Annotated in this window: 100 protein-coding genes, 12 pseudogenes and 1 riboswitch (2 of these 113 only partly in view); of the genes and pseudogenes, 75 read left to right on the top strand and 37 right to left on the bottom strand. The window is 69.7% G+C overall.

Annotated elements, in window-relative coordinates; genetic code table 11:
• The 3 genes in view from B1L07_10640 to B1L07_10650 are tightly spaced (each overlapping or abutting the next) and all read right to left on the bottom strand, a layout consistent with a single transcriptional unit that may run on beyond the window.
• On the bottom strand, window positions 1-222 hold the 5' end (the start) of the coding sequence (locus tag B1L07_10640; GenBank protein ID AUZ55463.1) for a 2,3,4,5-tetrahydropyridine-2,6-dicarboxylate N-succinyltransferase. Its footprint begins 822 nt before the window's first position; the window shows 222 of its 1,044 coding nt (coding positions 1-222); its start codon is at window positions 220-222; the stop codon falls past the left edge of the window.
• Complete coding sequence (locus B1L07_10645) at window positions 222-2,870, bottom strand: [protein-PII] uridylyltransferase (GenBank protein AUZ55464.1); 2,649 nt, start codon at window positions 2,868-2,870, stop codon at window positions 222-224. Before B1L07_10645 ends, B1L07_10640 begins: the two co-directional genes overlap by 1 nt.
• Entirely contained in the window at window positions 2,867-3,667 is an 801-nt protein-coding gene (locus B1L07_10650; GenBank protein ID AUZ55465.1) for a type I methionyl aminopeptidase, read from the bottom strand. The genes B1L07_10645 and B1L07_10650 overlap by 4 nt, the downstream gene beginning before the upstream one ends.
• A 314-nt stretch (window positions 3,668-3,981) precedes the next feature.
• Here B1L07_10650 and B1L07_10655 point away from each other — a divergent pair, with 314 nt between their 5' ends.
• The 17 genes from B1L07_10655 (at window position 3,982) to B1L07_10735 (ending at window position 24,866) form a co-directional block, all read left to right on the top strand.
• Window positions 3,982-4,788 (top strand): 30S ribosomal protein S2, encoded by an 807-nt coding sequence (locus tag B1L07_10655; GenBank protein ID AUZ55466.1) that lies wholly within the window; start codon window positions 3,982-3,984, stop codon window positions 4,786-4,788.
• Between the two features lie 131 nt (window positions 4,789-4,919).
• Entirely contained in the window at window positions 4,920-5,801 is an 882-nt protein-coding gene (locus B1L07_10660; GenBank protein AUZ55467.1) for a translation elongation factor Ts, read from the top strand.
• 206 nt (window positions 5,802-6,007) lie between these two features.
• Complete coding sequence (locus B1L07_10665) at window positions 6,008-7,489, top strand: GGDEF domain-containing protein (protein ID AUZ55468.1); 1,482 nt, start codon at window positions 6,008-6,010, stop codon at window positions 7,487-7,489.
• A gap of 109 nt (window positions 7,490-7,598) precedes the next feature.
• Entirely contained in the window at window positions 7,599-8,327 is a 729-nt protein-coding gene (locus tag B1L07_10670) for a UMP kinase (GenBank protein AUZ55469.1), read from the top strand.
• Window positions 8,328-8,458: 131 nt separating this feature from the next.
• Window positions 8,459-9,016 carry a ribosome recycling factor gene (locus B1L07_10675; protein ID AUZ55470.1) on the top strand — a complete coding sequence of 186 codons (558 nt, stop codon included), beginning with the start codon at window positions 8,459-8,461 and terminating at the stop codon, window positions 9,014-9,016.
• Between the two features lie 15 nt (window positions 9,017-9,031).
• On the top strand, window positions 9,032-9,793 hold the full coding sequence (locus tag B1L07_10680; GenBank protein ID AUZ55471.1) for a di-trans,poly-cis-decaprenylcistransferase: 762 nt from the start codon (window positions 9,032-9,034) through the stop codon (window positions 9,791-9,793).
• Window positions 9,790-10,611, top strand: coding sequence for a phosphatidate cytidylyltransferase (locus tag B1L07_10685; protein AUZ55472.1), 822 nt, complete (start codon window positions 9,790-9,792; stop codon window positions 10,609-10,611). The genes B1L07_10680 and B1L07_10685 overlap by 4 nt, the downstream gene beginning before the upstream one ends.
• Window position 10,612: 1 nt before the next feature.
• Window positions 10,613-11,818 (top strand): 1-deoxy-D-xylulose-5-phosphate reductoisomerase, encoded by a 1,206-nt coding sequence (locus B1L07_10690; protein AUZ55473.1) that lies wholly within the window; start codon window positions 10,613-10,615, stop codon window positions 11,816-11,818.
• A 26-nt stretch (window positions 11,819-11,844) separates the two neighbouring features.
• Window positions 11,845-13,194, top strand: a complete 1,350-nt coding sequence (locus tag B1L07_10695) for an RIP metalloprotease RseP (protein AUZ55474.1) — start codon at window positions 11,845-11,847, stop codon at window positions 13,192-13,194.
• A gap of 71 nt (window positions 13,195-13,265) precedes the next feature.
• Window positions 13,266-15,731 carry an outer membrane protein assembly factor BamA gene (locus tag B1L07_10700; protein AUZ55475.1) on the top strand — a complete coding sequence of 822 codons (2,466 nt, stop codon included), beginning with the start codon at window positions 13,266-13,268 and terminating at the stop codon, window positions 15,729-15,731.
• A 225-nt stretch (window positions 15,732-15,956) separates the two neighbouring features.
• Window positions 15,957-16,979, top strand: a complete 1,023-nt coding sequence (locus B1L07_10705) for a UDP-3-O-(3-hydroxymyristoyl)glucosamine N-acyltransferase (protein AUZ55476.1) — start codon at window positions 15,957-15,959, stop codon at window positions 16,977-16,979.
• Window positions 16,976-17,434 (top strand): 3-hydroxyacyl-[acyl-carrier-protein] dehydratase FabZ, encoded by a 459-nt coding sequence (locus tag B1L07_10710; protein AUZ55477.1) that lies wholly within the window; start codon window positions 16,976-16,978, stop codon window positions 17,432-17,434. Before B1L07_10705 ends, B1L07_10710 begins: the two co-directional genes overlap by 4 nt.
• A 19-nt stretch (window positions 17,435-17,453) precedes the next feature.
• Window positions 17,454-18,245, top strand: coding sequence for an acyl-[acyl-carrier-protein]--UDP-N-acetylglucosamine O-acyltransferase (locus B1L07_10715; protein AUZ55478.1), 792 nt, complete (start codon window positions 17,454-17,456; stop codon window positions 18,243-18,245).
• Between the two features lie 83 nt (window positions 18,246-18,328).
• On the top strand, window positions 18,329-19,519 hold the full coding sequence (locus tag B1L07_10720) for a lipid-A-disaccharide synthase (protein AUZ56554.1): 1,191 nt from the start codon (window positions 18,329-18,331) through the stop codon (window positions 19,517-19,519).
• A gap of 17 nt (window positions 19,520-19,536) precedes the next feature.
• Complete coding sequence (locus B1L07_10725; protein ID AUZ56555.1) at window positions 19,537-20,151, top strand: ribonuclease HII; 615 nt, start codon at window positions 19,537-19,539, stop codon at window positions 20,149-20,151.
• Between the two features lie 88 nt (window positions 20,152-20,239).
• Window positions 20,240-23,830 carry a DNA polymerase III subunit alpha gene (locus tag B1L07_10730; GenBank protein ID AUZ55479.1) on the top strand — a complete coding sequence of 1,197 codons (3,591 nt, stop codon included), beginning with the start codon at window positions 20,240-20,242 and terminating at the stop codon, window positions 23,828-23,830.
• A gap of 76 nt (window positions 23,831-23,906) precedes the next feature.
• A complete protein-coding gene (locus B1L07_10735) occupies window positions 23,907-24,866 on the top strand; it encodes an acetyl-CoA carboxylase carboxyltransferase subunit alpha (GenBank protein AUZ55480.1) in 960 nt (319 codons plus the stop codon).
• Window positions 24,867-24,945: 79 nt separating this feature from the next.
• On the opposite strand, the gene B1L07_10740 is transcribed toward B1L07_10735, so the two are convergent.
• On the bottom strand, window positions 24,946-25,401 hold the full coding sequence (locus tag B1L07_10740; GenBank protein ID AUZ55481.1) for a hypothetical protein: 456 nt from the start codon (window positions 25,399-25,401) through the stop codon (window positions 24,946-24,948).
• A 62-nt stretch (window positions 25,402-25,463) separates the two neighbouring features.
• Between B1L07_10740 and B1L07_10745 the strand changes: the two genes are divergently transcribed.
• Window positions 25,464-26,060 (top strand): methyltransferase, encoded by a 597-nt coding sequence (locus B1L07_10745; GenBank protein ID AUZ55482.1) that lies wholly within the window; start codon window positions 25,464-25,466, stop codon window positions 26,058-26,060.
• 294 nt (window positions 26,061-26,354) lie between these two features.
• On the top strand, window positions 26,355-27,671 hold the full coding sequence (locus B1L07_10750) for a polyhydroxyalkanoate depolymerase (protein AUZ55483.1): 1,317 nt from the start codon (window positions 26,355-26,357) through the stop codon (window positions 27,669-27,671).
• A gap of 112 nt (window positions 27,672-27,783) precedes the next feature.
• On the opposite strand, the gene B1L07_10755 is transcribed toward B1L07_10750, so the two are convergent.
• Both B1L07_10755 and B1L07_10760 read right to left on the bottom strand, forming a co-directional pair.
• The gene (locus B1L07_10755) at window positions 27,784-28,767 is read right to left on the bottom strand and encodes a hypothetical protein (GenBank protein ID AUZ55484.1); all 984 of its coding nucleotides are present in this window, start codon (window positions 28,765-28,767) and stop codon (window positions 27,784-27,786) included.
• A complete protein-coding gene (locus B1L07_10760; GenBank protein AUZ55485.1) occupies window positions 28,764-29,129 on the bottom strand; it encodes a PadR family transcriptional regulator in 366 nt (121 codons plus the stop codon). The genes B1L07_10755 and B1L07_10760 overlap by 4 nt, the downstream gene beginning before the upstream one ends.
• Window positions 29,130-29,281: 152 nt before the next feature.
• On the opposite strand from B1L07_10760, the pseudogene B1L07_10765 reads away from it, so the two are divergent.
• Together B1L07_10765 and B1L07_10770 are read left to right on the top strand one after the other, a co-directional pair.
• Window positions 29,282-30,177: pseudogene (locus B1L07_10765) on the top strand (peptidylprolyl isomerase).
• A gap of 147 nt (window positions 30,178-30,324) precedes the next feature.
• Complete coding sequence (locus B1L07_10770) at window positions 30,325-31,269, top strand: IS481 family transposase (GenBank protein ID AUZ55486.1); 945 nt, start codon at window positions 30,325-30,327, stop codon at window positions 31,267-31,269.
• Here the strand turns inward: B1L07_10770 and B1L07_10775 are convergent.
• Window positions 31,266-32,138, bottom strand: coding sequence for an EamA family transporter (locus B1L07_10775; protein AUZ55487.1), 873 nt, complete (start codon window positions 32,136-32,138; stop codon window positions 31,266-31,268). The two genes, B1L07_10770 and B1L07_10775, sit on opposite strands and share 4 nt — an antisense overlap.
• Before the next feature lie 187 nt (window positions 32,139-32,325).
• On the opposite strand from B1L07_10775, the gene B1L07_10780 reads away from it, so the two are divergent.
• Both B1L07_10780 and B1L07_10785 read left to right on the top strand, forming a co-directional pair.
• Window positions 32,326-32,619 (top strand): hypothetical protein, encoded by a 294-nt coding sequence (locus B1L07_10780; GenBank protein AUZ55488.1) that lies wholly within the window; start codon window positions 32,326-32,328, stop codon window positions 32,617-32,619.
• Between the two features lie 117 nt (window positions 32,620-32,736).
• Complete coding sequence (locus tag B1L07_10785) at window positions 32,737-32,967, top strand: peroxidase (GenBank protein ID AUZ55489.1); 231 nt, start codon at window positions 32,737-32,739, stop codon at window positions 32,965-32,967.
• Between the two features lie 285 nt (window positions 32,968-33,252).
• Here B1L07_10785 and B1L07_10790 read toward each other — a convergent pair whose 3' ends face one another.
• The gene (locus B1L07_10790) at window positions 33,253-33,609 is read right to left on the bottom strand and encodes an aldehyde-activating protein (GenBank protein AUZ55490.1); all 357 of its coding nucleotides are present in this window, start codon (window positions 33,607-33,609) and stop codon (window positions 33,253-33,255) included.
• Window positions 33,610-33,715: 106 nt separating this feature from the next.
• On the opposite strand from B1L07_10790, the gene B1L07_10795 reads away from it, so the two are divergent.
• The 6 genes and pseudogenes from B1L07_10795 to B1L07_10820 all read left to right on the top strand — a co-directional run bounded on the left by B1L07_10795 (window position 33,716) and on the right by B1L07_10820 (window position 38,079).
• Entirely contained in the window at window positions 33,716-35,518 is a 1,803-nt protein-coding gene (locus B1L07_10795; GenBank protein ID AUZ55491.1) for a hypothetical protein, read from the top strand.
• Between the two features lie 196 nt (window positions 35,519-35,714).
• Complete coding sequence (locus tag B1L07_10800; protein AUZ55492.1) at window positions 35,715-36,209, top strand: LuxR family transcriptional regulator; 495 nt, start codon at window positions 35,715-35,717, stop codon at window positions 36,207-36,209.
• 107 nt (window positions 36,210-36,316) lie between these two features.
• Window positions 36,317-36,655, top strand: a complete 339-nt coding sequence (locus B1L07_10805) for a tRNA-binding protein (protein ID AUZ55493.1) — start codon at window positions 36,317-36,319, stop codon at window positions 36,653-36,655.
• An 18-nt stretch (window positions 36,656-36,673) separates the two neighbouring features.
• Window positions 36,674-36,925, top strand: a complete 252-nt coding sequence (locus B1L07_10810; protein AUZ55494.1) for a hypothetical protein — start codon at window positions 36,674-36,676, stop codon at window positions 36,923-36,925.
• Between the two features lie 138 nt (window positions 36,926-37,063).
• Window positions 37,064-37,437 (top strand): annotated as a pseudogene (locus B1L07_10815) (hypothetical protein).
• A gap of 66 nt (window positions 37,438-37,503) precedes the next feature.
• A complete protein-coding gene (locus B1L07_10820) occupies window positions 37,504-38,079 on the top strand; it encodes a hypothetical protein (protein AUZ55495.1) in 576 nt (191 codons plus the stop codon).
• A gap of 213 nt (window positions 38,080-38,292) precedes the next feature.
• Here the strand turns inward: B1L07_10820 and B1L07_10825 are convergent, their stop codons facing one another.
• From B1L07_10825 to B1L07_10840, 4 genes are all read right to left on the bottom strand, one after another.
• Entirely contained in the window at window positions 38,293-40,116 is a 1,824-nt protein-coding gene (locus B1L07_10825) for a hypothetical protein (protein AUZ55496.1), read from the bottom strand.
• Entirely contained in the window at window positions 40,109-40,762 is a 654-nt protein-coding gene (locus B1L07_10830) for a DNA-binding response regulator (protein ID AUZ55497.1), read from the bottom strand. Before B1L07_10830 ends, B1L07_10825 begins: the two co-directional genes overlap by 8 nt.
• A gap of 87 nt (window positions 40,763-40,849) precedes the next feature.
• Window positions 40,850-41,548 carry a hypothetical protein gene (locus tag B1L07_10835; protein ID AUZ55498.1) on the bottom strand — a complete coding sequence of 233 codons (699 nt, stop codon included), beginning with the start codon at window positions 41,546-41,548 and terminating at the stop codon, window positions 40,850-40,852.
• Window positions 41,549-41,607: 59 nt separating this feature from the next.
• On the bottom strand, window positions 41,608-42,834 hold the full coding sequence (locus B1L07_10840; GenBank protein ID AUZ55499.1) for a hypothetical protein: 1,227 nt from the start codon (window positions 42,832-42,834) through the stop codon (window positions 41,608-41,610).
• 183 nt (window positions 42,835-43,017) lie between these two features.
• On the opposite strand from B1L07_10840, the gene B1L07_10845 reads away from it, so the two are divergent.
• Window positions 43,018-43,371: a hypothetical protein gene (locus tag B1L07_10845; protein AUZ55500.1), complete on the top strand. Its 354-nt coding sequence runs from the start codon at window positions 43,018-43,020 to the stop codon at window positions 43,369-43,371.
• Between the two features lie 190 nt (window positions 43,372-43,561).
• Here the strand turns inward: B1L07_10845 and B1L07_10850 are convergent, their stop codons facing one another.
• Window positions 43,562-45,394 carry a multidrug ABC transporter ATP-binding protein gene (locus tag B1L07_10850; protein AUZ55501.1) on the bottom strand — a complete coding sequence of 611 codons (1,833 nt, stop codon included), beginning with the start codon at window positions 45,392-45,394 and terminating at the stop codon, window positions 43,562-43,564.
• A gap of 393 nt (window positions 45,395-45,787) precedes the next feature.
• On the opposite strand from B1L07_10850, the gene B1L07_10855 reads away from it, so the two are divergent.
• Window positions 45,788-46,222 carry a hypothetical protein gene (locus B1L07_10855; GenBank protein ID AUZ55502.1) on the top strand — a complete coding sequence of 145 codons (435 nt, stop codon included), beginning with the start codon at window positions 45,788-45,790 and terminating at the stop codon, window positions 46,220-46,222.
• A gap of 246 nt (window positions 46,223-46,468) precedes the next feature.
• Here B1L07_10855 and B1L07_10860 read toward each other — a convergent pair whose 3' ends face one another.
• Complete coding sequence (locus B1L07_10860; protein ID AUZ56556.1) at window positions 46,469-48,013, bottom strand: serine hydrolase; 1,545 nt, start codon at window positions 48,011-48,013, stop codon at window positions 46,469-46,471.
• A gap of 133 nt (window positions 48,014-48,146) precedes the next feature.
• Between B1L07_10860 and B1L07_10865 the strand changes: the two genes are divergently transcribed.
• From B1L07_10865 to B1L07_10875, 3 genes are all read left to right on the top strand, one after another.
• Complete coding sequence (locus tag B1L07_10865) at window positions 48,147-48,578, top strand: glyoxalase (protein ID AUZ55503.1); 432 nt, start codon at window positions 48,147-48,149, stop codon at window positions 48,576-48,578.
• 64 nt (window positions 48,579-48,642) lie between these two features.
• Entirely contained in the window at window positions 48,643-49,503 is an 861-nt protein-coding gene (locus tag B1L07_10870) for a hypothetical protein (protein ID AUZ55504.1), read from the top strand.
• 46 nt (window positions 49,504-49,549) lie between these two features.
• The gene (locus B1L07_10875) at window positions 49,550-50,470 is read left to right on the top strand and encodes an EamA family transporter (GenBank protein ID AUZ55505.1); all 921 of its coding nucleotides are present in this window, start codon (window positions 49,550-49,552) and stop codon (window positions 50,468-50,470) included.
• Between the two features lie 9 nt (window positions 50,471-50,479).
• Here the strand turns inward: B1L07_10875 and B1L07_10880 are convergent.
• From B1L07_10880 to B1L07_10895, 4 genes and pseudogenes are all read right to left on the bottom strand, one after another.
• Window positions 50,480-51,543 (bottom strand): annotated as a pseudogene (locus B1L07_10880) (diguanylate cyclase).
• An 89-nt stretch (window positions 51,544-51,632) separates the two neighbouring features.
• Complete coding sequence (locus B1L07_10885) at window positions 51,633-52,355, bottom strand: 23S rRNA pseudouridine synthase F (protein ID AUZ55506.1); 723 nt, start codon at window positions 52,353-52,355, stop codon at window positions 51,633-51,635.
• A gap of 7 nt (window positions 52,356-52,362) precedes the next feature.
• Window positions 52,363-54,003 carry a diguanylate cyclase gene (locus B1L07_10890; GenBank protein ID AUZ56557.1) on the bottom strand — a complete coding sequence of 547 codons (1,641 nt, stop codon included), beginning with the start codon at window positions 54,001-54,003 and terminating at the stop codon, window positions 52,363-52,365.
• Between the two features lie 202 nt (window positions 54,004-54,205).
• A complete protein-coding gene (locus B1L07_10895; protein ID AUZ55507.1) occupies window positions 54,206-56,068 on the bottom strand; it encodes an ATP-dependent RNA helicase in 1,863 nt (620 codons plus the stop codon).
• A 383-nt stretch (window positions 56,069-56,451) separates the two neighbouring features.
• Here B1L07_10895 and B1L07_10900 point away from each other — a divergent pair, with 383 nt between their 5' ends.
• Window positions 56,452-56,664, top strand: coding sequence for an RNA-binding protein (locus B1L07_10900; GenBank protein ID AUZ55508.1), 213 nt, complete (start codon window positions 56,452-56,454; stop codon window positions 56,662-56,664).
• A 16-nt stretch (window positions 56,665-56,680) separates the two neighbouring features.
• Here the strand turns inward: B1L07_10900 and B1L07_10905 are convergent, their stop codons facing one another.
• Both B1L07_10905 and B1L07_10910 read right to left on the bottom strand, forming a co-directional pair.
• A complete protein-coding gene (locus B1L07_10905; protein ID AUZ55509.1) occupies window positions 56,681-57,862 on the bottom strand; it encodes a hypothetical protein in 1,182 nt (393 codons plus the stop codon).
• A gap of 101 nt (window positions 57,863-57,963) precedes the next feature.
• Window positions 57,964-59,091: a hypothetical protein gene (locus tag B1L07_10910; protein AUZ55510.1), complete on the bottom strand. Its 1,128-nt coding sequence runs from the start codon at window positions 59,089-59,091 to the stop codon at window positions 57,964-57,966.
• A 161-nt stretch (window positions 59,092-59,252) separates the two neighbouring features.
• On the opposite strand from B1L07_10910, the gene B1L07_10915 reads away from it, so the two are divergent.
• From B1L07_10915 to B1L07_10925, 3 genes are all read left to right on the top strand, one after another.
• Entirely contained in the window at window positions 59,253-60,722 is a 1,470-nt protein-coding gene (locus tag B1L07_10915; protein AUZ55511.1) for a DNA methylase, read from the top strand.
• The gene (locus B1L07_10920) at window positions 60,719-61,228 is read left to right on the top strand and encodes a cysteine methyltransferase (protein ID AUZ55512.1); all 510 of its coding nucleotides are present in this window, start codon (window positions 60,719-60,721) and stop codon (window positions 61,226-61,228) included. Before B1L07_10915 ends, B1L07_10920 begins: the two co-directional genes overlap by 4 nt.
• 62 nt (window positions 61,229-61,290) lie before the next feature.
• Window positions 61,291-62,544, top strand: coding sequence for an alkaline phosphatase family protein (locus B1L07_10925; GenBank protein AUZ55513.1), 1,254 nt, complete (start codon window positions 61,291-61,293; stop codon window positions 62,542-62,544).
• A 360-nt stretch (window positions 62,545-62,904) separates the two neighbouring features.
• On the opposite strand, the gene B1L07_10930 is transcribed toward B1L07_10925, so the two are convergent.
• The 3 genes from B1L07_10930 to B1L07_10940 all read right to left on the bottom strand — a co-directional run bounded on the left by B1L07_10930 (window position 62,905) and on the right by B1L07_10940 (window position 64,813).
• Window positions 62,905-63,720: a hypothetical protein gene (locus B1L07_10930; protein AUZ55514.1), complete on the bottom strand. Its 816-nt coding sequence runs from the start codon at window positions 63,718-63,720 to the stop codon at window positions 62,905-62,907.
• 391 nt (window positions 63,721-64,111) lie between these two features.
• Window positions 64,112-64,294, bottom strand: coding sequence for a ribosomal small subunit protein bTHX (locus B1L07_10935; protein AUZ55515.1), 183 nt, complete (start codon window positions 64,292-64,294; stop codon window positions 64,112-64,114).
• Between the two features lie 108 nt (window positions 64,295-64,402).
• Window positions 64,403-64,813 (bottom strand): hypothetical protein, encoded by a 411-nt coding sequence (locus B1L07_10940; GenBank protein ID AUZ55516.1) that lies wholly within the window; start codon window positions 64,811-64,813, stop codon window positions 64,403-64,405.
• 130 nt (window positions 64,814-64,943) lie between these two features.
• Here B1L07_10940 and B1L07_10945 point away from each other — a divergent pair, with 130 nt between their 5' ends.
• The 5 genes from B1L07_10945 to B1L07_10965 all read left to right on the top strand — a co-directional run bounded on the left by B1L07_10945 (window position 64,944) and on the right by B1L07_10965 (window position 72,470).
• Complete coding sequence (locus B1L07_10945) at window positions 64,944-67,154, top strand: hypothetical protein (protein ID AUZ55517.1); 2,211 nt, start codon at window positions 64,944-64,946, stop codon at window positions 67,152-67,154.
• A 164-nt stretch (window positions 67,155-67,318) separates the two neighbouring features.
• Window positions 67,319-67,885 carry a TetR family transcriptional regulator gene (locus B1L07_10950; protein ID AUZ56558.1) on the top strand — a complete coding sequence of 189 codons (567 nt, stop codon included), beginning with the start codon at window positions 67,319-67,321 and terminating at the stop codon, window positions 67,883-67,885.
• A complete protein-coding gene (locus B1L07_10955; GenBank protein ID AUZ55518.1) occupies window positions 67,882-69,534 on the top strand; it encodes an MFS transporter in 1,653 nt (550 codons plus the stop codon). The genes B1L07_10950 and B1L07_10955 overlap by 4 nt, the downstream gene beginning before the upstream one ends.
• Before the next feature lie 10 nt (window positions 69,535-69,544).
• The gene (locus B1L07_10960) at window positions 69,545-70,678 is read left to right on the top strand and encodes a hemolysin secretion protein D (protein ID AUZ55519.1); all 1,134 of its coding nucleotides are present in this window, start codon (window positions 69,545-69,547) and stop codon (window positions 70,676-70,678) included.
• 88 nt (window positions 70,679-70,766) lie between these two features.
• Complete coding sequence (locus B1L07_10965) at window positions 70,767-72,470, top strand: amidohydrolase (GenBank protein ID AUZ55520.1); 1,704 nt, start codon at window positions 70,767-70,769, stop codon at window positions 72,468-72,470.
• A 45-nt stretch (window positions 72,471-72,515) separates the two neighbouring features.
• Here the strand turns inward: B1L07_10965 and B1L07_10970 are convergent, their stop codons facing one another.
• Entirely contained in the window at window positions 72,516-72,983 is a 468-nt protein-coding gene (locus B1L07_10970; protein ID AUZ55521.1) for a Fur family transcriptional regulator, read from the bottom strand.
• A gap of 36 nt (window positions 72,984-73,019) precedes the next feature.
• Window positions 73,020-74,422: pseudogene (locus B1L07_10975) on the bottom strand (glutamate--tRNA ligase).
• Between the two features lie 221 nt (window positions 74,423-74,643).
• On the opposite strand from B1L07_10975, the gene B1L07_10980 reads away from it, so the two are divergent.
• Complete coding sequence (locus B1L07_10980; protein AUZ55522.1) at window positions 74,644-75,477, top strand: trypsin; 834 nt, start codon at window positions 74,644-74,646, stop codon at window positions 75,475-75,477.
• Window positions 75,478-75,525: 48 nt separating this feature from the next.
• On the opposite strand, the gene B1L07_10985 is transcribed toward B1L07_10980, so the two are convergent.
• Complete coding sequence (locus B1L07_10985; protein ID AUZ55523.1) at window positions 75,526-75,966, bottom strand: hypothetical protein; 441 nt, start codon at window positions 75,964-75,966, stop codon at window positions 75,526-75,528.
• A 38-nt stretch (window positions 75,967-76,004) separates the two neighbouring features.
• On the opposite strand from B1L07_10985, the gene B1L07_10990 reads away from it, so the two are divergent.
• The 4 genes and pseudogenes from B1L07_10990 (at window position 76,005) to B1L07_11005 (ending at window position 79,636) form a co-directional block, all read left to right on the top strand.
• Entirely contained in the window at window positions 76,005-76,787 is a 783-nt protein-coding gene (locus tag B1L07_10990) for an enoyl-CoA hydratase (GenBank protein ID AUZ55524.1), read from the top strand.
• 129 nt (window positions 76,788-76,916) lie between these two features.
• A complete protein-coding gene (locus tag B1L07_10995) occupies window positions 76,917-77,813 on the top strand; it encodes an acyl-CoA thioesterase II (protein AUZ55525.1) in 897 nt (298 codons plus the stop codon).
• Window positions 77,814-77,815: 2 nt separating this feature from the next.
• The gene (locus tag B1L07_11000) at window positions 77,816-78,355 is read left to right on the top strand and encodes a pathogenicity-like protein (GenBank protein ID AUZ55526.1); all 540 of its coding nucleotides are present in this window, start codon (window positions 77,816-77,818) and stop codon (window positions 78,353-78,355) included.
• 67 nt (window positions 78,356-78,422) lie between these two features.
• A pseudogene (locus B1L07_11005) lies at window positions 78,423-79,636 on the top strand (RNA polymerase subunit sigma-70).
• Between the two features lie 82 nt (window positions 79,637-79,718).
• On the opposite strand, the gene B1L07_11010 reads toward B1L07_11005, so the two are convergent.
• A complete protein-coding gene (locus B1L07_11010) occupies window positions 79,719-80,285 on the bottom strand; it encodes a hypothetical protein (GenBank protein AUZ56559.1) in 567 nt (188 codons plus the stop codon).
• 159 nt (window positions 80,286-80,444) lie between these two features.
• On the opposite strand from B1L07_11010, the gene B1L07_11015 reads away from it, so the two are divergent.
• Both B1L07_11015 and B1L07_11020 read left to right on the top strand, forming a co-directional pair.
• The gene (locus B1L07_11015) at window positions 80,445-81,203 is read left to right on the top strand and encodes an arginyltransferase (GenBank protein ID AUZ55527.1); all 759 of its coding nucleotides are present in this window, start codon (window positions 80,445-80,447) and stop codon (window positions 81,201-81,203) included.
• A 50-nt stretch (window positions 81,204-81,253) separates the two neighbouring features.
• On the top strand, window positions 81,254-82,456 hold the full coding sequence (locus B1L07_11020) for an endonuclease (protein AUZ55528.1): 1,203 nt from the start codon (window positions 81,254-81,256) through the stop codon (window positions 82,454-82,456).
• A gap of 78 nt (window positions 82,457-82,534) precedes the next feature.
• Here B1L07_11020 and B1L07_11025 read toward each other — a convergent pair whose 3' ends face one another.
• Window positions 82,535-83,734: a phosphoribosylglycinamide formyltransferase 2 gene (locus tag B1L07_11025; protein AUZ55529.1), complete on the bottom strand. Its 1,200-nt coding sequence runs from the start codon at window positions 83,732-83,734 to the stop codon at window positions 82,535-82,537.
• Between the two features lie 118 nt (window positions 83,735-83,852).
• Here B1L07_11025 and B1L07_11030 point away from each other — a divergent pair, with 118 nt between their 5' ends.
• The 7 genes and pseudogenes from B1L07_11030 to B1L07_11060 all read left to right on the top strand — a co-directional run bounded on the left by B1L07_11030 (window position 83,853) and on the right by B1L07_11060 (window position 88,223).
• A complete protein-coding gene (locus B1L07_11030; GenBank protein ID AUZ55530.1) occupies window positions 83,853-84,734 on the top strand; it encodes a hypothetical protein in 882 nt (293 codons plus the stop codon).
• 9 nt (window positions 84,735-84,743) lie between these two features.
• The gene (locus B1L07_11035; GenBank protein ID AUZ55531.1) at window positions 84,744-85,031 is read left to right on the top strand and encodes a hypothetical protein; all 288 of its coding nucleotides are present in this window, start codon (window positions 84,744-84,746) and stop codon (window positions 85,029-85,031) included.
• Window positions 85,028-85,210 (top strand): Arc family DNA binding domain-containing protein, encoded by a 183-nt coding sequence (locus B1L07_11040; protein AUZ55532.1) that lies wholly within the window; start codon window positions 85,028-85,030, stop codon window positions 85,208-85,210. The genes B1L07_11035 and B1L07_11040 overlap by 4 nt, the downstream gene beginning before the upstream one ends.
• Window positions 85,207-85,389, top strand: coding sequence for a hypothetical protein (locus B1L07_11045; GenBank protein ID AUZ55533.1), 183 nt, complete (start codon window positions 85,207-85,209; stop codon window positions 85,387-85,389). The genes B1L07_11040 and B1L07_11045 overlap by 4 nt, the downstream gene beginning before the upstream one ends.
• Before the next feature lies 1 nt (window position 85,390).
• Window positions 85,391-86,691: pseudogene (locus B1L07_11050) on the top strand (hypothetical protein).
• An 82-nt stretch (window positions 86,692-86,773) separates the two neighbouring features.
• Entirely contained in the window at window positions 86,774-87,334 is a 561-nt protein-coding gene (locus B1L07_11055; GenBank protein AUZ55534.1) for a hypothetical protein, read from the top strand.
• A gap of 88 nt (window positions 87,335-87,422) precedes the next feature.
• Complete coding sequence (locus tag B1L07_11060; protein ID AUZ55535.1) at window positions 87,423-88,223, top strand: peptidase; 801 nt, start codon at window positions 87,423-87,425, stop codon at window positions 88,221-88,223.
• 175 nt (window positions 88,224-88,398) lie between these two features.
• Here the strand turns inward: B1L07_11060 and B1L07_11065 are convergent, their stop codons facing one another.
• The 5 genes from B1L07_11065 to B1L07_11085 all read right to left on the bottom strand — a co-directional run bounded on the left by B1L07_11065 (window position 88,399) and on the right by B1L07_11085 (window position 92,950).
• Window positions 88,399-89,070: a DNA-3-methyladenine glycosylase gene (locus B1L07_11065; GenBank protein ID AUZ55536.1), complete on the bottom strand. Its 672-nt coding sequence runs from the start codon at window positions 89,068-89,070 to the stop codon at window positions 88,399-88,401.
• Between the two features lie 4 nt (window positions 89,071-89,074).
• Window positions 89,075-89,446, bottom strand: a complete 372-nt coding sequence (locus B1L07_11070; protein AUZ56560.1) for a hypothetical protein — start codon at window positions 89,444-89,446, stop codon at window positions 89,075-89,077.
• Between the two features lie 171 nt (window positions 89,447-89,617).
• The gene (locus B1L07_11075; GenBank protein AUZ55537.1) at window positions 89,618-90,754 is read right to left on the bottom strand and encodes a polyketide cyclase; all 1,137 of its coding nucleotides are present in this window, start codon (window positions 90,752-90,754) and stop codon (window positions 89,618-89,620) included.
• 355 nt (window positions 90,755-91,109) lie between these two features.
• Entirely contained in the window at window positions 91,110-91,751 is a 642-nt protein-coding gene (locus B1L07_11080; protein AUZ55538.1) for a DNA-binding response regulator, read from the bottom strand.
• On the bottom strand, window positions 91,751-92,950 hold the full coding sequence (locus B1L07_11085; protein ID AUZ55539.1) for a two-component sensor histidine kinase: 1,200 nt from the start codon (window positions 92,948-92,950) through the stop codon (window positions 91,751-91,753). The genes B1L07_11080 and B1L07_11085 overlap by 1 nt, the downstream gene beginning before the upstream one ends.
• Before the next feature lie 148 nt (window positions 92,951-93,098).
• Between B1L07_11085 and B1L07_11090 the strand changes: the two are divergent.
• From B1L07_11090 to B1L07_11110, 5 genes and pseudogenes are all read left to right on the top strand, one after another.
• Window positions 93,099-93,688: pseudogene (locus B1L07_11090) on the top strand (GNAT family N-acetyltransferase).
• 1 nt (window position 93,689) lies between these two features.
• A complete protein-coding gene (locus B1L07_11095; protein AUZ55540.1) occupies window positions 93,690-94,448 on the top strand; it encodes a septum site-determining protein MinC in 759 nt (252 codons plus the stop codon).
• A 36-nt stretch (window positions 94,449-94,484) separates the two neighbouring features.
• Window positions 94,485-95,293 (top strand): annotated as a pseudogene (locus tag B1L07_11100) (septum site-determining protein MinD).
• Window positions 95,294-95,295: 2 nt separating this feature from the next.
• Window positions 95,296-95,553 carry a cell division topological specificity factor MinE gene (locus B1L07_11105; GenBank protein ID AUZ55541.1) on the top strand — a complete coding sequence of 86 codons (258 nt, stop codon included), beginning with the start codon at window positions 95,296-95,298 and terminating at the stop codon, window positions 95,551-95,553.
• A gap of 46 nt (window positions 95,554-95,599) precedes the next feature.
• Window positions 95,600-96,084: pseudogene (locus tag B1L07_11110) on the top strand (hypothetical protein).
• Between the two features lie 72 nt (window positions 96,085-96,156).
• Here B1L07_11110 and B1L07_11115 read toward each other — a convergent pair.
• Both B1L07_11115 and B1L07_11120 read right to left on the bottom strand, forming a co-directional pair.
• Window positions 96,157-97,434: a two-component sensor histidine kinase gene (locus tag B1L07_11115; GenBank protein ID AUZ56561.1), complete on the bottom strand. Its 1,278-nt coding sequence runs from the start codon at window positions 97,432-97,434 to the stop codon at window positions 96,157-96,159.
• Window positions 97,431-98,146 (bottom strand): annotated as a pseudogene (locus tag B1L07_11120) (DNA-binding response regulator). Before B1L07_11120 ends, B1L07_11115 begins: the two are co-directional and overlap by 4 nt.
• Before the next feature lie 199 nt (window positions 98,147-98,345).
• Here B1L07_11120 and B1L07_11125 point away from each other — a divergent pair.
• From B1L07_11125 to B1L07_11180, 12 genes and pseudogenes are all read left to right on the top strand, one after another.
• Complete coding sequence (locus B1L07_11125; protein AUZ55542.1) at window positions 98,346-100,061, top strand: hypothetical protein; 1,716 nt, start codon at window positions 98,346-98,348, stop codon at window positions 100,059-100,061.
• A 135-nt stretch (window positions 100,062-100,196) separates the two neighbouring features.
• Entirely contained in the window at window positions 100,197-100,928 is a 732-nt protein-coding gene (locus tag B1L07_11130; GenBank protein AUZ56562.1) for a hypothetical protein, read from the top strand.
• Window positions 100,925-102,579 (top strand): annotated as a pseudogene (locus B1L07_11135) (phosphoethanolamine transferase). The gene B1L07_11130 and the pseudogene B1L07_11135 overlap by 4 nt, the downstream one beginning before the upstream one ends.
• A 92-nt stretch (window positions 102,580-102,671) precedes the next feature.
• A pseudogene (locus tag B1L07_11140) lies at window positions 102,672-103,086 on the top strand (hypothetical protein).
• Window positions 103,087-103,153: 67 nt separating this feature from the next.
• Complete coding sequence (locus tag B1L07_11145; protein AUZ55543.1) at window positions 103,154-105,151, top strand: peptidase M20; 1,998 nt, start codon at window positions 103,154-103,156, stop codon at window positions 105,149-105,151.
• A gap of 181 nt (window positions 105,152-105,332) precedes the next feature.
• Complete coding sequence (locus B1L07_11150; protein AUZ55544.1) at window positions 105,333-105,578, top strand: hypothetical protein; 246 nt, start codon at window positions 105,333-105,335, stop codon at window positions 105,576-105,578.
• Between the two features lie 1,374 nt (window positions 105,579-106,952).
• On the top strand, window positions 106,953-107,390 hold the full coding sequence (locus tag B1L07_11155; protein AUZ55545.1) for a hypothetical protein: 438 nt from the start codon (window positions 106,953-106,955) through the stop codon (window positions 107,388-107,390).
• 94 nt (window positions 107,391-107,484) lie between these two features.
• Window positions 107,485-108,243, top strand: a complete 759-nt coding sequence (locus tag B1L07_11160; protein AUZ55546.1) for an SAM-dependent methyltransferase — start codon at window positions 107,485-107,487, stop codon at window positions 108,241-108,243.
• Between the two features lie 361 nt (window positions 108,244-108,604).
• On the top strand, window positions 108,605-108,898 hold the full coding sequence (locus tag B1L07_11165) for a hypothetical protein (protein ID AUZ55547.1): 294 nt from the start codon (window positions 108,605-108,607) through the stop codon (window positions 108,896-108,898).
• 136 nt (window positions 108,899-109,034) lie between these two features.
• A complete protein-coding gene (locus B1L07_11170; GenBank protein ID AUZ55548.1) occupies window positions 109,035-109,592 on the top strand; it encodes a deaminase in 558 nt (185 codons plus the stop codon).
• A gap of 84 nt (window positions 109,593-109,676) precedes the next feature.
• Entirely contained in the window at window positions 109,677-109,976 is a 300-nt protein-coding gene (locus B1L07_11175; protein AUZ55549.1) for a hypothetical protein, read from the top strand.
• A gap of 501 nt (window positions 109,977-110,477) precedes the next feature.
• Window positions 110,478-110,840: an aldehyde-activating protein gene (locus tag B1L07_11180; GenBank protein ID AUZ55550.1), complete on the top strand. Its 363-nt coding sequence runs from the start codon at window positions 110,478-110,480 to the stop codon at window positions 110,838-110,840.
• A gap of 85 nt (window positions 110,841-110,925) precedes the next feature.
• Here B1L07_11180 and B1L07_11185 read toward each other — a convergent pair whose 3' ends face one another.
• Together B1L07_11185 and B1L07_11190 are read right to left on the bottom strand one after the other, a co-directional pair.
• Complete coding sequence (locus tag B1L07_11185) at window positions 110,926-111,342, bottom strand: hypothetical protein (GenBank protein ID AUZ55551.1); 417 nt, start codon at window positions 111,340-111,342, stop codon at window positions 110,926-110,928.
• 80 nt (window positions 111,343-111,422) lie between these two features.
• On the bottom strand, window positions 111,423-112,646 hold the full coding sequence (locus tag B1L07_11190) for a Bcr/CflA family drug resistance efflux transporter (GenBank protein ID AUZ55552.1): 1,224 nt from the start codon (window positions 112,644-112,646) through the stop codon (window positions 111,423-111,425).
• Between the two features lie 280 nt (window positions 112,647-112,926).
• A riboswitch (glycine riboswitch) is annotated at window positions 112,927-113,035 on the top strand.
• Window positions 113,036-113,139: 104 nt separating this feature from the next.
• Between B1L07_11190 and B1L07_11195 the strand changes: the two genes are divergently transcribed.
• Window positions 113,140-114,114 carry the 5' end (the start) of a glycine dehydrogenase (aminomethyl-transferring) gene (locus B1L07_11195; protein AUZ55553.1) on the top strand. The gene runs 1,911 nt beyond the window's last position, so only the first 975 of its 2,886 coding nucleotides appear in the window; it begins with the start codon at window positions 113,140-113,142; its stop codon lies beyond the right edge, outside the window.

The raw sequence follows: 114,114 nt of genomic DNA on the forward strand, positions 1-114,114 counted from the left end.
TTCCGCCACGCCCGGCGCCGGCGGCTTGCGCAGGCTGCGCGGACCGATCGATTCGATCGCCTTCGGCCGGGCCGCGGGCGTCTTCCTGGGCGCCTTGGCCGGCTTCGCGGCCGGCGCCGCCGCAGCGGCGACCTTCTTCGGCGCGGCCTTCTTCGCGGCGGTCCTGGTCGTAGCGGTCCTGGTCGGGGCGGGCTTCTTGGCGGCGGGCTTCCGGGTGGCCATCAGCGGGGGTCTCCTGGCGTTCTGTCGGGCTCCAGGCAGGCCAGCAATGCGTCGCGCAGTGCCTGCCGGGAAGTTTCGGTAAGGGGGCGATCGTGGCGATCGGTCAGCTGGAACTGGTCCTCGGCGCGTTCGCCGAAGGTGGCGATGCGCGCATCCTGCACCCGCAGCTGCTGGTCGCGCAGCACGTGCGCGACGTCGGCCAGCAGGCCCGGGCGGTCCGGCGCCACCAGGTTCAACACCGTGCGCGCATGCTCGGCGTTCTCGATGAACTCGATGCGCGGCGCGAAGCGGAAATGCCGGAGCTGGCGCGGGATCACCCGCCGCGCCGGCCGCAGGCATTGGATGTCGCCGGCCAGCGCCTTGCGCAGCAGCAGCTCCAGGCGCGCGGTATCGCCGTCGGCGAAGCTGCCGGCCGGGGTCACCTCGAAGGTATCGAAGATGGTGTCCTCCGGCCCGTCGAGCACCCGCGCGCGGTGGATGCTGTAGCCGGCGCGGTCCAGGGTCATCACGATCGCGGCGAACAGGCCGTCGCGGTCGGGCGAATGCACGAACACTTCCAGCGCGTCGCTTTCCGGTGCGATCCGGCGCGCCTTGACCAGGGTGCCGCCGCGCGCCACTTCCATCAGCGATGTGGCCTGCCACACCAGCTGCTCGGGCCGGAAGCGCACGAAGCTCTCGTCGGGCATCGCGCTGAACTGGCGCTCGATCACCGCATCGGCATGGCCGAGCGCGCGCATCAGTTCGCGCACGCTGGCGCGCGCTTCCTGTACCCGTTCGGCCTCGGGCAGCGGCTGTTCCAGCCCCTCGCGCAGCGCGCGGCGCGCGGCGAAATACAGGTCGGCCAGCAGCCGGTCCTTCCAGGCGTTCCACAGCTTCGGGCTGGTGCCGGCGATGTCCGCGCAGGTCAGCAGGTACAGGTAATCGAGCCGTTCGCGGCTGCCGACCAGCCCGGCGAAGCGGTGGATCACCTCGGCGTCGGTGATGTCCTGCTTCTGCGCGGTGACCGACATGCGCAGGTGCTGTTCCACCAGCCACGCCACCAGTTCGGTGTCGGTGGCGCTGAGGCCATGCGCGGCGCAGAACGCGCGCGCGTCCACCGCGCCGAGTTCGGAATGGTCGCCGCCACGGCCCTTGGCGATGTCATGGAACAGACCGGCCAGCAGCAGCAGCTCGGGCTTGCGCAGCCGCGGCCAGACCTCGTGGGCGATGGAGAACCGCTCGTCGGCGCGGCCGGCGGCGAACACGCCGATGTTCCGCAGCACCATCAGCGTGTGCTGGTCCACGGTATAGACGTGGAACAGGTCGAACTGCATGCGCCCGGACACCTGCGCGAACGCCGGTATCCACTGCCCGAGCACGCCCAGCCGCGCCATGCGCGCCAGCGTGTCCACCGCGCGCGGCCCGCGCAGCAGGGCGATGAACTGCTCGCGCGCCGCCGCGTCCACTTCGGTATAGGCGGGAATCTCGTCCAGCATCTCGGCCAGGCCGCGCGCGGTCAGCGAATGCAGCCCGCGCACCTGCGGGGTGCGCGCCCAGCAGGCGAACAGGGCGAAGATGCGGGCGATGTCGCCATGCGGCCACAACGGGTCGTCGGCCGACAGGTAGCCGCGGCGCAGCGAAAAACCGTCGCCGACCGGCTCGGGCGATGCCTCGCCGTCGAACTGCTCCTCGAACCGCTGCAGCAGGCGGTCGCTGATCCGCCGTACCACCGCCGCGCTGCGGTAGAAGCCCTGCATCATCTTTTCCACGCCCAGGTTGCCGGCGTCATCGGCGAAGCCCATGCGCTCGGCCAGCGCCTTCTGGTGGTCGAAGCGCAGGCGCTCCTCGGCGCGCTGCGCGACCAGGTGCAGGCCGAAGCGCAGTCGCGCCAGCACCGCGCGCTCGCGCTTGAGCGCGGCGGCCTCGTCCAGGCCCAGGTGGCCCAGCCCGACCAGCGCGTCGATGTCGCTCACGCCGAACGCGCGCAGCGCCATCCAGCCCAGGGTATTGAGGTCGCGCAGGCCGCCGGGGCCATCCTTGATGTCCGGCTCCAGGTTGTCGGCGGTATCGCCGAACCGCTGGTGCCGCAGCAGCAGCTCCTCGCGCTTGGCCAGGAAGTAATCGCGCGCCGGCCAGATCAGGGTCGGCGATACCGCGCGCGCCAGCGCCTGCTGCGCGCCCGGCGCCACGCACAGCGGCCGCGCCTCGATCAGCGCGGTGAGCACGGTCTGGTCGGCCGCGGCCTGCGCGCACTGCGCGGCCGAGCGCACCGCGTGGCTGGCCGGCAGCCCGGCGTCCCACAGCAATGCGAACAGGCGCGCCAGCGCGGCCTCGCTGGCCTGCTGCACCTGGGGCTCGCCCAGCACCAGCAGGTCGATGTCCGAACGCGGGAACAGTTCGCCACGGCCGTAGCCGCCTACCGCGAACAGCGACAGTCCACCCTCGCCCGCCAGGCAACGCCGCCAGGCCTGCTGGATCAACTGGTCGACGCAGCGCGCACGCAGTGCCAGCAGCCGCTCGATGTTGTCACCCTGCTCGAAGCGCCGGCACAGCCGCGCGTCGGCCTGGGCCAGCGACTGCCGCGCCGCGGCAGCCCACTGCGCATCGCCCGCGGGGTCGGCCGGCGCGTCCGGTACGTGCTGGACCAGATCCGCCGGCAACAGGCTCATGCCGCCCCGGGTTGCGCGTGCCCGGCCTCGGCCGGCGACAGCGTCAGCACCTCGACGCCGTCCTCGGTCACGGCGACCATGTGTTCCCACTGCGCCGAGAGCTTGCGGTCCTTGGTGACCACGGTCCAGCCGTCGGGCAGCACCTTGGTGTAACGGGTGCCCTCGTTGATCATCGGCTCGATGGTGAAGGTCATGCCCGGCTTGAGCACCAGCCCCTGCCCGGGACGGCCGTAATGCAGCACCTGCGGCTCGTCGTGGTAGACCTTGCCGATGCCGTGGCCGCAGTACTCGCGGACCACGCTGAAGCGTTCGGACTCGGCGTATTCCTGGATCGCATGGCCGATGTCGCCGAGCGTGGCGCCCGGCCGGACCGCGCGGATGCCGCGCCACATCGCCTCCCGGGTCGTCTCCACCAGGCGCCGGGCCATCACCGAGGGCGTGCCGACGTAGTACATGCGGCTGGTGTCGCCGTGCCAGCCATCCTTGATGACGGTCACGTCGATGTTGACGATGTCCCCGTCCTTGAGCACCTTGGCCTCGCTGGGGATGCCATGGCAGATGACGTTGTTGACCGAGGTGCACAGGGTCTTGGGAAAGCCGCGGTAGCCGACGTTGGCCGGGATCGCGCCCTGCACGTTGACGATGTGGTCGTGGCAGATGCGGTCCAGCTCCTCGGTGGTGACACCGGGCTTGACGTGCGCGCCGATCATGTCCAGCACTTCGGCCGCCAGGCGGCCGGCGATGCGCATCTTGGCGATTTCTTCGGGGGTTTTCAGGTTCACGCTCATGGCCGCCATTATCACCCATCGGCGCCTGCCTGAACGAGTTTTCCGGCGCCACCGCCGCCCGCCCGGCCCGGCAATTTGCGTGGCGCCCCGCGCACCCTATAATCCGGCGGCTGCGTTGCCGGCCCCGCGCCTGCCCAGGCCGCCCACACCGGGCGTCACCGGTGAATCCACACCTGCTGCCCCCATCCGTGCCGGGGTGCTCCGCGAGGAGTTCGGCCACGGAGGCAACAGGGAAGCCCAACCCCGGAACCCGTCGCGCTTCCACGCGTCCCGCACACTTTGCCCGCGGGCGGAATCGCCGGTTCCCCGTCAGGAGTTCTGCAATGTCCCAGATCACCATGCGCCAGATGCTGGAAGCCGGCGTCCACTTCGGCCACCAGACCCGTTACTGGAACCCGAAGATGGCCCCGTACATCTTCGGCGCCCGCGGCAAGATCCACATCATCAACCTGGAAAAGACCGTTCCGCTGTTCAACGACGCGATGAACTTCATCTCGTCGGTTGCCCAGAAGCGCGGCACCATCCTGTTCCTGGGCACCAAGCGCAGCGCGCGCGATGCCATCAAGGAAGAAGCCGAGCGTTGCGGCATGCCGTTCATGAACCAGCGCTGGCTGGGCGGCACCCTGACCAACTTCCGCACCGTCAAGCAGTCGGTTGCGCGCCTGAAGGAACTGGAAGCCGGCGAAACCGACGGCACCTTCGACCGCCTGGTCAAGCACGAAGTGCTGGGCCTGCGCCGCGAGCGCGACAAGCTGGAAGCTTCGCTGGGCGGCATCAAGGACATGAACCGCCTGCCCGACGCGATCTTCGTGATCGACATCGGCCATGAGGACATCGCCATCAAGGAAGCCAAGAAGCTGGGCATCCCGGTGATCGCGGTGGTCGACACCAACTACAACCCGGAACTGGTGGACTACGCCATCCCGGGCAACGACGACGCCATCCGCGCCGTGCAGCTGTACGCCCGCGCCGCCGCCGACGCGGTGCTGGAAGGCAAGGCCGCCGCCCCGCACGCCGCCTCGGTGCGCGAGGAAGAGTTCGCCGACGCCGCTGCCGCCGAAGAAGCCAAGCCGGCCCGCCGCGCTCCGGCCAAGAAGGGCGCCAAGAAGGGCGACGAGGCTTCGGCCTGATGCACCCGGCGGGTGGCGCTTCCACCCGCCTTCCCTGCGGCAGCGCCACCGGCGCCGGCCACTGACAGGGCCACGTAACAACGGCCGGCGATCATCGCCGGCCTGCCCCTTTCTATCGTTGAGGTAATCCCATGGCTGAAATCACCGCCTCCCTGGTCAAGGAACTGCGCGAGCGCACCGGCGCCGGCATGATGGAATGCAAGAAGGCTCTGGCCGAAAACAACGGCGACATCGACGCCGCTGCCGAAGCCCTGCGCAAGTCCGGCGCCGCCAAGGCCGACAAGAAGGCCGACCGCGTCACCGCCGAAGGCCGCATCGGCGTCGCCGTCAACGGCGGCAAGGCCGTGCTGGTCGAAGTGAACTCGGAAACCGACTTCGTCGCCAATGACGTCAACTTCAAGGCTTTCGTCGACGCCGTCGCCGCTGCCGCGCTGGCTTCCGGCGCCGCCGACGTCGAGTCGCTGAAGTCGGCCAAGCTGGCTTCCGGCGAGACCGTCGAGGAATCCCGCACCGCCGCCATCCAGAAGCTGGGCGAGAACATCCAGATCCGCCGCCTGGCCAAGGTCGACGGCAACAACACCGTTGGTGCCTACGTGCACAGCAACGGCAAGATCGGCGTGCTGGTCGACCTGGCCGGCGGCAACGCCGAGCTGGCCAACGGCCTGGCCATGCACGTGGCCGCGATGAACCCGCCGCACAACAAGGCCGCCGACGTGCCGGCCGAGTTCGTTGCCAAGGAAAAGGAAATCGAGCTGGCCAAGATGAGCGAAAAGGACAAGGCCAAGCCGGCCGAAATCCTGGAGAAGATCATCAGCGGCAAGATCAACAAGATCATCAGCGAAGTCACCCTGTACGGCCAGAGCTACGTGCTGGACAGCGACAAGACCGTCGAGCAGGCCGTGAAGGCCGCCGGCGGCGACGTCGTCGGCTTCCAGCGCCTGGTGGTCGGCGAAGGCATCGAGAAGGTGGTCGAGGACTACGCCGCCGAAGTCGCCAAGGCGATGCAGGTCTGACCCGGCCCCGATCCGGAGCCCAGAAGAAGCCGCGGACTCCGCGGCTTCTTTTTTTTCCGCCATACGGTGGCCGGACCGGCTTTTGCTGTGGACTTCAAGTCCCTTTGCCCGATACTGTGACGCAAACCCGCCCGCCCCCGCCCTGCCTGTATCCTTGATGGCCTGCTGAACACCTCCCCCGACATGTCCCCGAGCTCAACGCAGCGCTGTCACTCTGCCGCAACCTGCCCTCGCCGCCGGGCATCGCCATCCGCATCATCGAGCTGGCGCAGGATCCGGAGACCGACATCGCCACCGCGGCCGATGCCATCGCGATGGACATGGCGCTGAGCGCGCGGATGCTGCGCATCGCCAATTCACCGCTGTATGCCAGCCGGCGCCGCATCGAGAACCTCGGGCAGGCGCTGACCATGCTCGGGCTGAACGCGACTCTGCAGCTGGCACTGGGCTTCTCGCTGGCCAACGCGATGGACAAGGAGGGGCTGGACCCGCGCCTGCTGGAGCGCATCTGGCGCCGCAGCGTGCTCTGCGCGCTGGCCGCGCGCTTCCTTGGACTCGGCAGCGGGGTACGCCGGGTCGAGGAACTGATGCTCGCCGGGCTGCTGCAGGACGTCGGCACCCTGGCGCTGATGCAGGCCAGCCCGGACATCTACCCGGCGCTGTTCGACAAGGCCACCTGCAACGAGGAGCTGCTCGCCCACGAGCGCGCCATCCTCGGCTGCAGCCATGCCGACATCGGCGCGCAGCTGTGCGAGCAATGGCACCTGCCCCGGTACCTGGTCGAGGGCATCGCCCGCAGCGAACCCCCGGCCGAACCCGAAGACCTGTTCCAGCGCTGCATCGCCCTGTCCGGCTGCGTGGCCGAAATCTGGCTGGCGGCCGATGCTGACGCCGCGCGCAGCCATGCGCTGCAGCGCGCCTACCGCGAGCTGGGCATGGACAGCCAGGGCTTCGAGCTGGTGCTGCAGCGGGTCAGCCAGATGCTGCCCGAGCTGTGCGCGCTGCTCGACGTGCCGGTACCCAGCTCCGCACGCCTGCGCTTCCTGCTCGACCACGCCGACGAACTGAAGGAACTGCGCAACCTGCGCGAGCTGCAGGACGCCTCCGCCAGCCGCCGGCGCGCCGATGATTTCGAACTGATGGCCCGGCGCCTGGCCGAACAGGCGCACCTCGACGCGCTGACCGGGGTACTCAACCGGCGCCACCTGGAAACGGTGCTGGAGCAGGAGTTCGCCCGCGCCGCGCACATGAACCGGCCGCTGTCGATCGCCTTCATCGACCTGGACGACTTCAAGAAGATCAACGACGCCCATGGCCACCTGGCCGGCGACCAGGTGCTGCAGTCCTTCGCCTCGCACCTGCAGGAGCAGCTGCGCACCAGCGACACCGTCGCCCGCTTCGGCGGCGAGGAGTTCGTGGTGCTGTTCCCCGACACCAACGAACGCATCGCGCTGGAAGTGGTGCGGCGGGTGCTGGACACCATCGCGCAGACGCCGATGGCGGAGATCGAGGGCGCGCCACTGCACGTGACCTTTTCCGCGGGCGTGGCCACCCACGGCGACTACGAGCGCTTCGCCAACGTGCAGGACCTGCTCAAGGCCGCCGACGACGTGCTCTACCGTTCCAAGAGCCTGGGCCGCAACCGGGTGATCGCCCGAGCCCCCGAGCCGCAACCGGCTTCCGGCTGAACGCGCGCGGGTGCGGCACCGGGCCGGTCATTGCAGTGCAACAAAAGCGCTGCCCGGCGGGCCTTCGATCCGTTAGAATTCCCGCGTTTTCCAGCCATCGAGGTCGTCCATGTCCCAGCTCGCCTACCAACGCATCCTTCTGAAGCTTTCCGGGGAGGCGCTGATGGGAGACGAGGACTACGGCATCGACCCCAAGGTCATCAACCGCCTGGCGCGCGAGGTCATCGAAGCGCAGCAGGCCGGCGCCGAGGTGGCGCTGGTCATCGGCGGCGGCAACATCTTCCGCGGCGCCGGCCTGGCCGCCGGCGGCATGGACCGGGTCACCGGCGACCAGATGGGCATGCTGGCCACGGTCATCAACGCGCTGGCCATGCAGGACGCGCTGGAGAAGCTCGGCGCCAAGGCGCGGGTGATGAGCGCGATCAAGATCAACGACGTGTGCGAGGACTACATCCGCCGCCGCGCCATCCGCCACCTGGAGAAGGGCCGGCTGGTGATCTTCGCCGCCGGCGTCGGCAGCCCGTTCTTCACCACCGATTCGGGCGCCGCGCTGCGCGCCATCGAGATCGGCGCCGACCTGCTGCTCAAGGCCACCAAGGTCGACGGCGTCTACGACAAGGACCCGAACAAGCATGCCGACGCGGTGCGCTACGACACCCTGAGCTACGACCAGGTCATCAGCCAGGGGCTGGAAGTCATGGACACCGCCGCCTTCGCCCTGGCCCGCGACAGCGACCTGCCGCTGCGCGTGTTCGACATGGGCCAGCCCGGCGAGCTGCTGAAGATCCTGCGCGGCGAGAACATCGGCACCCTGGTGCACGGCCGCGACGCCCACTGACCCCGGCCCGCGCCGCGGGACCACGCACCGGGCGCGCGGGATCGGCCGCGCCCGGCTTCACGATTCCCGTCCGGCCGGCAGGGCTGTTCGCCTATAATCGGCCGGTTCCAGAAACATCCAGGATTCCGGCGATGATCAACGACATCAAGCAAGATGCGCAGGCGCGCATGGCCAAGAGCATCGACGCTCTGCGCCACACCCTCACCACCATCCGCACCGGCCGCGCCTCGCCGGCCCTGCTGGACGGCATCAAGGTCAAGGCCTACGGCACCGACACGCCGCTGAACCAGGTGGCCAGCATCAGCGTCTCCGAAGGCCGCTCGCTGGTCATCACCCTGTTCGACAAGAACATGATCAAGGAAGTGGAGAAGTCCATCTACGCTTCCGACCTGGGCCTGACCCCGACCACCGTGGGCACCACCATCCGCCTCAACCTGCCGCCGCTGACCGAAGAGCGCCGCCGGGAACTGGCCAAGACCGTGAGCAAGGAAGGCGAGGACAGCAAGGTCGCCATCCGCAACATCCGCCGCGACGCCAACCAGGAAGTGGCCCGGCTGCTCAAGGACAAGGCGATCACCGAGGACGAGGACCGCCGCGCGCAGGACGAGATCCAGAAGCTGACCGACAAGGCGATCAAGGACGTCGACGAGGTGGTCAAGCTCAAGGAACAGGAACTGATGGCGGTCTGACCGGTGCCGTCCGTCATGCCCGACGGCATGCCAGCACCCGGCGTGCCCGCGCACGTTGCCATCATCATGGATGGCAACGGCCGCTGGGCGCAGCAGCGGCGCCGCCCGCGCATGATCGGCCACCGCGCCGGCGCGCGCGCGGTCAACCGCACCATCGACTTCTGCCTGGAGCGCGGCATCGCCGCGCTCACCCTGTTCGCGTTCTCCAGCGAGAACTGGGGACGGCCGGCGGAAGAAGTGGACGCCTTGATGAAGCTGTTCCTGGGCGCGCTCGACCGCGAGGTGGACGAACTCGACCGCCGTGGCGTGCGCGTGCGTTTCATCGGCGACCGCGCGCGTTTTGCCCCCGGCATCGTCCAGCGCATGGCGCGGGCCGAACAGCGTACCGCCGGCAACGGCGCGATGACCCTGAACGTCGCCGCCAGCTATGGCGGCCGCCAGGACATCGCCCATGCCGCGCGGCTGCTCGCCGAGCAGGTCGCCGCCGGCGCGCTGCAGCCCGCGCAGATCGACGAAGACCTTCTCGGCCGCCACGTGGCGCTCGCCGACCTGCCGCCGCCGGACCTGTTCATACGCACCGGCGGCGACACCCGCATCAGCAATTTCCTGCTGTGGCAGTTGGCATATACCGAACTGTGGTTCACCGACGTGCTGTGGCCGGACATCGATGCCGGCATCCTGCAGCAGGCCCTGGACGACTACGCGCGGCGCGAACGCCGCTATGGATTGACCAGCGCACAGGTCGCCGCGGCGGCCACGGAGACCGTTTCCCCATGACCAAGACCCGTGTCATCGCCGCGCTGATCATGGCCCCGGCGGCCATCTGCGCGATCCTGCTGCTGCCGCCGCAATGGCTGGCCGCGGCCGCCGCGCTGGTGTTCCTCACCGGCTTGTGGGAATGGTTCCGCCTGGCCGGCATCGATGGACTGCCGCGCACCGTGCTGCTGGTGCTGAACCTGCTGCTGATGGTGCTGCTGGTGTGGGCATCGGCCGGCAGCCTGGTGCTGTTCCAGCTGGCCACGCTGGCCGGGATCGGCTTCTGGCTGCTGGCGCTGCTGTGGCTGCGTTTCTTCGATTTCGGCGCCCACGAGGAAAGCAGCGCACGCATGCTCAAGCTGGCCGCCGGCACCCTGGCGATCGTTCCGGCCTGGGCCGCGCTGGTGTTGATCCATGCCGGCGAACCGCACGGCAACCGCTGGCTGCTGACCGCGCTGGCGGTGGTCTGGGCGGCCGACTCGGGGGCGTACTTCGCCGGGCGCGCGTTCGGCAGGCACAAGCTGGCGCCACGGGTGAGCCCGAACAAGACCATCGAAGGCCTGCTGGGCGGGCTGGTGGCCGGCCTGGTCGTCGCGGTCGGCTTCGGCTGGCTGGCCGGCGTGCAGCCCGGCGCCATCGGCTGGCTGCTGCTGGTGGCAACGGCGACGGTGCTGGCCTCGGTGCTCGGCGACCTGTTCGAAAGCCTGCTCAAGCGCCATGCCGGCTTCAAGGATTCGGGCAACGTGATCCCCGGCCACGGCGGCGTGCTGGACCGCATCGACGGCGTGCTCGCGGCACTGCCGGTGTTCGCGCTGGGCAAGGAAATCTTCGGTTTCTGACATGTCCGCCGCCCCGCTCCCCCACCCGCGCCGGGTCGCGATCCTGGGCGCCACCGGCTCGATCGGCACCTCCGCGCTGGACGTCATCGCCCGCCACCCGGGGCAGATGCGCGCCAGCGTGCTGGCCGCCGGCAACAACGTGGACGCGCTGCTCGCGCTGTGCCGCAGCCACCGCCCCGAACACGCCGCCATCGCCGACCCGGCGCTGTATGCGCGCCTGCGCGACGGGCTGCGCGATGCCGGCCTGGCCACCCAGGCGCACGCCGGGGCCGGGGCCATCGACGCATTGGCCGCCGGCGACGCCTGCGACACCGTGGTGGCGGCCATCGTCGGCGCCGCCGGGCTGTCCTCGACCCTGGCCGCCGCCCGCGCCGGCAAGCGCCTGCTGCTGGCCAACAAGGAATCGCTGGTGCTGGCCGGCGAACTGCTGACCCGCGAAGCGGCCGCCGCCGGTGCGGACATCATCCCGATCGACAGCGAACACAACGCCATCTTCCAGTGCCTGCGCTCGCGCGACGCCAGCGTCGAGGGCGCGGGCGTACGCCGCATCCTGCTCACCGCGTCCGGCGGCCCGTTCCGCGGCCGGCGTCGCGCCGAACTGGAAGCGGTCACCCCGGCGCAGGCCGTGGCGCACCCGAAGTGGTCGATGGGGCCGAAGATCTCGGTCGATTCGGCCACGTTGATGAACAAGGGCCTGGAAGTGATCGAGGCCCACCACCTGTTCGGCGTGCCGGGGGCGCGCATCGAGGTGCTGGTGCACCCGCAGAGCCTGGTGCATTCGCTGGTCGAGTTCATCGACGGCTCCACCCTGGCCCAGCTCGGCCTGCCGGACATGCGCACCACCCTGGCGGTGGGCCTGGGCTGGCCGCGGCGGGTCGAATCGGGCGTGGCCGGGCTCGACCTGCTGGCCCAGGGCCGGCTCGATTTCGAGGCGCCCGACCTGGAGGCCTTCCCCTGCCTGCGCCTGGCCTGGCAGGCCATGGAGGCCGGCGGCAGCGCCCCGGCGATCCTGAACGCCGCCAACGAAGTCGCCGTTTCAGCCTTTCTTCAGGGCCGCATAGGCTTCCTGTCGATCCCGGCGCTGGTGGAACATGCGCTGTCCACCCTGCCTGGCATGGCTGCCGATACACTGGACGCCCTGCTGGCGGCCGACGCCCGCTCCCGCCAGGTCACCTCCACCGCCATCGCCCGCCTGCCCCATGCCTGACCCCGTCTTCCAACCGAGCCGCGCCCATGGCTGACTTCCTCGGTTCCGTGTGGTGGATGATCGTCAGCCTCGGCGTGCTGGTGACCTTCCACGAGTTCGGCCACTACTGGGTGGCGCGCCGCTGCGGGGTGAAGGTGCTGCGCTTCTCGGTCGGCTTCGGCCGCCCGCTGTGGAGCCGGCGCAACCGCAACGGCACCGAGTTCGTCATCGCCGCCATCCCCCTGGGTGGCTACGTGAAGATGCTCGACGAGCGCGAGGTCGAAGTGCCGGCCGGCGAGCGCGCCGTGGCGTTCAACAACAAGAGCGTCTGGCAGCGCATCGCCATCGTGGCCGCCGGCCCCGCCGCCAACCTGCTGCTGTGCATCGCGCTGCTGTGGGCGATGTTCGTGATCGGCCGCCAGGACTATTCGGCCACCGTCGGCCGCAGCAGCGGCATGGCCGCCAGCGCCGGGCTGGCGGCGGGCGACCGCATCATCGACATCGACGGCCGGGCGGTCGCGACCTGGGCCGAGGCCAGCATGGCCCTGACCACGGCCGCGATGGACCGCCAGGACGCCCGCGTGCGGGTACTGGACGCGCTGGACACCCCGCACACCCGGGTGCTGCCGCTGTCCACCCTGCCGGCCGGATTCGACGAACGCACGGTCCCGCAGCAGGCCGGGCTGGCCTGGCGCTTCATGCTGCAGCCGGCGCAGGTCGAGTCGGTGGCCGAGGGTTCGGCCGCCAGCGGCCAGCTGCAGCGCGGCGACCTGATCCTGGCCATCGACGGACAGCGCGTGGAGAGCGCCGACCAGGTCGCGCCGCTGGTGCAGCAACTGGGCGAGCGCGGTGGCCCGGGCATGGTCGAGGTCGAACGCGACGGCCAGCGCATGGCCCTGGAAGTGCTGCCGCGCAAGGCGCCGGGCGACGGCCGCTGGCTGCTCGGGGTGGGCTTCGTCACCGGCCAGGCGCCGGCCTACGACGCCCGCCAGCAGTACGGGCCGCTGGCGGCGCTGCCGGCCGCGGTACGCGAAGCCGGCCGCCTGGCCGGCGACTCGCTGGGAATGATGCGGCGGATGCTGACCGGGCACGCCTCGGTCAAGAACATCTCCGGCCCGATCACCATCGCCCGCGTCGCCAATGCCTCGGCCGAGCGCGGGGTGGACTTGTTCCTGTACTTCCTGGCCCTGCTGTCGCTGAGCCTGTGCATCATCAACCTGCTGCCGATCCCGATCTTGGACGGCGGTCACCTGCTGTATTACCTTATCGAGTTGCTCAAGGGCAGCCCGTTGAGCGAGCGCGCCATGGCCGCCGGGCAATATATCGGCCTGGCGCTGCTGGCCGGACTGATGGGGCTGGCGTTCTACAACGACATCCTCGGGCTGTTCCCGCGATGAACTTTTTCCCGCTGACGTCGTCATACGCCGGCACCCACGCAACAATGAAATCGACTCCAACCGGACGTGACATGACGCGACTTCCCAATCGCCGCCTGCTTGCCCTCGCCCTCGCCGCCGGTCTGGCCGCGCCCGCGCTCGCGCAGGCAGCCGAGCCCTTCACCGCCAGCGACATCCGCGTGGACGGCCTGCAGCGCATCTCATCCGGTACCGTCTTCACCTACCTGCCGGTGGAACGCGGCGACCGCGTCGACGACGCCAAGGTCGGCGAGACCATCCGCGCCCTGTACAAGACCGGCTTCTTCGAGGACGTGCAGCTGGACCGCCAGGGCGACATCCTGGTGGTCACGGTCAAGGAACGCCCGGCGATCAACAAGCTCACGGTCACCGGCAACAAGGACATCAAGAGCGAGCAGCTGCTCAAGGGCCTGGCCGACATCGGCCTGAGCGAGGGCGGCACCTTCGACCGCCTGAGCCTGGACCGGGTGACTCAGGAGCTGCGCCGCCAGTACAACGACCGCGGCAAGTACAACGTCGAGATCACCCCGACGGTGAGCCCGCTGGACCGCAACCGCGTGGACGTGGCCATCGCGGTCAAGGAAGGCAAGGCGGCCAAGATCCGCCACGTCAACCTGGTCGGCACCGAGAAGTTCGAGGCCGCCGACATCCTCGATACCTGGGAGTCCAAGGAGCACAACTGGGCCTCGTGGTACCGCCGCGACGACCAGTATTCCAAGGAAAAGCTTTCCGGCGACCTGGAGAAGCTCAACTCCTGGTACTTGGACCGCGGCTACATCGATTTCAGCGTCGACTCGACCCAGGTCTCGATCAGCCCCGACAAGCGCGACATGTTCATCACCGCCGGGGTGACCGAGGGCGAGCAGTACAAGATCTCCGAGATCAAGGTCACCGGCGACACCATCCTGCCGCAGGAAGAGGTCGAGCGCATGGTGTTCCAGAAGGCCGGCGACACGTTCTCGCGCGGCCTGCTGGAGTTCAGCGCCGACGCGATCACCAACACCCTGTCCAACATCGGCTACGCCTTCGCCAAGGTCAACCCGATCCCGACCAGCAACCGCGCCGAGCGCACGGTGGCGGTCAACATGCAGGTGGTGCCTGGCCCGCGCGTGTCGGTGCGCCGCATCGTGTTCAAGGGCAACACCCGCACCGCCGACGAGGTGCTGCGCCGCGAGATGCGCCAGTTCGAGAATGCCTGGTACTCGCAGGCCGCCATCGACCGCTCCAAGATCCGCCTGCAGCGCCTGGGCTACTTCGAATCGGTCGACGTCGAGACCTCGCCGGTCACCGGCAGCAACGACCAGGTCGACGTGGTCTACAACGTCAAGGAAACCACCTCCGGCAGCTTCGTGTTCGGCCTGGGCTATTCGCAGTCCTACGGCATGACCACTTCGGTGCAGCTGTCGCAGAACAACTTCCTGGGCGGCGGCAACCGCGTGTCGGTCGAGGCCTCGCGCAGCAGCTACCTGCAGCGCTACGGCTTCTCGTACATGAACCCGTACTTCACCGACGACGGCGTCTCGCTGGGCTACAACCTGTCCTGGCGCGAGCTGGACTACTCGGACTTCAACACCGCCCAGTACAACAGCACCAACGGCTCGGCGCAGATGATCTTCGGCGTGCCGATCACCGAGAACGACAGCTTCTCGCTGATGTTCGGCATCGACAGCAACCAGATCACCACTTACAGCGGCTACACCCCGCAGTCGATCATCGACTACATCGATGCGATGGGCACGCGCACGTTCCACTCCTGGCGCACCGAGCTGGGCTGGGCGCGCGACACCCGCAACGACTACTTCATGCCGACCCGCGGCACCTACCAGCGCCTGGGCCTGGAAGCCACCCTGCCCGGCTCCACCGCCGAGTACTACAAGCTCAGCTACCAGATCTCCAAGTACTGGCCGATCATGCCGTCGCTGGTGATCAACACCCGCGTCGAGTTCGGCTACGGCGACTCCTACGGCAACGACAAGGTGCGCGACATCTGCTGGTTCGAGACGCCCGCCGTCCCCGGCACCCCGGCCGATGGCGACAAGCCGGCCGTCCCGGGCACGCCGGCCACCACCGAGGTGGTGGACTGCGCCACCAACCCCACCGCCAAGCACCGTCAGGTCAAGGCGTCGGGGCTGCCGTTCTTCGAGAACTTCTACGCCGGCGGCACCAACTCGGTGCGCGGCTTCCGCGACAACACCCTGGGCCCGCGCTCGGAGATCTTCGGCGGCTACTACCGCGGCCAGCCGCTGGGCGGCTCGCTGAAGACCGTCGGCTCGGTCGAGGCGTACTTCCCGAAGCTGTTCGACAGCCCGTCGGCGCGCGTGTCGGCGTTCCTCGACTTCGGCAACGTCTACAACGGCACCGACAACTTCGACGCGGGCGAACTGCGCGCCTCGGCCGGTGTCGCGCTGCTGTGGCGCGCCCCGGTCGGCCCGATCTCGATCAGCTATGCCTTCCCGCTCAAGAAGAAGGAAGGCGACGAGATCGAGCGGCTGCAGTTCACCTTCGGCGGACAGTTCTAGGGAACTGCCCGCGCGCCCAAGGCGTCGCCTTGGGCACCCCAGGTTTCGCTGAGCGAAACCTGGGGACGCGCCCTGGCCTTCCGATCCCCCGCCTTCGGCGCACCCCCTTACCAAGGGGGCTCTTCTCCAGAATCATTCCGGCGGTTCCAAGCCGAGCCGGCCTGCGCGCGGCCTGTGCCCCACCTGCCGCATGACCGCGCCACTTCCAGACGCTAAACTCCCGGCGTGAATACTCCGACCCATACCGCACAGGAACTGGCCGACCGTTTCGGGCTGCAGGTGCACGGCGATCCGTCCACCGCGATCCACGGCGTGGCCACGCTGGCCCATGCCGGCCCCGGACAACTGACCTTCCTGGCCAATCCGCGCTACCGCGCGCAGCTGGCCGAGAGCAGGGCCGGCATCGTGGTGCTGCGCGCCGACGACGCCGAGGCCGCGCCCGGCACCGCCCTGGTCGCCAAGGACCCCTACACCACGTTCGCCAAGATCGGCGCGCTGTTCGAGGCGGTGCCGCTGCGCGAGCCCGGCATCCATCCCAGCGCGGTGATCGACCCGTCCGCGCGGGTGGCCGCCAGCGCCCATATCGGCCCGTTCGTCAGCATCGGCGCGCGCAGCGTGGTCGGCGAGAACTGCATCGTCGGCGCCGGCAGCATCATCGGCGAGGACTGTTCGCTGGACGCCGGCTGCGAGCTGGTCGCCCGGGTCACCCTGGTCACCCGCGTGCGCCTGGGCAAGCGCGTGCGCATCCACCCCGGCGCCGTGCTCGGCGCCGACGGTTTCGGCCTGGCGATGGACGCCGGCCACTGGATCAAGGTGCCGCAGCTGGGCGGGGTGCGCATCGGCGACGACTGCGAGATCGGCGCCAACACCTGCGTGGACCGCGGCGCACTGGAAGACACCGTGCTGGAAGAAGACGTGCGCCTGGACAACCTGGTGCAGATCGCCCACAACTGCCACATCGGCGCGCACAGCGCGATCGCCGGCTGCACCGGCATCGCCGGCAGCGCCCGGATCGGCCGCTACTGCCTGCTCGGCGGCGCGGTCGGGGTGGTCGGCCACCTGGAGATCTGCGACCACGTGGTCGTCACCGGCAAGTCGGTCGTGCGCAACTCCATTACCGAACCGGGCGAGTACTCGTCCGGCACCCCATTGACCGACAACCGCACGTGGCGCAAGAACGCCGCGCGCTTCAAGCAGCTGGACAGCCTGGCGCGCCGGGTCCTGGCTGTGAGCAAGGAGAAGGAATGAACTCACCGCTGCCGTTGCCCATCGACGTCAACACGATCCGCACGCTGATCCCCCACCGCTACCCGTTCCTGCTGGTGGACAAGGTGGTCGCGCTGGATACCGAGGCAAGGACGATCGTCGCGCACAAGAACGTCACCATCAACGAGCCGTTCTTCCAGGGGCATTTCCCCGGCCAGCCGATCATGCCGGGGGTGCTGATCATCGAGGCGCTGGCGCAGGCCGGCGGCGTGCTGACCCAGCTCAGCCTCGGCCGCGACGCGCAGTCCAAGCTGTTCTACCTGGTCAAGGTGGACAACGTGCGCTTCATGAAGCAGGTGGTGCCCGGCGACGTGCTGGAGCTGCACGTGCAGGTCAAGCGGGTGATCCGCAACATGGCCGTCTACTACGGCGAGGCCAAGGTGGACGGCGAAGTGGTGGCGCATGCCGAGGTGCTGTGCGCCGGCACCCGCGAATGATCCCGACCGGAGCCCGCGCATGAACGACAGCGCCCCCCTGATCCACCCCACCGCGGTCATCGACCCGTCGGCACGGCTGGCCGACGACGTCCGCGTGGGCGCGTTCTGCCTGATCGGCGCCGACGTCGAGATCGGCGCCGGCACCGTGGTCGGCCCGCACTGCAGCATCCACGGCCCGACCCGGATCGGCCGCGACAACCGCTTCATCGGCCACGCCGCCATCGGCGGCGAGCCGCAGGACAAGAAGTACGCCGGCGAGCGCACCGAGCTGGTGATCGGCGACCGCAACGTGGTCCGCGAGTTCGTCACCGTCAACCGCGGCACCGGCGGCGGCGGCGGCATCACCCGCATCGGCAACGACAACTGGCTGCTGGCCTACACCCACGTCGCCCACGACTGCCAGGTCGGCGACTACTGCGTGTTCTCCAACAACACCACCCTGGCCGGCCACGTCAGCGTCGGCAACTGGGTGATCATCAGCGGCTTTGCCGGCGCCCACCAGTTCTGCCGCATCGGCGACCACGCCTTCCTCGGCATGGGCGCGCTGGTGACCGGCGACATCCCGCCGTTCACCATGGTCGGCATCGACGGCCACGGCCGTCCGCGCGGCATCAACAGCGAAGGCCTCAAGCGCCGCGGCTTCGATACCGCGCGTATCGCCGCGATCAAGCGCGCCTACCGTACCCTGTACGTGGCCGGCATTCCGCTGGCCGAGGCCAAGCAGCAGCTGGCCGAGCAGGCGCGGGACAGCGACGACGTGCGGCAGATGCTGGACTTCATCGAACACGCGGACCGTCCGCTGCAGCGATGAGCGCCGAAGGCAGCACCGGGAACGGGCACGCAGGGCCCGGGGACGGCGGCGACGGGGCACCCATCGCCGTCGCCCGTGAGCGCGTGGCGCGCGGCCCGCGCATCGCGCTGGTGGCCGGGGAAACCTCCGGCGACCAGCTCGGCGCCGGACTCATCGCCGAACTGCGCCGGCACTTCCCCGACGCCGAATTCGCCGGCATCGGCGGCGATGCCATGCGCGGCGCCGGCTGCCAGACCTGGTTCGATGCCAGCGAGCTGGCGCTGATGGGCCTGGCCGAGATCCTGCGCCACCTGCCGCGCCTGCTGAAGCTGCGCCGCGCGTTCCGCGAGCGCGTGCTCGACTGGCGCCCGGACGTGTTCATCGGCATCGACGCGCCCGACTTCAACCTCGGCGTCGAACGCTGGCTCAAGCAGCGCGGCATCCGCACGGTGCACTACGTCAGCCCCTCGGTCTGGGCCTGGCGCGAGAAGCGCGCCGAGAAGATCGGCGCCAGCGCCGACCGGGTGCTGTGCCTGTTCCCGATGGAGCCGCCGATCTACGCGCGGCATGGCGTGGACGCACGCTTCGTCGGCCACCCCATGGCCGATGCGATCCCATTGGACAGCGACCGCGCCGATGCCCGCACCCGGCTCGCACTGCCGGCCACCGCGCCGATCCTGGCGGTGCTGCCGGGCAGTCGCCTGGGCGAGATCGGGCGGCTCGGCCCGGCGTTCTTCGAGGCCGCCTGGCAGGTGGCCGAGCGCATGCCCGGCCTGCACATCGTGGTCCCGGCGGCCAATGCCCGCTGCCGGCAGCTGATCGACCAGCAGATCGCCGCCTCGGCGCTGCCGGCCGCGCGCCTGCACGTGCTCGACGGCCAGGCCCGCGACGCGCTGACCGCCGCCGACGTGGTGCTGCTGGCGTCGGGTACCGCCACGCTGGAAACCATGCTGGTCAAGCGGCCGATGGTGGTTGGCTACCGCGTGTCGGAGCTGACCTACCGCATCGCCCGCGCACTGAAGCTGGTCAAGGTCGACCGCTACGCGCTGCCCAACGTGCTGGCCAGGCGCGACCTGGCGCCGGAACTGATCCAGCACGACTGCACGCCGGAGCGCCTGGCCGCGGCCGTGCTGCGCTGGTTCCAGCATCCCGGCCACGTGCCGGGGCTGCAGGACGACTACCGGCGCCTGCACCTGGAGCTGCGACAGGACGCGTCGGCACGCGCCGCCGACGCGGTGGCGGAGTTGCTGGGTCCGGAAGCCGGCGGCCAGCAGCCCGAGGCGCACCCGCGATGAAGGCCGACACCGGCAGCCTGCCGCTGTTCCCCTCGGCCCCGGCCGCCGGTCCCGGGCTCCTGCCCTATGCCGGCATCGACGAGGCCGGACGCGGCCCCCTGGCCGGCCCGGTGGCCGTGGCCGCGGTGGTGTTCGACCCGCAGCGGCCGCGCATCAACGGCCTGGACGACTCCAAGGCACTCACCGCCGCGCGCCGCGAACAGCTTTTCGAGCGCATCGTCGAACGCGCCCTGGCCTACAGCATCGTGCTGGTGGACGTGGCCGAGATCGACGGCATCAATATCTTCCAGGCCACCATGCAGGGCATGCGCCGGGCCGTGCAGGGCGTGGCGCACGTGGCGCAGTTCGCGCGCATCGACGGCAACAAGGTGCCCAAGGGCCTGCCGTGCCCGGCCGAGGCGCTGGTCGGCGGCGACGCCCTGGACCGCGCGATCATGGCCGCCTCGATCCTGGCCAAGGTCAGCCGCGACCGCTACATGCTGGACCTGCACCTGCGCCATCCCGAATACGGCTTCGACCAGCACAAGGGCTACGGCACCCCGGCCCACCTGGCCGCGCTGCGCGCGCATGGCCCGTGCCCCGAGCACCGCCGCAGTTTCGCACCGGTGCGCGACGCCCTGGCCGTGGCCTAGCCACGGCCCCGGGTGCATTGGCCGCCCGTCAAGCCTTGTCCGCTCCCGCCCCCGCCGCTACCCTGCCCGTTCACCGCAGTGATCCGGCATGAGCACTCCCCGCTTCGTCCACCTCCACGTCCACACCGAATTCTCGATGGTGGACTCCACCATCCGCGTCCCGGCCAAGCCGGACCAGGCCGATCCGAAGAAGGCCAAGCAGGCCAACCTCCTCAGCCGTTCGGTGGAAATGCAGGCGCCGGCGCTTGCGGTCACCGACCTGAACAACATGTTCGCGCTGGTGAAGTTCTACAAGGCCGCCGAAGGCGTGGGCATCAAGCCGATCGCCGGCGCCGACGTGCTGATCGCCGAGGACGGCCACGACCCGTGGCGCATGACCCTGTTGTGCCGCGATCGCGACGGCTACCTGAGCCTGTCGCGGCTGCTCAGCCGCGCCTGGCTGGAGGGCCACCGCCCCGAGGGCGGCGTCGCCATCCACCCGCAATGGCTCAAGGACGGCTGCCACAACCTGTTCGCGCTGGCCGGGCGCCAGAGCCTGGCCGGGCGCCTGGCCGGCGAAGGCCGCCATGACCTGGCCGAACAGCAGCTGGCCGACTGGCAGCGCGTGTTCGGCGATGGCCTGCACCTGGAACTGACCCGTACCGGTCGTGACGGCGAGGAAGCCTTCAACCAGTTCGCGCTGATGGCCGCCGGCCAGCGCGGCCTGCCGGTGATCGCCAGCAACGACGTGCGCTTCCTGTCGCCGCAGGACTTCGACGCGCACGAGGCGCGGGTGTGCATCTCCACCGGGCGCGTACTCGACGACCCCAAGCGCCCGCGCGAGTACAGCCGCGAGCAGTACCTGAAGTCGCCGGAACAGATGTGCGAGCTGTTCGCCGACATCCCCGACGCCATCGACAACACGCTGGCGCTGGCGCAGCGCTGCAACCTGGAGATGCGGCTGGGCACCTACTTCCTGCCCAACTACCCGGTGCCCGACGACGAGACCCTGGACACCTGGATCCAGAAGCAGTCGCGCGACGGCCTGGAAGAACGCCTGCAGAAGAACCCGCTGGCGCCGGGCAAGACCCGCGAGGACTACTTCGAGCGCCTCGAGTTCGAGCTCCACACCATCATCAAGATGGGCTTTCCCGGCTACTTCCTGATCGTGGCCGACTTCATCCAGTGGGGCAAGAACCAGGGCATCCCGATCGGCCCGGGGCGTGGTTCGGGCGCCGGCTCGCTGGTGGCCTGGGCGCTGAAGATCACCGACCTGGATCCGCTGCCGTACAACCTGCTGTTCGAGCGCTTCCTCAACCCGGAACGCGTGTCGATGCCCGACTTCGACATCGACTTCTGCATGGACCGCCGCGACGAGGTGATCGACTACGTCGCGCGCAAGTACGGCCGCGAGCGGGTCAGCCAGATCATCACCTACGGCACCATGGCCGCCAAGGCGGTGGTGCGCGATTCCGGGCGTGTGCTCGGCTTCCCGTACGGTTTGGTCGACGGCGTGTCCAAGCTGATCCCCAACATCCTGGGCATCGGCCTGAAGGACGCGCTGGGCAAGGGCAAGGAAGGGCCGGATTCGGAAATGGCCTCGGCCGAGCTGATCCAGCGCTACCAGAACGAAGACGACGTCCGCGACCTGATCGACCTGGCGCTGCAGCTGGAAGACCTGACCCGCAACGCCGGCAAGCACGCCGGTGGCGTGGTCATCGGGCCCGAGCCGCTGTCCGAGTTCTGTCCGCTGTACGCCGAACACGACGAAGGCAGCCTGGGCAAGAACCCGGTCACCCAGTTCGACAAGAACGACGTGGAGGAAGTGGGCCTGGTGAAGTTCGACTTCCTCGGCCTGCGCACGCTGACCATCATCGACTGGGCGGTGAAGGCGATCAACAAGCGCCATGCGCGCGCCGGCATCCCGCCGGTGGACATCGCCGCGATCCCGCTCGACGACGCGCCCACCTACAAGGACATCTTCGCCAACGGCAACACCGGCGCGGTATTCCAGTTCGAATCCTCGGGCATGCGCCGGCTGCTGAAGGACGCGCGCCCGGACCGCTTCGAGGACCTGATCGCGCTGGTGTCGCTGTACCGCCCCGGCCCGATGGACCTGATTCCCTCGTTCAACGCGCGCAAGCACGGCCAGGAAGAGATCATCTATCCCGATCCGCGCACCGAAGCCATCCTCAAGGACACCTACGGCATCATGGTGTACCAGGAGCAGGTGATGCAGATGGCGCAGATCGTCGGCGGCTACTCGCTGGGCGGCGCCGACCTGCTGCGCCGCGCGATGGGCAAGAAGGTGCCGGCGGAAATGGCCAAGCACCGCGAGATCTTCCGCGAGGGCGCGGCCAAGGGCGGCGTCGACGGCCCCAAGGCCGACGAGATCTTCGACCTGATGGAGAAGTTCGCCGGCTACGGCTTCAACAAGTCGCACGCCGCCGCCTACGCGCTGGTCAGCTACCAGACCGCCTGGCTCAAGCGCCACTACCCGGCCGAGTTCATGGCCGCGACGCTGTCCTCGGACATGGACAACACCGACAAGGTGGTCGGCTTCCTGGCCGAGGTGCGCAACCTCGGCCTGCGCGTGGAACCGCCGCGGGTCAACGAATCGGCGTACATGTTCGAGGCGTCCTCGGCCGACACCATCCGCTACGGCCTGGGCGCGATCAAGGGCGTCGGCCAGGGCGCCTGCGAAGCGGTGGTGGCCGAGCGCCTGCGCGGCGGCGAGTACACCACGCTGCTGGATTTCTGCGCGCGGGTGGAATCGGCCAAGCTCAACCGCCGCACCCTGGAAGCGATGATCCAGTGCGGCGCGCTCGACGGCCTTGGCCGCAACCGCGCCTCGCTGATGCTGCAGCTGCCCGAGGTGCTCAAGGCCACCGACCAGATGGCGCGCGAGAAGGCATCGGGCCAGAACTCGTTGTTCGGCGCGCCCGATCCGGTCAACGCCGCCGCGCAGCTGGACCTGCCGGAAAGCCGCGAATGGCCGGTGGCGCAGCTGCTGGGCGGCGAACGCGAGACCCTGGGCTTCTACCTCAGCGGGCATCCGTTCGACCCGTATGCCGATGACGTCAGGGAGCTGGTCGGCACCGACCTGGGCGCGCTGGACAAGCTGGTCGCACCGGCCCCGCCGCCGCGCGACGGCGAGAAACGCGGCTGGCGCCAGGAAGCGCAGGTGATCCTGGCCGGCATGGTCGTGGGCATGCGCCGCAAGGGCGACAGCCAGGTGTTCGTGCAGCTGGAGGACGGCAAGGGCCGGGTCGAGTGCAGCGCCTTCTCCGACGGCCTGGCCGAGTTCGGCCACCTGATGACCAAGGACCGTATCCTGGTGGTCAAGGGCGGCCTGCGCGAGGACGAATTCAACGGCGGCTACGCGCTGCGCATCCGCCAGTGCTGGGATTTCGAGCAGCTGTGCGCCGACCACGCGGTGCGCCTGTCGCTGCGCGTGGACGGCCGCGGCGGCCCGGTATGGCAGCGCATCGAACCGCTGCTGGCCACGCACCGCCCCGGGCGCACCCCGATCCGCCTGGACCTGCTGCTGAAGGGCAAGGACGGCGGCGGCGTGGCCGGCATGCTCGACCTCGGCGGCGCCGGCGCGGTGCGGGTCAGCACGCAGCTGCTCGACGCCCTGCGCGAGGACCCGGCGGTGCGCCGGGTCAAGCTCGCCTACAGCCCGCCCTGGGCCAGCTGAAGGTCCGGACGGCCGCGTACGGGTGCACCCGACGCGTTCGGCTACACTTCCCCACTTTCATTCAAGACGGTTTCCGATGAACCCGAATTACCTCGATTTCGAGCAGCCCATCGCCGATCTGGAAGCCAAGATCCAGGAGCTGCGCAGCGCCAGCGCGGGCCCGGCGGTCAATGTCGAGGCCGAGGTCCGGGCACTGCAGGACAAGCTGCGCCTGCGTACCGCGCAGATCTTCCGCAACCTCTCGTCCTGGCAGGTGCTGCAGGTGGCACGCCACCCCTCGCGCCCCTACACCCTGGATTACATCGGCATCTTCTGCGACGAGTTCCAGGAGCTGGCCGGCGACCGTGCGTTCGCCGACGACAAGGCCATCGTCGGCGGCCTGGCCCGCATCGGCGGCCGCCCGGTGATGCTGATCGGCCACCAGAAGGGCCGCGACACCAAGGAAAAGATCAAACGCAACTTCGGCATGCCCAAGCCCGAGGGCTACCGCAAGGCGCTGCGGCTGATGAAGATGGCCGAACGCTTCGGGCTGCCGGTGCTGACCCTGATCGACACCGCCGGCGCCTGGCCGGGCATCGACGCCGAGGAGCGCGGCCAGTCCGAGGCCATCGCCCGCAACCTGATGGAAATGGCCGAACTGAAGGTGCCGGTGATCTGCACCGTGATCGGCGAGGGTGGCTCCGGTGGCGCGCTGGCGCTGGGCGTGGGCGACCGCACGGTGATGCTGGAATACAGCGTCTACTCGACCATCAGCCCGGAAGGCTGCGCCTCGATCCTGTGGAAGGACGCCGGCAAGAACAAGGAAGCGGCCGAGCAGCTGGGCATGACCGCACCGCGGCTCAAGCAACTGGGCCTGATCGACAAGGTCGTGCGCGAGCCGATCGGCGGCGCCCACCGCAACCCGAAGCAGATGGGCCGGCGCCTGAAGGCGGTCCTGCTCAACGAACTGGACGCGCTGGAAAAGCTGCCGGTCGACGCGCTGCTGGCCAAGCGCTACGCGCGGCTGCGCGGCTATGGTGCCTACGAGGCCGCTTGAGCCGGTTCCTGAGGCGCGCGCGAAAAGGCCGGCATCCGCCGGCCTTTTTCGTTTTCAGCACGGTGTGCGTGCCGGCGGGTCAGAACGGCTTGGCCAGCACCAGGTAGACGATGGCGATGAACAGCACCAGCGGCAGTTCGTTGAACCAGCGCAGCGCGCGCGCCGACGGCAGCGCGCGGCCGGCATCCACGCCCTTGAGCCAGCGCCCGGTGAAGATGAAATACACCAGCAGCAGCACCACCAGGCCGAGCTTGGCGTGCAGCCAGCCGGCGGCGCCAGGCGCGACCATGGTCGGGAAATCCGGCAGCACCCGGTAGCCCAGCCACAGCACCAGCCCCAGCACGAAGGCCAGGCCGAACATGACGTGGCCGAAGCGGTACAGCCGCCGCCCCATCAGCTGCAGGCGCTGCCCGACCTGCGCCTGGCCGGCGGCCTCGGCCAGGTTGACCAGGATCCGCGGCAGGTAGAACACCGCGGCCATCCACGCCACCACGAACACGAGGTGGAAGGTCTTCACCCAGAAATACGACTGCATGCGCTGGCTCCATCGGCGGCGTAGGATGGCCGCATTTTCGCCCATCCGCCGCCGACACGCACATGCAGGAAAAGCACTACGACGCCGCCTATTTCCAACACTGGTACCGCCGCGGCGACATCGGCGGCCCGGCGCGGCTGGCACGCAAGGTGCACCTAGCCGTGGCCACCGCCGAGTACTACCTGGAGCGGCCGATCCGCAGCGTGCTCGACATCGGCTGCGGCGAAGGTGCGTGGCGCGCGCCGCTGCTCAAGCTGCGGCCGAAGCTGCAGTACATGGGCTTCGACGGCAGCGAATACGCCGTGCAGCGCTACGGCCGCACCCGCAACCTGCACCTGGCCCGCTTCGGTGATTTCCAGTGGCTGCGCCCGTGCGCGCCGGTGGACCTGCTGGTCTGCGCCGACGTCATGCACTACGTGCCCAGCCGCGAACTGCGCCAGGGCCTGCCGGGGCTGGCCGAGCTGTGCGGCGGCGTGGCGTTCCTGGAGACCTTCACCGCCGACGACGAGTTCCATGGCGATCACCAGGGATTCCAGGCGCGCCCGGCGCGCTGGTACCGTCGCCAGCTGGCGCAGGCCGGCTTCCGCGCCGCCGGCTCGCACTGTTGGCTGGGGCCGCACTGCGCCGACGACATGGCAGCGCTGGAGCGCGGCGGCTGAACCCGCGCTACGCCATCGCGTCGCGCGGTCGCCCCACGGCCTGCACCGCACACCGCCGGCCCCGCCTTTCGCCTGACACACCCCGCGGCTTGCGGCGCGCCCGTGATTCAGGGGGATGTTCTCCGGACACGTTCCGCAGGTACGGGGCTCTGCCGCCCCGCCGGTCCTGCAGGGCCCCACTCCGCGCACCGGCCGGATCCCGCCGGTGCCGCGTCCGTCATTCTCCGCTTAACGCCGCACCCGCCTGTTTGCGTTATGCTGCAAGGCACCATATGACCATACATATTGCCCGGCATGCTCTATCAACTGCATGAGATGACCCGCAATCTGCTCGCGCCCTGGGTCCACCAGGCGCAGGCCAACGCGGCGTTCTTCAACACCCCGGGCCACTGGTGGTCGTCCATGCCCGGGGCCGACCGGCTGGCGGCGATGAACGAACTGTTCCACCGCCTCGGCAAGGATTACGAGAAGCCGGAGTGGGACATCCACGAGCTCGAGCTCGATGGCGAAGTCGTGCCCGTGGCCCAGCTCACCGAACTGGAAAAGCCGTTCTGCCGCCTGCTGCGCTTCAAGCGCCACAGCAACGACGGCGCCCGTGTCGAAGCCCTGCTTGCCCAGCCCGCGGTGCTGGTGGTGGCGCCGTTGTCCGGCCACCACGCCACCCTGCTGCGCGACACCGTGCGTACCCTGCTGCGCGACCACCGCGTGTATGTCACCGACTGGATCGACGCGCGCATGGTGCCGGTGGAACAGGGCGAGTTCGGGCTGGACGATTATGTCGAGTACGTGCAGGCGTTCATCCGCCACCTCGGCGCCGCCAACCTGCACGTGGTCAGCGTCTGCCAGCCGACCGTGCCGGTGCTGGGCGCGGTGTCGCTGATGGCCGCCCGCGGCGAAACCACGCCGCGCTCGCTGGTGATGATGGGCGGGCCGATCGATGCCCGCCGCAGCCCCACCGCGGTCAACAACCTAGCCACGCGCAACCCGCTGTCGTGGTTCGAGAACAACGTCATCCACACCGTGCCCGGCCCCTACCCGGGCCAGGGCCGGCGCGTGTACCCAGGCTTCCTGCAGCACGCCGGCTTCGTGGCGATGAACCCCAGCCGCCACCTGATGTCGCACTGGGATTTCTACACCGACCTGGTCAAGGGCGACCTGGACGACGCCAACGCCCACCGTCGTTTCTACGACGAGTACAACGCGGTGCTGGACATGCCCGCGCGCTTCTACCTGGACACCATCCGCGTGGTGTTCCAGGAGTTCCTGCTGCCGCGCGGGCAGTGGCACGTGCGTGGCGAACGCGTGGACCCGTCGGCGATCCGCGACACCGCGCTGCTGAGCATCGAAGGCGAACTGGACGACATCGCCGGCCTCGGCCAGACCGAAGCCGCGCAGGCGCTGTGCACCGGCATCCCGGCCGCGCGCCGCAGCCACTTCATCGTCGAGGGCGCCGGCCACTACGGCATTTTCAGCGGCCGCCGCTGGCGCGAGGTGGTGTACCCGAAGGTACGCGACTTCTTCATCGCGCAATCGCAGCCGGCGGCGGCGAAGAAGCCGCGCAAGGCCGCCGCCAGCAACGTCACCCCGCTGCGCCGCCGCGCGCAGCGCTGAGACACCACGCCCGTCCCGCACGCGCCCGCGAACCGGGCGAACCGCGGGCAGCGCTGCCGGCAAAAAAACGGGGCACCCAAGTGCCCCGTCGTTCGTCGCCCCGCCGGTCCGCCTACAGCCGCACCAGCAGGTGCTTGGCGATGGCCCCGTGCAGCCGGCCGATGGCACGCGCCAGGTGCAGGGTCGCCAACAGCAACACCAGCCCCACGGCCACCGACAACGGCCATACCCACAGGCCGCCGCCCAGGTTGACATCGTTGATCCAGATGCCGACGGGCTGGTCCAGCGCCACGTCGGCCAGCGGCGCGAACACCAGTGCCAGCGAGGTCGAGAGCAGGGTCGTGGCAACGCTGAAATAGACCACGCCCAGCGGCAGCATCAGCACGAAATACAGCATGGTCAGCCAGGTGCGCACGTCGGTGAACATCGCCCCGATCCGCGCCAGCCAGCCCTGGCTACGGTCGGTGTACATCGGCCGGCGCGGCATGCGCACGCCCAGCAGCGCCTCGATGATGCGCCCCTCCACCAGCGACAGCACCCGTACCGACCCCAGGAACAGCAACAGCACCGGGATGCCGATGATCAGGATCAGCAGCGACACCGACAGCGACAGCCCGGTCACCACCCAGGTGAAGAAGAACACGCCGGTGACCAGCGACAGCAGCATGTAGAACAGCGCGCCATAGGTATGCGGGTCCAGCACCACGCCGAAGAAGCGTGCGGCCGCCGGGCGCGGCCTGGCGGTGGGCGCGGCCGGGGCGGTGGCGGCCACGCCCACCGCGGGCGTGGCGAGCGGCGGCGTTGGCGGCCGGCGACCCGGCAGTGGCGTGCGCAGCGCGCGGTTCACCGTCACCTCGGTCTCGCGGTAGATCTCGGCCACCTCCTCCGGCGCGCCGTAGCTGCCGGCGACACCGGCGATCACCTCGGCCTCGCTCTTGCCGGGCTGCTCGGCCAGCTCCGAGCGCAGGTACTCCTCGGCGTCGTACAGCGCGTCCTGGACCATCGCCGGGTCGGCACCGGCCAGCGCGGCGCGCAGCTGCTCCAGGTATTCGGGAATCGTGGTCGGCAGCGGCCGTGGGTTGGTCTCGTTGTTCATCGTTCGACTCCCTCCAGTACGGACTCCAGCGAGTCCCGGGTGGCATTCCAGGCCGCGATCCACTGCTTCAGCACGGCGCGTCCCTCGTCATTGATGCGGTAGTAGCGCCGTGGTGGCCCGGCCACCGACGGCTCGACATGGCTTTCCAGCAGGCCGGCGCCTTCCAGGTTGCGCAGTACCGGGTACAGCGCGCTCTGCTTGCCACTGAGCACGCCATCGCCGGTGCGCTCCAGTTCCTTGGCGATCAGGTACCCGTACAGCGGCTCCCCGGCCTTGGCCAGCACCGCCAGCAGTGCAAGCGACACCGTGCCGGCGCTGAGTTCCTTCTGGAATTTGCGCAGTTGGGCCTCGAAATCACCCATCGTCCCGCTCCTGCCAACTAGCCTGAAGCCAACACTATTACTCACTTCGCTATAGCGGATGTGCCGGTAGTCACCCCACTCCCGGCATGGTCTGGCGGCGGCCCCGGGCGATCCGCCAGAATCGGCCCACACCCGATCACGGAACGCGCCCGATGACGCTACGCCCGACCCTGCTGGCCCTGGCCCTGATGCTGCCCCGCTGCCGGCGCTGGCCGCCGACGCGCCGGCCAGGTACCGCAGCGCGCAGGAGATCCTCGCTGCCTCGCCCGACAGCGACTGGCACGTGCCCGCCGCCGACAACCTGCTGTACATGGACCTGGACGGCGGCCGCGTCATCATCGAACTGGCCCCTGAATTCGCCCCCGAACACGCCGGCAACATCCGCACCCTGGCGCGCGAGGGCTTCTGGAACGGCACCAGCATCTACCGTTCGCAGGACAACTTCGTGGTCCAGTTCGGCGACGCCGATGCCGACGACCCGGCCCGGGCGCGGCCGCTGGGCAGCGCGAAGACCCATCTGCCGGCCGAGTTCCAGCGGCCGTCCCGGGGGCTGGCGTTCACCGCGCTGCCCGACCGCGACGGCTGGGCCGCGAAGACCGGCTTCGTCGGCGACTTCGCCGTTGCCGGCGACGGCGAACACACCTGGCTGGCGCACTGCTACGGCGCGGTCGGTGCCGGCCGCAACAACGACGAGGACAGCAGCATCGGCGCCGAGCTGTACGTGGTCACCGGGCAGTCGCCGCGCCAGCTCGACCGCAACATCACCCTGGTCGGGCGCGTGCTCAAGGGCATGGAACTGCTCAGCACGATCAAACGCGGACCCGAGCCGATGGGCTTCTACGAAGACCCCGCGCAGCGCACGCCGATCCGTTCCATCCGCCTCGCCAGCGACGTGCCCGCCGCGCAGCGCACGCCGCTGCGGGTGCTGCGCACCGACTCCAGGACCTTCGCCGACATGGTGGAAGCGCGCCGCAACCGCCGCGACGATTTCTACAAGCGCCCGGCCGGCCATATCGACCTGTGCAACATCCCGCTGCCGGTGCGCTGAGCCGGGCCGCATGCGGGTGACGCCAGCGGCCACCACCGCATGCGGTCACCGGCCGCTGCCTAGCTGTGATCTCTCAGTAGGTTGTTCATCCGGGGCATCGCTGGAAGATGGGGGTTACGACACCAACCCAGCCCCCAGGAGCCCCGGATGAACCTGCATAAACATGCCCGTTTGACGCCTCGCGGTCGAGCCCTGCTTGTGGACCGCATCCTCGTGCAGGGCCTGCGCATCGCGGAGGCCGCCCATGCAGCTGGCGTGAGCGTGCGCACGGCCTACAAGTGGCTGAAGCGGTACCGGGAAGAGGGTCCTGCTGGCTTGGCCGACCGCAGCTCCCGGCCGCATGCCTGCCCCCATGCCACACCGTCAACCATCGCAGCGCAGATGCTGGAACTGCGACGCTCACGCCAGACCTATCGCCAGATCGCCCAGCGGCTGTCCGTGGCGCCAAGCACCATCGCCCGGTTGCTGCGCCGTGCCGGACTGCACCGCTTGGCCGAACTGGAGCCGGCGCTGCCGGAGAACCGCTATGAACACGCCCGGCCCGGCCAACTGCTGCATCTGGACATCAAGAAGCTGGGGCGGATCGGTTCCCCGGGCCACCGTGTGACCGGTGACCGCTCGCATCGACACAGGGGCATTGGCTGGGAATACGTCCATCTGGCCATCGACGATCACTCGCGCGTGGCCTTCGCCTCCATCGAGCCGGACGAGCGCGGGACCAGCGCCTGCAAAGCCCTTATCCGCACGGTGCGCTACTACCGCAGCCTGGGCGTGTGCTTCGAGCGGGTGTTGACCGACAACGGCACCTGCTACAGGTCGCGCCGTTTCCAGCGCCTGCTCCGTCGCCTTGGCATGCGCCACCTGCGCACGCGTCCCTACACCCCGCGCACCAACGGCAAGGCCGAACGCCTGGTCCAGACCAGCCTGCGCGAGTGGGCCTATGCCCGCGCCTATGACAACTCCGGGCAGCGGGCTGGCGCCCTCCATGACTGGCTGCATCACTACAACTGGCACCGCCCTCATGCAAGCCTCGGCTACAAACCACCCATCTCCCGCATACCCCTGAACAACGTGCTGGGTTTACACACCTAGCGCTGGCTGACCGCCACGCTGCCCAGGACCAGGCCGCCGGCGAGCAGCATCTGCAGGGTCACCGGCTCGCCCAGGAACAGCCAGGCGAACAGCGCCCCGAACAGCGGGATCAGGTAGGTGACGGTGGCCGCGCGCGACGCTCCGATCCGCCCGATCAGGCGGTAGAACACCAGGAACGCCAGGCCAGTGCAGAGGATGCCCAGGGCGACGGCACTGGCCCACGAGGCGGCCGGCACCGGCTGCCGCGGCCAGTGGCGCAGCGCCATCGGCAGCATCCACAGCGATGCGCAGCCCAGCGTGGCCGCCGCCGCCGCGGCCGGCGGCAGTCCGCCCATGTGGCGACGGACCAGGTTGGCGCCCAGCCCGTAGAGCAGCGCCGCCACCGTGCCGGCCGCCACCGCCGCGCCGATCGCCAGGCCCGACACCTTGGCCGTGGCCAGCACCACCACGCCGGAAAAGCCGACCAGCAGCGCGAACGCCCGGCGCGGGCCGATCTTCTCGCCGAAGAACAGGAAGCCGATCAGCGCGGCGAACAGCACCGTCATCGCGTTGCAGATCGCGCCGATCGCCGCCGGCGCACGCTCGGCCGCCCACGCGAACAGCACGAACGGCAGCGCCGAATTGACCAGGCCGACAGGCGCCAGCCACAGCCAGCGCCGCGCCGGGAAAAGCGCACGTGCACGCCACAGGAACGGCATCAGCACCAGCGCGCCGAGCAGCAGGCGCACCTCCACCAGCGCGTACGGGCCGAAGTCGGGCACCGCGATGCGCATGAACAGGAACGATGCGCCCCACACCATGCCCAGCCCCAGCAGTTCCAGCGGCGTGGACCAGTCGCGCGCCACCGGCGCCGGCCTCGCCCCGCTCATCGGCCCGGCTCCCTCACCCTTGTTTCCTTCCGCACCGCGCCTGCCATCGACATCCCTCCGTGGGTGGAATGCAAGCATCCCTGCAACCGCGCCCGCTGACAAACAGCGCGCGCACGCGCCGCCGCGTTTCACGTTGCCTTGCCCGCCCGATGCCCAGGCTGGGGGCCCCTTCCCACGGAGCTCCCCCATGCCCCTGCTGCGCATCCGCATCACCGGCGACGCCGACGACGCCCTGGCCGTGACCGACCTGCTGCACGGCCTGGAAGGCATCGAACACGTCGAGGAGACCGACGACCTGATGCCGCACATGGACGACGAGGACTCCAGTTCGGCCGGCCTGTCCGACGACATCGGCCCCGGCATCCACGAACTGGAAGTGGAGGTCGGCAACACGGCCACCGCGGACAAGGCGCGCCGGGCGGTGGAGCTGCTGGCCCGCGAACGCGGACTGGTCATCGAGTACGAGCAGGACGAGGGCTGACGGCCCGGGCGGGCGCCGGCAGGCGCGGCACCGCCGCGGTTTGATCCTGGTCAAGACATCGCGGCCGGCGGCAGCGCACATTCCGCTGTCCATCCACCGCTACAGGAGACCACCGCGATGACCGACCTTTGGCTCGACACCCTGATCACCGCCACCCCGCAGGAAGGCTTCGAGCTCGCGGTCCTGTTGAGCCGCCGCAGCGTCAAGTACACCCAGCCGGACCTGTCCATCCTGCAGAAACTGCGGCCGGAGTATGCCGACTCCACCGACGCGCTGACCGCGGCCGCCCAGGTGCTGGCACTCAATTTCCAGACGGTGGCCGCGGCCAATAATTACTGGCGGCCGTGAGGTCGCTGGCGCACCCCGGTGCGCCCTGCGACCGGCTCACCCCTGCCGCTGGCGCCGGCAACGGCGCCGGGGCTGCAATCCACCGCACCGCAGCACGACGGCGGCAGGCCGGGGGTGAAGATGCCGCGGACGTCTCCAGCGCGCGATCGCTCTGTATCCCGGGGCCGGGAATGCACGGTCCGTGGCCGCCGCGGTCAGCCCGGTGGCCACGCCGGCCGCAACGGCGTCGTGCCCGGCGCAGCCCACGGCCGGCAGTGGCAGCGGGTCAGCCCGGCCGCGCAGCCGTCAGCGGCTGGCGCCGTCGTAAGGGTGGATCTCCAGCGCCTCCAGATCGACGTCCGGCACGCAACGCAGGTTGATCGCCACGGTCGGCTGGCCACTGCGCGGGTCGACCGCTTCGCTGAACGGAGCAACGCCGCAGACGTGGCAGTGGTGGTGATCGATGTGCCTGGAATTGAAGCGGTAGCTCTCCAGGTGCGCCGGATCGGTCCGGAGTTCGAAACCGCTGCGCGGGCCGAACCACAGCAGCGAACCGCGGCGCCGGCAGATCGAACAGTTGCAGGACACGGCACTGGCGATCGGCTCGGCCGACTCGAACGCGAACGCGATGCGCCCGCAGTGGCAACTGCCTTCGTAATGCATCGCATCCCCTCCACCGGCTTGTCTGGCGGACATGGTAAGCCAATGGCAGGGGCGTCCGCCGCGGCACTGGCCTATGCTGGACGTTTCCTCCGCAACAGGTATCCCGATGCGCAAGCACCTGCTCGCCGCCGCCCTGCTCGCCAGCCTGGCCGGTTGCCAGAACAGCGACGCCCCGTCCTCCCCGTCCGCCACCACCGAACAGGCCGGCCAGAGCCAGGCCGACGCGCAGTTCGCCGAACTGTCGAAGAAGGCGCTCGATACCTGGATGCAGCTGTCCCCGGTCAGCGCCACCCAGATCGGCGACCACCGTTACGACGCCGAGCTGGATGACCTCAGCGCCGCCGGCCAGCAGAAGGGCCTGGACGCCAGCAAGGCGCTGCTTGCCGAGCTGGACCGGATCGACACCGGCAAGCTCGGCCGCGAAAACCAGGTGGACGCGGCGATCCTGCGCAACCAGCTGCAGTCCGACATCTGGAGCAACGAAACCCTGCAGTCGTGGAAGTGGGACCCGCAGGTCTACACCGGGCTGGCCGGCAGCGCCATCTACGGCCTGATGGCGCGCGAGTTCGCGCCCCTGCCCGAGCGCCTGAAGTCGGCCACCGCGCGGATCGAGAAGATCCCGCAGATCTTCGCCGCCGCGCGCGCCAACCTCGACCCGGCACGCGTGCCGAAGATCCACGCCGAAACCGTGGCCAAGCAGAACCGCGGCATCCTCAGCCTGGTGGAGACCTTCATCGTCCCCAACATCGGTCAGCTCGACGCCGCCGACCAGGAACGCCTGAAGACCGCCATCGCCACGCTGACCACCGCCGTCGAAGAGCAGCAGGCGTGGCTGGACAAGACCCTGGTGCCGAACGCCCGCGGCGACTTCCGCATCGGCGCGGAGAAGTACGACCAGAAGCTGAAGTTCTCGCTCAACTCCTCGCTCTCGCGCGCCGAGATCGGCGAACGCGCCCGCGCCGAACTGACCCGCGTGCGCAAGGACATGTACGGCATCGCCCAGGTGGTGCTCAAGGACAAGCCGGGTGCGCCGGAGATGCCGGCCAACCCGAGCGACGAGCAGCAGCAGAAGGCGATCGAGGCCGCGCTGGAACTGGCCTATGCCGACAAGCCGGCCCGCGACAAGGTCGTCGACGACGCCAAGGCCGCGCTGGCGCAGTCCACCGAATTCGTGCGCACGCATGACCTGATGACCCTGCCCGACGCCCCGGTCGACATCATCCTGATGCCCGAATTCCAGCGCGGCGTGGCGGTGGCCTACTGCGATTCGCCCGGCCCGCTGGACAAGAACCTCAAGACCTTCTACGCGGTCTCGCCGATCCCCGACGACTGGAGCGACAAGCAGGTCGATTCGTTCCTGCGCGAATACAACAGCCGCATGATCCACCTGCTGTCGATCCACGAAGGCACCCCGGGGCATTACCTGGAAGGCTGGCACTCGGGCAAGTTCCCGTCGACGCTGCGCGCGGTGCTGCGCTCGGGCCTGTTCGCCGAGGGCTGGGCGGTCTACACCGAACGCATGATGCAGGAGCAGGGCTACCTGGACAGCGACCCGCTGTTCCACCTGGTGCAGCTGAAGTTCTACCTGCGCACGATCGCCAACGCCATCCTCGACCAGGGCGTGCACGTGGACAACTGGAGCCGCGAGCAGGCCATGCAGCTGATGACCCACGACGCCTTCCAGCAGGAGAGCGAGGCCGCGGGCAAGTGGGTGCGCGCGCAGCTGACCTCGGCGCAGCTGCCGACTTATTTCGTCGGCGCGCAGGAGCACTTCGACACCCGCAAGGCGGTGCAGGACAAGCTCGGCGCCGACTTCAAGCTCAAGGCTTACCACGACCAGATCCTGTCCTACGGCGCGCCGCCGGTGCGCTTCGCACGCCAGCTGATGCTGGACCAGCCGATCGAGTGACCGTCCCGCGAGGGGACGCGCAAAGGCCCGGGGATTCCCGGGCCTTTGTCGTTGCGGCGCCCGCCAGCGCCGCCCGCGCCGCGCGCAGGCCTGCAAGCGATCGCCGGCCTGTCCGGCCACCGCGCCGCCGCGTTCATGCAGGCCGGTACCGCGCCGGGGCATGATCGGCCCAGGCAACCTGCCTCCAGGAGATCGCATGAACGTGATGCTTGCCGCGCTGCTGTCCACCGCCCTCACCGCCACCCCCGCGTTGGCCGCCGCGCCCGCCGTGCCGGCCGACTCGCCGCTGGTGGGCCAGTGGCTGCTGGACGTGGACAGCCTGCCGATGCCGCCGGAAGCGCGCCCGAAGCGCGTGGACCTGGTGTTCGCCGCCACGCCCGACGGGCGCTGGAACGAGCGTGTCCAGATCGTCGGCCAGGACGACAAGATCATGCATGCCGAATCCACCCTGGCGCTGGACGGCACCCCCGGCCGCGCGTCGGGCACGTACTGGGTCGACGTGCTGGCCGCCAAGATGCCGGCGCCGAACGTCCTGGTCATGCAGTTCGTCTACGAAGGCATCCCGCGCTCCACCCGGGTGTACTCGGTCAGTGCCGACGGCAACGTCATGACCGAGACGGAGTCCTACTTCAAGGACGGCACGCCGGTACTGCGGACGGCGTTGTTCAAGCGCGCCGGGCGCGCCCGCTGACCGCGGCCGCCGCCCTGTCGCGGACGCGGACCGCCACCGGCGCCGGCGCGGTTGACGCCCGCCCGCGCCGGCGCCAATGATCGGCACTCATCCCGCCGGCGCACGCCATGCAAACGATCGACTGGAACGACTTCAGCAAGGTGGAACTGCGCGTGGGCCGCATCGTGGCCGCCGAGCCGTTCGCCAAGGCACGCCGGCCGGCATACATCCTGCAGGTCGATTTCGGCCCGGAGATCGGCGTGCGCAAGTCCAGCGCCCAGATCACCGACCTGTATGCGCCCGAGGCGCTGGTCGGCAAGCAGGTGGTGGCGGTGGTGAATTTCCCACCCAAGCAGATCGGCCCGCTGATGTCCGAATGCCTGGTCACCGGATTCCACAATGCCCACGGCCACGTATCGCTATGCGTGCCCGAACACGATGTCCCGCTCGGCACCCGCCTGCTGTAACGCGCTTCGGAGAACCCCATGGACAGCGATTTCCTGTGCCGCTTCCTACTGTGGTCGCTGGCGTTCAACTACGCCGTCCTGCTGGCCTGGTTCCTTGCCTTCGTGACCGCGCGCGACGCGCTGCGGCGGTTGCACGGCCGCTGGTTCGCGCTGCCCGATGCCAGCTTCGACGCCATCCATTACGGCGGCATGGCCGCGTACAAGATCGGCATCCTGCTGTTCAATCTCGCTCCGCTGGCGGCGCTGTGGCTGGCGCGCCGCGGTGGCTGATCCGGTGCCTTCGTCGACCGCCAGGGTTTTCCCGCCGGGGACGCACATGACCGGCGCCATCACCGACCGGCGCAGCGCGCGCGGCGGGCGGCCAGCGCAGGGCGCGCCGGCGGCTTCACCAGCGAAGACCCGGCGGCGATGAAAGCCCGGGGGCGGGAGCGCGGGGCCGAGGTCCGCGGCAACGCCGGGGGCGAGGCCGGGCTGCTGGCCCGGGCCGACAGGATGCCCGCGGCCGGACGCGACAGGGTACGGCACATACATGCGCTGGTCATGGCCGCCGCAGCCGGCCTGCAGCCACGCACCGGGCAGGGCATGCCGGCGTGGGCGCGGGACGCCAGGGCGCGGCGCCTGTTGCAGGGCGCGGGCAGATTCGACACCGGTTACGCCAGCTGCGGCTTCAGCGACCAGGCGGCACTGGACAAGGACGGTGGCCAAGAGCCCTCGCCATCCACCGGTTCGGCGCTGCCGGGGCCGCCATGCCGACCGCACCGGTGCGCCGGGCCGCCGGCTGAACCGGCCCCGGCGCCCCGCTGATCCGCGGCGGCGCCACCCACCACCACAACCCACGGGGACAACGCATGGGCAAGGGACGTCTTGAAGCCTTCAGTGACGGCGTACTGGCGATCATCATCACCATCATGGTGCTGGAGATGAAGGCCCCGGAAGGCGCCACGCTCGACGCGCTGCTGCCGCTGGCGCCGTCGTTGCTGAGCTATGTGCTCAGCTTCATCTACGTGGGCATCTACTGGAACAACCACCATCACCTGCTGCAGGCCTGCAGGCGGGTCACCGGCAGCGTGCTGTGGGCCAACCTGCACCTGCTGTTCTGGCTGTCGCTGCTGCCCTTCGCCACGCGCTGGATGGGCAACAACCACCTGGCGCCGCTGCCCTCGGTGGCCTATGGCGTGGTCCTGCTGGCCGCGGCCATCGCCTACTGGCTGCTGCAACGGCGCATCATCGCCGCCGACGGCAGTGAATCGGTGCTGCGGCACGCGCTGGGCGTCGACTGGAAAGGCAAGCTGTCGCCGGTGCTCTACCTCGCCGGCATCGGCGCCACGCTGGTCGATGCGCGGCTGGGCCAGGCGCTGTACGCGCTGGTCGCGCTGCTGTGGCTGATTCCCGACCGGCGCATCGAGCACGAACTCGAACACTAGTGCGCGCATGTCACGCGCCGGCGGCTGATGCAGGCCGGGCGCCCGCGACCGCGGCCTGCACCCGTGTCGATGGCGGTGCATCCGCCGCAGGGGCGGCCCGGCCTGCGCCGGTCCCTTGCGGCGCCGCCGGTATCCGCGGGGGTGCGGTACCCGCGCGCCGGCGCATCGTCCGGCGGCCGGCCCGCTCCCCGCACACGCCGCGCTGGCAGGCGCTCAGGGAGGCGAGCCAGCTGCCGGCGCGGGCAGCCAGTAGCCCAGCACCGCCTGCAGCTCGGCAGTCTCCACCGGCTTGCGCAACACCAGATAGCCCTGTTCCTGGGCGTCGGCCAGTTCGGCCGAATCCAGCTCGCCACTGACCATGGCCCCGCGCGCGTCCGGCAGCCGCCCGAGCAGTTCGCACAGCAGCTCGAAGCCGTTCTCGCCCGAACGCAGCCGCTGGTCGCAGAACACCACGTCCGGCCGCAAACCGGACTCGAGCAGGCGCAGGGCCTGGCTGCCGGATTCGACGCAGGTCGCCTCGAGCCCCCAGGACCGCATCAGGGTCTGCCAGGCGCTGCGCACCAACGGATCATCGTCGACGACCAGGCAGCTGCCCGACCATTGCGGCAGCATCCGCGGTGGCGGCGGGTCCAGCGACCGCGGGACCACCAGCGGCGCCACCGCCTGCACCGCGTCGGGTTGGATCCAGAAACAGGACCCCCTGCCCTCGCGCGAGCGGAAACCGTGCCTGGCCCGCATCATGGCGCAGCAGCGGGCAACCACGGCCAGCCCCAGCCCGTGGCCGGCGCTGTCGATGTCCCAGGCGTGCTCGTTGCGGAAAAACGGCGAAAAGATGTCGGTGCCATCGCGCATCGCGATGCCGATGCCGGTATCCCAGACCTCGCACCGCCAGCCGCCCGCCCGCCGTCGCACGGCCAGCAGGATGCCGCCGCGGCGCGTATAGCGCAGGGCGTTGTGCAGCAGGTTGTTCAGCGCCTGGCGCAGCAGCGTGCCATCGGCCACCACCACGGCCGCGCCCGGGGGAAGCCGCACGCGCAACGCCAGCCCGCGATCGCGCGCCTCCTCGCGGAACAAGGTCGCGACGTTGGCGATCATGCCCGCCAGATCGACCGCCTCGGTGCTGATCTGTACCCGGCCACTCTCGATCCGGGACAGGTCGAGCAGCGCGTCGAACATCTGCGTGGCCGACTGCACGCCCTGGCGCAGGTCCGCCAGGGCACCATCGAGCGCCGGATCCCGGTTGCTGCGCGAGATCGACGCCACCAGGAAGCCCATGGCGTGCACCGGCTGGCGCAGGTCGTGGCTGGCCGTGGTCAGGAACAGGTTCTTGTCGTACAGCGCCTGCTCGGCCTGTTCCTTGGCCCGGCGGAAGTTCTCGGCCAGGCGCACGCCCTCCTCCTGCAGCACGACGTTCTGCACGAAGAAGCGCAGCGAGATCGCCGAATGCCGCAGGATGGTGAGGATGTAGACCAGGGCCAACGGCATCACGTAATGCCAGTGGTCCGGGAAGGTGTAGGGCACCAGCAGGGTCACGCTTCCCCAGCCGGACAGGAAGAAGCAGCGGAACACCGACAGCACCGGCGAGGCGTGCACCGAATTGCTGGCCACGATGGCCGCGATCGTCACCAGATACAGCAGCTGGAACTCGAAGGTGGCATGCGCGGCGGTCAGCAGCGGCGGCACCGCCATGCTGCTGCCGTATACCAGCGCCACGCCATGGATCAACGGCGACCAGCGGCGCAGCACCGCCTCCGGCGCATCCTGGATACAGGCGCGCTGGTAGCGCCGGTACAGCCCGCGCACGCCCCAGAAGCCGACGAAATACCAGGCCGACCACAGCACCAGGCCCAGCGGGTCCTGCCCGAGATGGGCGTACCAGGCGATGAACGGCAGGCTGACCACGACCATCGCGCCGAAGCCGTAATTGACCCGTGCGAAAGCCACCTCGAGCAGTCCCACCCGGCGCGCCGGGCTGATGTCGGCGTAGCCCGGCGGGCTGTCGGCAGCGGCCGGTGCGGACTGGCCCGGCTCAGACATCGATCCGCTTTCCGCGCAGCCGGGTTATCAGTTCCACGCGGGTGCGCGCGCCCAGCCGGAACAGGATGCCGCTCACATGCTCTTTGACGGTCTGCTCGGTCAACGACAGCTGCTGCGCCACGCGCTTGTTCGGCAACCCCTTGAGCATCAGCGCCAGCACCTCCCCCTGGCGCGGGGTCAGCCCCAGCTCGGCCGGACTCAGCGGCAGGCTGCGCGCATCACCGTTCCACCGGCCGGGTACCGATGCGTCGTCGAACCAGCCATCGCCGCGCAGCACCGCGGCGACCGCCGACGCAAACACCGCGGGCTCGGCGTGCTTGAGCAGGAAGCCATCCACGGCCAACCGGCGTACCTTGTCGCGTATGGCCGGATCATCGTCACCGCTGATCACCAGCAGGCGGACCGCGGGACAGGCGTCGCGCAGACGCGCCAGCAGCGACAGCGCGGTGCCGTCCGGCAGCCAGAAATCGACCAGCGCCAGTGTCGGCACCCCGACCTGTTGCAGGTGGGCCCACAGCGCATCGGCGCCGCAGATGCCCTCGGCGCGCGCGAACCCGCAATGCGTACGCAGATAGTCGGCAATACCGCGCGCGACCAGCGGATGATCGTCCACCACCACGGCCGAGGGTGGGTGCCAGGGCGTCATCGCGATGCCGGCGTGGCCGGACGAAGGCCGCGATTCACGTGCGGTGCCCGGGTGCTGCGCTTGCCAGCCATCTGTCCGTCCCCCTTGTCACGGCCGCCGCGTTCCGGGGCGCCCGCCGTCGCCCGCGCCAGCCAGGCAGCGCTTCAATGCATCGCGTGCCTTGAGTCCATCGTGCCAGGCGATGTCGGCGATCGACGCGCCCTGGTAAATCACCTCGAAATGCCAGTCGTCCTCCATCCCGGCCAACAGCGCCTCGATGCTCGGTACCGCGAACAGCAGCATCGGCGGCGCGGTTGCGCTTGTCTGCGCGTAGATGGCGTTCAAGGTGGCCGGCTGCAGATTACCCTGCCTGAGGGTAACGCGCACCGGCGTGCCGTTGCCGAGCCGCGGAAAGGCGTGCTCCTGGGTCAGGGGCGAAAAGCCCAGCAGCGCGCCACGGTAGCCGCCGCCCGGCCCGAACAGGGTCACCACGATGCCATCGCTGATGCCATCGACCCGTTCGCGCTTGACCCGCTTGCCGCGCAGGAACGAGGCCGCACAGTACTCGCCCGGGCGCGCGCCGGACCTGGCCTGCATGAACTCCCACCAGCCGGCGATGACTTTCTCCCGGTAGCGGATCGCCTCTTCCTTGTTCGATTCCAGGATGTCCGCGGAATTGATCTGCGCCCGCCGGGTTTCCATCATCGATCCCAGCACATCGAACGAAGCGGCGTCCACGCCGGAGGCGGCCGCGCACGGCACGCTCGCCAGCAGCAGTCCCGCGGCCAGCACCATGTTCCTGATCATCGCCACCCTCCTTTTTCCACTGTCGTGTACCGCCGCACCCGGCGCCGTGGCGGGCGCGCTCAAGGCCCGGCCGCCTGGCGCGCCAGCGCCTCGCACATGTTGCGGGTGCGTCCCAGGCCGGCGCCTTCGTAATCGGACCGGATCAGGATGTCGTCCACCTGCCACTGCCCCTGTGCGTCAGGCCGGGTCCGGAACTCCAGGAAGCACATCGCAAAGCCGCCCGCATCGCCACCCACCACGCCCTGGCTGCCGTAGGCCGTCACCGCCTCCCGCTCCCAGGTCTGGGTGTAGCGCAGGAAACGGGTGTCCCCGGCCTGGTGGAACTGCGGGTTGCCCATGAGCGCGACGACGTCCTGCTCGGGCCGGCCTTTCCAGAGCGGCAGCAGGCTGGATTCCAGCGGCGTCAGCGTGCGCCCGTCGGCGCCCCTGCCACCGCCGCGCGCGGCCTGCGTGTCGGCCTGGATCTGTGCCTGCAGCTGCGCGATGTCCCGGCCCACGTCGGCCTGGATCGACGCGGTGCCCGTTTCCAGTTCCCGCTGTTTGTGCTTCAGCTTCTCCATCGCGGCCTGGCGGTCGGCCTCGGACAGCGGCGTGGCCCACTTGCCGCTGGGGTCGGGACGCCTGCCGGCGAGGACTTTCTCCCACCAGAAATTCTCCCAGGCGAAGGCCAGGAACTCGGACGGCAGCGTCTCCGCCAGCAACGGCAGGTCCGCCGGCAAGCCCAGCGCGGCCATGCGCTTGCCGAACGCGCCGGCGTCGAACGTGCCACCGGCCTTGATGGCGGCATGCAGCGCGTGGTCGAAGGCGATGTGGTTGCAGGCGATGGCGCCGGCCCGCGAGAGCGCCGGGGCGGCGGAGCTGTTCCAGCCGGTGGCGGCGACCGGTTCGGTTTCCAGGTCCGCGCGTCTGAGCTGGTAGCTGCCGGGCCCGATGCGGAAGGTGACCGCATCGCCGGCGCGCACCGGCGGCACGCGGTCCCCCGCGCGCGCGCCGGCCTTGTCCAGCGGCGCGGCGTTGGGGCACTGGAACTGCAGCTTCATATGCACGAATTCGGGTTTGTCCGCGCTCTCGTACACGGCCGTCACGTCGATCTCGCGGATCTCGTGCGCGCCGCCGACGTCGGCGGGCGGCGTGCGATTGGCGATGACCCGGACATCCGCGAAATAGGCGATGCGATCATCCGCGGTGCCCTCGTACTGCAGCACCACGGCAAAGGCCCGCGCCTGCGCCGGCCACAGCAGCAACGCGGCAACCAGCGGCATCCACAACCAGCGCGTGGCGATCATTCGCACATCCGGATCCGGCCGATGACGGGAACGCGCGAGGCCGTCGGCAACCGCCAGGCGCGGCCAATTATGCGTAGCCGCCCCGTCCCGGGCGGAACCCTACCGCAGTAGGGTTGAACCACTCCGGCGGCGCTGGACATCCTGCGTCTCCTTTCAAAAACCGCATGGAAAAGGAGCTCCACGATGAACAAACCGATCGCGCTGGCCACGGCGGCCATCCTCGTTGCGCTGACATCGGCCTGCGCCTCGTTCTCGGTCACCGACGATGCCATCGAGCGCAACACCGCCCAGTCGCTCGGGCTGGCCAAGGGCACGTTCACCATCACCGATCGCAGCAACGACGGGGTCAAGGCGAGTTATCTGGTCAGGACCGACAGCGGAAAACAGTTCTCGTGCTACGTCACTGGCGGCATATCCGTGACCGGGCGCGCGGCATCCGATGCGATCTGCTCCGAGCTCGGCAAGGGCGGCATGAGCGGCAAGCCCGCGACCGACGGCGCGTGCAATGCGCTGCTGAAGGCCGCCGGCAAGTGCTGAGCCGCCCGCGCGGCGACGACACCGCCACGCCCCGCGCGGGCGGTGGTGCCCTCCCGCGGTGCCCTGGCTGATGCGCGGCATCGTCTGCCGGCGGCCCACGCCGGCAGACGCGACGCCGTAGCGGCGCGCGCGCTGGACCGCGCGCCGGCCGGCGGCGACGCGGCGGCCGCAGTCCGCCGTGCCGGCGCGCTTACGCCTCGGCGGCGACGAAGCCGCCGGTCTGGCGCGCCCACAGCCGCGCGTACAGGCCGTTGGCGGCGATCAGCCCGGCATGGGTACCGGTCTCGACGATGCGGCCGTGGTCCATCACCACCAGCCGGTCCATGCGCGCGATGGTCGACAGGCGGTGGGCGATGGCGATCACCGTCTTGCCGCCCATCAGTTCGTCCAGGCTTTCCTGGATCGCCGCTTCCACCTCCGAATCCAGCGCCGAGGTCGCCTCGTCCAGCACCAGGATCGGTGCGTCCTTGAGCAGCACGCGGGCAATGGCGATGCGCTGGCGCTGGCCACCGGAAAGCTTCACCCCGCGCTCGCCGACATGCGCGTCGTAGCCGCTGCGGCCCTCGCTGTCGCGCAGCTCGGCGATGAAGTCGGCGGCACGTGCCTTGGCCACGGCCGCGCGCAGCTGTTCTTCGCTGGCGTCGGGGCGGCCGTACAGCAGGTTCTCGCGGATGGAGCGGTGCAGCAGCGAGGTGTCCTGGGTGACCACGCCCACCTGCGCGCGCAGCGAGTCCTGCTGCACCGTGGCGATGTCCACGCCATCGATGAGGATGCGGCCACGCTCGACGTCGTGGAACCGCAGCAGCAGGTTGACCAGGGTGGACTTGCCCGCGCCGGAGCGCCCGACCAGGCCGATCTTCTCGCCGGCGCGCACGTGCAGGTCCAGCCCCTCGATCACCCCGTGGTGCTTGCCGTAGTGGAACGACACGCCCTCGAAACGGATGTCGCCGCCGACCGCGCTCAGCGCCGGGGCACCGGGCGCGTCGTCCACGGTGGGCGGCAGCGAGATCGAATTGATGCCGTCGTGCACGGTGCCGATGTTCTCGAACAGCGCCGACAGTTCCCACATGATCCACTGCGACATGCCCAGCATGCGCAGCACCAGCGCCACCGCCACCGCCACAGAACCGGCGCTCACCGCGCCGCCGTGCCACAGCCACAGGCCCAGCGCCACCGCGGAGAACAGCAGCAGCATGTTCAACGCGTACAGCAGCGAGTAGACGCGCGTGGCCAGCCGCATCTGCGGGTGCACCTTGTCCAGGAAGCCGCCCATCGCCTCGCGCGCGTAGGCCTGCTCGCGCCGCGAATGCGAGAACAGTTTGACCGTGGCGATGTTGGTGTAACTGTCCACGATGCGCCCGGTCATTTCCGAGCGCGCGTCGGCCTGCTCGCGCGAAATACGCTCCATGCGCGGCACGAAATGCCACATCAGCAGCGCATAGCCGACCAGCCAGGCCACGAACGGCAGCATCATCCGCCAGTCGGCGGCGCCGGCCACCGCCAGTGTGCCGATGAAGAACACCAGCACGTAGTTGCCGATGTCGAACAGCTTGACCACCGTCTCGCGCACCGCCAGCGAGGTCTGCATCAGCTTGGTGGCGATGCGCCCGGCGAATTCATCCTGGAAGTAGCCCATCGACTGCCGCAGCAGGTAACGATGCACGCTCCAGCGGATGCGCATGGGGAAGTTGCCGAGCAGGGTCTGGTGCTGCACCAGCGAGTTGAGCAGCACCAGCAGCGGCAGCGCCACCACCACCAGCAGCCCCATCCACAGCAGGCGCCGGCCTTCGGCGTCGAGGAAGGTGGCCGGGGTGCTGGCGCCGAGTCGGTCCACCAGCGCGCCGACATAGGCATACAGCGCCAGCTCGGCCACGGCGATGCCGGCCGTGGTCAGCGCCATCAGCACCAGCCACTTTTCCGCGCCGCGCGTGTAGTGCCGGCAGAACGCATAGAGCCCGCGCGGCGGCTGCGCCGGCGGATCGGACGGGAACGGATCGAGGCGGGATTCGAACCAACGGAACATGGAGACGGGCCAGCGGACGGACGGGGCCTGTCATTGTCGCGTATCCCCGCGGCGCAGGGGGCTGGGCGGGCGCCGGTGCCCCGCCAGGCCTTGACGATGCCTGGCCCGCGCGGGCGGCAACCAGACGCCAATGGGCCGGGACGCAGGGGCAACCGGCCCGTCCACCGGTTCCGCATGCAGCACCGCGGGGAACCGCTGCCCTGCGGCACTGCATGGCTGGTGGACGGCACGTTCGCAGCCAGTACGCATCCCGATGGCGATGGCATGGCGCTTTCCACCCTGCCGGCTGGAAGCCGGGACCGCAATGAATCGATAATCGGCGCCGATGCGCGACGCCGCACCGGCGCCCGCGGACACGGCAGTTGAATCGACACTCATGGAAAGGAGACGGCAATGCGTTGGTGGACACTGCTTCTCATCGCGGCCGGGCTGGCGGGCGGCTACAACTGGTGGAGCCAGCGCGCGCCTGGCGGCGTCGCGCCGGCAACGGCAACGGCAGGCATCGACGGCTTCGTCGCGGTGGAAATGCCGACAGGCACACCGCGTGACACGGTGCTGGTGCTGGCGCCGCCCAACTGCCCGTCCGAGCAGGCACAGCGGGCCGAAGCCCTCATCCGCGAGCTGACCGACATCGGCATCCCGGTGAAGCACGGCAGTTCCTTTTCCTTCAACATCGAAAACCCCAGCCCGGAACAGCGCGCTGCCGTGGACCGCACCGTCGAGGTGTTCCAGCAGGGCGCGCCCGCGGTCTTCATCAATGGCATGGGCATGTCCAATCCCACCACGTCGCAGGTCGTGGCGGTCTACCGCAGCACCCGCGGCGGTTAGGCGCGCGCAGGAAGAACGCGACCGCCGACGGAAACCGGGCAACCCGGCCTGCCATCAGGCTGACGCCGGGCCGGTCCACGACCGCCCCGGCGCCGGCCACGGCGCACGGCCTCCATCACCGGCAGGCCACACGAACACGGCCCCACCGCGGCATGCGTACACACGAGCGGACGCGGGAGCGGCAGGCCCGCACGCCCTGCCGCGCATCGGCATGCCACGGTGCAGGCGCCGCTCCGGCACCGACCATCACGGCGTCGTCGGCACCAGCAGCAGGTCCTGGAAGTCGAAACTGAAGTCGGTGAGCGAGGAGACCGCCTGCATGCGCACGTCGCGTACCTTGCCGTCCGGGTCGAGACTGAAGTTGACGAAGGCGTCGGCGTTGAGCGAGCGGTTGTCCCAGCGCACGATGAAAGTGTCGTGCTGCCAGTGCTCCATCGTGCCGACCAGCTCGGCGGTGGCGCCGAAGCGCAGGCGCAGGGCACCGCCCTTCTGCTCGACGTGCACGTCCCCGTACCACGCATCGCGATAGGTGCCCGCATAGCGCGGCAGCGGCAGCGATGGCCGGCTCTTCGCATCGCGCGCGGCGAGGTGCTTCTGCCAGCCTGCGTCGGCATTGTCCTGCGCCTTGGCCACGCCCGCGGCGTAGGCGGCCACCCAGTCGTGCGCGGGCGCGCCCAGCATCGCGTCGAGCACGCTCATGGTGATGGCATTGAATGCCGCGCCGGATTCCTGGTTGGTGAGCACCACCACGCCCAGCTTCTGCTCGGGCACCAGGGTCAGCCGCGACACCTGCCCCGGCCAGCCGCCGGTATGCCAGACCAGCTTCTGCCCGCGGTAGTCACTCAGGCTCCAGCCTTCGCCGTAGCCGGCGAAGTTGGGCCTGGCCGGCGCCAGTTCCGGCACCGATGGCGCGGGCACCACCTGCGGGATCTGCATCTGCCACATCTGCTGCTGGGTCTTTTCCGAAAACAGCGGTGTGCCATCGGCCAGCCTGCCGCCGGCCAGCTGCACGTTCATCCACAACGCCAGGTCATGCACGCTGGAATAGAGGCCGCCGGCGCCGGCGTTGTTGGACCAGGTCAGCGGTGCCACCGGGCGCAGGTCCCTGAAGTCGAACTTGGCGTGGCCGACGGCGGCCTTGTCGCCGGGCTTCAGGTGGTCGGCGTTGTAGCGGGTACCCGCCATGCCGACCTTGTCGAAGATGCGCTGCTGCAGGAAATCGGCGAAGGACTGGCCGGATACCGTCTCGATCACCTGCTGCGCCACCGCGTAGAGGATGTTGTCGTAGGCGTAGCGGTCGCGGAAGCCATTCTTCAGCGGCACGTGCGCCAGCCGCGCCACCACCTCGGCGTTGCTGTAGGTGGTGGTCGGCCAGAACAGCAGGTCGCCGGCCCCCAGGCTCAAACCGCTGCGGTGCGAGAGCAGGTCGCGGATGCGCATCTCGCCGGTCACGTACGGGTCGGACATGCGGAAACCGGGCAGGTGGTCGACCACCCGGTCGCTCATCTTCAGCTTGCCTTCCTCGGCCAGCAGGTTCAGCGCGGTGGCGGTGAAGGCCTTGGTGTTGGAGGCGATCGCGAACAGGGTATCGGCCTGTACCGGTTCGGGCTTGCCGATCTCGCGCAGGCCCCAGCCGCGCTCCAGCACCACCTTGCCGTCCTTGACCACCGCCACCGCCACGCCCGGCACGTCGAACTGCTGACGCACCCGCTCGACCGTGGCATCGAGCTGCTGCAGTTCCGCCGGCATCGCCGCCTCCTGTGCGTCCGCCACCTGTGCCGCCATGCCCATCGCGAGCACCAGCCCGCTCCCCAGCCACTTGTTCAATGCGTTCTCCCTCGGGATCGATGCCGGCAGGCCGGCCTTCTCGCGATGGTAACGCGGCCACCGCCACCCTCGCCTTCCACGCCATCGGAGCCCCGCCATGGATCTCGCCGCCGCGACCACCACCACCCTCGTCCCGTGCCTGCGCTACCGCGATGCACCGGCGGCGATCGACTGGCTGTGCCGCGCCTTCGGCTTCCAGCGCCACGCCGTCTACCAGGACGGAGCCACCGTCCACCATGCGCAGCTGGTGTTCGGCAACGGCATGGTGATGCTGGGTTCGGTACAGCCCGGCGCCTGGGGCAGCCACATGATCCAACCCGACGAGGTGGGCGGCATGCAGACCCAGAGCACCTGCGTGGTGGTCAGCGACGCCGACGCCCATTACGCGCGCGCGACCGCGGCCGGCGCGGAGATCGTCATCGACATCGCCGACCAGGACTATGGCGGCCGCGGCTATGCGTGCCGCGACCCGGAAGGCCACCTGTGGTGGTTCGGCAGCTACGACCCGTGGAAGGCGCAGGCAACCTAGGCCGGCGACCGCGTGGCCGCGCGGCGCCGCGATGCAGGCGCGGCGTGCCGGTAGAATCGCCGCGATGACGCCCCGCCCCGCCGCCACCGCCGACCTGTTCGCCCGCGCGCCCGGGGCGGCCGCCGCCATGCCGGGCGTGCACGTCGGCATCGGCGGCTGGACCTACGCGCCCTGGCGCGGCGGCATGTTCTACCCGCCCGGGCTGGTGCAGCGGCGCGAGCTGGAGTACGCCAGCCGCCAGCTGACCGCCATCGAGATCAACAGCACCTATTACGGCACGCAGAAGCCGGCCATCTACGCCGGCTGGCGCGACGCCACCCCGGACGGCTTCGTGTTCTCGGCCAAGGCGCCCAAGCGCATCACCGGCGCGCGGCGGCTGGCCGGCACCGGCGCGCAGGTGGAGGACTTCATCGCCGGCATCGCCACACTGGGCGACCGGCTGGGGCCGCTGGTCTGGCAGTTCGAGGCCGGGCGCACGCTGGACCGCGACGACCTTGCCGCCTTCCTCGAACTGCTGCCACCACAGGTGGCGGGCCGGCCACAACGGCATGCGCTGGAGATCCGCGATCCGGCGGTGCTCGATGCCGCGCTGGTGGCGCTGGCGCGGCAGCGCGGGATGGCACTGGTGTTCACCGATTCGCCGGACCACCCCAACGCCGCCGACCTGTGCGCCGACTTCGTCTACGCGCGGCTGATGCGCAGCCGCGACGAATGCGCCAGCGGTTACCCGCTGGCGGAACTGGCGCGCTGGGCCGCGCGCATCGGCGACTGGCGGCAGGGCCGCGACCCGCACGAGCTGCCGCACGCCAGCCCGGTCGTTGCCGCTTCCGCGCCACGCGAGGTGTTCGTCTATTTCATCGGCGCGGCCAAGCACCGCAATCCGGCCGCGGCACGCCAACTGCTGCACCTGCTGGGCGGAAACTGAAGCATCCACTGCAGCGCCGGCAACGCACATCGGCGACAATCCGCGGATGTCCAGTCCCGATACACGCAAGGCCCTGCTGCAGATCCACTTCTGCGTACTGCTGTGGGGCGTGACCGCCATCCTCGGCAAGCTCATCACCCTGCCCGCGCTGCCGCTGGTGTGGTGGCGCATGCTGCTGGTGGTGGCGATGCTGGCGCTGCTGCCACGGGTGTGGCGCGGCCTGTCGGCGCTGACGCCGCGGCTGGCGCTGGGCTACTGCGGCGTCGGCGCATTGGTGGCGTTGCACTGGCTCACCTTCTATGGCGCGGTGAAGCTGGCCAACGCCTCGGTGGCGGCCACCTGCATCGCGCTGGCGCCGGTGTTCACCGCCATCGTCGAACCATGGATCGCCCGGCGGCCGTTCCAGCCGCGCGAGCTGGCCTTCGGCCTGGCGGTACTGCCGGGCGTGGCGCTGGTGGTGGGTGGCGTGCCCCATGGCATGCGCCTCGGGGTGGCGGTGGGCGCCTTGTCGGCGCTGCTGGTGGCGGTGTTCGGCTCGTTCAACAAGCGCCTGGTCAGCCATGCCGACCCATTGACCGTCACCGCGCTGGAGCTGGGCGCCGGCACCCTCACCCTGACCCTGCTGGCACCGGCCCTGCCACTGCTGCTGCCCGCCCTGGCCAGTGACCTGTGGGTGATCCCCGGCCTGCACGACGGCATCCTGCTGCTGGTGCTGGCGGGCCTGTGCACACTGCTGCCGTTCGCGCTGGCGCTGGTGGCCCTGCGCCACCTCAGCGCCTACACCGTGCAGCTGGTGACCAACCTGGAGCCGGTCTACGCGATCGTGCTGGCGATGCTGTTCCTGGGCGAACAGCGCGAACTCACGCCGCTGTTCTACCTGGGCGTGGCCATCATCATCGGCGCGGTGTTCCTGCACCCGCTGCTCAACCGCGCGCGGCCCGCCCCCGCGGCCGGCGCGCAGCCGTGACAGCCGCCCTCATCCCGCGACCACCACCCGGTCGCGGCCCTGCGCCTTGGCCTGGTAGAGCGCCGCATCGGCACGGCGCAGCGTTTCCTGGGCTGATTCGCCGGCGCGCTGCGCCGCCAGTCCGATACTGATGGTGACCGGCAAACCCAGTGGCAGGTGCGCCACCGCCTGGCGCAGGTACTGGCACTGCAGTTCGGCCTGGGCCAGCGGCGTGCGCGGCATCAGGATCACGAATTCCTCGCCGCCATAGCGGGCTGCCATGCCGCGCCCGGCGAACTGCGCCCGCAGCACGCCGGCCAGCTCGACCAGCACCCGGTCGCCCTCGGTGTGGCCGTGGATGTCGTTGACCTGCTTGAAGTGGTCGATATCGACGATGGCCACGGCCGGCGGCACGCCGGCATCCCGCGCGATCGCCTCCGCCAGTGCCGAGGACAACGCGCGCCGGTTCGGCAGCCCGGTCAGCGGATCGGTGCGGGTCTGCTCGGACAGTTCCAGGTTCTGCTGTTCCAACTGCACGTAATACTGGGCCAGGCGCGCCTCGTACCAGTCGTGCTCGCTCTGGTGGTGGTCGATGCGGCGGCGCAGGCGGCGCATTTCCAGCAGCCGCGACACCTGCCGCGACAACGCCTGCAGTGCCTGCTTCTGGGTGTCGGCAAGCTGCCCGGGGTTCGTATCGAACACGCACAGCGTGCCCAGCGCGAAGCCATCGCTGCTCAACAACGGCGCGCCGGCGTAAAAGCGGATGAACGGGTCGTCGGTGACCGAGGGATTGCCACGGAAACGCGCGTCCTGCAGCGCGTCCTCGACCACGGTCAGGTCGGCCGGCCGCAGGATGGCATGGGCGCAGAACGCCTCCTCACGCGGGGTCTGCTCGCCGTCCATTCCCTGCAGCGACTTGAACCACTGGCGCTCGTCGTCGATCAGCGACACCGCGCCCATCGACGTGCCGCAGATCGCGCGGGCGATGGTCACCAGGTCATCGAACGCCTGTTCGCGCGGGTATCGAGGATGCGGTAACGCTGCAGTGCGGCAAGCCGTTCGGCTTCGTTGGTGGGAAGGGCGGGCTTGATCATCCAGGTCCGGGCCTGTGCCTTGCGCGTAGCGGAAACAGGGCGAGTCTAGCCTCACCCCGCCGCAGTCAGCGCGGCGAACCGGTCACACTTCACCACTCCCGCTGCTGCGGCAGCAGCCCGCGCAGTTCCTGCTCGGTGAGGTTGCGCCACTGGCCGGGCTTGAGCGCGCCGATCTTGATGTTGTCGATGCGCACCCGGCGCAACTGGGTGACGCGGTAGCCGAAGGCGGCGGCCATCAGCCGGATCTGGCGGTTCAGCCCCTGCTGCAGCACGATGCGGAAGCCGAACTTGGCGATGCGGGTGGCGCGGCACGGCAGCGTCATCTGGTCGTGGATGCGCACGCCGCGCGCCATGCCGCGCAGGAACTCCTCGGTGACCGGCTTGTTCACCGCCACCAAGTACTCCTTCTGGTGGCCGTTCTCGGCGCGCAGGATCTGGTTGACGATGTCGCCGTTGCTGGTCATCAGGATCAGGCCTTCCGAATCCTTGTCCAGGCGCCCGATCGGGAAGATGCGCTGCTCATGGCCGACGAAGTCGACGATGTTGCCCTTGACCGCGCTCTCGGTGGTGCAGGTGATGCCCACCGGCTTGTTCAGCGCGATGTACACGTGCCTGCGGCCGGTGCTCTTCTGCACCGCGCGCGCGCGCAGCGGCTGCCCATCGACGCGTACCTCGTCGCCCTCGCCAACCACCGCGCCGGTGCCGGCCACCGTGCCGTTGACGGTCACGCGGCGGGCGCCGATCAGGCGGTCGGCCTCGCGGCGGGAACAGAAGCCGGATTCGGCGATGTGCTTGTTGAGTCGGGTCGTCATCGACCCATTATCCGCCATCGCCCGGGGCGGCGGACAGCGCGGCGGTATCGTCGCCGGCGGCGACCACGCGGTCGCGGCCGCCGCGCTTGGCCTGGTACATGGCATTGTCGGCACGCCGCAGCAGCGCGGTCAGGTCGTCGCCCTGCGCGAGCATTTCCGCCAGGCCGATGCTGACCGTGACCACGAGGCCGTCGTGGCGCAGGTCGGCCGCCTGCCGCGCGATCTTCTCGCGCAACTGCTCCAGCCGCGGCAGCGCCACCTCGGCGCGGGTACCCGGCAACAGCACCAGGAACTCCTCGCCGCCCATGCGGATGACGTCGTCGCGGTCACGCACCGCGGCGAGCAGCGCATTGGCCACCGACACCAGCACCGCATCGCCGACCTCGTGGCCGAAGCGGTCGTTGATCTGCTTGAACAGGTCGATGTCGAGGAAGCCGATCGACAGCGGCAGGCCGTCCTTGCGCGCGCGCAGCATGTGGCGCTCGAGCTGGCGCAGGCCGGCGCGGCGGTTGGGCAGCCCGGTCAGCGCATCGGTGTCGGCCAGCTGGCGCATCTCGTCGCGCTGCTGGCGCAGGTTGCCGAGCCGGCGGTTGAGGCCGTAGGCATACATCATCAGGAACCAGGTCACCGACAGCTGCACCGCCTCGACCCGGAACCGCACCAGTTCGCGGCTGCCGGCCATGTCGGCCAGGGCCATCAGCAGCAACGGCGCCACCGCGGCGATGCCGTCCACCGCCTGGTAGTCGCCGCGGCGCAGCGACGCGATACCGGCCACCAGCGCCAGCACGCAGACCAGGGTGAAAGCGTGGTCCAGGGTGGCGGCCACCCATGCCAGCCCCGCCCACGGCAACAGCGGCGTGACCAGCGCCAGCAGCATCAGCAACAGCGCAAGGCGCCGCACCCACGGGCGCGAGCGCGGCCAGGTCTGCAGTCCGCCGCACAGCCGCCACAGCACCCAGCCCATCACCCCGATGCTCAACGCCGAGGCCGACACCATCCACCACGAGGCCAGGCTGCCCACCGGCAGCCAGGGTTCGGGGTAGCCACTCAGCCCGCTGAGCACCGACTGCCACACCACCAGCAGGGCGGTGGCCAGCGTGTACACCAGGAAATCGCGGTCGCGGGTGGTGAAGAAGCCCATCAGCGCCGACAGCGCCAGGGCAATGGCGATGGCGATGCAGGCGGTGCGCACCAGCAGGCGCATGGTGTCGATCTGCTGCACCGGGCTGGGCGCGCCGAGCTGCAGCGTGGGAATGAAGCGCGCCTTGAGCGGCTTTTCCCAGGCCACCCGGATCGGCTCCATGTCGCCGGCCTTGGGCACCATGACCATGCCGATGCCGGCGCGGAAACGCGAGTCGCGGGTGCGCGCGTCCTGCATGTTGCCGCATATCTGCCGGTCGCCGTGGGAGATCATCACCTCGCCGGCGAACACGTTGAACACGTCCACGGCCTGCGGCGCGCCGGACCAGCCGCCGGCCGGCGCCGGAATCAGGATGCTGTCGCCCAGCCGCTCCAGCACGCCGGGCGGGCAGGCGCGGATCGGTGTTTGTTCGGCGGTCGGTTCGCCGATCAGCAGGTAATCATGGTCGAGTTGCGGGCGCTGCGCGAAGCTGGCCAGCGGCAGCAGCAACAGCAGCAGCGACAGCAGCCTCTGTCCCACCCTCACCCGCGCCCGCGCCCTCGCCCCACACCCCGCGATCACCATCCCTTCCCCTGCGCACACCCCATGCGTCGGCGATTATCGCATGCGGCCATTGCGCCGCCGTCACGCCGCTCCTGCTGCCGGAATCGCCGCCGGCAGTGGCGCGCACGCAGCCGCCGCCATGGCGGCCGGCCGCGTGCGCCGTGGCTCAGGCTCCGCGCGGACCGCGCGGTTTGAAGCCGCCCGGGCGACCGCCCGGGGCGCGCGGGCCACCGGGACGCCCGGCAGGCCGGGGGCCCTTGCCGAAGCGCGGCTTGAACCCCGGCGCGGCGCCCTGCGCCTCGCCCGGCTCCACCCTGCGCATGCGCAGTTGCTGGCCGGACACCCACACCTTCTGCAGGTGCTGCAGGGTGTCCGCGGGCATTTCCGCCGGCAGGTCGAGTACCGAGTGGTCGTCGTGGATATCGATGCGGCCGATGTAGCGGCTCTCCAGCCCGGCCTCGTTGGCGATGGCGCCGACGATGTTGGCCGGCTTCACGCCGTGCATGTGGCCGACCTCGATGCGGTAGGTCTCCATGCCGAATTCCGGCGCACCGCGCGGCGGCATTTCGCGCCGCTGGCGTGGCTCGAAGGCGCCTTCGGCACGTGCCGCGCGCTCGCCGTCATCGGCCTGCGGGGCACGCTCGAAGCGCGGCTCGAAACGCGCCGGACGTTCACCGCGGTCCTCGCGCTGGCGCGGGAAACCGCCATCGCGCGCCGGGCGCTCGCCGCGGCCGGCCGGCGGCTCGCGGCGCTCGCGCACCGGCGGCGCCAGCAGGAACGGGGCGTCGCCCTGCAGCAGGCGCGCCAGCGCCGCGGCGATCTCCACCGCCGGCACGTTGTGCTCATTCTCGTAACGCTGCACCAGGTCGCGGTAGAAATCGGTGTCGCCGTCGGCCAGGGTCTGGCTGATGCGTTCCATGAACTTGGCCACGCGGTGGTCGTTGACCGCGTCCACGCTTGGCAGCTGCATTTCCTCGATCGGCTGCCGGGTGGCGCGCTCGATCTGGCGCAGCATGCCCTTCTCGCGCGGGGTGACGAACAGGATCGCCTCGCCGCTGCGCCCGGCGCGGCCGGTACGGCCGATGCGGTGCACGTAGCTCTCGGTGTCGTACGGGATGTCGTAGTTCAGCACGTGGCTGATGCGCTCCACGTCCAGGCCGCGCGCGGCCACGTCGGTGGCGACCAGGACGTCGAGCTTGCCTTCCTTCAGCTGGCCGATGGTGCGCTCGCGCTGGGCCTGCTGCATGTCGCCGTTGATGGCGGCGGCGGCCAGGCCGCGCGCCTGCAGCTTCTCGGCAAGCTCCTCGGTGCCGGCCTTGGTGCGCGCGAAGATGATCATCGCGTCGAACGGCTCCACTTCCAGGATGCGGGTCAGCGCATCGAGCTTGTGCATGCCGCTTACCCACCAGTAGCGCTGGCGGATGTTGGCCGAGGTGGTGGTCTTGGAGGCGATGGTCACCTCCACCGGCTCGCGCAGGTAGGTCTGCGCGATGCGCCGGATCTGCGACGGCATGGTCGCCGAGAACAGCGCGACCTGGCGGCTCTCCGGCAGCTTCTTGAGCACCGCCTCGACGTCGTCGATGAAGCCCATGCGCAGCATTTCGTCGGCTTCGTCCAGCACCAGCGTCTTCAGCTCGGACAGGTCCAGGGTGCCGCGGTCCAGGTGGTCGATGACGCGACCGGGGGTACCGACCACGACGTGCACGCCGCGGCGCAGCGCCGACAGCTGCTGGCCATAGGGCTGGCCGCCGTACACCGGCAGCACCCGGAAGCCGGGCATCGACGCCGAATAGGTCTGGAACGCCTCGGCGACCTGGATGGCCAGCTCGCGGGTCGGGGCCAGCACCAGTACCTGCGGCTTGGTGGCGGAAAGATCGATGTTGGACAGCACCGGCAGCGCGAAGGCGCCGGTCTTGCCGGTACCGGTCTGCGCCTGGCCGAGCACGTCGCGGCCTTGCAGCATCGCCGGAATGGTGGCGGCCTGGATCGGCGACGGGGTTTCGTAGCCGACGGCGGCCACCGCCTTCATCACAGCGTCGGACAGGCCGAGGTCTGCGAACAGCAGCGGCGCGGGGATTCTTGGGACATGGGGACTCCGGGGGCACCGCGGCGAACGCAGCGGGCAGGAAAATGGGGCGTATTGTGCGCCTTGCGCGGCCCCCTGTCGAAAGCTGCCGATGGCATCCGTTCAGCTGCCCTCCCGGGCAGCCCCCGGCAGGTGGCCGTCGCGGCCGGTTCCCGCCAGGCACGGGCGAATCCCGGCCCCGGCACGGCGCGCGGTAAGGCGGCCACCGGCGGCACCGTGGCGCCGGCGGCCGCCGCCGGACGCTGGCCCGTGGGGCGGCCACCGCGGTTGCAGCGGTTCACGGCCGCGGCAGGCGATAATCGCCCCCTTTCCCCGCCGGCCTCCCCATGCAGACCATCGATTTCGAACTGGACCGCGAGTACGTGGAACTCAAGCAGTTGCTCAAGCTGACCGACCTGGTGGCCAGCGGCGGCGAAGCCAAGATGATCATCGGCGAGGGCCAGGTCCGGGTCGACGGCGCGGTCGAACTGCGCAAGGCCTGCAAGATCCGCGCGGGCCAGCAGGTGGAGCTGGGCGACGTGCGGATCCGGGTGCGCTGACGCCGGCTGCGGGCGCTCAGCCCGCGGCGCGCTGGGTCAGGTGCGCGGCGATCATCTTCCTGAAGGGCGCCACCCCGTGCGCCGCCCGCAGCGCGGCACCGCGCAGCAGCCGTGCCGGCAGGCGGCTGTCGTTGTACAGCGCGGCAATGGCATTGGTCGCCTCGTACAGTGGCCGCGTCGCCAACCGGTGCCCCCGCTCGTAGCGCGCCAGCACCGCCGCCGCGCCGATGTCGGCGCCGCGCGCGGCCGCGGCCGCGACTTCCCTGACCAGCCGCTGCTGGCTCTGCAGCCCGAAATTGAACCCGTGCGCGGTCACCGGGTGCATGCCCACCGCGGCATCGCCGGCCAGCGCATAGCGGTGCCCGGCGAAGCGGTGCGCGTACACGCCCACCAGCGGATAGGCATGCCGCGTGCCGACCGGCCGCATCCGTCCCAGGCGCTGCTCGAAGAAGCCGGTGACGGCCTCGCCGAAGGCGGCCTCGTCCATCGCCATCAGTTCCTGGATGCCCTGCGGCGGCAGGGTGATCACCGCCGAGCACTGGTCGCCGGGCAGCGGCAGCACGGCCAGGGTGCGGCCGTAGCCGAACCATTCCCACGCGGTGTGCTGGTGCGGCAGCTCGTGGGCAAGCCGGCATACCAGCATCGACTTGCCGAAATCGCGCATCTGCGCGCCGATGCCCATCATCCGCCGGGTCGCCGAGAAGCGGCTGTCGGCGGCGACCACCAGCCGCGCCGACAGGCGGCGGCCATCGTCCAGCACCACCGTGTTGGCGGCCTCGCCGGTCTCGATCGCGGTCACCCTGGCGCCGTCCACCAGTTCCAGCCCGGCCTGGCCCTGCACCGCCTCCCAGGCGGCGCGGCGGATCAGGTGGTTGGGGACCAGCCAGCCCAGCGGATCGGCGTCCTCGTTGCCGGCGGCGAAGCCGAGCGCGAATGGCGATGCGCCGTTCATGACCCTGGCGCTGCACAGCGGCGAGACCTGCGCCGGATCGATCCGCTCCCACAGCCCCAGGGTGCGCATGATCTGCCGCGAGGCGTGGGTCAGCGCGATCTCGCGGCCATCGAAGGCCGGCTCGGCCAGCGCCGCGGCCGGTTGCAGTTCCACCAGGGTCACCGCCAGCCCGGTATCGGCCAGCCCGCGTGCCAGACACAGCCCTGCCGGGCCCGCGCCCACCACCAGTACATCGACAGCCCGCATCTTCCGCCTCCGCATTCCGTGTCCGGCACAGCCTAGGGCCGGCGACCGGCGGCGGCCTTGATCCGGATCATGTCAGGCCCAGGTCGCCGCGGCGCGGGTGTTCACAGGTCGCCGCGGCGCGGCTCCACGCCTGCCGTGGCCGGCGTCAGCGGCGGCCGCGGCGCGGCGTCGGCCGGCATCTCCAGCAGCGCGGTGTCGATTTCCGACAACGGGCTCTCGTCCGGGCAGGCCTCGTCGGGGAAGCCGAAATGCTCCTTCAGCGCCTGCCCGCAGCTGGTCACCGCGTCCAGCTCTGCGCCCTCGAGCTTGCACTGGCGGTCGAAGGCGATCAGGAACGCATCCTTGCGGCGCACGAAGTCGTCGCCGCACTTGCGCATCTGCTTGATCCGCTCCAGGTCGTCCTGCACCGCGTTGGTGCCATCCAGGCCGTACTGCTTGAGTTCCTCGCTGGTGAGCAGGCGCAGGCTGCGGTTGGGCACGGTCATCATCAGGTCGGCCACGCCCACCGCCACGCCGTTGCGCTGCAGGTAGTCCTTCACGTTGTCGTAGACCTCGTGCAGTTCCTTGTTGAGTTCGGCGCGCGAGGTGGCGGTGGAACTGATGCGCATCATCCGGTGGATGCCGACCTTGCCGGAGATCAGGCGGTTGTCACCGGCGGCGAGCACGAACACGCAGGCGCTGTGGCAGATGGAGCCCTCGCGCACCCAGATGGTCCAGCCGGATTCGCCGATGCTGTCGCCGGCCACGATCGCCGCTTCCACCTGGCCGCCGCTGGAGTCCAGGTCGAGCACCCGCTTGCCGATCTTCTTGGCGTCGGCCACCACCGCCAGCCGCGACACCATCGCGGCGAACGACGGGTTGATCTTGCCGGCGTAGCGCACCCGCAGCAGCCCGCGTTCGCGGCACGGCTCCAGCGCCGCGTCCAGGGTCTTGCGGTCCAGCGCCTCCAGCGCGGCGCCATCGCCGGCTTCGCCGGTGTAGTCGGTATCGCAGCTGACCCAGGCCTTGCCGTTCTCCAGCACCACCTCCGGCCAGGCCTTGTCCCGCGCCGGCTTCACCGGCGGCGGCGGCGGCGGTGCGTCGGCCGCGTTGATCGACACCATGTGGTCGCCATCGGCGGCCAGCGCCGCGGCCGGATCGGCGGCCGCCACCGGCCTGTCCTTGTCGCCCCCGGTGCAGGCGAGCAACCCGGCACCCAGCAACGGCAACCACCAGAATCTGCGCAACATGGACAACGATCGGATCCGGAGCAAGGCGCCGCGCGCCAGGGGCTACAGTCTAGTCCGCATCGGCAGCGGCGCCGCAATGCGCCCTGAACCGCGCGGCCCGGCCGCGCATTGATGTCCGGAAATGGCCAGTCCGGACCCGCCTTCGGGCCTAGACTGGCCCCATGAGCACTCACGCGCTGCCCAGCCACGACCAATGCGAACAGGCCCGCCTGGCCCGCGACGCGCGCTTCGACGGGCTGTTCTTCACCGCCGTGCGCAGTACCGGCATCTACTGCCGGCCAGTGTGCCCGGCACCGCCGCCGCGCCGCGACAACGTCAGCTATTACCCCACCGCCGCGGCGGCCGCGGCGGCCGGCTATCGCCCCTGCCTGCGCTGCCGCCCGGAACTGTCGCCGGACGACGCCAATTTCATGCAGGACCACACCCTGCACCGGGCGCTGGCGCTGCTGGACGAAGGCATCCTGCAGGACCAGCCGGTCGCCGCGCTGGCGCAGGCCATGGAGCTGAGTACGCGCCAGTTGCAGCGGCTGTTCGTCGCCCGGCTCGGCGCCACCCCCGCGCAGTTGCACGCGACCCGGCGCCTGCTGCTGGCCAAGCAACTGCTCACCGAAACCCACCTGCCGGTGACCGAGGTGGCGCTGGCCGCCGGCTTCAACAGCCTGCGCCGCTTCAACGACGCCTTCCTCGCCGGCTGTGGCATGCCGCCCAGCGCCCTGCGCAGGCGCCATGGCGCGGTGGCCGGCGGCGAGCCGGTGCTGCGGCTGGCGTACCGTCCGCCGCTGGATTTCCCCACGATGCTCGAGTTCCTGCGCAGGCGCGCGATCCCCGGCATCGAACGCATCGACGCCGACAGCTACCGGCGGGTGATCGTCGCCAATGGCCGCGCCAGCCTGATCCGGGTCAGTGCCGACCCGAAGCGGCCGGAGCTGCGCCTGCAGCTCGGCACCACCGACGCGCGCGCGATCCCGGCGATCGTGGCCAGGGTGCGGCGGGTGTTCGACCTGGATGCCGACCTGGCCACCGTGCATGCCTGCCTGGCGCGCGAGCCGCTGCTGGCGCGGGGCATCGCGCGGCGCCCCGGCCTGCGCATCCCCGGCGGCTGGGACGGCTTCGAAGTGGCCGCGCGCGCCGTGCTGGGGCAGCAGGTGAGCGTCGCTGCGGCCACCACGTTGGCGCGGCGGCTGGTCGAACGCTTCGGACAGGCGCTGGCGGACCTGCCCGACGGCCTGGACCGTCAATTCCCCACCCCGGAAGTATTGGCCGAGGCGCCGCTGGAAAGCATCGGCCTGCCGCGCACCCGTGCGGCCACGCTGCGGGCGGTGGCGCGGGCCTGCAGCGAAGGCCGGCTGCAGTTCAGCCGCGCCCAGACCCTGGAACAGTTCGTCCAGCAGGCCACCGCGCTGCCCGGCATCGGCCCGTGGACGGCCCACTACATGGCCCTGCGCGCACTGGGCATGCCCGACGCCTTCCCCGCCGGCGACCTGGTGCTGCAGCAGGTGCTCGGCGAAGGCCAGCGCCTGAGCGAGCGCGCCACCGAGGCCCGTTCGCAGGCCTGGCGCCCCTGGCGCGCCTATGCGGTCCTCCATCTGTGGCACCTGGCCGCCGAACCCGACAAGGAACCGACGCAATGACCCTCTTCTATGATCGCTTCAACACCCCCATCGGCCCCCTGACCGTCGCCGCCGACGCGGCCGGCCTGCGCCACATCCTGTTCGCGCACAACCGCCACGATGCCAAGGGCCGCGACCAGTGGCAGCACGCGCCGGACGCCGTCGCCGAACCCCGCCGGCAATTGCTGGACTACCTGCATGGCCGCCGCCGCACCTTCGACCTGGTGCTGGCCCCGGTCGGCACCGAGTTCCAGCGGCAGGTCTGGCACGCGCTGGCCGACATCCCGTTCGGCGGCACCTGGAGCTATCGCCAGCTGGCACAGCGCATCGGCCGCCCCAGTGCGACCCGCGCGGTGGGCGCGGCCAATGGCCGCAACCCACTGCCGATCGTGCTGCCCTGCCACCGGGTGATCGGCAACGACGGTTCGCTGACCGGCTTCGGCGGCGGCCTGCCGACCAAGGCCGCGCTGCTGCGGCTTGAAGGCGCGCTGCCCGACACGGTCGCCGCGCCCGCCCTGTTCGACTAGACCGCGACGACGAAGCACCCGGCGTCTGCCTGCTGTCATCATGGCGGGACTATCATTGGCGCATGATTCATTTCCGCACTTCCCTCGCGCTGTTCGGCGCCTGCCTGCTCGCCGCCTGCGCCTCGACCGGCCCCACCCCCGCTACTCCCGCTGCCGCCACGGCGCCGCCCACCGTCCTGCTGCTATCCATCGACGGCCTGCGCGCGGACATGGTCGAGCGCGGCCACAGCCCCAACCTGGCCCGCCTGGCGCGCGAAGGCGTGCGTGCGGTCGGCATGTCCCCGTCCTACCCGTCGCTGACCTTCCCCAACCACTACACCCTGGTCACGGGGCTGCGTCCGGACCACCACGGCATCATCCACAACAGCATGCGCGCCGAGGACCTGGGCGATTTCCGCCTGGACAACCGCGAGGCGGTGACCAACCCGGCCTGGTGGGGTGGCGAGCCGATCTGGGTCGGCGTCGAGAAGGCTGGCTACAAAAGCGCGACCTGGTCATGGCCCGGCAGCGAGGCCGCCATCCAGGGCGTGCACGCCAGCCAATGGCACGCCTACGACGAAAGCGTGCCGCTGCCCGAACGCATGCAGTTGGTGCTGTCATGGCTGCAGGGCGCGCCCGACGGCCACAAGCCGCGCCTGGTCGCGGCCTACATGGAGCAGGTCGACAAGGCCGGGCACACCTACGGTCCGGACTCGCCCGAGTACGCCGCCGCGCTGCAGCAGGTGGACGCCGCCATCGGCGAGCTGCTGGACGGCATGCGCCGCGACGGCCTGCTCGACCAGACCAACGTGATCGTCGTGTCCGACCATGGCATGGCCAATGTCGCGGACGGACAGGTGATCGCCACCGAGGACATGGTCGCCCCGGAGATCGCGCGCGAGGTATCGGTCGGCCAGTCGATCGGCTTCGCGCCGCAGCCGGGGCGCGAACGCGAGGCGGAAAAGGCCCTGCTCGGCGCGCACCCGCACTACGACTGCTGGAAGAAGGAACAGCTGCCGGCACGCTGGCACTACGGCACCCACCCGCGCATTCCGCCGATCGTCTGCCAGATGCACGAAGGCTGGGATGCGCTGACCCGCAAGAGCATCGCCCGGCGCCCGCCCGGCAACCGCGGCTCGCACGGGTACGACCCGGCGCTGCCCTCGATGCAGGCGGTGTTCGTCGCCCGCGGCCCCGCGTTCCGCCAGGGCGTACTGCTGCCCCGCTTCGACAACGTCGACGTCTACCCGCTGCTGGCGCGGTTGACCGGCATCACCCCGGCGCCGAACGACGGCGATCCGCAGGCGCTGCTGCCGGCGTTGCGTCACCCCGAGTAAACCAGTGCAGCGCGCCCCGAAGAAGCGAGGGGCGCGGGTGGAAGACACGCCCGGCGGCTGCACGTGGCACCCACCTGCATGTGGCTGCGCGGCGGTGCTGGTCCGCCGCAGCACCGGGGTCTGGCCAGCGCCCGGGCCAGGCCTGTGGGCGAGCCGGGGATTCGCATGCCCCCGAATCCAGAGGTTGGCGCGGAAATCAGCCGGCCGGCATCGGGGAAAAGCGCTTCAGGCCGGCGGCCCTGATCCGCTGCAAAGGCGCCTCCACGGCGTAGTAGAGGATCATTCCGGCGATGATCGAGGCGAGGATGCACGCGAGGAAAGCAGACACCGAATCACCCGCCATGGCCGACACCCTGGACATCACCAGCCAGTGGATGAGGTAGATCGAGAAACTGCATTCACCGATCCGGTCGAAAATCCTCCGCCCAAGCCCGGCTCCGGAAAGCCGATCCGCGCAGAAAAACAGGAATACCCCCAGATCAGGGAAATGAACACGAACTTGTCCCGCAGCCACGGGCCATAAGGCATTCCAAACAGGATGTTCCTGGTAACAGGCATGGCCAGCATGAGCAAAGCCACCGTCAACAGAATCACCAGCTGCACGCGACGCAACGAGGGCTGCTCGTCGCTTTGCGCATAAAGAACGGCACAGGCCACGCCAATGACGAAACTGGCGACATACCATCGCATCTGGACGCTGTTCTCGGGCGTCATCCAGAACGGATACAGGGCCTGGCAGGCCAGGACGATCAGGGCGCACGCCAGTACCTGCCCGGCGACGCCAAGCCTGCCGGCGTAGCCGACCCCCAGGACGATGACCGGCAGGAGGAAGTAGAACTTGAACTCCACCGGGATCGTCCAGAGGTGCGCGTACCCCTTGCGCATCAGTGCGGCATCGAACAGGTCGGCCATGGAATCGATGCCGGCGCTACCGGCAAAGAAGTAGATGCACACCGCGAGCCAGTACATCGGGACGATTCTGGCGAAGCGGCCGATCCCGTACTCGACCATGGACCTGCGGCTGATTCCGGAAGCGCTGATCTTGAGGGTCAGCAGAAAAGCGCTCAGGACGAAGAACAGCCATACGCCGATCTTGGCAAGGGGGCCGACGAAGGGGGTCAGGGCCTTCAGGCTGAAGCCCGCCGCATGCCCCACGAGGACCATGAAGCAAGCCATACCTCTTATCGCTTTTACCGCGGACAGCCCTCTTCTCATCCCCACCCAGCCCCCGGAAGCAGGCGCATTTATACCACGCCCCTTTCTGCAGCCGTTTTCGTCCATAAGGAAGGTTCAACCGCACTCGCGCGGGGGCTGTCCGCCCATGACGGCGCGCCTTCCCCAAGCGCCTGCAGGCTCGACATGGCCCGGCAGCAATCCTCCCGGTACGACAACGTGGGCGCCTTCAGGACGCGCCAGGGGACCATGCTGTCCGCCAATGACCAGGGGGTCACGGCGCAGACACCCGCCTCACGCGCGCAGCATCCCCTGGATTCCCCTTCCGCCGTGCAATGTGCACGGACAAAAAAAGCGGCGCAAGCGCCGCTTTTTCGCTGATGCCAGCCCGGGATCAACCGGCCTTGGCCACCGTCTTCTTGGCCACGGCCTTCTTGGCCGGTGCCTTGGCGACAGTCTTCTTGGCGACCGGCGCAGCTGCGCCCACGGCCACCTTGCTCACCGAATGCGAGCGCGCATTGCCATAGCTGGCGTTATAGCGCTTGCCCTTGGCGGTCTTACGGTCACCCTTACCCATGTCGTCAACTCCTTAGTGTGAAATCAGATTGCCCCGTACTGACACGGGTTCGGCGAGGCCGCTGTAGCAGCGCCCCCGCGCGTGAAGTGAAAGCCTACCATGCGCCCCTCAATGCGCGCAGCTGGCGTCGTGCACGTGCAGGTGGTTGAGCCGCAGGTTCATCAGGTGCGCCAGCCCCACCAGCACGCCGCCGAGCGTCATCACCACCGCGTGCGGCAACTGCGAATGATGCAGCCCGGCATGCAGCAACCCGGCCCACAGCAGCGCCAGGCCCGGCACCAGCAGCGCCAGCGCGCGCAGCGCGCGGTGGCGGCGGTAGCCCCATAGCAGGCTGAACAGGCCAAGGAAGGTCACGAACACCACCACCGCCTGTTCGACCCCGTCGCTCAACCAGAACGACAGGCCCAGCGACGGCGCCAATGCCAGCAGCGCCGGCAATGCCGCACAGTGCACCGCGCACAGCAGCGAACCGGCGGCACCGAAGCGGTCGAGGAACTGGCGGGACGATTTCAGCGGCATGACTTCCAGCAGGGGCGGTGGCGCGTTATGGAATAATATAACATTATCCATCGGCCCGCTTGAGCTCCCTGCTTCCCGTTTCCCGTCCCGGCCGCCCCTCGCCCCTCAATTGATACAAAGTAACAACACCATGACCCGACCCACCCACTCCCGCCGCCTTCCGCGTCTCGCCCGCCACGCCCTGTCCGTGGCGCTTGTCGCCGCCCTTCCGGCCGCCGCCCAGGCCGCCGACGAAACCGATGGGCAGAGCCATCACCTGACCGAACTGTCCACGGTCAAGGTCACCGCCTCGCCGCTGCAGAGCGATGCCGAATCGCTCGCCCGGCCGGTCGCGGTGCTGGCCGGCGAGGAGCTGGATGCACGCAAGGGCGCCACCCTGGGCGACACCATCGCGCGCATGCCCGGGGTGCAGACCAGCAATTTCGGCCCCGGCGTGGGCCGGCCGATCATCCGTGGGCAGGAAGGCCCGCGCGTGGCGGTGGTCGCCAACGGCGTCGGCAACATGGACGCGTCCACCGTCAGCGCCGACCACGCCACCAGCATCGAGCCGTTCCTGGCCGACCAGATCGAAGTGCTGAAGGGACCGGCGACCCTGCTGTTCGGCAGCGGCGCCATCGGCGGCGCGGTCAACGTGGTCGACGGGCGCATCGCCCGCGACCTGCCCGACCGCCCCCTGAGCGGCCGCGCCGAGCTGCGCGGCAACAGCGTCAACGACGAGCGCAGCGGCATGTTCCGGCTCGATGGCGTCAGCGGCGGCAACCTGGTGCTGCACGTCGATGGCCTGGTGCGAAACGGCGACGACTACCGCATTCCCGGCCGTGCGATCGACCCTGCGGTGCTGGATGACGACCACGACGATCACGCCGATCACGGTGACGAACTGGGTCCGCGCGGACGCCTGGAGAACAGCGCCATGCGCACCCGCGCCGGCGGCGTCGGTGCCACCTGGCTGGGCGAATCCGGTTTCCTCGGCGCCTCGCTGGGCACCTACCGCAGCAACTACGGCATCCCCAACGGCGCCCATGTCCACGCCGGCGACGATCACGACCATGACCACGACCACGACGACCACGGCGAAGAAGCGGCTGGCGAGCACGACGTGCGCATCGACATGGTGCAGAACCGCTTCGACGTGAAGGGCGGCGTCTACGATCCGCTGCCGTTCCTGCAGAGCGTCACCGTGCGCGCGGCCTGGACCGACTACGAGCACACCGAACTGGACGCCGGCACCCCGTCCACCCGCTTCACCAACAAGGGCGTGGAAGGCCGCGTGGAAGCGGTGCAGACCCCGCTGGCCGGCTGGAACGGCGCGTTCGGCCTGCAGTTCGGCGACAGCGACTTCGGCGCGCACGGCGAGGAGGCCTTTGTCCCCGGCACCACCACCCGCAGCCTGGGACTGTTCGTGCTGCAGGAAAAGCAGTTCGGTCCGCTCAAGCTGGAACTGGGCGGCCGCCACGACCGGGTCCGGTTGAGCCCGGAGGGCACCGCGCCCGACCGCGACTTCGGTGCCACCAACCTGTCGGCGGCCGGCATCTGGACGGTCAACGACCATGTCGACCTGCGCTTCGGCGTGGACCGCTCCGAGCGCGCGCCAACCAACGAGGAGCTGTACGCCGCCGGCGCCCACATCGCCACCCGCTCGCTGGAGATCGGCGACGCCAACCTGGACACCGAGCGCGGCCACCGCATGGAACTGGGCCTGCACGCGCACAGTGACCGCATCGACGTCTCGGCCGCGGTCTACCAGACGAAGTTCAAGGACTTCATCTATCTGGCCGACACCGGCGTGGTCGAGCAGGGCCTGCCGGTCCGGGTCTGGACCCAGCAGGACGCCACCTTCAAGGGCGCCGAGGCCGAGGCCATGTTCCATCTGGTCGAAGGCGACGGCGGCGACTGGGACCTGCGCGTGTTCGGCGACTACGTCAAGGCCGAACTGGACGGCAGCGGCAGCCGCCGTGCGGACATCGCCGTGCCGCATGGCGACCACAGCCACGCTTACAGCGTCGACCTCGCCAACGGCGGCCATCTGCCGCGGATCGCGCCGGCACGCGTCGGCGCCGACCTGCGCTGGGCCCGCGACGGCTGGCGCGCTTCGCTGGGCGCGATCCGCTACGGCAGCCAGCGCGACGTCGCCGCGAACGAGGCGCCCAGCCCCGGCTACACCCTGGTCGACGCGCACCTTGCCTACCGCTGGGACCGCAACGGCAGCAACAGCTACGAGCTGTTCCTGGACGGCAGCAACCTGGGCAACCGCCAGGTGCGCCCGCACACCTCGCTGCTGCGCGACTACGCACCGCTGCCCGGCCGCGGCGTCGCCTTCGGCATCCGCGCCTGGTTCTGACCGGCGCGCTGCCGACGACGGCATGAGGGAAGGGGCCGCAAGGCCCCTTCCGCTTTTCCGGCACCCGGTCGCCACCGCCGCGCAGGTGAACGCCCGCCCGGGCGGACACTGCGTTTCACGCCGCGCTCATTGCAAGCGGACATTTTTGTCCGGATCATATGCGCATGACCTCGATCCGTTCCGATGCCGCCGCGCGTCGCGCCCAGCTGCTGGACGCGGCCGACGCCGTGTTCGGCGAACACGGCATCACCGCGCCGCTGGACCTGGTGGTGGAACGGGCCGGCGTCGGCCGTGCCACGCTGTACCGCAACTTCCCCGACCGCGCCGCGCTGATCGAGGCGATGCTGCAGCGCACGGTGGAGAAGATCCAGGCGCACGTGGCCGAACTGGGCGAGCGCGATGACGCCCTGTTCGCGCTGCTCGAGGGCATGGCCCGGCGCATCGTGCACTCGCCGGCGCTGGCCGATTACTGGCGCGCCGTGGACCAGAACGACCCGCCGATCCGCGCCGCGCGCCAGCGGGTCCTGAAGCTGATGGAGCCGGCCCTGGAGCGGGCGCGGGCGGCGGGCCTGTGTCGCCCGGACCTGGCGCTGGCCGACCTGTCGCTGGTATCGAGCATGCTCGGCGCCGCGCTGCGCGGACGCACCCGCGCCGAGCGGGCCCGGCTCGCCAGCCGCGCACTGCAGTTGCTGCGCCCCGGGCTGGCCGCGACCGGGGGCGCCGGCGAATGAAACCGCTCAAGCCGATCCCGGACTGGGAGGAACACGAAAAACCCACCCTGCCCGGCTCCGCGTCGATGCCCTGGCATCCGCCGCACCGGCGCGCGGCCTACGCCGCGGTGGCGGTACTGGTGGCGATCACCGGCGGCCTCGGCAACGCGCTGCTCAGCGCCAACCTGCCGTGGATCCAGGGGCAGATGGGCCTGCAGCCCAGTGAAGCCAACTGGCTGGTGGCGTCCTACGTGATGGTCAACGTCACCGCCAACCTGCTGGTGTTCAAGTTCCGCCAGGAGTACGGCATCCGCCTGTTCGCCGAACTGGGCCTGGGTGTCTACGCGGCGCTGGCGGTGCTGCACCTTGCGGTGGGCGGGCTGGCGACGACGATCCTGGTGCGCGCCGCCAGCGGGTTCGCAGGCGCGGCCTGCACCACCCTGGGCACGCTGTACATGCTGCAGGCGCTGCCACGCAGGTACGTGGGCAACCTGCTGGTGGTCGGCGTGGGCCTGTCGCAGCTGGCGGTGCCGCTGGCGTGGCTGCTGTCGCCGGGCCTGCTGGACCACGGCGAGTGGCACAACCTGTACCTGTTCGAGGCCGGGCTGGCGCTGTGCGCGTTCGCCGCGGTGGTGATCCTGAAGCTGCCGCCGGGCATCCAGATCAAGGTGTTCGAGCCGCTGGACTTCGTCACCTTCGCCATCCTCGCCCCGGCGCTGGCGATGCTGGTCATCGTGCTCAACCAGGGCTACCTGCACTGGTGGTTCGACACGCCGTGGCTGGGCGGGCTGCTGGCCGCGGCGACGCTGCTGGTGCTGGTGGCGTTCCTGATCGAACACTACCGGCGCAACCCGCTGCTGCAGATCCGCTGGCTGATGGGGCCGACGATGCTGCGCTTCATCGCTGGCGCGTTCCTGATCCGCTTCCTGACCAACGAGCAGTCCTACGGCATGGTCACGATGATGCGCACGCTGGGCATGGGCCCGGAGCAGATGGCGCCGTTGTTCGCGGTGATCCTGCTCGGCGTGCTCACCGGCATCGCCGCCGGCGCGCTGACCTTCGGCCCGAAGGCGCTGATACCGCAGTTGCTGGCCTCGATCATCCTGCTCGGCAGCGCCGCTTTCCTCGACCAGCATCGCACCAGCCTGGACCGGCCGATGGATTTCGCGCTGAGCCAGTTCCTGGCGGCGGTGGGCAGCGGCATGTTCATGGGCCCACTGATGCTGATGGGCATGCGCCAGGCCATGGCGCGCGGGCTGGACCACATCGTGTCCTTCATCGTGGTGCTGTCGCTGACCCAGACCTTCGGCGGCCTGGCCGGCTCGGCACTGCTGGGCAGCTACCAGCTGCATCGCGAGCACGTGTATTCCAGCCAGCTGGTCAGCCAGCTGGATCCGACCGATCCGACCGTGGCCCAGCGCCTGCACGCGCAGCAGCAGGGCTACGCCCGCCTGGTCACCGACCCGGTACAGCGCCAGGCCCAGGCCGCCGCGGCGCTGGCGCAGGCCGCCAGGCGCGAAGCCAACGTGCGCGCGTTCAACGACGTGTTCGCGCTCAGCGGCTGGCTGGCGATCGGCTTCCTCGGCTGGCTGCTGCTGGAAGTGCTGTTCCGCAACCCCACCGTGAAAAAGGCGATCCGGCCGGCCACGGCCACAACGCCTTCCAAGTGAAACCAACGACATGAGCGACAAACAGCAGACACCCGGCGATGCCGACGCGCAGATCACCGACGCCAGCGATGGCGAAGTGGCGGCGGCGCCGGCACCGGTCTCCAAGTACAACACGCCCAGCCGCGCCAGCGTGGTGGTGATGGTCGCCATCGCCCTGCTCGGGCTGACCCTGATCCTGCGCGCCTGGCAGCTGTGGCCGTTCAACAGCAGCCACGTGCATACCGACGACGCCTACGTGCGCGGCCAGGTCACGGTGCTGGCGCCGCAAGTCAGCGGCTACGTGACCGACGTGCTGGTGAAGGACTTCGACCACGTGAAGCAGGGGCAGCCGCTGCTGCGCATCGACGACCGCAGCTACCGGCAGAAGGTCGACCAGGCCGAGGCGGCGCTGGCCGAGGCGCGCGCGCAACTGGCCAACTCCGACCAGAGCCAGGCGCAGAACCGCGCGCAGATCGCAGCGGCACGGGCCAACCTGTCCGCCGGCCAGGCCGAGCGGCGGCGCACCGGCACCGAACTGCAGCGCTACGAAACCCTGGCCGCGCAACAGCTGGTATCCAGCAGCGACCGCGACAAACTGCGCGCCAGCGCGCAGGCGGCCAGCGCCGGGGTGGCGCAGTCGCAGGCGGCCATCCGCATCGCCGAGGAGAACCTCACCGCCACCCGCGTCGCGCGGCAGGCGCTGGAAGCGCGCGTGGCCAGTGCACAGGCGGCGCTGGAGCTGGCGCGGATCGACCTGGACAACACCGTCATCCGCGCCCCGCGCGACGGCCAGCTGTCCGAGGCCTCGGTGCGGCTGGGCCAGTACGTCACCGCCGGCACCCAGCTGCTGTTCCTGGTGCCGGACAGCCTGTGGGTCGTGGCCAACTTCAAGGAAGGCCAGACCTGGAAGATGGCCATCGGCCAGCCGGCCACCTTCAGCGTCGACGCCTTCCAGGGCCAGCGCCTGCACGGCCATGTCGAACAGATCGCCCCGGCCACCGGCTCGGAGTTCGCCGTGCTCAAGCCGGACAACGCCAGCGGCAACTTCACCAAGGTGGTGCAGCGGCTGCCGGTGCGCATCGCCATCGACCCGGACCAGCCGCTGGCCGCGCGCCTGCGCCCGGGCATGTCGGTGGTGGTGGAGGTGGATACCGCACAGCGCTGAGCATCCCGGCCGGGCACCACGCCGCCGACACACCGGCATCCACCGGGCTGCGCTAGGCTGTTGCCTCGCCCCCGGTTCGGATATCCCGATGAAATCGCATCTGGCCCTCGCCGTGCTCGCCGCCTGCACGCCCGCCGGCGCCCTTGCCGCCGATACACTGTACTCGGGCGGCACCATCCTCACCGTCGACGACCGCCAGCCGCAGGTCGAAGCGGTGGTAGTGCGCGACGGACGCATCGCTTTTGTCGGCACGCGCCGGGCGGCGCTGGACTTCAGCCCCGCCGCACGCCAGGTCGACCTGCAGGGCCATACCCTCACCCCCGGCTTCATCGACGGCCACAGCCATGTCTCCGGCACCGGCCTGCAGGCGCTGTCGGCCAACCTGCTGCCCGCCCCCGATGGCGAGGGCAACTCGATCCCGGACCTGCAGCGGATCATGCGCCGGTTCCTGACCGGCACCGCCATTCCCGGCGGCTACAAGGTGCTGATCGGCTTCGGCTATGACGATTCGCAGCTGGCCGAACGGCGCCACCCCACCCGCGAGGAACTGGACGCCATCACCACGCAGATCCCGGTGATCCTGATGCACCAGTCCGGCCACCTGGGGGCCTACAACAGCAAGGCGCTGGAGGTGGCCGGCATCACCGCCGCCACGCCCGACCCGGAAGGCGGGGTGATCCGCCGCGAACCCGACTCCCGGGTGCCAAACGGGGTGATGGAGGAAAACGCGCACAACCTCACCCTGGCCAAGCTGATGCCCACGCTCGGCCTGGACGAGGCCATGACGATGCTCGAGGCCGGCCAGGCGCTGTACATGAAACATGGCTACACCACCGCCCAGGACGGCAATACCGATGCCGGCACGCTGGCGATGCTGCCGCTGGCCGGCAAGAGCGGGAAGCTGAAAATCGACGTGGTCGCCTACCCCAACATCGAGGTGGCGCTCAGCAACCCGGCGATGCAGGGGCCGTACTACAGCCGCCATTACACCGACCACTTCCGCATCGGCGGGGTCAAGATCACCCTGGACGGCTCGCCGCAGGGCAAGACCGCCTGGCTGACCCAGCCCTACTACAAGGTGCCCGAAGGCCAGAAGCAGTCCTACGCCGGCTACCCGATCTTCACCAACGCCCAGGCCGACGACCTGATCAACCGCGCCTGGGAACACGGCTGGCAGGTGCTGGCCCACGCCAACGGCGATGCCGCCATCGACCAGTTCATCCACGCCGTGAGCGCGGCCGAAAAAGCCCACCCGGGCAGGAAACTGCTGCCGGTGCTGATCCACGGCCAGACCCTGCGCAGGGACCAGGTGCCGCAGATCGCCCGGCTCGGCATCTTTCCCTCGCTGTTTCCGATGCACACCTACTACTGGGGCGACTGGCACCGCGAATCGGTACTGGGCCCGGCGCGTGCCGAGAACATCTCACCCACTGGCTGGGTACTGGATGCCGGCATGAAGTTCACCTCCCACCACGACGCGCCGGTGGTGTTCCCCGACGCGATGCGGGTGCTGGACGCCACCGTCAACCGCACCACCCGCAGCGGTCATGTGCTCGGCCCGGACCAGCGGGTCACCCCGCTGCAGGCACTCAAGGCCCTCACCCTGTGGGCGGCCGAGCAGTATGGGGAGCAGGACAGCAAGGGCTCGATCGAAACCGGCAAGCGCGCCGACCTGGTGGTGCTCTCGGACAATCCGCTGACCATCGCGCCGGCCAAACTGCACACCATCAAGGTGCTGCAGACGATCAAGGACGGCGAGGTCGTCTATCGCGCGGACGGGGCGGCGAAGTAAGCCGCCCCGTGCTGTCCCGCTGCCGGCCCGGGGCCGGGGCCGCGATCAGCCGGCGCACGCCGCGCACAACCCGTGTACTTCCAGGGTCTGTGCCTGCGGTTTGAAGCCCAGTTCGCGGGCGCGGTTCTCGAGCTGGCGCACGATGTCCCGGTCCTCCAGCTCGACCGCGCTGTGGCAGCGGTCGCAGATCAGGAACGGCACCGAGTGCTGGTTGCTGCTGGGGTGGTGGCAGGCGACGAAGGAATTGACCGACGACAGCTTGTGCACGAAGCCGTTGGCCATCAGGAAATCCAGCGCGCGGTACACGGTGGGCGGGGCATCGGCGCCCACGCCCTTGCCCTCGCGTACCCAGTCCAGCAGTTCGTAGGCCTTGACCGGCTTGCCGGCTTCGGCGATCAGCCGCAGCACGTTGGCGCGGATCGGCGTGAGCCGCAGCCCGCGCTCGCGGCACACCCGTTCGACCACGGCGATGAAATCCGCCGCGTCGTCGACATGGTGGTGGGGGCGGTGCAGCTGTGCTCGTGTCCGGTCATGTCTGCCTCGGCGGGATCAACCCTTCGGGACCTTGATGAGTGCGGCGTCGATGCGTTTCAAGGCTTCGTCGCGGCCGGCCAGGTACACCGTGTGCGAGATGTCCGGGCTGACCTGGGTACCGGTGATGGCCACGCGCAGCGGTTGCGCCACCTTGCCCATGCCGATCTCCAGCGCGGCGGCGGTGTCGTGCAGGGCCACGCCCACGCTCTCCGCGGTCCACTGCGGCAGCGCCGCCAGCAGCGCGCGCGCCTTGCCCAGCGCCAGCTCGGCACCGGGCTTGAAGTGCTTGGCCACGGCCGCCTCGTCGTATTCGGTCAGCGGCTGGTACCAGACCACCGCCTTCTCGGCCATTTCCTTCAGCGTCTGCACGCGCTCGCGCAGGGCGATGACCACGTCCACCGGCGCCGGGCCGGTGGCCAGGTCCAGGCCCAGCTTTTCCAGCTGGTAGACCAGGTGCGGCGCGATGCGCTCCGGCGCCTCGGTCTTGAGGAAGTGCTGGTTGACCCAGCCGAGCTTGGCCATGTCCAGGCGCGAGGCCTTGGAGTTGCAGTTGGTGACGTCGAACAGTTCGATCAGTTCCTGGCGGGTGAACAGTTCCTGGTCGCCATGCGACCAGCCCAGCCGTGCCAGGTAGCTCAGCAGCGCGTCGGGTAGGTAGCCGGCGTCCCGGTACTGCATCACGTCCGCCGCGCCGGTGCGCTTGGACAGCTTGGCGCCCTGCTCGTCCAGGATCATCGGCATGTGCCCGAACTTCGGCACCGGCGCACCGATGGCCTCGTACAGGTTGATCTGGCGCGGGGTGTTGTTGATGTGGTCGTCGCCGCGGATGACCTCGGTGATGCCCATGTCCCAGTCGTCCACCACCACCGCGAAGTTGTAGGTGGGGTAACCGTCGGGACGGAAGATCACCATGTCGTCCAGTTCGCTGTTGGCGATCTCGATGCGGCCCTTGATCAGGTCGTCGAATACCACGCTGCCGTCGAGCGGGTTCCTGAAGCGGATCACCCGGTTCGGGTCGTCCTTGAACGGCAGGCCCAGGTCGCGCGCGGCGCCGTTGTAGCGCGGCTTTTCCTGCCGGGCCATCGCGGCCTCGCGCATGGCATCGAGCTCCTCGCGGGTCTCGTAGGCGTAGTAGGCCTTGCCGGCGGCGATCAGCTGCTCGGCCACTTCCTTGTAGCGGGCGACGCGGTCGGTCTGGTAGACCGGGCCTTCGTCGTAGTCCAGGCCCAGCCAGTCCATCGCTTCCAGGATGGCGTCGATCGCCGCCTGGGTGCTGCGCTCGCGGTCGGTGTCCTCGATGCGCAGCACGAATTCGCCGCCGCGGTGGCGGGCCTCCAGCCAGCAGTACAGCGCGGTGCGGGCGCCACCGATGTGCAGGTAGCCGGTGGGACTGGGGCGAAGCGGGTGCGGACGGTCATGACGGGGGTGGAAGTGGGAATGGGCGCATTTTACCGCGTGATGGCTGCAACAAGCCGCTCCTGTCCTTTGCCCGGAAATCCGCCCAATCCGCCATGTGCGCGCAGGAGCCCGCGAGCGAATACGATGACGGGGACTTATTCCGGGGATATGGCCGGCCGCATCCGCGGAACGGAACGGTACCTCCCTGGACATTCCATCGCCGCCCACTCCGGAACCGCCCATGCGCCGATTCGCCTGGCTCCTGCTGCTTCTCACCGTTCCCCTGGCTGCCGGCGCCGTCGTGATCCGGCACGACGTCGACGATGCGAAGTACCGCGTGCCCGCCTCAGCCTTCCCGGCGCTGGTCGACATGCCCGGCGAGGGCCATGGCGTGCTGATCGCGCCGCGTTGGGTGGTGACCGCGGCGCATACCCTCCCGGCCCATTTCCCGCTCGGCCAGGTCGTGGTCGACGGGCGGCCGCGCGAGGTCGCGCGTGTCGTCGTCCATCCGGGCTACCGGACGCTGCCGCAGGCACTGGTCGACCAGGCCATGGCCAGCGGCGAGGCGATGCTGATCGTGGCTTTCCTCGCCACCTCCGACGACATCGCGCTGATCGAACTCAGGCAACCGGTGGCGGGCGTGGCGCCTGTCGCGCTCTACCCGCGCGGCGACGAGCCTGGCCGGACCATCGCGATCGTGGGAATGGGCGCTACCGGCACCGGCGCCACGGGGCACGATCCCGCCGGCCCCAACCGCACCGAGCTGCGCCGCGCGTTCAATATTGTCACCAGCGCCTATGACCGCTGGCTCTGCTATGTGTTCGACGAGCCACCCGCTGCCCTGCCCCTGGAAGGCATGCTGGGAAACGGGGACAGCGGAGGCCCGCTGCTCATCGAGGACGGCGGCCAATGGCGCCTGGCCGGCCTCGGGTCATGGAAGGTGATGGCAGGCGACGTGCGCACCGCGCGGCCGGGACGTTACGGCCAGACCGCGTGCAACGTGCGTGCGAGCCACTACGCCGACTGGATCCAGGCGGTGCTCTCCGGGCGCCCGCCGGCGCAGGCGGGAAGCTGAGCACCGCGCCGGCGGGCGTGGCCTTGGCGGCACACCCCGGCTTCCATCTCAGGGCCTGCGCACCACCAGCTCGCCGTGCACTTCGGTACCGTCGGACAGCACCAGCGACACCGGCACGCGCTGGCCTTCCTGCAGCGGGCCGCTGCCATCCATCAACATCAGGTGCAGCCCGCCGGGCTTGAGCTCGACGCCCTTGCCCGCCGCCAGCGGCAGGCGCTCGATCGCGCGCATGCGGCTGACCCCATCGACCAGCGTGGTTTCATGCACGGACACGTCCTTGAACGCCGGGCTGCGCACCGCGGTCACCGCCACGTCGGCCTTGCAGGTGTTGTCGATGCGACCGAAGCCACCGGCCATGTGCGCCATCGCCGGGAAACGGATCCAGCCGCCATCCAGGCGCACGCACGACGACGGCGCGGCCTGCGCCAGCGCACTGGCGGCGAAGCCGGCCATGCCCAACAGTACGCACGCGAATGGTTTGGTTATCATCGGACCCTCGACTCCCTGCCGTAATTCGAGGCCGCAGCATGACAACGCTCATCGACACGATCAACCACGGCCCCGTGCGCGAACTGCGGCTGGCACGGCCGCCGGTCAACGCGCTGGATACCGAGCTGTGCCGCGCGCTGATCGCGGCGATGAACCAGGCCATGGCCGAGGACGTGCAGGGCGTGGTGCTGTCCGGCAGCGAGCGCGTCTTCACCGGTGGCATGGACGTGCCCTACCTGCTGCGCCATGGCGAAGACCGGCAGCGGCTGATGGACAGCTGGCAGGCGTTCTTCGGCGCCGCGCGCACGCTGGCCGACAGCCGCATCCCGGTGGTGGCCGCATTGACCGGGCACTCCCCGGCCGGCGGCTGCGTGTTGGCGCTGTGCTGCGATTACCGGGTGATGGCGCGCAGCGTCGATCCGGCCAAGCCGCACCTGATCGGCCTGAACGAAGTGCAGGTGGGGCTGGTCGCGCCGGAAGGCATCCAGCGGCTGATGCGGCGCGTGGTCGGTGCGCACCGGGCCGGGGTGCTGCTGGCGGGCGGGCAACTGGTCAGCGCCGAGCGCGCGCTGGAGATCGGGCTGGTGGACGAACTGGCCGACGGCGCCGACGCCGTGGTCGCGCGCGCGCTGGCCTGGCTGCAGGCGCAGCTGACGCTGCCGCGGCAGCCGATGCTGCAGACCCGCGCCATTGCCCGCGCCGACCTGCACGAGGCGATGCAGCCGCAGCACATCCAGCTGGAGCGCTTCGTCGAGGCCTGGTATTCGGCCGACGCCCAGGCCGCGCTGCAGGCCCTGGCGGCCAGGCTGGGCAAAAGCTAGGAACGGGGTGGCGAGGAACCAGAAACGGAGAGCGGCACGGCACGCTGCCGCCGCTTTCACCCGGCTCTCGTTCCTCTGCACGCGTTTCTGCTCCAAAATGGCGGCCTGTCGAACCCCAGGCCCGCCCTCTTGTCCGCCAACGCCGACCCCGTGGTACCCGAACTGATCGACCTGCTGTCGCTGGAGCGGCTCGAGGACAACCTGTTCCGGGGCCAGAGCCGCGACATCGGCACCAAGTACGTGTTCGGCGGGCAGGTGCTGGGGCAGGCGCTGGCCGCCGCCCAGGCCACCATCGACAACGGCCGCCACGTGCATTCGCTGCACGCCTATTTCCTGCGCGCCGGCAACATCGACCACCCGATCATCTACGACGTCGACCGCACCCGCGACGGCGGCAGCTTCTCGGTGCGCCGGGTCACCGCGATCCAGCACGGCAAGGTGATCTTCTTCTGTGCGGCGTCGTTCCAGCAGGCCGAACGCGGCGCCGAGCACCAGCACAAGATGCCCGAGGTTCCGCAGCCGGAAGACATCGAGCCCAACCGCCCGCTGCCGCCGGAGGTGCTCGAACGACTGCCGGTGAAGGTGCAGCGCTGGCTCTCGCGCGGCGGCCCGTTCGAGTTCCGCCACGTCTACCCGCGCGATGAACTGCATCCGCCCAAGCGCCCGCCCTACCACCAGGTGTGGATGCGCCTGAACGAGCGCGTCGGCGATGCGCCGGAACTGCACCAGGCGCTGCTGGCCTATGCCTCGGATTTCCACCTGCTGGGCACCGCGACCTTCCCGCACGGCATCAGCTACTACCAGCCGCACGTGCAGATGGCCTCGCTCGACCACGCGCTGTGGTTCCACCGCCCGTTCCGCGTGGACGACTGGCTGCTGTATTCGCTGGACAGCCCCAGCGCGCAGGACTCACGCGGCCTGGCCCGCGGCCAGTTCTTCACCCGCGACGGCGTGCTGGTGGCCAGCACCGCGCAGGAAGGCCTGATCCGGGTCGCGCCGGCGGCCGGCGAAGGCGGCGGGGAGTAAGCATGCGCAAGATCTTCACCAGCCAGCGCGTGGAAAACGCCGAAGGCGTGGCCGCCCTGCTGCGCGAGGCCGGCATCGAGGTCCGCATCACCAACGGCCGCTCGTACCAGAGCAGGCGCCGCGGCCAGTTCAGCTATCTGGACAAGAAAGACGACAGCCAGTTGCCCACCGTCTGGGTGGTATGCGCCGACGACCAGCCGCGCGCCCGCGAGATCCTGCGCGACGCACGCCTGCTCGACACCACCCGCCGCGACCACCCGGTCGCCGAGTACGCATTCCGCGACCCGCCGGCGGCGTCCGGCAGCCGCAGCTGGGCCTGGCGCATCCGCATCGCCCTGCTGCTGGTGATCGCCGCCGTCGCGCTGGTGGTCATGCTGCGCCACCGCGCCGCACCGCCAGCCGCACCGACACCCGCACCGGCGCCGCAGGTGCAACCGGCCCCCGGCCAGGACAACGCGGACGGCTTCCGGGTACGCATCCAGCCCAGCCAACCGGCCCCGGCCCCAGCGCCAGCCGCACCGGCAACGCCACCGAAGCCTTGACCGGCAGGCGGGCAGTCACATTGGCCGGCGGGCTCCGTCCGGTAATGCAGACCACCGGGAGCCGCCCATGACCGCTGCCACGCTCGAATCCCTGCTGCACCACGAACTGCCCGCCGCCCGCGGCGGCTGCACCCAGTCCTATGGGCGCATCGTGGTGGCCTGCCAGAACACGGTGACCGCCATCGCCCTGGCCATGACCCGCGACGTACAGGCTAGCGAGGACATCGCCCAGGAGGCCTTCATCAAGGCCTGGCAGCAGCTCAACCAGCTCAGCAATCCGTCCAGCTTCCTGCCCTGGCTGCGGCAGATCACCCGCAACCTCGCCCGCGACTGGCTGCGTGCCAACCGCAACCGCCCGCTCAGCGGCGAAGCCGCCGAGATCGCCATCGGCATGGCCGCCGATCCCGCCCCGGCGCCGCCGAAGCCATGGCGCGGGTGGAGGAGGAACTGGCTGCCGAAGAGATCATCTCCACCCTGCCCGAGGACAGCCGCGAGGCGTTGCTGCTGTTCTACCGCGAGGGCCAGAGCTCGCAGCAGGTCGCCGCGCTGCTGGGCTTGAGCGACGCGGCGGTGCGCAAGCGCCTGTCGCGCGCGCGCGCCACCGTGCGCGAGGAAATGCTGCGCCGCTTCGGCGAGTTCGCGCGCGCCAGCGCGCCGGGCACCGCGTTCGCCGCCACCCTGTGCTCGCTGCTGATGGTGGCCGCGCCCGGCACCGCCAGCGCGGTGGTGATCGGCAGTACCGCCGGCCTGGCCAGCGCCGGCAAGCTGGGTGCCGGGGCCGGCGGCATGGGCGCCAGCGCGGTGGGCGGCGGCGCGGCGGGCGGCTCGGTCGGCATGCTGGCCAACACGCTGATGGCCGATGGTTTCCACTTCGGCCTGGCCGTGGGCGCCACCCTCGGCGGCACCGCGGCCGCCTGGCTGGGCGGGTTGTACCTGCTGCACTACGCCGAATCGGCCGCCGAGCGCGCGCAGGTGCAGCGCTTCATGCGCCTGCACACCGCCACCGCCGCCCTGTTCTGCGGGGGCACGCTGCTGGTGGTGCTGCTGCACCTGGGGCTGGTGGTGTCGCTGGCATCGCTGCTGGTGGGCATGTGCGCGATCAACTACCAGTACCTGGTCACGCTGCCGCGGATCATGGGCCCGATGCTGGCCCGCGACGCCGCCCGCCATGGCCGCAGCGGCCCCACACGTCTGTACAACAGCCTGTTCGGCCGCAGCGCGGTGGCGGTATCCAGCGTGCTGGTGGTCGCCTCGGTGCTGTACGTCCTGCTCACCCGCTGACCCGCCAAGTCCGCGGCCAATGCGGCGGGCGCGAAAAGCAGCGCCCCGCACGATGGCGGGGCGCTGTTTCATCGGGACTGGCTTACTTCGCCGCGGGTGCCGGCATCGGCTGCGGACCGCGCGTGCCCATCCGGGCACGGGCAGCCTCCAGCTCGGCAGGGCTCAACTTGCCGTCCTTGTCGGTATCGGCATTGCGGAACCATTCCTCGCGGCGCTGCTTGGCGCGCGCCTCGCGGTCGGCCTGGTCGATGAAGCCGTCCTTGTTGACGTCCATGCGCTGGAAGAAGGCCTGGTACTCGACGGCGCTGACGCGGCCATCGTGGTCGCTGTCCATCATCCACAGCATGCCCTGGCCTCCCGGGCAGCGATGGTGGCGGCCCATGCCGCGGTGGCCGTCGCCGCCACGGGCGTGCCAGCGCGGCATCTCATCGCGCGACAGCCTGCCGTCCTTGTTCGTGTCCCGTGCGTCGAAGCGCTGCGCCAGCCGCGGGTGCGCCGCGGCTTCCTGGCGGTCGATCGCGCCGTCGCCGTTGGCATCCATGCGCGCCGGCGCGGGCTTCTGCGTGGGCGCGGTGGCGGCCAGGGTGGCGCCGGTGGCGGAAGCGGCCAGCAGTACGGCCAGCAGGATCAGGGGTTTGCGGTGGGTCATGGTCGGGCTCCGGTGGTGGAAGATCGGGCGCATGGCTGCGTCCTCATGGCAATCAACGCGTGCCGGACGCCCGCGTTGACGCCGATACGGGGGTGTTCACGGCGCAGACAGCCCGCGCCGAACGCGCGTACTGAGACCGCCGGCCGCTATGCTGTGGCCATGGCCCTGCATGGCGACTCCCACGAAGAACTGCGCCTGTTCCAGACCGGCGAACACCCCTGCGGCTACTTTCCCGAGCGGCGCGCGCGCGACCTGGTGCTCGACCCGCAGGACAGCCGGCTGGGCGAGCTCTACCCGATGGCGCTGGGCTGGGGCTTCCGCCGCTCCGGCGACCTGGTCTACCGGCCGCACTGCCAGCAATGCCGCGCCTGCGTGCCGGTGCGGGTACCGGTGGACCGCTTCGCGCCCGACCGCAGCCAGCGCCGCTGCCTGGCGCGCAACCACGACCTCGAATGCCGGGTGCTGCCGGCCGCACGCACCGACGAGCAGTTCGCGCTGTACCGGCGCTACCTGGCCGCGCGCCATGCCCGCGGCGGCATGGACGACCATGGTCCGCACGAGTTCGACCAGTTCCTGATCGGCGGCTGGTCGCATGGACGCTTCCTGGAGATCCGCGCCCCTGGCGCCGCCGGGCAGCGCGGCCCGCTGCTGGCGGTGGCTGTCACCGACGTCACCCCGCTGGGGCTGTCGGCGGTGTACACGTTCTTCGATCCGGACCAGCGCGCACGCGGCCTGGGCACCTACGCGATCCTGCAGCAGATCGACTGGGCACGCCGCTGCCGCGCTCCCCACCTGTACCTGGGGTACTGGATCGACGGCCACCGCAAGATGGACTACAAGCGCCGCTACCGGCCGCTGGAGTGCTTCGACGGCCGCCGCTGGCTCGACATGGACACCGGTGCCGCGCCGGTCGCTTAGGCCATTACGCTGCCATCCCACCTTCATCGCCCGGGTGCGAGAATGCGGCCATGAACAAACACACCCTGCTCCTGGCCCTGACGATGCTCTGCGCCGCCTGCACCAGCACCGCCCCGGCCGCCGCGCCGGCAGCACCGGCCACGCCCCAGCTGCGGCTGGCGACCTACAACACCTCGCTGTATTCGGACGATGCCGGCGGCCTGATCCGTGAACTGGAAGGCGACAGCGCGCATGCGCGCAAGATCGCCGCGGTGCTGCAGCGGGTACGCCCCGACCTGGTGCTGCTCAACGAGTTCGATTTCGACGAGGCCCATCGCGCCGCCGACCTGTTCCAGCAGCGCTATCTGGAAACCGCGCAGGCCGGTGGCGGCGACCCGTTGCGTTATCCCTACCGCTACCTGGCACCGGTCAACACCGGGGTGCCCAGCGGCCTGGACCTGGACAACAACGGCAGCGTCGGCGGCAAGGGCCGCGAGCGCGGCAACGATGCCTGGGGCTACGGCCTGCACCCGGGCCAGTACGGCATGCTGGTGCTGTCGAAGTACCCGATCGACACCGCGGCCGTGCGCAGCTTCCAGCTGTTGAAGTGGAGCGCCCTGCCCGGCGCGATCCGCCCGATCGACCCGGATACCGGCAAGCCGTTCTGGAACGACGCGGTCTGGTCGCAGCTGCGGCTTTCGTCCAAGTCGCACTGGGACGTGCCGGTGCGCACCCCGCTGGGCACGGTGCACGTGCTGGCCGCGCACCCGACCCCGCCGGTGTTCGATGGCCGGGAAAAGCGCAACGCCGCGCGCAACCACGACGAACTGCGGCTGTGGAAGGACTACCTGGACGGCGGCGACACGCCGTGGCTGTGCGACGACCAGGGCCGCTGCGGCGGGCTGGCCGCGGACGCGCGCTTCGTGATCGTCGGTGACCTCAACAACGATCCGGTGGATGGCGATGGCCGCCACGACGCCATCGTCGAGCTGCTGGAACACCCGCGGGTGCTGCGCTACCCGACCCCGGCCAGCGCCGGCGGCGAGCAGACCAGCCTGGCCTATGCGGAGAAGGGCATCATGCGCCGCGGCGCGCCGCAGCATGCCACCGGTGATTTCGGCCCGCGCTCGGGCACGATGCGGCTGGATTACGTGCTGCCCTCGACCGGCTTCAGCTACGTCGACGGCGGCGTGTTCTGGCCGGCGGCCGACACCGCGGAGGCGGCGATCGCCGACGGCAGCGACCACCACCTGGTATGGGTGGACGTGCGCTGAGCCTGCCCGCAGGCAGCAGCGACTGAAGAAAAAAACGCCGGCGACCGCCGGCGTTTTTCTGTCATGCCGAGTGGCCGGTCAGCGCAGCTCGATGGCGATGGCCGCGGCCGCGTCGCGGGCGATGGCGCGGGCCTGGTCCACGTCCGCGGCCCGGGCCAGGGTGACGCCGACCCGGCGCTGGCCCTGCACCACCGGCTTGCCGAACAGGCGCAGCACCGAATCCGGGTGCGCCAGCGCGTCGGCCACGTTGCTGAAGAACGGCACGCCGTTGCCCTGCGCCAGCAGCGCGCATGACGCCGCCGGCCCGTAGTGGCGGATCAACCCGCCCTCGCCGGCATCGACCGGCAGCCCGAGGATCGCCCGCGCATGCAGCGCGAACTCGCTCAGCGCCTGCGATGCCAGCGTCACCAGCCCGGTGTCGTGCGGGCGCGGGCTGACCTCGCTGAACCACACCTCGTCGCCCTTCACGAACAGCTCCACGCCGAACACGCCCCAGCCGCCGAGGTCGTCGGTGATCGCGCGCGCCACCGCCTGCGCGCGCGCCAGCGCCGCGGCCGACATCGCCTGCGGCTGCCAGCTTTCGCGGTAGTCGCCGTCGCGCTGCAGGTGGCCGATCGGCGCGCAGAACGCGGTGCCGCCGGCGTGGCGCACGGCAAGCAGGGTGATCTCGTAGTCGAAATCGATGAAACCCTCGACGATGCAGCGCCCGGCACCAGCGCGGCCACCGGTCTGCGCATACTCCCAGGCCGGGCCGATGTCGGCCGCGCTGCGCAGCGTGCTCTGGCCCTTGCCCGACGACGACATCACCGGCTTGACCACGCACGGCAGGCCGATGGCCTCTACCGCGGCGCGGTACTCGGCCTCGGTGTCGACGAAGCGGTACGGCGACGTCGGCAGGCCCAGGGTTTCGGCCGCCAGGCGGCGGATGCCCTCGCGGTCCATGGTCAGGCGTGCCGCGCGCGCGGTGGGAACCACGCGCAGGCCCTGCGCGGCCTCCAGCTCCACCAGGGTCTGGGTGTGGATGGCCTCGATCTCGGGCACCACCAGGTGCGGCTGTTCGCGCGCGATCACCGCGCGCAGCGCCTGCGGATCGAGCATGTCGATGACATGGCTGCGGTGCGCGACCTGCATCGCCGGGGCATCGGCATAGCGGTCCACGGCGATCACTTCCACGCCGAAGCGCTGCAGTTCGATCGCCACTTCCTTGCCCAGTTCACCCGAACCGAGCAGCAGCACGCGGGTGGCGGAAGGCGACAGCGGGGTACCAAGCGAGGTCATCGGGGGATCCGGAGGGCAACGGGGGCGCACATTCTAGCCGCGGGCAAGCGACCGCCCCCCTCTTGCATGTTGATATCAATTTGATATCTTTCATCGCAACCACCACGGATGACGCGCCATGAAAGAGAAAGCCCTCGGTTCCCTGCCCGGCATTCCCAGCCTGCTGGGCTCGCTGCTGTTGATGCTGGCCGGCGCCGCCGCGCTGGTCTACGCGGTGGTCCTGGCCAAGTCCGGGGCCGGCGGCGCCGGCCTGCTGTTCGCCGCTGGCCTGGTGCTGCTGGTCGTGGGCCTGTTCCTGAGCTGCGGCCTGTACATGGTCCAGCCCAACCAGGCCGCGGTGGTGAGCCTGTTCGGCAAGTACGTGGGCACGGTCAAGGACAACGGCCTGCGCTGGAACAACCCGTTCTTCACCAAGAAGAAGGTCAGCCAGCGCGTGCGCAACTTCGAGAGCGGCAAGCTCAAGGTCAACGAACTGGACGGCTCGCCGATCGAGATCGCCGCGGTGATCGTGTGGCAGGTGGTGGACGCCTCCGAGGCGGTCTACAACGTCGACGACTACGAGAGCTTCGTGCACATCCAGTCCGAGTCGGCGCTGCGCGCGATGGCCACCAGCTACCCCTACGACCAGCACGAGGACGGCCAGCTGTCGCTGCGCAGCCACGCCAGCGAGATCTCCCAGCACCTGAAGGACGAGCTGGCCGAGCGCCTGGCCGATGCCGGGGTGCAGGTGCTCGACGCGCGCATCAGCCACCTGGCCTACGCCCCCGAGATCGCCCAGGCGATGCTGCAGCGGCAGCAGGCCAACGCGGTGATCGCCGCGCGCCAGCGGATCGTCGCCGGCGCGGTGGGCATGGTCGAGATGGCCCTGGCCGAGCTGCAGAAGAGCGGCCTGGTCTCGCTGGACGAGGAACGCAAGGCACAGATGGTCGGCAACCTGCTCACCGTGCTGTGCTCGGACCGCGGCACCCAGCCGGTGGTCAACACCGGTTCGCTGTACTGAGGCCGTCCGATGAATGACCTGCTCGCCGCGCTGATCGTCGCCCTCACCGGCCTGCCCGCCCTGGGCATCGCCGCCTGGAGCAGCCGCGATGGCAGCCGCCACGCGCGCGGCCTCGGGCTGCGCTGGGCGCTGATCGCGCTGAGCCTGTTCCTGGGCGCCACCGGCCTGTACCTGGCCGCCGGCAACCGCATGGCCACCTATGCCGTGGTGATCGCGCTGGTGGTGGTGGTCAACGCGCTGGGCGTGGCGCTGGTCCTGCACCTGCGCCGCGCACCGGCGGGGACGGGACGCCGGTGAGCGAGAAAAAGGCCTATCCGCTGCGCATCAACGCCGACGTGCTGGCGGCGGCGCAGCGCTGGGCCGACGACGAGCTGCGCAGCCTCAACGCGCAGATCGAGTACGTGATACGCGATGCGCTGCGCAAGGCCGGGCGGCTGCCCACCCCCAGGAACGAATCCACCGAGGAAGAACCATGAGTACGCAATGGAAGTATCTCGTCGTCAAAGTGAAGACCGGCATGCTCGGCGACTTCAAGATGGAGACGCTGCAGGAAGAGCTGGACCGGCATGGCCGGCTCGGCTGGGAACTGGTCAACGTGGTACACGCCACGCCCACCATCTCCTCGCCCACCCTGGTCTTCAAGAAGGAAGTCTGAGATGAAGCGACTGCAGGCATGGATCGCCGGCATGGCGACCGCGGTCGTGATCGCGGCCGGTGCGGCGGCCGCCGATTCCCCCGCCGCGCTCGCCACGCGGCTGCTCGACCAGCTCGACGCCGGCCAGTACGCCGCGGCCGAGGCCACGTTCTCGCCGCAGATGAAGGCCGCGGTTCCTGCGCACAAGCTCAAGGCCATGTGGGAGTCGCTGCCCGTGCTGCTGGGCGCGGCGGGTGCGCGCGGCGAAGCGACCGTCAGCGAGGCCGACGGCTTCCGCATCGTGGCCATCCCGCTGGCCTACGCACGCGACAACGTGCTGGCGCGCGTGGTGCTGGACGGCGACGACCGCATCGCCGGCTTCCTGGTGCAGCCCCCGCCGCCACCGCCACCGCCGCCGGCCGCGGATGCGTCCTTCAGCGAACAGGCCATCACCCTGCCGGCGCTGGCGTCGGGCAAGCCCGGACTGCCGGGCACGCTGACCCTGCCGCGGGGCAAGGGCCCGTTCCCCGCCGTGGTGCTGGTGCATGGCTCCGGCCCGCAGGACCGCGACGAGACCATCGGCGGCAACCGCCCGTTTCTGGACATCGCCCGCGGTCTGGCCGCACACGGCATCGCCTCGCTGCGCTACGACAAGCGCACCCGGGCGCGGCCGCAGGATTTCAGCGGCACGTTCGGCATCGATGACGAAACCACCGACGACGCCGTCGCCGCCGTCGCCGCGCTGGCCGGCAATGCCGCCATCGCCCACGACCGCATCCACGTGCTCGGCCACAGCCAGGGCGGCCTGCTGGCCGGCCGCATCGCCGCCAGGAGCCAGGGCAAGGTGGCCGGGCTGATCCTGCTGGCGGCACCGGCGCGCCCGATCCTCGACCTGCTGGGCGAACAGAACCGCTACCTGGCCCATCTCGACGGCAGCGTCAGTGCCGAAGAACAGGCGCACCTGGACGCCCTGGACGCGGCGATCGCCAAGGTGCGCCGCGACCCGCGGCGAAGCTGCTGGAGCTGCCCGGCCACTACTGGCAGCAGCTCGAACGGATCGACCCGGTGGCCGATGCGCGCGCCAGCCAGCTCCCGGTGCTGTTGCTGCAGGGCGGCCGCGACTTCCAGGTGGTCGATGCCGACTGGCAGCGCTGGAAACAGGGACTGCAGGGGCCGCGCTACCGCTTCCACCTGTACCCCGCGCTCAACCACCTGGGCATCGCCGGCGAAGGCAAGGGCACGCTGGACGAATACAGCAAGCCCGGCCACGTCGATGCCACGCTGATCCAGGATATCGTGCGCTGGGTACAGGCGCAGGAATGACACCGCGGTGTCCCGATGCCGGCGTGATGATGCCGGCACCGGACACCCGCGGCCCATGACCACCGGAGCAGGAACCCACGAAATGGCGACTGCGACACCCCTGCCGAAGGACTATCCGCTCGCGCCACAGGGCGGCATGCCGCTGCTGATCCTGTGGGCCATCCTGCTGGCGGCGATCGGGCTGCCGCTGGCGTTCCTGGCCGGCGACAAGGGCGTGGCGGCACTGGCGAGCCCACGCGCCTGGCTGGGCCCGCTGCTGGTGTCGCTGACCGGCGTGGCGGTGAGCCTGGCCTACCTGCGCAAGCGCATCACGCTCGATGCCGGCGGCCTGGTGGTCCGCTCCACGTTCTATACCCGGAGCGTGGCCATCGGCTCGCTGCAGCTGGAGCGGGCGCGCATCGTCGACCTGGGCGAACACCGCGCCTTGAAACCGGCGCTCAAGACCAACGGCTACAGCCTGCCCGGCTTTCGCTCCGGCCACTACCGCATGGGCGATGGCAGCAAGGCGTTCTGCCTGATCACCGACCACAGCCGCGTGCTGGTGCTGCCGCTGCGCGATGGCGCGCAGTTGCTGCTTTCGCCCGAGCAGCCACGTGCCCTGCTCGACGCACTGAAGCAGCGCGCCGGCGACGGCGCGGCGTAGAAGCGGCCAACGCGCATCGCCGGCGGACACGCCTGCATGCGCCAGCGCCGGCATCGACAGCCCCGCGGCGATGGCCCAAGCTAACGCCATGCGCACCGCTCCACGCCTGCTGCTCAATACCCCGGATATCGAACTGTGGCCCGGCGGCCTGCTGCGCGCGCGCAGCAACCACGATGCACGGCTGCTGTCCCGTGCGCGCACGGTGCTGCGGCGCAAGCGCGACGGGCGCTACCTGGCCGCGCAGCTGCCGGAAGGACTGATGCCGATGGTCGAACGCCTGGCCCGCGAGCCGGGCATCGACGCGGCGCTGCAGTGCCTGGAAACCCCGCTGCCGCGCGGCGGTCCGCCCGCGCAGGCATCGCTGCCGCTGGATCGCCTCAACCAACGCCTGCAGCGCCTGGGCCTGGACCAGCGCTATGCCGCCGGCAGCGGCCTGCCGCTGGTGGCGGAGCCGGCCTGGCTGCATTTCGCCGGCCTGGACCGCTACCGGCGCGCGCTGTGGCTGACCCGCGGCGCCGCGCGCGCGTGGCAGCGGCTGCGCGCGGCTGCGGCGGTCGACGGCGTCGCGCTGGATGCGATCTCCGGCTACCGCAGCCACGACTACCAGCTGGGCATCTTCGAACGCAAGCTCGCCCGCGGCCTGCGCGTGGCGGAGATCCTCACCGTCAACGCGGCGCCGGGCTACAGCGAGCACCACGGCGGCAACGCACTGGACATCGGCACGCCCGGCGAGCCGCCGGCGGAAGAATCGTTCGAGCGCACCGCGGCCTTCGCCTGGCTGCAGGCGCACGCCGGGGAGTTCGGCTTCCACATGAGCTACCCGCGCGGCAACCCGCACGGCATCGTCTACGAACCCTGGCACTGGTGCTTCAGCGGCCCCACGGGGTGAACCCGGCAGCGGCGGCCGCTGGCGCACGCGCCGCTGCCGCGCGCGCAGCCCTGGCCAACCGCGGCGCCTGCGCGAGGTCGACCCCCGGCGTACGGCGACCCGCCCCGGCAGCGTCCGGCCGCCTTGGCATGCACCGCACCGGCGCACCCAGCGGACGACAGCGCTGATGCGGTGCTCAGTCCTGCGAGCAGTTGGTGTCCGCGCCGCCGTCGGCCATGTCGGCGATCCGCCACAGGTACAGGCTGGCCAGGGTGCGGTACGGCCCCCAGCACTGGCCACGGGCCTGCAGCTCGCGCGGCGTGGGCAGCCCCGCCCCGCCATCGACCCGCTGCGCACCCTTGCGGACGCCCAGGTCGTCCACCGGCAGGATGTCCGGCCGGCCGAGCCGGAACATCAGCATCATCTCCACCGTCCAGCGGCCGATGCCGCGGATCGGCAGCAGCGCCTCGACGATGGCCTCGTGGTGCATCCACGCCATCTGCCGGGTCGAGGGGATGTCCCCGGCCAGCTCGCGCCGCGCCAGGTCGCGCAGTGCCAGCGCCTTGTTGCCGGATACGCCGCAGGCGCGCAGCCCGGCGTCGTCGATGCGGGCCAGCGTCGCGGCGTGCAGGCGCTGGCTGCCGATCGCCGTTTCCACCCGGCCGACGATGGTCGCGGCCGCCTTGCCGCTGAGCTGCTGGAACACGATGGCGCGCGCCAGCGCATCGACCGGATCGAACGGACGCCGCCACCCGGGCGGCGCATCCAGCGGGCCGACGCGGCGGATCCAGCGCGCCAGGCGCCGGTCGTGGCGCTGCAGGTGCGCCAGCCCCTGCCCGAGGTCGAAACCGCGCGGGTGCCGGGGCACGCGGCTAGCGCCTCAGCGCGCTGAGCGCCAGCAACACCCAGCCGGCCATCAGCGCGGTGCCGCCGGCCGGCGCCAGGCGCGTCGGCCACCAGCCCAGCGCACCGCCGGCCACGCTGCCGGAGAACAGCAGCACGCCCAGCAGCAGCACATACAGCGCGGTACGCCCGGCGGCGTTCAGCGATGCCGGGCCGAGTATCGCCAGCACCGCGCCATGGCCGAAGGCGTACAGGGCCGCCGTCTCCAGGTGGGACCGCGCCAGCGGATCGCCCAGCGCATGCGACGCGTAGGCCGACATGCCCACCGCCGATGCCGCCAGCAGCGCCCCGCAGAACGCCAGCAGCGACGGCCTGCGCACCCTCCGTTCCAGTCCCAGCATCATCTTCCCCGGTTGGTCGGCCACCAAGGCGTGGCCATGTACATGCGGACGCCGGGCGCATCGCCTGCCCGGGCCGGCGTCCGCGTGCCACCGGGCAGCAGGCAACAAAAAACGCGCCGCTGGGGGCGGCGCGTTTTCTGTGCATCACTTCATTCTTCCGCGACGGGCCGGTTACTTGACCGACCAGTACACGTCGTAGGTGCCGTCGGTGGTGAACGCCTTGTCCACGCCGCCCTTCCACGATTCGTACGGACGGTCGGTCACTTCGTAGCCGGCAGTGGTCGCCCAGGCGCGCAGCGCGTTGCGCGCCACGTCCAGGCCCGCCATGTGGCCGGTGTAGGAAGCGAACGCCGAACGGTGCGCGTCGGCATGCACGTAGGTCACCGGGTTGCCGGACGGGATCTTGACGTCGAGCTTGCCACCGGTGGCGGCAACCGGGGCGGCCTCGGCCTTGTCGGCCTCGCCTTCCTTCTTGTCGCCGGCAGCGGCGGCAGCGCTCTTCCTGCGCACCGGCTGGGCCACGTCGAAAGCGTACTTCTCGGCGCCGAAATCGGTGGTCACGATGCGCACCGGGCCGGCGGCCTCCAGGCCGTTGGCTTCCATCGCGCGCTTGATCCACTCCTGGTTGTCCAGGATCGACTTGCGGATGCTCTCGTTGCTGCGGTCGATGTTGCCGGCGTTGACCACCAGCAGGTCCTCGACCGGAACGTCCACGACCTTCAGGTCGGTCAGCGGGGCTTCGGCGGCGCGGTAATCGACGTTCGGCACCGAGGCCAGCATGTTGGCCATGCGCGACAGGCCCAGCTTCAGGTCGTCGCCGATGTGGCGGCTGACGTACAGGCCGGCGTAGCGGCCGAACAGGTCGAACCCGTAGTTGACCGAGTAGTCCTGGGTGATCTTGACGTTGCGGTCGTTCTTGCCGGTCGGCTCCAGGGTGAAGGTGGTGACCTTGTCCTTGCCCTTGGTCTGGTCCTCGATCGCGATCACCACGCGCTTGTTCTGCTCGGTGTCGGTGATTTCCCAGCTGCCCTGGCCCAGCGCGCTGTCCTTGGACGAATACTCCAGGCGGGCGCCCTTGCCGGCGTCCGGACCGCTGTACTTCAGCTCGATGCCCTTGTCACGCAGCACCAGCGGGTTCCAGTCCTTGAAGCGGCGCAGGCTGTTGACCGTGTCGTACACGATCGTCATCTTGCGGTTGGTTTCGATGCTTTCGGAAATGTGGCGCTCGCCCGGCAGGCACACGCCAATGATGACGAACAGGCCAGCCACGATCCCCAAGGCGATCAGGAACTCGATAATACGGGTCATTCAGGAGTCTCCGGGGCCGATCCCACGGCCGGGTTGATTGAAGCGAAGCCCCCATCCTATCAGGCTTTGCGCAGGTTGTTGACGGATTTGGCGCACCGGTTTCCGTGTCCGGTGCAGGCATGCGGGCCGAAGGCCGTAAAGGCTGCCACCCCGCCGCCGGGGCCCTGCACGATGCCATGCGCGGGCCGGGCTGGCGAGGGGTGCGACGCCGCTTATTTTCCCTCTACCGGCGGCCTCCGCACCAGTCGTTCCATGAGATTCATTCGAAAGCAGATTCCGCCATGCCGGCATCCGCCGGCGCGGCAACGCCCGCCGGACGCAGCCGTATGGCCCGGGCGCGCGGCGCGGTGGCCGCTCACACCAGTTGCAGCTCGAACGCCTTGAGCACCGCCCGGGTGCGGTCGCGCACGCCCAGCTTGCTCAGGATGTTGGACACGTGGTTCTTGATGGTGCCCTCGGCCACGCCCAGTGAATTGGCGATCTCCTTGTTGGAAAAGCCGCTGGCCATCAGCCGCAGGATCTCGGTCTCGCGGTCGGTCAGCGGATCGGGCCGGTCGAGGCTGACGAACTCGTTGCGCATGTGCTCCAGCCCGGACAGCAGGCGCTGGGTCACCGCCGGCTGCACCAGCGAGCCGCCTTCGGCCACGGTGCGGATCGCGCCGACCAACTGCTCCAGGGTCACGTCCTTGAGCAGGTAGCCCTTGGCACCGGCCTTGAGCCCGGCCAACACCAGCTGGTCGTCGTCGAACGTGGTCAGGATGATCGCCGGCGGCAGCTGCCCCAGCCGCGACAGGGTCTGCAGCGCCTCCAGCCCGGACATCACCGGCATGCGCATGTCCATCAGGACCACGTCCGGCGCCACCTGCGGGATCATTTCCACGGCCTGGCGGCCATCGGTGGCCTCGGCCACCACTTCGATGCCGTCGTCCAGCGCCAGCAGCGAACGGATGCCCTGGCGTACCAGGGTTTGGTCATCGACCAGACAGACGCGGATCATCAGTTCACTCCTTGCGGCCCGGAGGCCAGCATCATATGGGTTGCCACCGGCAGCGAGGCACGAAGGTGGAAGCCTTCGCCGCGCCGTGCCGACACGTCCAGTTCGCCGCCATACTGCGCCAGGCGTTCGCGCATGCCGCGCAGCCCGTTGCCGGGCAGGATGTCCTCCACCTCGCCACCGACGCCGTCGTCGCGGGCGTCGATCACGATCCGCCCCTGGGCGCGCTCGACCCGGATCCACAGGTTGCGGGCGCCGGCATGGCGCACCGCGTTGGTGATCACTTCCTGGGTGCAGCGCAGCAGCACGTGGGCGCGCTCGGGGTCTTCCACGCTCAGCGGGTCGTCCATGTCCAGGTGGATCTCGAGCGAAGGCACCCGCTCGGCCAGCGGCCGCAGCGCCGCGGCCAGGTCGATCGCCCCGCTCTCGCGCAGCTGGCTGACCGCCTCGCGCACGTCGGTGAGCAGCAGTTTGGCCAGGGTGTGCGCCTGGCGCACGTGTTCCTGCGCCTGGCCCTCGGTGATGTGGCCGGCCACTTCCAGGTTCAGGCTCAGCGCGGTCAGGTGGTGGCCGAGCAGGTCATGCAGTTCGCGCGAGATGCGGGTGCGCTCGTTGACCCGCGCGCTCTCGGCCAGCAGCAGGCGGGTCGCGCGCAGCTCGGCGTTGAGCCGGCGCTGCTCCTCGCGGGCCTGGGTCTGCTGCCGCGCCACCAGGCTGGTCACGAAGATGAACATCGAGAACCCGGCATACAGCAGCGACTGCAGCAGCGCCTCGAACAGCGGCAGCCCCATGATCAGGTGGTAGACCGGCAGCACCGCCAGCTGGCTGAGCACCAGCCAGACCACCCCGACCCGCTTGCTCAGCAGCCACGGGATCACCCCGGCCGCGACCATCAGCAGGATGCTGCCCAGCCCGGTGACGCTCAGGTAGCTCACCGCCAGTCCGGACAGGGTCAGCACCAGCAGGGCCAGGCGGTCGTACCAGCTGGTGTGGCCACCGGCGGTCAGCCCGCGGGTCAGCCAGAAGTAGCACACGCCGAACGCCAGGTACGCGGCCAGCAGCCAGGTGGCTTCGCCCAGGCTCGGCGGCAGCTCGCCCTCGGCCGGCGCGTACTGGGTGTAGAGCAGCGGCAGGCTGACCAGGCCCCAGGTGAACAGGCCGGCCAGGCGCAGGACGCGGGTATGGCTGAGATATCCCAACATGGGTGCATGGTAAGGACCACGGCGGCTTTGCGCCCTCCCACGGAAGTCATGCCCGGATGGCGCTCGCCCGGTCCGGCCGGCCATGCGATAATCGCCGGCCAGCCCCCACCCCTCACTCGGGGCCGACCGCTTCACCCACGGAGTCACAATGTCGATCGTCATCCGCGACGTGCGCGAGCACGAGCTCGATTCCGTCCTGGCACTGAACAACAACGCCGGCCTGGCCATCCTGCCGCTGGATGCCGCCAAGATCCGCCGCTTCTACGAAACCGCCGAATATTTCCGCGTCGCCGAGCGCGACGGCAACATGGCCGGCTTCCTGGTCGGCTACGGCAGCAGCGCCGAGCACGACAGCTGCAACTTCGCCTGGTTCCAGCAGCGCTACCCAGCTTCTTCTATATCGACCGCATCGTGGTCGCCAGCCGCCGCCGCGGCGGCGGCGTCGGCCGTGCGTTCTATGCCGACGCGCAGAGCTACGCCGAGCTGCGCTACCCGCAGATGGCCTGCGAGGTGTTCCTGGACCATGGCGCCGACGCCGCGCTGCTGTTCCATGGCAGCTTCGGCTTCCGCGAGGTCGGGCAGAACACGATGCCGGCCGTGGACGTGCGTGCCAGCATGCTGCTCAAGGACCTGTGCAGCTATGAGTGGGTCAAGGAAACCTATGGCGACAACCTGCCCGACGTTCCGTGGGCGGGCCACACACGCCGGCCCATGCAGCAGCGGCCGACGGGAACCTGAGATGGCAGTGAATCCGGATTACGAACAGGCAGGCGAACTGAAGATCGGGCAGGTGGGCATCGCCAACCTGCGCATCCGCACCCTCGACGTGGAGCGGCTGGTACAGGAAATGCGCGAACGCGTGGCGCGCGCGCCCAAGCTGTTCGGGCGCGCGGCGGTGATCCTCGATTTCGGCGGCCTCAGCCGCGTTCCCGACCGTGCCAGTGCACAGGCGCTGCTGGACGGGCTGCGCGATGCCGGCGTGCTGCCGGTGGCGCTGGCCTATGGCACCAGCGAAATCGAGCAGCTCTCGGTCCAGCTCGGGCTGCCGCTGCTGGCCAAGTTCCGTGCCCAGTACGAACGCGCCGATGCCGCCCCGCCGGCACCGGCCCCGGCGCCCGCTCCGGCCCGGCGCGCGCCCGAACCCGCACCGGCACCGGCACCGGCCGCGCAACCCGGGCGCATGCAGCTGGGCGCGGTGCGTTCGGGCCAGCAGCTGTACGCCGAGAACTGCGACCTGACCGTACTCTCAACGGTGGGCGCCGGCGCCGAGGTGATCGCCGACGGCAGCATCCATATCTACGGTACGCTGCGTGGCCGCGCCCTGGCCGGCGCGCAGGGCAATACCGGCGCCCGCATCTTCTGCCGCGACTTCCACGCTGAACTGGTCGCGATTGCGGGACGCTACAAGGTGCTGGACGATATTCCCGACAACCTGCGCGGCAAGGCCGTGCAGGTCTGGCTGGAGCAGGACCAGATCATGATCGCTGCGCTGGATTGACGCGCAGCCCACCACGGAACATTCAGGAGAAATCCTTTGGCTGAAATCATCGTAGTCACCTCCGGCAAGGGCGGCGTCGGCAAGACCACCTCCAGCGCCAGCATCGCGTGCGGCCTGGCCCGGCGCGGCAAGAAGGTCGCCGTCATCGACTTCGACGTCGGCCTGCGCAACCTGGACCTGATCATGGGCTGCGAACGCCGGGTGGTGTACGACTTCGTCAACGTCGTCCACGGCGAGGCCACGCTGAAGCAGGCCCTGATCAAGGACAAGCGCTTCGACAACCTGTACGTGCTGGCCGCCTCGCAGACCCGCGACAAGGACGCGCTGAACAAGGAAGGCGTGGAGAAGGTGCTCAAAGACCTGGCCGCCGACGGCTTCGACTTCATCATCTGCGACTCGCCGGCCGGCATCGAGAAGGGCGCGTTCCTGGCGATGTACTTCGCCGACCGCGCCGTGGTCGTGGTCAACCCGGAAGTGTCCTCGGTGCGCGACTCGGACCGCATCATCGGCCTGCTCGACTCCAAGACCGCCAACGCCGAGGCCGGCAAGAGCGTGCCCGCCTTCCTGCTGCTGACCCGCTACAGCCCTGCGCGCGTGGAAAGCGGCGAGATGCTCAGCATCGGCGACGTGGAGGAAGTGCTGGGGCTCAAGGCGATCGGCGTGATCCCGAGTCCGGCGACGTGCTCAACGCCTCCAACAAGGGCGAGCCGGTGATCCTGGACACCGAATCCATGGCCGGCCAGGCCTATGAGGACGCGGTGGGCCGCATCCTGGGCGAGGAGCGCCCGATGCGCTTCATTTCGGTGGAGAAGAAGGGCTTCTTCAGCAAGCTGTTCGGAGGGTGACGATGGGACTGTTCGACATCTTCAAGGCGAAGAAGAGCACGGCCGAAACCGCCAAGAACCGCCTGCAGATCATCATCGCGCAGGAGCGCAGCACCCGCGGCGGCCCGGACTACCTGCCACTGCTGCAGCGCGAGCTGCTGGAAGTGATCAAGAAGTACGTCAACATCGACGCCGACGCGGTCAAGGTGGACCTGGTCAAGGACGGCGAGCACGACGTGCTCGACATTTCCGTGGCCCTGCCCGAAGGCCCGCAGGGCTGATGCCGCGAGCCGGGACCGGCCGACGGTCCCGGCCCCGCCTGTGACGATGTCGACTCCGCCGGCCAACGCAGCCGCCGCCATCCTGTGCGTGGGCGATATCGCCTGGGACGCCGCGGCCACCCTGCTCGCGCGCCACGGCCTGCGCCTGAACCGGGTCGAGGACGGCGCGAAGATCCCCGGCAGCTACTGGGCGAACCCGAAGCCGGGATCATCGCCAGCGACGTCTACGTGCGCACCGACACCCCGGTGCACTCGATGCTGCACGAGGCCTGCCACCTGATCGTGCTGCCACCGGAGCGGCGCGCGCTGGTGCATACCGACGCCACCGACTCGGTGCCCGAGGAAGACGCCACCTGCTACCTGCAGATCGTGCTCGCCGGGCAGCTGCCCGGGGTCGGCAGCGCGCGGCTGATGGCCGACATGGACGCCTGGGGCTATACCTACCGCCTGGGCTCCACCCGCGCCTGGTTCGAGCACGATGCCGACGACGCCCGGCAATGGCTGCTCGAACGCGGCCTGCTGCCGGCCTGAAGCGGCCGCCCCGGGCCGTGGCGAAAACACACCCGCGGCGCACGCGTGCCGTCGCTCCCGCGCGGCACCCGGCTACGGCCGCGACGCGCCCATGTCCAGGATCACCCGGGTACCGCGTTCGCGGCCCGAGTGGATGTCCAGTTTCCAGCCCAGGTGCTCGCACAGGCGGCCGATCAGGTCCAGGCCGATGCCGCTGCGCATGTTGCGTTCGCCGCGCGCGGTCTTGGCGTAGGCCGCGGCCACTTCCTCCGGGCTCATGCCGTGGCCCGGGTCCTCGATGGTCACCACCGCATGCGGCGTCAGCCACAGGCGGATCACACCGCGGTCGCTGTTCTCCAGCGCGTTGCGCAGCAGGTTGCCGACCGCCGCCTGCACCACGCCCACCGGCGCGACGATCGTGCACGGCGTGGCGTGCATCACTTCGACCGACAGCTCCTTGCCGCTGGCCAGGTAGGCATGGTCGGCCACGATCTCCGGCAACAGCTGCTCCAGCGCCAGCGGCTCGCTCAGCGCCGCCAGCCGCGCCGGGTCGCGCGCCAGCAGCAGCATCAGCTGGATCAGCTGCTCCATGCTCGACGCGGTGCTGCGCACCCGCTGCAGCTGCTGCTGCGCACGCGGCGGCAGCCCGGGCTGCTCCAGCGCCAGTTCGGCGGCGCCGGTGATCACCGCGATCGGCGTGCGCAGTTCGTGGCTGGCGGTACTGATGAAGGCGCGTTCGCGTTCGACGAAGCGCTCGTTGCGCTCCAGGTAATCGTTCACCGAATCGGCGATCACCTCCATTTCGCTGCTGCCGCGGGCAGCGACCTGCACGCGCTGGCCACTACGCTCGGGCTGCAGCGCGGCGATATCGGCGGCCAGCCCGGCCAGCGGGCGCACCAGGCGGTTCATGCCGACCCACGCCATCAACAGGGTGACGACCACCATGGCGATCCCGGCCAGCACCGCCCAGCGGGTGATGAAGTGTTCCAGTTCGGCGAAATCGGTGATGTCCAGTACCAGCATCGTGCGCCCGAAGTCGCTGGTCTGGCGCACCATCACCGCGCTGCGGTGGCCTTCCAGCCGGACCCCGTCGTGCAGCCCCGGCGCCAGGTGCGCCAGCACGTCGGGAATGCCGTGGGCATCATGCTCGCTGAAGAAATGCAGGGTGTCCGAATCCTGCCAGCGGTAATCCGGGTCGGTACGCTTGTTTGCGATCACGCTGTCCAGTTCGGAGTTGAGCAGCGCCCGCCACACCGAGTGCTCGGCGCGCTCGTGCACGTAGTTGGCGGCGCTGAACACCACCAGGGTCAGCAGCGCCAGGTAGCTGGCCAGCCAGACCAGCAGCTTGCGCCGCAGCGTCCGCCGCTTCATCGCACGTCGCCCGCCGCCGCGCCGGCCATGGCCGGTGCGTCCGGCGCGCACAACCGGTAGCCCACGCGCGGCAGGGTATGCAGCAGTTTATCGGCGAACGGCCCGTCGACGCTGCGCCGCAGTTCGTAGATGTGCGAGCGGAGCATGTCGCCGTCGGGCGGCTCCTCGCCCCACAGTGCGTACTCCAGCTGGTCGCGCGGCACCGCCGCCGGGCTGGCGCGCATCAGCACTTCCAGCAGCTTGCGGCAGGCCGGGTACAGGTGCAGCAGGCGGCCGCCGCGCTGCACCTCCAGGGTAGCCAGGTCCAGGCGCAGGTCATGCACCTGCAGCACCTTGCGCGGGTTGCGGCCGCGCGTGCGCGCCAGCACCGCGTCCAGCCGCACCTCCAGTTCCGGCAGGGCAAAGGGCTTGGTCAGGTAGTCGTCGGCACCGGCGCGGAAACCGGCGATCTTGTCCGGCAGCTCGTCACGCGCGGTGAGCATGATCACCGGCACCTCGGAGCGGTGTTCCTCGCGCAGCCGCCGCAGCACTTCCGGCCCTTCCATGCGCGGCAGCATCCAGTCCAGCAGGATCGCGTCATAGGCATGGGTGGCGGCCAGGTGCAGCCCGGTCACGCCATCGGGGCGACATCGAGCACATGCCCGCGTGCCTCGAAATAGTCGAAAAGATTGGCGATCAGGTTGCGATTGTCTTCGATGACCAGCAGCCGCATGTGCAGAACCCTTGGAATGGCGCCTCGCCGGCGGATGCGCGCCGGCGCCATCGGCGGCGGCGGACGGACCGGCGGTACCTGGCCATCGTAGCCCCAGCACTGGTCGGAGCGACGTCGAAACAGGTCACAATGCGCGCTACGACGCGCTTCCCACGCCGGCGGCGCGATCCTCCCCGTCCACTCCCAAGACGAGCCCAGCGTGCGCCCGACCCGCCTTCGATCCCCCGCCTCGTGGTACCTGTTGCTGGCGCTGGTGGTGGCCAGCCTGCTGGCCGGACTCGGCATGCGCGAGCCCTCCCCGCCCGACGAGCCGCGGTTCGTGCTGGCCGCGCGGCAGATGGTGGAGACCGGGCAGTGGCTGCTGCCGCACCGCGGCAGCGAGCTGTATGCCGAAAAGCCGCCGACCTTCATGTGGATCCAGGCTGCCACCTACAAAGTGCTGGGCCACTGGAACATCGCCTTCCTGCTGCCGTCGCTGCTGGCCGCGCTGCTGACCCTGTGGCTCACCTGGGACCTGTCGCGGCGGCTGTGGAACCGGCGCGTGGCGCGCTACGCGGTGCTGGCGCTGTTCGTGTGCATCCAGTTCGGGCTGATGGCCAAGCGCGCGCAGATCGACATGGTGCTGGTGGGCATGACCACGCTGTCGCTGTGGGCGCTGCTGCGGCACACGTTGCTCGGGCCCGACTGGAAACTGCTGGCACTGGGCGCCTTCGCTGCCGGCGTAGGCACGGTGACCAAGGGCGTGGGCTTCCTGCCGCTGCTGGCGCTGCTGCCCTGGGCCGCCTGGCGCTGGCGCCACCCCGGCGCGCCCGGCGCCGGGCGCGGCTGGGGCTGGTGGCTGCTGCTGCCGCTGTTCATTGCCGGTACCGGGGTGTGGCTGGCGCCGCTGGGCATTGCCCTGCTGAACAACCCCGACCCCGGCCTGCAGTCCTACGCCCACGAACTGCTGTTCAAGCAGACCGGCACCCGCTATGCCAATGCCTGGCACCACCACCAGCCGGCCTGGTACTACCTGCAGGTGATCGCCACGCTGTGGCTGCCGGGCAGCCTGCTGCTGCCGTGGCTGGTGCCGGCCTGGTGGCGGCGCCTGCGCCGGGCCGACCCGCGCTACATCGTGCTGCTGGGCTGGGCACTGCTGGTGCTGCTGTTCTTCAGCGCCAGCCCCGGCAAGCGCGAGGTCTACATCCTGCCGATGCTGCCGGCGCTGGCGGTGGCGGCCGCGCCGCTGCTGGCCGGCCTGCTGCGCCGTAGCGGCGTGCGCTGGGCGCTGCTGCTGTACGTGGCGCTGCTGGCGGTGGCGATGCTGGCGGTCGGCTACGACGCACTGCAGCACGCCGATGGCTGGGCGCAGCGCAGCGCGGCCAAACGCGCGATCGACCCGGCGGTGGTCCCACGGGTCGGCGCCTGGCTGCTGGGCTTCGGCATTGCCGCGCTGGTGCTGGTGGCGGCGCTGCGCCTGCGCCGCGCCGGGCTGGCCGCGGTGCTGGCCACGGTGCTGCTGTGGACGATGTACGGATTGGGGCTGATGCCGGCCCTGGACCCCTACAGCTCGGCCTCGGCGGTCATGGACAAGGTGCGCCAGCGCATCGGCGACGGCGAACTGGGCATGGTCGCCTGGCGTGAGCAGAACCTGCTGCAGACCCACCCGCAGGCGATGGACTTCGGCTTCAAGCGGCCGTGGCCCGAACAGTGGGAGATGGCCGGGCAGTGGGTGGCCGCCGCCCCGGAACGGCGCTGGCTGTTCGTCCTCAAGCAGGCCATGACCCCCTGCGCCGACCCGGCCGCGGTGATCGACATCGGCAGCGCCAACCGCAACCAGTGGCAGTTGCTGCCGGGCACCGCGCTGGATACCGCCTGCGTGGCCGCCACCCACGGCCAGGTCGCGGGAACGGCCGGCGAAACCGACGAGGACTGAACGCGGCGCGGGGTTAACGCCGCGGCAACGGGGCTCCGACCAGTCTCCGACATGGCCGCCACCACCATGCGGCCATTCATCGTCGAAGGCTCCGCATCCGTGCCTGCCATCCCCTCCCCGCCGCCCCCCTATGCGCTGCCCGCGCCCGGCCTTGCCGCCACCCGGCGCGGCTTCCTGGCCCGCCACCTGCTGCTCCCGCTGCTGCTGTCCATGGCCGCCAGCTTGGTGTTGATGGCCGGCAACGGCGACCAGTGGCTGGCCGACCAGCTCTACCGCTGGGAGGGCGGCCGCTGGGCGTTCCGCGACGCCTGGTGGACCACCCACGTCATCCACCGCGGCGGCAAGAACCTGAGCACCGTGGCCGCGGTGCTGGTGATGCTGGCGCTGCTGCGCGCCTGCGTGGATACCCGCTGGAAGGCGCTGCGCCGGCCGCTGCTGTACCTGCTGCTGGCGGTGGGCCTGTCCACTGGCGTGGTTGCCCTGCTCAAGTCCATGACCCACATGGATTGCCCCTGGGACCTGGAGCGCTACGGCGGCCTGCGCCCGTTCATCGGCCTGTTCGAGCCGCGCCCGGTGGTGCTCGGCCACGCCGCCTGCTTCCCGGCCGGCCATGCCAGCGCCGGCTACGGCTGGGTGGCGCTGTACTTCTTCGCCCTGCAGGTACGCCCGCGCTGGCGCTGGGCCGCGCTGGCCGCGGCGGTGGCCACCGGGCTGCTGTTCGGCATTTCCCAGCAGCTGCGCGGCGCGCACTTTTTCTCGCATGATGTGTGGTCGCTGGCGGTCAGCTGGACCGTGGCGGTGCTGCTTTACCTGTTGATGTTCCCACCGGCCAAGGCCACCCCGTTCAAGGAAGAAACCCACGCATGAGTACGGCTTCACCGCATCTGCCGACATCGACCAGCGCATTCGCACGGCTGCGCCGCTGGCGCCCGGAAATCTCCACCGAAACGCTGATCCTGCTGTCGAGCGCGTTCTTCGCCTTGGCCTGCAACGGCCTGTTCTGGCGCGACGCCCTGGCCACCAACCCGGCAGCGCGCTGTTCGCGGTGTCGCTGTTCGCCCTGCTGATGGGCGTGCATGCGCTGCTGCTGGGCCTGCTGGTGTGGCGCTGGAACGCCAAGGTGCTGCTGACGATCCTGTTCGTCACCACCGCCTTCGCCACGCACTACATGAACAGCTTCAACGTCTATCTGGACGCGGACATGCTGCGCAACGTGCTGGCCACCGACCACAAGGAGTCGCGCGAGCTGATGACCCCGGCGCTGCTCCTGCCGCTGCTGGTGTATGCGCTGGTGCCCTGCGTGCTGCTGTGGCGGTTGCGCCTGCGCCGCCGCAGCTGGAGCCGCGCCCTGCTGTGGCGGCTGCTGTTCCTGGTGGGCGTGGTGGTGGTGTCCGGTGCCGGCACGCTGGCCTCGTTCCAGAACGTATCGGCGCTGATGCGCAACCACCGCGAGGTCCGTTACCTGGCCACGCCGGCGAATTACCTGATCGCACTGAAGCAGAACCTGGTCAGCTCCAACCCGATCAAGAACCAGCCCAAGCTGCCGCTCGGCACCGATGCCAGGGCCACGCCGCGCGCGGCCGACAGCAAGCCGCGCCTGCTGGTGCTGGTGGTCGGCGAGACCGTGCGCGCGCAGAACTGGGGCCTCAACGGCTACGCCCGCCAGACCACGCCGGAGCTGGCCAAGGCCGGGGTGATCAACTTCCCGGACATGCATGCCTGCGGCACCAGCACCGAGGTATCGCTGCCGTGCATGTTCTCGCCGTTCGGCCGCCACGACTACGACGCCAGGAAGATCCGCGCCCACCAGTCGCTGCTGCACGTGCTCCAGCATGCCGGCATCGCCACGCTGTGGCGCGACAACCAGTCCGGCTGCAAGGGCGTGTGCGAAGGGCTTGAGACCCAGCGGATGGACGACGCCACCAAGCCCGGACTGTGCGCCGATGGCCGCTGCATGGACGAGATCCTGCTCGACGACCTGGCCGCGCAGGTGCGTGCCCGGCCGGGCGACCGCGTGGTCGTCCTGCACCAGCTGGGCAACCACGGCCCCAGCTATTTCCAGCGTTACCCGGCGGCGTTCCGCCAGTTCGTGCCGACCTGCGACACCCCGGACCTGGGCAAGTGCAGCCGCGGCCAGATCGTCAACAGCTACGACAACGCCATCCGCTACACCGACCATTTCCTGGCCCGCACCATCGCCACCCTGCGCGACATGCAGGACTACGACACGGCGATGATCTACCTCTCCGACCACGGCGAATCGCTGGGCGAAAAGGGGCTGTACCTGCATGGCGTGCCGTACGCCATCGCGCCGGACGAACAGACGCGGGTACCGATGGTGATGTGGTTCTCCCCGCAGTTCGCCGCCAGCCGCGGACTGGACCTGCAGTGCCTGCGCGAGCGCGCGCGCCAGCGCAGCGACCACGACAACCTGTTCCCCTCGGTACTGGGGCTGATGCAGGTCACCACCTCGGTGTACGAGCGCGAGCGCGACCTGTTCGCCGGGTGCGCCGGCTAGCAGCAGCCCCCGCGGGAGCGACACCATCGTTCCCGCGGCAAAGCGCCGCAGCTTCCCTCCAGCAACACGCCAGGGCCGCCTTTCCGCGATGGCTGCCCTGGGCGCTGCTGCCGGCGGCCTTCGCCGCGCTGCCCGCGATCTTCGTCAGGCGCGGCCAGCAGCAGGTCGATGCCGACCTGGCGATGCTGCCGCGTGCCATCGCCATCGTCACCGTGCCGGGCCTGTTCGCGGCCACCGCCGGCAAGTGGAGCAACCCGCTGGCGCTGCCCGGCAGGCCCCTGCCATGGCGGCTGCTCCCGGCGCTGGCCACCGGTGCATGGTGGTTGTGCTGTTGCCGTGCCGTGCAGCGCGCAGTTCCGCCTCGCAGGGGGCGCCCGTGGACACGCCCGGCGTGGTGCTGGTGGCGATGTTCGCCATCTCTTTCCTGCACGCGCGCCTGGCCGGGCGCGAATGGCGGGAGTTGCGATGATCGGCGGCGGCGTGCTGCTGATGGCACTCAAGCGCTGACCCACCCCCTTGCCGCGGCCGCCGCGGCCCTCTAGCCTTCGCCGATCGAATACCACCGGGGAATCGCGTGAAACAACGTCACCTGCTGTTGGCCCTTGCCGTGAGCGCCGGCGTGCTGTCGCTGGCCGCCTGCAAGAAGGAAGCCGCCACCGACACCGCCGCACCGGCGGCACAGGCCGCGCCGGCCGAAAGCGCCGACCAGTTCGTCGCCCGGATCAATGCCGAGTTCAAGGCCATGTACCCGGAAATGACCTCGGCGCAGTGGCTGTCGTCCACCTACATCAACGACGATTCCGCGCGCGTGGCGGCCAAGGCCAACGAGCGCTGGCTGACCACGCTCAACGGCTGGATCGAACAGGCCGGCAAGTATGAAGGCCAGCCGATGAGCGAGGACACCCGGCGTGCCCTGCACCTGCTCAAGCTGATGACCGCCATGCCCGCCCCGCGCGACCCGGCCAAGCTGGCCGAGCTGGCCGCCATCGCCACCAAGCTGGAGGGCGACTACGGCGCCGGCACCTACTGCACCGGTGAAGGCGACCAGCAGAACTGCCGCCAGCTCGGCGAACTGGAACAGGTACTGGCGCGCTCGCACGACTACGACAAGCAGCTCGACGCCTGGCAGGGCTGGCACTCCACCGCCGTGGCCTCGCGCAAGCCGTACCAGCGCTTCGTCGAACTGGTCAACGAAGGCGCGCGCGAACTGGGCTATGCCGATGCCGGGCAGATGTGGCGCAGCGGCTACGACATGCCGGCCGAACAGGTCGGCCCGGAAACCGACCGCCTGTGGGAGCAGGTCAAGCCGCTGTACGAACAGCTGCACTGCTACACCCGCGCCAAGCTGGACAAGGAGTACGGCAAGGACAAGGCCGAGGTCGGCGGTGGCCTGATCGCCGCGCACCTGACCGGTAACATGTGGCAGCAGGACTGGAGCAACCTGTGGGACCAACTGCAGCCCTACCCCGGCGCCGGCAGCCTGGACATCACCGCCGCGCTCGAGAAGCAGCACCAGGGTAACCTGAGCGCGGCGCTGGCCAAGGCCGGCGCCAACGCCGACGTCGCCGCCCGCTTCAAGGCCCAGCGCGAGGCCGAGCTGGCCACCGCGCGGCAAATGACCGAGCGCGCGCAGGACTTCTACGTGTCGCTGGGCATGCCCAAGCTGCCGCCGAGCTACTGGCAGAACACCCAGTTCATCAAGCCACTGGACCGCAACGTGGTCTGCCACGCCAGCGCCTGGGACATGAACATGGGCGGCGACGGCAAGGACGTGGGCCCGGATGTGCGCACCAAGATGTGCATCACCCCCACCGAAGAGAACTTCACCACCATCTACCACGAGCTGGGCCACATCTATTACGACCTGGCCTACAACCCGCTGCCACCGCTGTTCCAGGGCGGTGCCAACGATGGCTTCCACGAAGCCATCGGCGACACCATCGTGCTGGCGATGACCCCGCAGTACCTGAACTCCATCGGCCTGGTCGACAAGCCGCAGGAAAGCCGCGAGGCCACCATCAACGCGCAGATGCGCATGGCCCTGAGCGGCGTGTCGTTCCTGCCGTTCGGGCTGATGATCGACCGCTGGCGCTGGGGCGTGTTCGACGGCTCGATCAAGCCCGAGCAGTACAACCAGAAATGGTGGGAACTGAAGGCGCAGTACCAGGGCGTGGCCCCGGCCAGCGCGCGCGGCGAGGAATTCTTCGACGCTGGCGCCAAGTACCACGTGCCGGGCAACACCCCGTATCTGCGCTACTTCCTCGCCCGTATCCTGCAATACCAGTTCTACAAGGGCCTGTGCGACGCCGCCGGTTACACCGGCCCGCTCAACCAGTGCACCTTCTACGGCAACAAGGAAGCCGGGCAGAAGTACTGGGCCATGCTCAGCAAGGGCGCCAGCCAGCCGTGGCAGGCCACCCTCAAGGAACTGACCGGCACCGAGAAACTCGACGCCGCCCCGATGCTGGAATACTTCGCCCCGCTGCAGGAATGGCTCAAGCAGCAGAACGAAGGCCAGATGTGCGGGTGGCAGGCCGGTCCCGCGCAGCCGGTGAAGCCGGCCGCGCCATGACCCTGGCATCGGTCCAGGCATGAAGACGAAGGGCGCCGGCAAGGCGCCCTTCGTTCGCATCCCCATGCATGCAGCGCATGCCAACGCGACGCTCCCTCAGACGCCCCATGACCGACTTACCCGCAAGCGGACCACCCGCCCTGCCCGCGCCCAACCCACGCCCGGGCCGTCCAGGGACACCGTGTGGCTGCTCACCGGCCTGATCGCCAGCGTGCTGGCCGCCGTGGCCATCAGCGTGATCGGCATGGTGGTCTACCCGCAGTTCGCCGACACCTTCACCGCGTTCACCCTGCGCGGCACCGACCTGCCACTGCCGACCCGGCTGGCCACGCGCTTCTACCCCGCCATCTGGCTCGCCCCGGCGCTGGTGCTACTGATCCGGCTGTGCTGGCCGGGCAAGGCCAGCCGCGCGATCGCCGCGGGGTAGCCGGACTGCTCATCCTGATCGTGGGCGTGCCGCTGGCGCTCGTTTCGGCCTACCTGCCGATGATCCAGCTCATGTCGGCGTTGTAGGCACGTCCGGGGCCCACCTCGCGCCGCCTGGGGCGGGTGCCAGGCGCAGGAAAAAAGGCCGGCAGCCCGACAGCAAAGGATCGAAGGGCAAATGCACTACAACGAAGGGCGCCGATGGCGCCCTTCGCGCATTCTGCATTCAATGCTCCCGCATACAGCGCGCATCGACGCTCCGCATTTCCCGGTTACACCCGCAGACCACGGGGTGTGATGGTTACAGCGCGATGCTTGCAGCATGAAACCGGCGCGGCATTCCCTGTGCGCCCTTTTGTCCTTCCAGGCGCATGGAATGAAAGAGAAACCACAGATTGCGTGGTGGTGGCGAAGTCGGCCATTATCCGTACTACGCCGCGTCCAGGCGGTCGAACAGGTGTCAGGTGGTTGTGGACATTTCCTCGCTCACCAATACAACGATAGAAGCGATTCACACCTTCGCTTGCGATCCCGTTCACCCCGCATGGGTAAACGAGCTCACGACGCCAATTGCAACGGCAATGGCCGTAATGCAACTTTCCGATGGACGCTTGGTACGGATCGCACCCTGCGAGGTGGAGCTGGATCCGGGCAAGTACCCATCGCTCGGCCTTGATGTCATGGAGTGTGATGCCCCCAGCCTCCAATGGCAGGCTTCCAGTGGCAGGACCTACGTCATGCAGCGCCTTCCCGCCGCCGCAGCCTTCGTTCCCTTTTCCGTACAGTCTGTGGCGGAATCAGACCCGCTTGGGGAGGGCGCTGTGAGTGAAATCGTCCTTGGCAGCCGCAGCGGCTCACGCATTGTCTTCCGCCACATCATGCCGCCAATGACACTCGGCATAGCGCTGGCGCGTCCCGGCCAAGTACCTGACAGTTAATTCAAGCCGAATCCGATTCACGGGTCCGCTTACCTTGGGCATCAAGCCTCATGAAACCAATCCTGGTTGCTGCCCTCTTGAGCCTGCCAGTCGCGTGCAGTCACCTGACGTCCAACGATACCAAGGAGATTGCGTATCAGCGCCTGTCCTCCTGCCACGACGGTCCATCGCTTGCATGGGAGACGCTGAGGTCTGCGCTAAAGGTATCTGAGCATCCCTGGGGCATATTTCTCGTCGAAGTACGTGATGAAACGCGCAACCTATTGTGGGCCGTTATTATCCAACCGTCGGGCGAGTCGGAAGTTATGCAAATGGCTATTGATGGCTGAGGGCTGCCGCCTAGCAATTTTTTCAAGCCGGTGCCATTTCGCACGGTTCAATCCAGGTGTCAGGTTGCTTTGGGAGCTTGCATGTCGTCACAGAACAATCCCTATGCGGTGGGTGAATCCGTCGTTGGCACCGAGCGCATCGTCGGCGAAGCCGCCTCCGCTGGCCGCCGTTTTCTGACGTTCATAGTCGACTTCCTCGTCATCCGCGCAACCTTCTTCGTCGGCGAAGTCGCCTACGTAGTCGTCTATGGGCCGGAGGCATACGACGCAGCAACCAGCTCGGTCTGGTCATCTGTGGCATTTGTGCTTCTGTACGTCCTCTACTACTTCGCATTGGAGTCCATCTTTGGACGCACACTTGGAAAAGTGCTCCTGGGCACGAGGGTGGTGACCGAATCTGGCACCACACCGTCGTTATCTGCGGTCCTTGTTCGAACCCTTTCCCGCCTGATCCCCCTTGAGCCCGTATCTTTTACACTCGCCGACACGTGGTGGCACGACTCGCTCAGCAAGACCAAGGTGTTGCGCGTCCGACGAGCAAGCTAGCGGTCCATCCAGGCCGAAGCCGCCTCATGGTTCGGCTTGATTCAAGCCACTCACTTCTTACCCGATCTTTCGCAATCTTCAGGAAGTCTTCGACTTGGACATACCGCGATTCTTCAACATCACGGAAAGTGCGCACCGAATCCATAATCCGTTCACGCCAGACAAGTTCGTTGCCCTTGGCGAGGCACTTCGCCTGAAGTCCGGAGAGCGCGTGCTTGATCTTGGTAGCGGCTCGGGCGAGATGTTATGCACCTGGGCACGCGACCATGGCATCGTCGGTACCGGCATCGACATGAGTTCGCTGTTCACCGCACACGCCAGACAGCGCGCCGAAGAACTCGGCGTCACCCATCAGGTCAATTTCATCCACGGCGATGCAAGCGGCTACATCTCCGACGAGAAAGCCGACGTGGCGGCTTGTGTCGGTGCCACCTGGATTGGCGGAGGCGTCGCTGGCACCATCGAGCTTCTGGCCAGGAGCCTGCGTACTGGCGGAATCATCCTGATTGGCGAGCCTTACTGGCGGCAGTTGCCGCCGACAGAAGATATCGCCAGAAAGTGCTTTGCCAGCGCAATCTCCGACTTCCTCATTCTTCCAGAGCTTCTCGCATCCTTCGGCAGGCTTGGTTACGACGTTGTTGAGATGGTTCTGGCCAATCAGGATGGCTGGGACAGATACGAGGCCGCCAAGTGGCTTACGATGCGCCGCTGGCTTGAGAAGAACCCCGACGATGAACTGGCGGATGAGATCCGCTCCAAACTCAGCACGGAGCCTGGGCGCCACGCAACCTACACGCGCGAATATCTGGGCTGGGGCGTGTTTGCGCTCATGCCAGGAATCAATCCCAGGTAGACCTAACCATTCATTGAAGCAAATGTCTTCCTCATGATGATGGTGCCTTGGATTATCGCCCCCCGGAGCTAAGCCGGCTGCTGGTCCGGTCTGCACTCGCCTGGCCAAACACCTTACCCGTGTGATCACTGGCTTCAGCACGCTCGGTGTCACGCGGCTTACCATCAACCACGCAATGCCGACGTAGCGCACAACCAGGTTTACCGGACAGCATTCTGGCCGGCGATCGGGGCCTGGCCCTGGCCCGATCTGATCTGCGGCCAAGCCGTTCCTTCATGCCGGGCGCATGGAATGCGTCGGCATGGTTCACACATCAGGCTCCACAGGGGAAATCATGCGCAACTCACTAATCGTCCTGGCGTTGCTCTGCTCATCGTGCGCATCCACCGGCCCCGAGCGCACCTCGTCACATGCATCCATCGGCCAGGAGGGAACCTCCATCCAGACCGCCGTCCCCATCAAAGCCACGAACAGCGCGGAGGGGGTTGCCGCCGAGTACGCCTGGATTGCCCGGAAGCACTCCGGCTTCAAGCGGGAGAAGCAGTCACTCCTGCTGGAAGGCAACAAGGCCTACGACCTGATCGAAATCACCACGGCGGACGGCAAGCGCATGGCCTACTATTTCGACGTCACATCCTTCTTCGGAAAGTGGTGAGGCGCCAGCCGGCGCAGCCTGGTACCCCAGCCTGCTCCAGGCACAAGGCGACGCGGGGCGCGCGCATCACCGCTCGGGCCCGCCCCCTGGCGCCGGGTGGAAAGCAACGCATCGCGCATCTCCAACGGAGGGCACCATGGGACTTCTGATCTTCAGCATGAACCTCACCCTGGACGGCTGCATCGACCACCGCGAGGGCATAGTCGACGACGAGACGCATGCCTTCTTCACCCGGCTGATGGACGAGAGCGGCGCCATGCTGTGGGGGCGTGTCACCTACGAGATGATGGAAAGCCACTGGCCGGCAGTGGCCCGCGGCGAGGTGGAGGCGCCCGCGTCGATGCGCGAGTGGGCGGTCAAACTGCAGGCCAAGCCGAAGTACGTGGTATCGGCGAAGCGAACGGATTTCTCCTGGGCGAACAGCCACCGCGTCGCCGGCGATCTGCGCACGGGCGTGCAGCAACTGAAGGACGCCACGCCGCGCGGAGTGCTCCTGGGCAGTGGCATGTTGGCGAACGCGCTGGACCGGCTGGACCTGATCGATGAGTACCGGTTCCTCGTCCACCCCAGGATCGCCGGCCATGGCCCCACCCTGTACGCGGGTGGGCTGCCCGCCTCGCGACGACTCGAACGGGTGTCGGCGCAGCCACTGCGCTGCGGCGCGGTCGCCCTGCACTACCGTCGCGCATGCTGAGCCGGGACCTGACCGTGGCGGCTCGACGCCCATTGCCATCGCGCCCCCTTCGCGGCCCGGCCCGGTGCTGACGGCAGGCATCCCATGCGCAAGGCACAGTTCGCCGCCGTTTTCTCCCTCGCATTCTTCGCGCTTGCAGGCGGGTGCCTGATTCTTGCGGGGCACGGATTCACCACGTCGAGCAAGCGCGGCCATTGGTCGGTCTTCGTACCCGCCCCACAGGCCTATGTGATGGCGGCCATCATGTTCGTGCTGTCATTGCTGGGCGTGGTCTGGCTGCTGCAGCAGGCACGCGCCCCGCACCGGGTGTGGCTGATGGCCGCGGCCGGGTATGCCGGCACTGCCTTCCTGCTGACCAGGGCATGGGCGCACTGGCTTCACTGATTGCCGTCCGCGCGTGCGCCCGTTGCCTGGATGACGAACGCGATCATCGCCGTGGATGTCCGCCAACGGGCGGCGCTTTGCGTGCGAGTGCCCACACCCGGGGTGTGCAGCTTGGCGCCCGCCGGAAACACGTCCAGCCGTGGGCCATCGCCCATGCCTGGGCAACGCCGTGCCGATATTTCCCAACCCGCTGGGCTCGTCAACGCTGATACCCGGGACAGGCCAAACCTGAGTCGTTCCAGCACCTGTGCCAACGCCGGCAGCTTCCGCAGCGCGACGTGGCGCGCGGGTATCCGGCGGCTCCCGGAGAAGGAACGGGTTACGCGTCGTGGCGATCCCCATGCCGCGGTCGCGGGCTTTGCCGTGTGACGCAACAGAGGGCCGGCGCTGGCACGCAATGCCCGGGCATCTGCTGCCGGGCTCCGGTGTGCGCCGGCCCGCGCGACCGCCCGGCCCGGTTGGCGTTAGTCTGCCCCGACCACTCGCCCTTCAACTGCCCACATGTCCACCCGCCCCCGAACCACCTGCACCGGCAGCTGCCACTGCGGCGCCGTCCGCTTCGAGATCACCAGCGACTTTCCCGAGCTGACGACCTGCGACTGCTCCATCTGCCGCCGCAAGAACGCGTTGATGGTGAAGGTGCACGAAAGCGACTTCCGCCTGCTCGCGGGCCAGGAGCAGCTGTCGGCGTATCAATTCCACACCTTCACCGCCACGCACTACTTCTGCCGGACCTGTGGCATCTACCCGTTCCATCGCAAGCGCGTCACCCCGGACCACTACGGCATCAACGTGTTCTGCCTGGAGGATTTCGACCCGGCCGGCATCCCGGTGCGGGCCACGGTGGGCGCCGGCATGGCATAGCCCGGCCAGCCCACCGCCGCGCGCTGCCGGTGGAAACAACAAGGGCGCCACCCGGCGCCCTTGTCCGTTCACCCGCATCAACAACTCAATGCGTGGCCACGGCGTCCTTCGCGCCGAGGCCCAGCTCCGTGGCCAGGTTGCGCTTCCAGGTGTCGAAGTCGATGCCCTGCTCCGCCACCTCGGCATGCGCGGCGTCCTTCAGCGCGTCGGAGTACATCAGCCGCACCGGGGTGCCGCTGCGTTCGTGCAGCTCGGCAGCCTGCATGATCAGCGCCAGCACGCGGGCGGCGCTGGAGGTTTCGCCGGCGATCCTGCCGTCCATGCCCAGCACCCACTCGCCGTCGCGGCGGACGATGCCGGCCAGCAGGGTGCGCTGCTGGTCGCGCAGTTCGGCGTGCGGTTCCACCGCGGGCTTCGGCGCCGGGTTGGCCGCGGCCTGGTTGCGCTCGCGCTCGGCCAGCTTCTTCTTCGCCTCGCGGCGGCCCTTGGAATGGATGGACATGGTGGCAGCTTCCGGTGGCGGCCATGCTGGCCGGTAGGGGGAGAATGACGCAGTCGGGGTGAGGCGGGAATGGAGGCCGGCTAGACGTGCATGTGCGGGCCGGCCAGGTGGCGCTCGCGGCGGTGTTCCCAGTACCAGAACGCGAAGCCCAGCAGCATGAATCCGGCCATGCCCAGTGCCAGGTGCAGCGGCCTGCCGCTGAGCAGCGGCGACACCACGCCGGCCACCAGGGTGCTGATCATCAGCTGCACGAAGGCCTGCAGCGACGAGGCCAGGCCGCGCTGCTGCGGGTACATGTCCAGCACCGCCAGCGCCAGCACCGGGAAGATCAGCGCCATGCCCAGCCCGCCCAGGAAGATGGGCAGCACCGCCCATGGCAGCTGCAGCTGCACCACCGAGGCGGCGTAGGCGATGTTCAGCGCCGCCGACAGCGCACAGCAGGCGAAGCCGATGCTGATTTGCCGCACCGGCACGGTACGCCCGGCCATGCGCCCGGACAGGAATGCGCCGGTGGTCATGCCGCCGATGGTGGGAATGAACAACCAGGCAAAGCCGCCCTCGCCCAGGCGCAGGTGCTGCATCACGAACACCGGCGCCGAGGAGATGTACAGGAAAATGCCGCCGAAGTTGACGCTGCCAGCCAGCGCCAGGCGCAGGAAGCGCGGGTTGAAGCCGATGCGCAGGTAGTCGCGCAGCAGGCCGCGCGGCGACAGCGGCGTGCGCGCCGCGGCCGGGTGCGTTTCCGGCAGCCAGCGCGCGGTAGCGGCGACCAGCAGCAGCGAAAAAACCACCAGGAACCAGAAGATCAGCGGCCAGTCGCCACCGCCGAGCAGGATCCAGCCGCCGATGATCGGGGCGATGGCCGGGGCGATGCCGAAGATCATCGACACCTGGCTCATCAGCCGCTGCGCGTCCGGGCCGTGGTACAGGTCGCGGATCACCGCGCGGCCGACGATCATGCCGACGCCGGCGCAAACGCCCTGCAGCGCGCGGAACACCAGCAGCGTGCCCAAGTGGGTGGACAGCGCGCAGCCGACCGAGGCGGCGGTGAACAGCACCAGCCCGCCCAGGATCACCCGCTTGCGCCCCCAGGCATCGGACAGCGGGCCGTGCGCCAGGCTCATCAGGCCGTAGAACAGCAGGTAGACGCTGATGGTCTGCTGCACCGCCACCTCGTCCACCGCCAGCTCCCGCGCCAGCAGCGGGAATGCCGGGAAGATGGTGTCGATGGAAAACGGCCCGAACATGGACAGCCCGGCGAGCAGCAGGGCCAGGCGGCGGGTGGACGGCGAAGCGGTGGTCATGGGGTATCCAGCGGGGCGTGCGCGGCGACGCACGACGGGCGCCGGCCCTGTGCGGGCGGCGCCTGGGAACAACGGGAAGCCGCACATGATAGGCCCGCCGCCGCCGCGACGCCACGCGCACCGGTGCCCGGCACGCGCCGGCGGCGTGGCCCGTTCAGCCGGGCGACCGCGCCGGCCGCCCGGGGCAACGGCTATAATCGGCGCGCTACACGGTGGGAGAAGCGGTTCATCGCTGCCGAAGGCGCAAACGCCCGCAATCGCTCAGGCCCGATACCACCTGCGTCAAAACTCTGGAGAGACCGGTTCAATCCGGCGCCGAAGGTGCACGAGGCGCGCGACCCGCAGGTCGCGCCTTCCAAACTCTCAGGCAAAAGGACAGAGGGGCACGAGGCGAGCCACCGGCTTGCCGGCCGTGGTGCCGCGTGCGCGGAACCGCTGCCGGAGGGCATGCGGCCGCCGCCCCAGCCCCGCACGCCACCTCCGGACGTCCGTCATGCACCAGAACACGCCTTCGCTGCGCGAACTCGAACACGCCTCCGCCTTCGTCGACCGCCATATCGGCCCCAACGATGCCGAAATCGCGCAGATGCTGCGCGTGGTCGGCCATGACTCGCTCGACGCGCTGACCGACGCCATCGTCCCCGGCGCAATCAAGTCGCCCGCCCCGCTGGCCCTGCCCGAGTCGCTGACCGAAGTGCAGGCGCTGGCCAGGATCCGCGCCATCGCCAGCAGGAACAAGGTGCTGCGCAGCTTCATCGGCCAGGGCTATTACGGCACCCATACGCCGAACGTGATCCTGCGCAACATCCTCGAGAACCCGGCCTGGTACACCGCCTACACCCCGTACCAGGCGGAAATTTCGCAGGGCCGCATGGAAGCGCTGATCAACTTCCAGCAGATGGTCGCCGACCTGACCGGCATGGAGATCGCCAACGCCTCGCTGCTGGACGAAGCCACCGCCGCGGCTGAAGCCATGACCCTGGCCAAGCGTTCGGCCAAGTCCAAGTCGGACGTGTTCTTCGTGCATGACGCGGTGCACCCGCAGACCCTGGAGCTGCTGCGCACCCGCGCCGAGCCGATGGGCATCACCCTGCGCGTGGGCACCCCGGCCGAAGCGCTGGACGCCGACTGCTTCGGCGTGCTGCTGCAGTACCCGGACACCTTCGGCCACATCGGCGACCACAAGGCGCTGGTCGAGGCCGTGCATGCCCGCCAGGGCCTGGTGGCGGTGGCCACCGACCTGCTGGCACTGACCCTGATCACCGCCCCCGGCGAATGGGGCGCGGACATCGTGGTCGGCAACAGCCAGCGCTTCGGCGTGCCGTTCGGCTTCGGCGGCCCGCACGCCGCGTTCATGGCCTGCCGCGACGCCTACAAGCGCTCCATGCCGGGCCGCCTGATCGGCGTGTCGGTCGACGCCGAAGGCAAGCCGGCCTACCGCCTGACCCTGCAGACCCGCGAGCAGCAC

This window comes from Stenotrophomonas acidaminiphila (assembly GCA_002951995.1).
GTDB classification, from domain to species: Bacteria; Pseudomonadota; Gammaproteobacteria; order Xanthomonadales; family Xanthomonadaceae; genus Stenotrophomonas; species Stenotrophomonas acidaminiphila_A.

Excerpts from the sequence above, each read along its gene's own strand:
- B1L07_10835 (AUZ55498.1), bottom strand. The coding sequence starts at position 41,548 with ATGATCAGGAACATGGTGCTGGCCGCGGGACTGCTGCTGGCGAGCGTG.
- B1L07_10845 (AUZ55500.1), top strand. The coding sequence starts at position 43,018 with ATGAACAAACCGATCGCGCTGGCCACGGCGGCCATCCTCGTTGCGCTG.
- B1L07_11105 (AUZ55541.1), top strand. The coding sequence starts at position 95,296 with ATGGGACTGTTCGACATCTTCAAGGCGAAGAAGAGCACGGCCGAAACC.
- B1L07_10750 (AUZ55483.1), top strand. The coding sequence starts at position 26,355 with ATGCTCTATCAACTGCATGAGATGACCCGCAATCTGCTCGCGCCCTGG.
- B1L07_10810 (AUZ55494.1), top strand. The coding sequence starts at position 36,674 with ATGGACAGCGATTTCCTGTGCCGCTTCCTACTGTGGTCGCTGGCGTTC.
- B1L07_10685 (AUZ55472.1), top strand. The coding sequence starts at position 9,790 with ATGACCAAGACCCGTGTCATCGCCGCGCTGATCATGGCCCCGGCGGCC.
- B1L07_10690 (AUZ55473.1), top strand. The coding sequence starts at position 10,613 with ATGTCCGCCGCCCCGCTCCCCCACCCGCGCCGGGTCGCGATCCTGGGC.
- B1L07_11185 (AUZ55551.1), bottom strand. The coding sequence starts at position 111,342 with ATGTCCATCCATTCCAAGGGCCGCCGCGAGGCGAAGAAGAAGCTGGCC.
- B1L07_11010 (AUZ56559.1), bottom strand. The coding sequence starts at position 80,285 with ATGACCCACCGCAAACCCCTGATCCTGCTGGCCGTACTGCTGGCCGCT.
- B1L07_10770 (AUZ55486.1), top strand. The coding sequence starts at position 30,325 with ATGAACCTGCATAAACATGCCCGTTTGACGCCTCGCGGTCGAGCCCTG.
- B1L07_10935 (AUZ55515.1), bottom strand. The coding sequence starts at position 64,294 with ATGGGTAAGGGTGACCGTAAGACCGCCAAGGGCAAGCGCTATAACGCC.
- B1L07_11015 (AUZ55527.1), top strand. The coding sequence starts at position 80,445 with ATGGCCCTGCATGGCGACTCCCACGAAGAACTGCGCCTGTTCCAGACC.
- B1L07_10755 (AUZ55484.1), bottom strand. The coding sequence starts at position 28,767 with ATGAACAACGAGACCAACCCACGGCCGCTGCCGACCACGATTCCCGAA.
- B1L07_10675 (AUZ55470.1), top strand. The coding sequence starts at position 8,459 with ATGATCAACGACATCAAGCAAGATGCGCAGGCGCGCATGGCCAAGAGC.
- B1L07_10950 (AUZ56558.1), top strand. The coding sequence starts at position 67,319 with ATGACCTCGATCCGTTCCGATGCCGCCGCGCGTCGCGCCCAGCTGCTG.
- B1L07_10905 (AUZ55509.1), bottom strand. The coding sequence starts at position 57,862 with ATGCGGGCTGTCGATGTACTGGTGGTGGGCGCGGGCCCGGCAGGGCTG.
- B1L07_10790 (AUZ55490.1), bottom strand. The coding sequence starts at position 33,609 with ATGCATTACGAAGGCAGTTGCCACTGCGGGCGCATCGCGTTCGCGTTC.
- B1L07_11115 (AUZ56561.1), bottom strand. The coding sequence starts at position 97,434 with ATGAAGCGGCGGACGCTGCGGCGCAAGCTGCTGGTCTGGCTGGCCAGC.
- B1L07_10700 (AUZ55475.1), top strand. The coding sequence starts at position 13,266 with ATGACGCGACTTCCCAATCGCCGCCTGCTTGCCCTCGCCCTCGCCGCC.
- B1L07_11190 (AUZ55552.1), bottom strand. The coding sequence starts at position 112,646 with ATGACCACCGCTTCGCCGTCCACCCGCCGCCTGGCCCTGCTGCTCGCC.
- B1L07_10925 (AUZ55513.1), top strand. The coding sequence starts at position 61,291 with ATGATTCATTTCCGCACTTCCCTCGCGCTGTTCGGCGCCTGCCTGCTC.
- B1L07_10915 (AUZ55511.1), top strand. The coding sequence starts at position 59,253 with ATGAGCACTCACGCGCTGCCCAGCCACGACCAATGCGAACAGGCCCGC.
- B1L07_10850 (AUZ55501.1), bottom strand. The coding sequence starts at position 45,394 with ATGTTCCGTTGGTTCGAATCCCGCCTCGATCCGTTCCCGTCCGATCCG.
- B1L07_10980 (AUZ55522.1), top strand. The coding sequence starts at position 74,644 with ATGCGCCGATTCGCCTGGCTCCTGCTGCTTCTCACCGTTCCCCTGGCT.
- B1L07_11080 (AUZ55538.1), bottom strand. The coding sequence starts at position 91,751 with ATGATCCGCGTCTGTCTGGTCGATGACCAAACCCTGGTACGCCAGGGC.
- B1L07_10825 (AUZ55496.1), bottom strand. The coding sequence starts at position 40,116 with ATGTCTGAGCCGGGCCAGTCCGCACCGGCCGCTGCCGACAGCCCGCCG.
- B1L07_10785 (AUZ55489.1), top strand. The coding sequence starts at position 32,737 with ATGACCGACCTTTGGCTCGACACCCTGATCACCGCCACCCCGCAGGAA.
- B1L07_10965 (AUZ55520.1), top strand. The coding sequence starts at position 70,767 with ATGAAATCGCATCTGGCCCTCGCCGTGCTCGCCGCCTGCACGCCCGCC.
- B1L07_10710 (AUZ55477.1), top strand. The coding sequence starts at position 16,976 with ATGAACTCACCGCTGCCGTTGCCCATCGACGTCAACACGATCCGCACG.
- B1L07_10930 (AUZ55514.1), bottom strand. The coding sequence starts at position 63,720 with ATGGCTTGCTTCATGGTCCTCGTGGGGCATGCGGCGGGCTTCAGCCTG.
- B1L07_10730 (AUZ55479.1), top strand. The coding sequence starts at position 20,240 with ATGAGCACTCCCCGCTTCGTCCACCTCCACGTCCACACCGAATTCTCG.
- B1L07_10820 (AUZ55495.1), top strand. The coding sequence starts at position 37,504 with ATGGGCAAGGGACGTCTTGAAGCCTTCAGTGACGGCGTACTGGCGATC.
- B1L07_11170 (AUZ55548.1), top strand. The coding sequence starts at position 109,035 with ATGGGACTTCTGATCTTCAGCATGAACCTCACCCTGGACGGCTGCATC.
- B1L07_10740 (AUZ55481.1), bottom strand. The coding sequence starts at position 25,401 with ATGCAGTCGTATTTCTGGGTGAAGACCTTCCACCTCGTGTTCGTGGTG.
- B1L07_10855 (AUZ55502.1), top strand. The coding sequence starts at position 45,788 with ATGCGTTGGTGGACACTGCTTCTCATCGCGGCCGGGCTGGCGGGCGGC.
- B1L07_10885 (AUZ55506.1), bottom strand. The coding sequence starts at position 52,355 with ATGACGACCCGACTCAACAAGCACATCGCCGAATCCGGCTTCTGTTCC.
- B1L07_11070 (AUZ56560.1), bottom strand. The coding sequence starts at position 89,446 with ATGCTGGGACTGGAACGGAGGGTGCGCAGGCCGTCGCTGCTGGCGTTC.
- B1L07_10955 (AUZ55518.1), top strand. The coding sequence starts at position 67,882 with ATGAAACCGCTCAAGCCGATCCCGGACTGGGAGGAACACGAAAAACCC.
- B1L07_10830 (AUZ55497.1), bottom strand. The coding sequence starts at position 40,762 with ATGACGCCCTGGCACCCACCCTCGGCCGTGGTGGTGGACGATCATCCG.
- B1L07_10860 (AUZ56556.1), bottom strand. The coding sequence starts at position 48,013 with ATGGGCATGGCGGCACAGGTGGCGGACGCACAGGAGGCGGCGATGCCG.
- B1L07_10840 (AUZ55499.1), bottom strand. The coding sequence starts at position 42,834 with ATGATCGCCACGCGCTGGTTGTGGATGCCGCTGGTTGCCGCGTTGCTG.
- B1L07_10800 (AUZ55492.1), top strand. The coding sequence starts at position 35,715 with ATGAACGTGATGCTTGCCGCGCTGCTGTCCACCGCCCTCACCGCCACC.
- B1L07_10865 (AUZ55503.1), top strand. The coding sequence starts at position 48,147 with ATGGATCTCGCCGCCGCGACCACCACCACCCTCGTCCCGTGCCTGCGC.
- B1L07_11055 (AUZ55534.1), top strand. The coding sequence starts at position 86,774 with ATGGCGACTGCGACACCCCTGCCGAAGGACTATCCGCTCGCGCCACAG.
- B1L07_10760 (AUZ55485.1), bottom strand. The coding sequence starts at position 29,129 with ATGGGTGATTTCGAGGCCCAACTGCGCAAATTCCAGAAGGAACTCAGC.
- B1L07_11020 (AUZ55528.1), top strand. The coding sequence starts at position 81,254 with ATGAACAAACACACCCTGCTCCTGGCCCTGACGATGCTCTGCGCCGCC.
- B1L07_10670 (AUZ55469.1), top strand. The coding sequence starts at position 7,599 with ATGTCCCAGCTCGCCTACCAACGCATCCTTCTGAAGCTTTCCGGGGAG.
- B1L07_11175 (AUZ55549.1), top strand. The coding sequence starts at position 109,677 with ATGCGCAAGGCACAGTTCGCCGCCGTTTTCTCCCTCGCATTCTTCGCG.
- B1L07_10945 (AUZ55517.1), top strand. The coding sequence starts at position 64,944 with ATGACCCGACCCACCCACTCCCGCCGCCTTCCGCGTCTCGCCCGCCAC.
- B1L07_10870 (AUZ55504.1), top strand. The coding sequence starts at position 48,643 with ATGACGCCCCGCCCCGCCGCCACCGCCGACCTGTTCGCCCGCGCGCCC.
- B1L07_11075 (AUZ55537.1), bottom strand. The coding sequence starts at position 90,754 with ATGACCCGTATTATCGAGTTCCTGATCGCCTTGGGGATCGTGGCTGGC.
- B1L07_10795 (AUZ55491.1), top strand. The coding sequence starts at position 33,716 with ATGCGCAAGCACCTGCTCGCCGCCGCCCTGCTCGCCAGCCTGGCCGGT.
- B1L07_10680 (AUZ55471.1), top strand. The coding sequence starts at position 9,032 with ATGCCCGACGGCATGCCAGCACCCGGCGTGCCCGCGCACGTTGCCATC.
- B1L07_10780 (AUZ55488.1), top strand. The coding sequence starts at position 32,326 with ATGCCCCTGCTGCGCATCCGCATCACCGGCGACGCCGACGACGCCCTG.
- B1L07_10920 (AUZ55512.1), top strand. The coding sequence starts at position 60,719 with ATGACCCTCTTCTATGATCGCTTCAACACCCCCATCGGCCCCCTGACC.
- B1L07_10895 (AUZ55507.1), bottom strand. The coding sequence starts at position 56,068 with ATGAAGGCGGTGGCCGCCGTCGGCTACGAAACCCCGTCGCCGATCCAG.
- B1L07_11180 (AUZ55550.1), top strand. The coding sequence starts at position 110,478 with ATGTCCACCCGCCCCCGAACCACCTGCACCGGCAGCTGCCACTGCGGC.
- B1L07_10695 (AUZ55474.1), top strand. The coding sequence starts at position 11,845 with ATGGCTGACTTCCTCGGTTCCGTGTGGTGGATGATCGTCAGCCTCGGC.
- B1L07_10805 (AUZ55493.1), top strand. The coding sequence starts at position 36,317 with ATGCAAACGATCGACTGGAACGACTTCAGCAAGGTGGAACTGCGCGTG.
- B1L07_10940 (AUZ55516.1), bottom strand. The coding sequence starts at position 64,813 with ATGCCGCTGAAATCGTCCCGCCAGTTCCTCGACCGCTTCGGTGCCGCC.
- B1L07_10985 (AUZ55523.1), bottom strand. The coding sequence starts at position 75,966 with ATGATAACCAAACCATTCGCGTGCGTACTGTTGGGCATGGCCGGCTTC.
- B1L07_10910 (AUZ55510.1), bottom strand. The coding sequence starts at position 59,091 with ATGTTGCGCAGATTCTGGTGGTTGCCGTTGCTGGGTGCCGGGTTGCTC.
- B1L07_10735 (AUZ55480.1), top strand. The coding sequence starts at position 23,907 with ATGAACCCGAATTACCTCGATTTCGAGCAGCCCATCGCCGATCTGGAA.
- B1L07_10960 (AUZ55519.1), top strand. The coding sequence starts at position 69,545 with ATGAGCGACAAACAGCAGACACCCGGCGATGCCGACGCGCAGATCACC.
- B1L07_10745 (AUZ55482.1), top strand. The coding sequence starts at position 25,464 with ATGCAGGAAAAGCACTACGACGCCGCCTATTTCCAACACTGGTACCGC.
- B1L07_10875 (AUZ55505.1), top strand. The coding sequence starts at position 49,550 with ATGTCCAGTCCCGATACACGCAAGGCCCTGCTGCAGATCCACTTCTGC.
- B1L07_11045 (AUZ55533.1), top strand. The coding sequence starts at position 85,207 with ATGAGTACGCAATGGAAGTATCTCGTCGTCAAAGTGAAGACCGGCATG.
- B1L07_11060 (AUZ55535.1), top strand. The coding sequence starts at position 87,423 with ATGCGCACCGCTCCACGCCTGCTGCTCAATACCCCGGATATCGAACTG.
- B1L07_11095 (AUZ55540.1), top strand. The coding sequence starts at position 93,690 with ATGGCAGTGAATCCGGATTACGAACAGGCAGGCGAACTGAAGATCGGG.
- B1L07_10660 (AUZ55467.1), top strand. The coding sequence starts at position 4,920 with ATGGCTGAAATCACCGCCTCCCTGGTCAAGGAACTGCGCGAGCGCACC.
- B1L07_10655 (AUZ55466.1), top strand. The coding sequence starts at position 3,982 with ATGTCCCAGATCACCATGCGCCAGATGCTGGAAGCCGGCGTCCACTTC.
- B1L07_11030 (AUZ55530.1), top strand. The coding sequence starts at position 83,853 with ATGAAAGAGAAAGCCCTCGGTTCCCTGCCCGGCATTCCCAGCCTGCTG.
- B1L07_10650 (AUZ55465.1), bottom strand. The coding sequence starts at position 3,667 with ATGGCGGCCATGAGCGTGAACCTGAAAACCCCCGAAGAAATCGCCAAG.
- B1L07_11035 (AUZ55531.1), top strand. The coding sequence starts at position 84,744 with ATGAATGACCTGCTCGCCGCGCTGATCGTCGCCCTCACCGGCCTGCCC.
- B1L07_11085 (AUZ55539.1), bottom strand. The coding sequence starts at position 92,950 with ATGTTGGGATATCTCAGCCATACCCGCGTCCTGCGCCTGGCCGGCCTG.
- B1L07_10900 (AUZ55508.1), top strand. The coding sequence starts at position 56,452 with ATGCAGACCATCGATTTCGAACTGGACCGCGAGTACGTGGAACTCAAG.
- B1L07_10775 (AUZ55487.1), bottom strand. The coding sequence starts at position 32,138 with ATGAGCGGGGCGAGGCCGGCGCCGGTGGCGCGCGACTGGTCCACGCCG.
- B1L07_11025 (AUZ55529.1), bottom strand. The coding sequence starts at position 83,734 with ATGACCTCGCTTGGTACCCCGCTGTCGCCTTCCGCCACCCGCGTGCTG.
- B1L07_11000 (AUZ55526.1), top strand. The coding sequence starts at position 77,816 with ATGCGCAAGATCTTCACCAGCCAGCGCGTGGAAAACGCCGAAGGCGTG.
- B1L07_10990 (AUZ55524.1), top strand. The coding sequence starts at position 76,005 with ATGACAACGCTCATCGACACGATCAACCACGGCCCCGTGCGCGAACTG.
- B1L07_10715 (AUZ55478.1), top strand. The coding sequence starts at position 17,454 with ATGAACGACAGCGCCCCCCTGATCCACCCCACCGCGGTCATCGACCCG.
- B1L07_10645 (AUZ55464.1), bottom strand. The coding sequence starts at position 2,870 with ATGAGCCTGTTGCCGGCGGATCTGGTCCAGCACGTACCGGACGCGCCG.